This is a genomic window from Streptomyces sp. NPDC041784, assembly GCF_055591025.1.
The window spans coordinates 44,596-148,579 of record NZ_JBVJAB010000019.1 but is presented as its reverse complement, the minus strand read 5'-3'; the positions used below and the strand labels follow the sequence as shown (position 1 = coordinate 148,579).

The window sequence follows — 103,984 nt, the reverse complement described above, 5'->3', positions numbered from 1 at the left end:
ACTCCCGGACACTGCGACGCTCCGCGTCGCCACCACACGATGCCATTCCTCCCAGGCGTAAACGCCTGGGGTTCCTCGCAAGAATCTCGCTGAAGCCTGGAGCACCGTGCAAGAAACCCGGTAGCCCGAGTGGGTCATGGTGACCGCGCAGTCGGTGACCTGCCAGCCGTGCAGCCCCTGGCCGAGGGTCTGGCGGACGGTGTCCTCGACCGCCTTGAAGAAGGCGTACGGCAGCGCGCCCAGCTCCACCTCCAGGCCGAGGGAGACGCCGGTGCCGGGCCGGGCCGCGCAGCAGAACGGCGGGCGGCACGGCAACGGATTAACGTTCAAGGATGCGCGAGATTCTCCCGGTGCTGAACGGGTGGTACACGGCCGGTGCGCCGTTCGGGCTCGCGACCGTGGTCGCCGTGAGCCGCAGCGCGCCGCGCGATCCGGGCGCGGCGATGGCCGTGGGGCCGGGCGACGAGGTCGTGGGCAGTGTGTCCGGGGGCTGTGTGGAGGGCGCGGTGTTCGAACTGGCCCAGGAGGTCATCACGAGCGGCCGGGCCCGGCTGGAGACCTTCGGGTACAGCGACGACGACGCCTTCGCGGTGGGGCTGACCTGCGGCGGCGAGATCACCGTCCTGGTGCGGCCCGTCTCCCCCGCGCGGGACGCCGCCTTCGGCGCGGTCGCCGGCTCGGTCGCCGCGCACGAGCCGGTGACCGTGGCCACGGTGGCCGACGGGCCCGCGCCGCGCGGCGCCACGCTCGCCGTCTGGCCGGACCGGGTGGCCGGCACCCTCGGCACCCCGGGCCTGGACGCGGCGGTCACCGCCGACGCGCGCGGCGAACTCGCCCTCGGCGCGACCGGCCTGCGTCACTACGGGCCGCGCGGGCAGCGCCGGGAGGACGCGGTCGCGGTGTTCCTGCACTCCTTCGCGCCGGCGCCGCGGATGCTGGTGTTCGGGGCGATCGACTACGCGGCCGCCGTGGCCCGGATCGGCGCCTTCCTCGGCTACCGGGTGACGGTGTGCGACGCCCGCCCGGTCTTCGCCACGCCGCGGCGCTTCCCCGACGGCGTGGAGGTCGTCGTGGACTGGCCGCACCGCTATCTGCGCGGCACGGACACCGACGGCCGCACGGTGGTCTGCGTCCTCACCCACGACCCCAAGTTCGACGTGCCCCTGCTTCAGGAGGCGCTGCGCCGGCCGGCCGCGTACATCGGGGCGATGGGCAGCCGCCGTACCCACGACGACCGGCGCCGGCGGCTCGTCGAGGCCGGGCTCACCGAGCGGGAGCTGGCCCGGCTGCGCTCACCGGTCGGCCTCGACCTGGGCGCCCGTACGCCCGAGGAGGTGGCCGTGTCGGTGGCCGCCGAGATCGTCGCGCTGCGCTGGGGCGGCAGCGGCGCGCCCCTGACGGCGACGACGGGGGCGATCCACGGCCGGCCGCCCGGCGACTGACCCGGCCGGGCCCGGTCAGCCGCGGGGCGGCAGCCGGTGCAGGACCACGTCCGTGAGGCGGCCGTCGGCGACGGTGGCGGTGAGGTACGTGCAGTGCGGCTGACGGCGGCGGTCCGTCGGGGAACCCGGGTTCAGCAGGCGCGGGCCGCCGGGGGCCGTGGTGTCCCACGGGATGTGGCTGTGGCCGAAGACCAGGACGTCGACGCCGGGGAAGTCCGCGGCGCAGCGGGCCTCCCGGCCCCGGGCGGGTCCGGTCTCGTGGACGACGGCGAACCGCAGCCCGCCGAGGTCGGCGTGGGCGACCTCGGGCAGCCGGGCGCGCAGCTCGGGGCCGTCGTTGTTGCCGTACACGGCGACCAGCCTGCGGCTGCGGCTCTCCAGCAGGTCCAGGGTGGCGGTGTCGACCCAGTCCCCGGCGTGGAAGACGACGTCGGCGCGGGGGATCTCGTCCAGCAGCGGGGCGGGCAGGGCCCTGGCGCGCCGGGGGAGATGGGTGTCGGACATGAGGAGCAGTCGCACCCGGCCAGGCTACGCGCGCCGCCTCGCGCGGGCCCTCCCCCGGCCGGGCGAACCGGGCCCGGCGGCCCCCGACCGTGAACGGTCGGCAAAGTCCGGGGGCCGACACGGAACTGAACAGGTGGGTCCTCTTCTGCGGGGTTAGCATCGGGCCACGCGCCCGTACCACGGCAAGAACAGAGGGGGCCAGGAGCCCGATGCCGGTCAAGGTCAGCGTCATCGTCCCCGTCTACAACCCGGGTCGTTACATCGAGGACTGCGTCGCCTCACTGCTCGGGCAGTCGCTGCCGCCCGACGAGTACGAGGTCGTCTTCGTCGACGACGGTTCCACCGACGCCACCCCGGCCCGGCTCGACGCGCTCGCCGCCGAGGACCCCCGGGTGACGGTCATCCACCAGGAGAACTCCGGCTGGTCGGGCAAGCCGCGCAATGTCGGCATCGATGCCTCCCGGGGCGAGTACGTGATGTTCGTCGACAACGACGACCACCTCGGCCCCGAGGCCCTGGAGCGGATGTACGACTACGGGGTGGCGAACGACGCCGACGTCGTCATCGGCAAGATGGTCGGCCGGGGCCGGGGCGTGCCGGTGGAACTTTTCCGCGTCAACCGGCCGCGCGCCACCGTGGACGACGCGCCGCTCATCGACAGCCTCACCCCGCACAAGATGGTCCGCCGGGCGTTCCTGGACCGCACCGGGCTGCGCTTCCCCGAGGGGCGGCGCCGGCTGGAGGACCACGTCTTCGTCACCGAGGCCTATCTGCGCGCGGACAACGTGGCCGTGCTCAGCGACTACGTCTGCTACTACCACGTGCGCCGCGACGACGACGCGAACGCGGGCTTCCAGCGGTTCGACCCGGTGGGGTACTTCAAGAACCTGCGCGAGGCACTCGACGTCGTCGAGCGGTACACCGAGCCGGGCCCGCTGCGCGACAAGCTGTTCCGCCGCTGGCTGCGCGTGGAGATGGTCGAGCGGCTGCGCGGCCGACGCTTCCTGAAGCTGCCGGAGGACTACCGCAGGGAGCTGTTCGACGAGATCCACGGGGTGGTCACCGAACGGTTCGGGCCGGGCGTGGCGGCGCCGCTCCAGCCCACCCAGCGGGTGGTCGCCGCGCTGGTCGCGGACGGCCGCTACGACGACGTCGTCGCGTTCGCGGAGTGGGAGGCGGGGGTCGCGCTCGCCGTCGACCCGGAGGCCGTGGAGTGGCGCGACGGCCGCTTGCGGATCGCCTTCGCCGCCGAGCTGACCCACGACGGCGGTCCGATGACCTTCCCGTCCGCCGGGGGTTCCCCGCCGTGGCCGCCGAAGGACGTCGGGCAGGCGGTGCGGTGGCTGGGCGAGGACGTCGTGGGCCGGTTCGGCCGGGCCAGGCCGGATCTGCTGCTGCGCGAACGGGCCAGCGCCGCCCAGTACTTCCAGCCGGTGGAGGTGGTACGGGAGACCGTGCCGGCCGGCGACGGCAGCCGGGTGCGGCTGGTGCTGCGCGGTACGGCGACCGTGGACCCCGGCGCCCGCGAGGTGCTGCCCGCCGACGGTCTGTGGGACGTGTACGTACGGGTCGGCCTGGGCGGCTGGACGAAGGAGCTGCGGCTGGGCCCGGCCCCGCGCCACGACCGGCCCGCCCCGCCCGCCGCGGTCGTCGCGGGCCGGGTGGTGCTGCCGTACTGGACCGACCGGCACGCCAGTCTCGCGCTGGACGTCGGCCGGGCGGGCAAGCGGCTCGGGCTGGGGCGGCTCACCCCCGGGGACGTCACCGTGGACGGGGACCGGCTCGGCGCGGACCTGCCGCTGTACGTGCCGGCGCCGGCCGAGGCGGTGCTGCGGCTGACCGGGCCGGCCACCCACGACGTGCCGGCCGTCCTCTCCCCCGGCGGCCGGCTGGAGGCCGTGCTGCCCACCGCCGGTCTCACCGGGCGGACCTGGCGTGCGGCGCTGTGTCTCGCGCCGGGCGCGGCGAAGGCGCCCTTCCACCCGCTGCCCTTCGCGCTGCGCGTCGGCGCCGACCGGGTGCGCGCGGTGCCCGCGCCCCGGCCCGGCCGGGTGCGGCGGCTGGCCCGCCGGGTGCGGCGCGCCCTGCACCGGATCGTCGGCAGGATCACCGCGCGGACGGAGTGACGGCATGCGGCCGCTGGGCATCGAGGGGGCCTGGGTGCTGGATCCGGAGGTGTTCCCCGACGAACGGGGCAGCTTCCACGAGTGGTTCCGGGCACCGGAGTTCCGCGCGGCCACGGGCTACGGCCTGGACCTCGTCCAGGCCAACTGCTCGGTGTCGCGGCGGGGGGTGCTGCGCGGGGTGCACTTCGCCGAGGTGCCGCCGGGTCAGGCGAAGTACGTCACCTGTGTGCGGGGCGCGGTCTTCGACGTGGTGGTCGATCTGCGGGTGGGCTCGCCGCGGTTCGGGCGGTGGGAGGCGGTGCGGCTGGACGACTCCGCCCGGCGGGCGGTGTTCCTCGCCGAGGGTCTCGGCCATGCCTTCCTGGCGCTGACCGACGACGCGACGGTGGTGTACCTGTGCTCGGCCGGCTACGCCCCGGGCCGCGAGCACGGGGTGGACCCGCTGGACCCGGATCTGGCCATCGACTGGCCGGACGGCGTACGGCCGCTGCTGTCCGAGAAGGACGCCGGCGCGCCGTCGCTGGCGGCGGCGGAGGCGTCCGGGCTGCTGCCGTCGTACGCCTCCTGCCTCGCCCACTACGCGCGGCTGCGGGTCAGCCGCTGACGGCGATCCGCTCCACCGCGCCGCGCAGTGGCTCCCAGCCTCGGGACCGGCCGAGACCGCGGTTGCGGGCACGGACCAGGGGACGCCAGAAGCCGGCCTCCAGCAGCGCCTCCGGCGGGACGGCCCGGACCCGGTCGAGGACGCTCTCGGGGACCTTCTGCGGGTCGGGCACGTCGTACTCGGCGATGATCTCGTCGTACTTCTGGGTCAGTACCCGGTTGCGGGGGTCGGCGCCGAAGACCACCAGCTGGCCGGTGGGCTGGGTGTCGACGAGCACGGTGACGAGGTCGGGGCGGTACCGGGTGAGGATCTCGCCGACCTTGTACACGTCGCCGGTCCAGGCGCTGGTGTGCCGGTCGCGGGCGGCCTCGTCGATGTTGCGGGGCAGCATGTCGTCGAGGACGATCACGCTCGCCCAGTCCGCGTGCCGCTCGACGTTGAGGAAGTCGCGCAGCGCGTACTCGAACAGGTGCATGCCGTCGATGAAGGAGAGGTCGAGGGTGGTGCGCCGCCAGTGGCCGAGGGGGTGGCGGCCGCGGCGCAGGTTGCGCCAGGGGTGGCGGCCGCCCTTGAGGTGGGCGAGGGGGTCGGTGCGGGCGAAGAAATCGTCGCTGGTGGCCTTGACCAGGTGGACGTCGCAGCGCAGTTCCGAGGTCACCTTGAACGCGGGGTCCACGGCGATGCTGGGGACGCGGGACAGCCGCAGGCTGCGGCCGTCGTTGACGCCGATCTCCAGGTAGTTGCGGTTGGCGGTGACCTGGTGCAGGGCGCGCAGGAAGTCGTGGCGTTTCACGCGGCTTCTCCTCGGGTCTCCTCGCGGATCAGGGGCAGTGCTTCACTCAGGGCGTCCCGCCAGTGCCGGGGCGGCGGCAGGCCCGCCTCCCGCCAGCGGCCGTGGGCGAGGACGCTGTACGCGGGCCGGGGCGCGGGCCGCCGGAACGCGTCGCTGGTGGTGGGGCGGACCCGGTCCGGGTCGGCGGCGATGCCCCGGAACACCTCGCGGGCGAGGTCGTACCAGGTGGCCTCGCCGGCGGCGGTGGCGTGGAAGACGCCGGACGCGCCCCGGCCGACCTTCGGGCCGAGGTCGGCGATGCGGACGGCGACATCGGCGCTCCAGGTGGGCTGGCCGCGCTGGTCGTCGACGACGTCGAGGGTGTCGCGGCGGGCCTCCAGGCCGAGCATCGTGCGCACGAAGCTGGTGCCGTGCACGCCGTAGAGCCAGGCGGTGCGCACCACCGCACAGGCGTCCGGGAGTTCGGTGAGGACGGCCCGCTCGCCCGCGAGCTTGGTGCGGCCGTAGGCGGAGCGGGGCGCGGGGGGATGGTCCTCGGGGTAGGGGGCGGTGCGGGCGGCGCCGTCGAAGACGTAGTCGGTGGAGACGTGGACCAGCCGGGCGCCGTGTGCGGCGCAGGCGCGGGCGAGCAGCCGGGGTCCGTCCCCGTTGACGCGCAGGGCGCGGGGTTCGTCGGTCTCGGCGTCGTCGACGGCGGTGTAGGCGGCGCAGTTGACGACCAGGTCGGGGCGGTGCGCGGCGAACGCGCGGGCCACGGAGTCGGGCCGGGTGATGTCCAGGGCGGCGTGGCCGAGCCCGGTGACGTCGGCGCCCCGGCGGGCCAGTTCCGCGACGGTGTCACGGCCGAGCATGCCGCCTGCGCCGGTGACGAGCCACCGTGTCATGTCCGCGCTCCCCGCTTCAGGGGTTCCCACCAGGCGCGGTGGTCCCGGTACCAGGCGACGGTGTCGGCGAGGCCGGTGGTGAAGTCGTGGCGGGGGCGGTAGCCGAGTTCGGTGCGGGCCTTGGTCCAGTCGACGCTGTAGCGCAGGTCGTGGCCCTTGCGGTCGGTGACGTGGTCGACGCGGTCCCAGCCGGCCCCGCAGGCGTCCAGCAGCAGGCCGGTCAGCTCGCGGTTGCTCAGTTCCGTGCCGCCGCCGATGTTGTAGACCTCGCCGGCGCGGCCCTCGGTCCGGACGAGGTCGACGGCCTGGCAGTGGTCCTCGACATGCAGCCAGTCGCGGACGTTGCGGCCGTCGCCGTAGAGCGGGACCCGCTCGCCGTCGAGGAGGTTGGTCACGAAGAGCGGGATCACCTTCTCGGGGAACTGGTGGGGCCCGTAGTTGTTGGAGCAGCGGGTGACGCGGACGTCCAGACCGTGGGTGCGGTGGTAGGCCAGCGCGATCAGGTCGGAGGACGCCTTCGAGGCGGAGTACGGGGAGTTGGGGGCGAGCGGGTGCTCCTCCGGCCAGGAGCCGGTCTCGATGGAGCCGTACACCTCGTCGGTGGAGACGTGCACGAACGGTCCGACGCCGTGCCGCAGGGCGGCGTCCAGGAGCGTCTGGGTGCCGAGCACGTTGGTGCGGACGAACGTGCCGGCGCCGTCGATGGAGCGGTCCACATGGGACTCGGCGGCGAAGTGCACGATCTGGTCGGCACCGGCCGTCAGCTTGTCGACGAGGTCGGCGTCGCAGATGTCGCCCTGCACGAACTCCAGCCGGGGGTGGCCGGCCGGCAGGTTGGTGAGGGTGCCCGCGTAGGTGAGCTTGTCCAGGACGGTGATGTCCGTGGTGCCTTCGGCGAGGAGGGCGCGGACATAGGTCGAGCCGATGAAGCCGGCGGCACCGGTGACGAGGAGGTTCATGTGTGGATCTGCACCTTGCTGTGGTCGCCGAGGACGAGCCGGTGGGCGCTGGGCACGCCGGGCGCCGGGGTGACCTCGACGTGCCGGCCGATGAGGGAGTTCTCGATGCGGCCCACCCCGTCGATGGAGGAGTCGCGCAGCACGATGGAGAACTCCACCTCGCTGTCGGTGATGCGGCAGTTCTCCGCGACGGAGGTGAAGGGGCCGACGTAGGAGTCGCGGACCTCGGTGCCGGCGCCGATGACGACGGGTCCGACGACCCGTGAGTTGACCACCCGGGCGCCGGCCTCCACGATCACCCGGCCGACGGTCTCGGAGGCGTCGTCGACCTCGCCGTCGATCCGGCGCTCCAGGCCCTCCAGGACGGTCCGGTTGACCTCCAGCATGTCGACGACGTTCCCGGTGTCCTTCCAGTAGCCCTTGATGATCGTGGAGCGGACGTCGGCGCCCGCGTCGATCAGGTGCTGGATGGCGTCCGTGATCTCCAGCTCGCCGCGGAAGGAGGGCCGTACGGCGCGGACGGCCTCGTGGATCGTGGGCGTGAAGAGGTAGACGCCGACCAGGGCGAGGTCGCTCCTGGGCGCGCGGGGCTTCTCCTCCAGGCCCACGACCTGACCGCCGGAGTCGAGTTCGGCGACACCGAAGGCACGGGGGTCGGGGACGCGGGTGAGCAGGATCTGGGCGTCGGGCCGGGTGCGGCGGAACTCGTCAACGAGGTCGGTGATGCCGCCGACGATGAAGTTGTCGCCGAGGTACATCACGAAGTCGTCGTCGCCGAGGTAGTCGCGGGCGACGAGGACGGCGTGGGCGAGGCCGAGGGGCCGTTCCTGGGGGATGTAGGTGATGCGCAGGCCGAACCGGGAGCCGTCGCCGACGGCCTCGCGGATCTCGTCGGACGTGTCGCCGACGATCACCCCCACCTCGGTGACGCCCGCGGCGGCGATGGACTCCAGGCCGTAGAAGAGGACGGCCTTGTTGGCGACGGGGACGAGCTGCTTGGCCGAGGTGTGGGTGATCGGCCTCAGCCGGGTACCGGCACCACCGGACAGCACGAGAGCCTTCATCTGCCTCACCCTAGCCCTGGATGTCCGGATCGGATCGCTGATTCATCCGCTTGCCCGCTTATCGTCGGATTTAGAACCCTTGCGTAGTACCCGGGAGGCCGCTCAGTACTCCAGCTGGAGCTCGCTCCACACCTGCTTGCCGCCGCCGACCGGCACCGTGCCCCAGGCGTCGGACATGGCCTCGACGAGCAGGATGCCGCGCCCGCCGGTGGCCTCCCAGCCCACGTGGGTGGGTTTGACGGGGGTACGCGGGGAGGCGTCGCCGACGGCGATCCGCAGCCCGCGGTGGATCAGGGTGAGGTCCAGGCGGACCCGGCCGTCGGTGTGCACGAGCGCGTTGGTGACGAGTTCGGAGACGATCAGCAGCGCGGTGTCCATGGCCTCCACGGGCACCCCCCAGGAGCGCAGGGAGCGCTTGGTGAAGCGGCGGGCGTGCCGCGCCGCCTCGGGGACGCGCCAGACGGTCCAGCCCTCCCGCAACGGCTTGACGGCCATGCCGTCGTAGCGCATCAGGAGCAGGGCCACGTCGTCGCTGCGGTGGGCGCTGCCGAGCAGGGCGTCGGCGACCAGGCCCAGATGGGCGGGGTCGGAGACGGACAGTTCGTGGGCGAGCCGGTCCAGGCCGACGTCCATGTCCAGCTCGGCGGACTCCACCAGCCCGTCCGTGGTCAGGGCGATCACCGTGCCGGGCAGCAGCCGCAGCGGGGCCATCGGGAAATCGGCCCGGTCCAGCACACCGAGCGGCGGGCCGCCCTCGGCCTCGACGATGTCGGTTGTGCCGTCCGGGTGTCGCAGCACGGGCGGCGGGTGCCCGGCGCGCACGCACCACGCGGTGCCGGCCTCCATGTCGACGTCGACGTAGCAGCAGGTGGCGAAGAGATCGATCTCCAGCTCCGCGAGGAGGCGGTTGGCGTGGGAGACGACCACGTCCGGCGGGTGGCCCTCGGCGGCGTAGGCGCGCAGCGCGGTGCGCATCTGGCCCATCAGGGTGGCGGCGGCCGCGCTGTGGCCCTGGACGTCGCCGATGACGAGGGCGACATGGTGGTCGGCCAGCGGGATCACGTCGTACCAGTCGCCGCCGACCTCCAGGCCGGCGGTGGCGGGCAGATACCGGGCGACCGCGACCCCGCCGGGGAGCTTGGGCAGCCGGCGCGGCAGGAGCTGGCGCTGGAGCATGGCGACGAGTTCGTGCTCGGCGTCGAAGGCGTGGGCGCGCGTCAGGGCCTGCCCGGCGAGGCCGGCGGAGGCGGTGAGCAGGGCGCGTTCGTCGGGGCCGAAGTCGTGCGGGGTGTCCCAGCCGATCAGACAGGCGCCGGCCATCCGGCCCGCGCCGGGCAGCGGCAGCACGGCGAGACCGCCGGGGCCGACCTCGGCGAGGGCGGGTTCCAGGTCGGCGGAGCCGGCCGGCCAGATCCGGGCGCGGCCGTCGCGCAGCGCGGCGGCGAGGGTGGGCATGGCGCGCACGGGCGCGTCGGGCCACTCGGTGCGCCACTCCGACTGCCACACCTGCGGCCAGGCCTCGGGGGCCGGCGGGTCGAGGACGGTGACCACGAGCCGGTCGTTCTCCAGCTCGGCGAGGGCGATCCGGTCGGCCCGCAGCGGCTCGCGGAGCGCGGCGACGACGGCGTGGCCGACGTCGCGGACGGTGCCGGCGAAGGCGAGCGCGGCGGCCAGCCGCTGCACCCGGGCGACATCGGTGACCTCGGGGCGCAGGGCGGAGGCGTCGGCGACGGTGCCGGCCAGCCGGGCCGGGCGGCCCTCCCCGCCGGGCAGCAGCCGGCCGCGCAGCCGCAGCCACCGGGGCGGTCCGTCGGGCTGGACCACCCGGAACTCCAGCTCGCGCTCCCCGATCGACATGTGGTCGGCCTCCACGACGGACATCAGGGAGGGCAGGTCCTCGGGGACGGTGAGCCCGAGCAGGGTCTCCACCCGCCCGTCGAACGCCTCCCGCTCCATCCCGAACAGCTCCAGGAGGCCGTCGCCGACCTCGACCCGGCCGGAGTCCATGGCGAGGGAGAAGGAGTCGCCGTGCGGCACCTCGCTCTCGGCGGGGACGGCCGGAGCGGCGGGCGCGGGCCAGGCGACGGCCTCGGCGACGAGCGCGAGACAGACGCGGTCGTCGGGGCCGAAACCGCCGGGGCGCTCGCCGACGGCGAGCAGAACGCCGTCGGCGCCGGGCACGGGCAGGGCCGCCAGATGGACGTCCCGGGCCGGCATCCGCCGCGCGTCCGCGTGGTCGGCCAGCTCCTCGGGCCCCAGCCACACCGGCCGGCCGCCGCGCCGGGCCTCGGCGGCCGGGGAGCGCCCGTCGAGCGGGTAGGTCTCGCGCAGCCCGTACAGGGTGCGCGGGACGCCGGCCGACTCGGCCAGGCAGAGCGTCTGCCCGTCGTCGCCCGGCACGTACACGGCGGCGAGGGCCGCCCCCGAGAAGACGAGCGCCTGTTCGAGGACCCGCCGTACCCGGTCGGGCGAGGCGGGGTCGGCGGTGATCGTCTTCAGCGCGATCTCGGCACGCGGCGGCCCCGATCCGCGCCCCGTCGCACCCTCACTGACCACGTCCGCCATTACAGCGCGTATGGAACCCGCCCGCAGCCCCTGTGACCGCTCGGGAGCGGCCGGGTGCGCGGCCGCGCCGCGGCCGGCCCCGCGGCGGGGGTCCGCTCGCCGTGCGCGTCGGGCCGCCAGGGGGCAGATTTGGTCCTTGAGAAGCCGTGCGGCCTGGCGAGGAGGTGGTCGCCGTGTCCGACGGACAGACGTCGTCCCCTCACGCGTCCTCGGCGGCCGTCCGGCCCACGCTCCGCCAGCCGCTGCTGTCGCTGGCGCTGACCGCGATGATGGACGCCGTGGGGGCGCACTCGGGGGCCGTGTACCTGCGGCCCGGTGACGAGCCGCTGCTGGAGATGGCGGTGATGGCGGGCCTGCCCCGGTCGTTCGCGGCGCCCTGGGAACGGGTGGGGCTGAGCGCGCCGGTCCCGGTGGCGGAGGCGGTGCGCGAGCGGCGGCTGGTGTGGGTGGGCGGGCACGAGGACATGGCCCGGCGCTATCCGCGGATCGCCGTCGTGCTTCCCTACCCCTTCGCGCTGGCCGCGGTGCCGGTGGCGACCGCCTCCAGGGTGTACGGCGCGGTCTTCGTGACCTGGCCGGGCTCGCATCCGCCGGAGCTGTCCGAGCGGGACCACCGGGAGCTGACATCGGCCTGCGACCGGCTCGCGGCCCGGCTGGAGCGGGCGGCGGAGGAGAACCGTACCGTGCGCGCCGAGTCCGATCTGCTGGACGCCGGCCCGGTGGGGGGCGTCGCGTCCACGCTGGGACCGGTGGAGGCGGCGCGAATGGTGGCCCGGCTGCCGTACGGGCTGTGCTCGCTGGACCTGAGCGGGCGGGTGGGTTTCGCCAACACGACCGCGGCCGAGATGCTCGGGGTGCCGGTGCCCCGGCTGCTCGGCACCCAGCTGTGGGCGTCGGTGCCCTGGCTCAACGACCCCTCGTACGAGGAGCGCTACCGGGCGGCGCTGATCAGCCAGGACGCGGTGTCGTTCGTGGCGCTGCGCCCGCCCTCGGACTGGCTGTCGTTCCGGCTGTATCCGAGCACCACCGGGATCAGTGTGCGGATCGCCCGCGCCCGGGCCGTGTCGGAGGGCAGGCATTCCGACCCGCGGTCCGGGGACGCGCCGACCCGGCTGGTGTCGATGTCCCAGGCGCTGAGCATGGCGGGGGCGCTCACCGAGACGGTGAGCGTGCAGGACGTGGTGGGGCTGGTCGCGGACGAGATCGCGCCGGCCGTGGGCAGCCAGGCGCTGGCGCTGCTCGGGGCACGGGCGGGACGGCTGCACGTGCTGGGGCACCACGGGTATCCCGACCCGGACGTCGTGGAGCGGTTCGACGGGATGCCGATGTCCTCGCAGACGCCCGGCGCGCACACCGTCGCCCACGGCGTGCCGGCGTTCTTCGAGTCCCGGCGGCAGCTGGAGCATCTGTACCCGGCCCGGCAGGAGAGCCCCGACGGCTTCGCGTCCTGGGCCTATCTGCCGCTGATCGCCTCCGGCCGACCGGTGGGCGCCTGTGTGCTGGCGTACGCCACGCCGCACGCGTTCTCCACCCACGAGCGCGCGGTGCTGACCAGCGTGGCCGGGCTGATCGCGCAGGCCCTGGACCGTGCCCTGCTCTACGACGCCAAGCACCAGCTGGCGCACGGGCTCCAGGCGGCCCTTCTCCCCCCGTCGCTGCCGTCACTGCCCGGCATCGAGGCGACGGCACGCTATCTGCCGGCGACCCGGGGCATGGAGATCGGCGGCGACTTCTACGACCTGGTGCCGTCCCGGCCGCTCCCGGCGGCGGTGATCGGGGACGTTCAGGGGCACAACGTGACGGCGGCCGGGCTGATGGGGCAGATCCGCACCGCCGTACGCGCGTACACGACGGTCGGGCAGGAGCCGGCGGAGGTCATGCGCAGCACCAACCGGCTGCTGATCGACCTGGGTTCGGACCTGTTCGCCAGCTGTCTGTACCTGCGGCTGGACCCGCGGCGGCAGCGGGCGGTCATGGCCCGCGCCGGGCATCCCCCGCCGCTGCTGCGCCGGGCGGACGGCCGGGTCCGCGTCCTGGACCTCGCGGGCGGGCCGCTGCTGGGCATCGACGGCTCGGCGACGTACCCGACGACGGAGTTCGACTTCGCGCCCGGCTGTGTCCTCGCCCTCTACACCGACGGGCTGATCGAGTCGCCGGGCGTGGACATCGAGGACGCGGTCGCGGCCCTGGGGCGGCGGCTCGGCGAGGCCGGGGACCGTCCGCTGGAGGAACTGGCCGACGAACTGGTGGGCCACTACGCGGCGGCCGAGGAGCGGATCGACGACGTGGCGCTGCTGTTGCTGCGGGCGCGCGGGGACGGCTGACGGGACGTCGGCCACCGGCGGCGGTCGCTCCCTCCGTCGCCGGGAACACGAACGTCCGGGAACGCGAAGGTCCGGCCCTCCCGCGGGAGAGCCGGACCTTCACCTGGCGTCCGGGTCAGTGACCGGCCGCTCCGTCCTCCGCGCCCGCGCCCGCCTGCTCTTCGGCACCGGCGCCGGCCTCTTCACCGCCGACCTCCTGGCCGGCCGCGCCCTCGCCGCCGGCCTCCTCGCCCGCACCGGCCTCTGCACCGGCGCCGGCCTCCTGGCCCGCACCGGCCTCCTGGCCCGCACCGGCTTCCTCGCCCGCACCGGCCTCCTCGCCCGCGTCCTGGCCCGCACCGGCTTCCTCGCCGGCTCCGGCCTCCTCGCCGCCGACCTGGTCGTCGGCACCGAGGCCGCCGCCGTCGCCGAGCGTCGCGCCGACCGCCGCGAGGGCGGTGGTCACCGGCTGGAAGAAGGTCTCGCCGCCGACGGTGCAGTCACCGCTGCCGCCGGAGGTCAGGCCTATCGCGAGACCGTCCTGCGTGAACAGGGAGCCGCCGCTGTCGCCGGGCTCGGCGCAGACGTTGGTCTGGATGAGACCGGTGACGGTGCCCTCGGGGTAGTTCACCGTGGCGTCGAGGCCGAGGACCTGACCGTCGGCCAGACCGGTGGTGCTGCCCATCCGGAAGACTTGGGTGCCCACGGTCGCTTCGGCGGCCTGGCTGATCTGGACCGTCTGGTCGCCGAGATTGACCTCGCTCGGCGCCTGGGTGTTCGGGTCGTCGTACTTCACGAGTGCGAAGTCGCCCTCGCCGGGGAAGGTCGCCTGATCGACGGTGGCGATCGGCGCGCCGTTCTCCGCGTCGGACCACTGCTCGGCCGCGACCCCGCAGTGACCGGCCGTCAGGAAGGCCGGGGAACCGTCGCCCGCGGTCACGTTGAAGCCGAGGGAACAGCGCGCCCCGCCGGCGAAGATGGCGTCGCCGCCGGAGGCGAAGGTCTTGAAGGTGCCGGCCGACTTCTGGATCGTCGCCATGCCCGAGCCGAGGCTCTGGACGGTGGACTCCAGCTGGTCCCACTTGCCGCCGGTGACCGTGGAGTCGGCGGTGACCAGGATCTGGTTCGTGCGCGGGTTGACGGCCCACGCGGTGCCGGGGATGGTCGCCTTGGCCTTCAGCGTCTGCGCCGCGGCCTCCAGCTCGCCCGTGCTGTTCTCCACCTCACGGACCTTGGCGCCGGCCTTCTTCGCCTGCACGATCACATTGTTGTCGTCACCGGACACCTCGATGACGTTGACCACCAACTGCTGCTGGTCGGAGTCGTAGTACGAACCGGCGAAGGCGTCACCGAGCAGCTCCTGGAGCTGCGCGGCGAGATCCGAGGCGTCGCCCGCCTTGAGGGTCTTCACCGTGGCGGCGCCGCTCGAGCCGTCCTGCGAGGCGTTGGCGTTGGGAAGCAGGAGTGCCGCCGCTCCGAGCGCCGCCACACCGCCTACCGCGATAACGGCCTTACGCTTCGAAACTCGCTTGTGACTCAAAAAACTCGACCTCCTGGGGGACGGGGTCCACTGCCGTCGATCGGCAGCTCCGTACAGCGGCGCCTGGTTGGCCATAGGTACGCGGGGGGCTCGTGATGTGTTCAATCGCGATTGCCAACTTCCTTTGCGAAACCGGGAATCGGCCATGACCCGCGGCGTGACCGGCCTTGACCCGCGTCCTACCGAGCCGGGCGGGGAACAATCGCCCATATGACGATGACGACCGCCGAAGCCGACAAGATCCTCTCCGCCAACTTCGCCCCTTGGGTCCTCGCCCTGGGCCTCACCGTCGAGTCCCTCGCGGCCGACCGCGCGACCCTGCGTCTGCCCTGGTCGCAGGCGTTGGCACGGGAGGGCGGGGGGCTCTCGGGGCAGGCCCTGATGGCGGCCGCGGACACCGCCACCGTGATCGCCGTGTCGGCGGCCCGGGGGGCCTACGGACCGATGACGACCGTCCAGCAGTCGACCTCGTTCCAGCGCGCGGTGACCGATTCGGATGTCCTGATCGAATCGGTCCTCACCAAACTGGGCCGGCGGATGGCGTTCGCCGACATCACCCTGACGGCCGAGCGGACCGGCGAGCTGGCGGCCCGGGCCAGCACGGTCTACGCCCTGCTGGGATGACGCGTTCCGTGACCGGCGGGTGACGGTCCGTCGAGATCGGCGGGCGGAATCCCTGCTTCAGAGAATCTGCACATCGATTGCCCAAGCGGGTCACCGGGCGCCGCGGTTCTGCACAACTGCGCGGCGCCCGGCACGCCATTGGGCCGGGAGTGTCCAATTCGCCGCGACGGCCCCGGCGCTCATCCGAGCGATTCCCGCCGAAGGTGTGGAGAAGTCGCCGACAAGAGGTGCGCGCGTCTGCACGCTTTCCCGCGTCTGCGCCGCAAGTGCCCTGGTGAGGGGGGTGCGCGAGTGGCTGCGCCGACCGCGGACCTGCTTTGATCCATCGCACCGCGGGAGCCGAAGGGCCTTCGGAAACGGGTGCCCGACGCTCGCGGTCGCGGCCGTCGTCTGTCCCCAGAGGGGGCCGCTCCCCCCTTATTGAGATATCCATGTGAAGGGAAGTTCCACCATGAACTCCACCCCCCAGGTTGAGACCGTCGAGATCGCCGACGCCGAGCTGGACAACGTCTCCGGCGGCCTGTCCCTCAACGCCCTCGGCACCGTCACCGGCCTGGTGGACGGCGTCGCCCCGGTCTCCGGCCTGGTCGACACGGCCGTCGGCACGGTCGAGGGTGTCACCGGCCTGAACACCGCGCCGGTCACCAACCTGGTCGCCGGTCTCTGATCGCACCTGTGTGACCTTCCGAGTCCCGGAGCCGTCTTGTGCCGGCTCCGGGACTCGTCGGTGTCCCCAGACTCCCCGAGAGAAGCCCGTGCAGTTCCGCCAACAGGCCCTCGCCAAGCTCCAGTCGCCGGAGGAACTCGACCTTCCGGTGCGTTTCGCGCGCCCGCAGGGCTGGCTCGTGCTGTCCGTGACCGTGGCCGTCATGGCGGCCGCGTCCGTGTGGGCGGTGACCGGGTCGGTCGCGTCCACGGTGACCGCACCCGCCGTCCTCACCCACGGCGAGGGCAGCTACATCCTCCAGAGCCCGTCCGCCGGCCAGGTCACCGCCGTCCTCGCGCAGGAGGGCGAGCGGCTGCCCGCCGACTCCCCCGTGCTGAAGGTGCGCACGGCCGAGGGCGAGGCCGTGGTGCGCACGGTCGCCGCGGGCCGGATCACCGCGCTGGCCGCCACCATCGGGCAGATCATCTCCACCGGCGCGAACGTCGCCGCCGTCGAGAAGGTCGCCGACGCCGACGACCCGCTGTACGCCACGGTGTACGTGCCGGCGGAGAACGCCGCGTCGATCCCGGCGCACGCGGCCGTCGACCTCACCGTGCAGACCGTGCCCGCGCAGAAGTACGGGGTGCTGCGCGGCCATGTGAAGTCGGTGGACCGCGCCGCCCGGTCTGCCCAGCAGATCGCCGCGTTCCTCGGCGACAGCCAGCTGGGCGAGCAGTTCACGAAGGACGGCCGCCCGGTGGCCGTCCTGGTCCGCCTGGACACCTCGGCGTCGACGAAGAGCGGCTACCGGTGGTCCTCCTCGGACGGGCCGCCGTACCGGCTCACCTCCATGACCATGGCCTCCGGTTCGATCCGGCTGGCCGACCAGCGTCCCGTCGATTGGCTGCTCCCGTGACGACTGCCCAGCGGAGCCGGCGCCGGGCCGCGCCGCCCCGTCGCACGGTCCCCAAGAGCCGGGTGCGGACGGTCCGTACGCCCACGGTGCTCCAGATGGAGGCCGTGGAGTGCGGCGCCGCCTCCCTCGCCATGGTCCTCGGCCACTACGGCCGGCACGTCCCGCTGGAGGAGCTGCGCATCGCGTGCGGCGTCTCACGGGACGGCTCGCGCGCCAGCAACCTGCTGAAGGCGGCCCGCGGTTACGGACTGACGGCCAAGGGCATGCAGATGGACCTGGCCGCCCTCGCCGAGGTGACGTCGCCCGCCATCCTCTTCTGGGAGTTCAACCACTACGTCGTCTACGACGGCATGGGCCGCCGCTTCGGGCGCCGGGGCGTGTTCATCAACGACCCCGGCAAGGGCCGGCGTTTCGTGCCGATGGAGGACTTCGACGGCAGCTTCACCGGTGTGGTGCTGGTGGTGGAACCGGGCGACGACTTCGAGCGGGGCGGCCGCCGCCCGGGGGTGCTGGGCGCGATGCCGGCCCGGCTGCGCGGCACCGCGGGCACCCTGCCGGCCGCCGTGCTGGCGAGCCTGCTGCTGGTCCTGGTGGGCGCCGCGGTGCCGGCCCTGAGCCGGACCTACATCGACATGTTCCTGATCGGCGGTCAGACCTCGCTGCTGAGCGTGCTGTTCGCCTCGATGGGGACGTGCGTGCTGCTGACCCTCGTCCTGACCTGGCTCCAGCAGGCCAACCTCCACCACGGCCGGATCATCTCCTCGACGCTCTCCAGCGCCCGCTTCCTGCGGCATCTGCTGCGGCTGCCGGTCACCTTCTTCTCCCAGCGCAGCCCCGCCGACCTGGTGCAGCGCCTCCAGTCGAACGACGCCGTGGCCGAGACCCTGGCCCGTGACCTGGCGTCGGCGGGCGTGGACGCGATCGTCGTCGTCCTGTACGCCGTCCTCCTCTACACCTACGACCCGCAGCTGACGTTCGTCGGCATCGGCGTGGCGCTGCTGAACATCGTCGCCATGCGGGTCGTCGTACGGATGCGCGGGACCCGTACCGCGAAGCTGCGCGCCGACAACGCGCGGCTCACCAACACCGCCTACACCGGCCTCCAGTTGATCGAGACGATGAAGGCGACCGGCGGGGAGGACGGCTACTTCCGCAAGTGGGCGGGGCAGCACGCGACCACGCTGGAGGAGCAGCAGCGGCTCGGGGTGCCGAGCGCCTGGCTGGGGGTGGTCGCGCCGACGCTCGCCTCGCTCAACAGCGCGCTGATCCTGTGGATCGGCGGCATGCGTGCGATCGAGGGCGGCATCTCGGTGGGCCTGCTGGTCGCCTTCCAGGCGCTGGTCACCCGGTTCACGGCCCCGCTGACCCGGCTGAACGGCGTGGCGGGCCGGATCCAGGACTTCGCGGCGGACGTGGCCCGGCTGAAGGACGTGGAGAACTTCCGCGCCGACCCGCTCTACGACCGCCCGGGCGGCGCGGGCGACTCCACGCGCCGGCTGCACGGCCATGTCGAGCTGACGGACATCACCTTCGGCTACAGCCCGCTGGACAAGCCGCTGCTCTCCGGTTTCGACCTGACGGTCGGCCCGGGGCAACAGGTGGCGCTGGTGGGCGGCTCGGGCAGCGGCAAGTCGACGGTGTCCAGGCTGATCTCGGGTCTCTACGCGCCCTGGGAGGGCGTGATCCGGGTCGACGGACAGCGGCTGGAGGACATTCCGCGCGGGGCGCTGGCCTCCTCGGTCTCCTTCGTGGACCAGGAGGTGTTCCTCTTCGAGGGCTCGGTCCGCGACAACGTGGCGCTGTGGGACCCCTCGGTCCCGGACGACGCGGTCGTGGAGGCGCTGCGCGACGCGGCCCTGTACGACGTCGTGATGCGCCGGCCGGGCGGCATCCACAGCAGGGTGGAGCAGGACGGCCGCAACTTCTCCGGCGGCCAGCGTCAACGCCTGGAGATCGCGCGGGCGCTGGTGCGTCGGCCGAGCATCCTCGTCCTCGACGAGGTGACCAGCGCGCTGGACGCGGAGACCGAGCTGGTCGTCATGGACAACCTGCGCCGGCGCGGCTGCGCGTGCGTGGTGATCGCGCACCGGCTGAGCACGGTCCGCGACAGCGACGAGATCGTCGTCCTCCAGCACGGCACGATCGTCGAGCGCGGACGGCACGAGGACCTGGTGGCACGGGGCGGGGCGTACGCGGCACTGGTCAGGGAGCGGTGAGATGACGGCCGTACACGAAGGCGACGCCGTACAGGAGGGCGACGTCGTGCTCGCCGCGCTGGGGCGGATGGGGGCGCGCGTGGAGTGCGCGGGCTTCAGCCGGCTGGACCTGGCGGGTCCGCAGGTGCTGTGGCTGGTCGCGGCCGGCGCGCTGGACCTGTTCGCGGTGGACGCCGAACAGCAGGGCCACTGGCACCATCTGGGCCGGCTGGAGGCGGGCGCGCTGCTGCTCGGCCCGGTCACCGGCCCCCAGCACACCCTCGTGGCCCGCCCGTCGCGGGACTGCGTCGTCCACCGCATCGGCCTGCGGGAGCTGTACCAGCCCGCGCACACCCAGACCTGGTCCTACGACGCGTACGGCAACCCCCAGTACGTGCCGCCGACGTCGAGCCCGCTGGAGTACGCGCTGGCCCTGGGCGTCGGCCGCGGCCTGTCCGTGCTCTTCCAGGCGCCGATGGCGACGGAGAAGCCCGCGGAGGTCACGGACGACGACGTGTTCTGGATGCAGGTGCCGCCCGGCAGCGTCCAGTACGGCTCGCTGTACGGCGCGGAGGCGACCGCCGACCTGCTGATGGACCCGGCGGTGTGGCAGAGCATGGTCGACCAGCAGTACCGGCTGCTGACCACGCTGGACCGCTGGATCGAGCAGCTGGAGCGCACCCACGAGACCCGGACCGCCGCCGGGATCAAGGCCGGTGAGGCGGTGCGCGCCCAGGCCGACCGGACGCTGCTCGCGTCGATCGGCCGCACGGCGGGTCCGCGCGCGACCTCCGCCGACGCGGACGCGACCTTCGCCGCCTGCCGGCTGGTCGCGCGGGCGGCCGGGATCGCCCTCACCGAGCCCGCGCGGACGGGCGCCGGCGACGACCGGCTCGACCCGGTCGAGCAGATCGCGCTGGCCTCCCGGGTCCGCACCCGGGCGGTACGGCTCGACGGGCGCTGGTGGCGCGACGACGTGGGCCCGCTGGTGGGGCACCGGGCTCTGTCCGGGGCACCGGTCGCGCTGCTGTGGCGGCGCGGCGGCTATGTCGCCGTCCATCCGTCGACCGGGCGGGAGACACCGGTCGAGAAGGCCAACGCGGAGGAGTTCGAGCCGCGGGCCGTCATGTTCTACCGGCCGCTGCCGGAGCGTGGGCTCGGCCCGCTCGGGCTGCTGCGGTTCAGCATGCGGGGCACCGGCGGGGACCTGACCCACCTGCTGCTGAGCGGGCTGGTGACGGTGGCGATCGGGGCGCTGGTGCCGATCGCCACCGGCAAGGTGCTCGGCGAGTACGTGCCGAGGGCCCAGCAGGGGCTGATAGTCCAGGCCTGTCTGGCGGTGATCGTCGGCAGTGTGGTCGCGGCAACGTTCATGCTGCTCCAGAACCTGACCATCCTGCGGCTGGAGGGCCGGATCGAGGCCACGCTCCAGCCGGCCGTCTGGGACCGGCTGCTCAGGCTGCCGACGAACTTCTTCGCCGAGCGCTCGACGGGCGAGCTGGCGAGCGCGGCGATGGGCATCAGCGCGATCCGGCGCCTCCTGGCGGGCCTCGGCCCCTCGGTGGCCCAGTCGGTGACGATCGGCGCGATGAACCTGGGGCTGCTGCTCTGGTACAGCGTCCCGATGGCGCTGGCCGCGATCGGCATGCTGGTCGTCGTCGCGCTCGTGTTCCTGGGGCTCGGGCTGTGGCAGGTGCGCTGGCAGCGGCGGCTGGTGGTGCTCTCCAACAAGCTGAACAACCAGGCCTTCCAGACCCTGCGGGGGCTGCCGAAGCTGCGGGTGGCGGCCGCCGAGAACTACGCGTACGCGGCCTGGGCGGAGGAGTTCGCGCGCAGCCGTGAGCTGCAGCAGCGCCTCGGCCGGATCAAGAACCTCACCACCGTGCTGGGCGCGGTCTATCTGCCGCTGTGCTCGCTGCTGATGTTCATGCTGCTGGCCGGTCCGGCGCGGGGCGCGCTGTCGGCGGCGGACTTCCTCACCTTCAACACCTCGATGACCATGCTGCTGACCTCGGTCACCTCGCTGACCGGCGCCTTCGTGTCGGCGGTGGCCGCGCTGCCGCTGTTCGAGGAGATCCGTCCGGTGCTGGAGGCGACGCCCGAGGTGCGCACCGCGAGCACCCGCCCGGGTCCGCTGTCCGGCGCCCTGGAGGCCCGCCGGCTGTCGTTCCGCTACTCCGACGACGGTCCCCTCGTCCTGGACGACGTGTCCTTCGAGGTGCGGCCGGGCGAGTTCGTGGCGGTCGTCGGTCCGAGCGGCTGCGGCAAGTCGACCCTGCTCAGGCTGCTGATCGGCTTCGACCGTCCGGTCTCGGGCAGTGTGCTCTACGACGGTCAGGACCTGGCGGCGCTCGACCGGTCGGCCGTGCGCCGGCAGTGCGGGGTGGTGCTCCAGCACGCCCAGCCGTTCACCGGTTCGATCCTGGACGTCATCTGCGGCACCGGGTCGTACACGCCGGAGGAGGCGATGGCGGCGGCCGAGCTGGCGGGGCTCGGGGAGGACATCCGGCGGATGCCGATGGGGCTGCACACCATCGTCGCCGGCAGCGGCTCGGTCTCCGGGGGCCAGCGCCAGCGGCTGATGATCGCCCAGGCGCTGATCCGCCGGCCGCGCATCCTCTTCTTCGACGAGGCGACCAGCGCGCTGGACAACGACACCCAGCGCACGGTCATCGAGAGCACCCGCAAGCTGAACGCCACCCGGATCGTCATCGCCCACCGGCTGTCGACGGTCATGGACGCCGACCGGGTGATCGTCATGGAGAACGGCAAGGTCGCCCAGCAGGGCCCGCCGGCCCAGTTGCTCGCCGACACGGGCGGGCGGCTGCACGAGCTGGTGCGGCGGCAGCTGACGTAGGGCCGCGCTACGGCTCGCCCGGTACGTCCTCGCCCGGTACGTCCTCGCACATCTGGGTCACCGCCACCCTCAGGGCCGCCGCGAAGCGGGGCGGGTCGCGCAGGAACTCCATGTGGATGCCGGGGAACTCGGCCCAGGGTGCCCCGATCCGGCGGGCGATCTCGACGGAGGGGCGGGCGTAGTACGTGCCGCGGTCCTCGGCGCCGGCCGCGAGCAGGATCGGGAAGGCGGCCGCCCGCAGCGCCTCCTCGTCGGGGCAGAAGCCGGCGAAGGCCGCCCACTCGCTGCCGAAGAGGTGGTCCTGGTTGCCCAGGAACCGCTGCCAGAGGTCGGCGGGCCAGCGGTAGGTGCCCTCGCCGCGCGTCGTCTCGGCGAACCGGCGCCCGGCCGCGGGACCCCCGCCGCGCGCGTAGAGCCCGGCGACCTCGGGGAAGAAGCCGCGGGCCGGGTCGCCGTCCGGGAGGACGCTCACGGCGGGCGGCTCGTGGGCGACGAGCCCCGCCACCGTGCGCGGATGGAGCGCGGCCAGGGTGAGTCCGATGATCGCGCCGGCGCTGTTGCCGAAGACCAGCGCCCGTCCGCCGGCCAGGCCGTCGACGAGCGCGCGGGCGTCGGCCGCCTGCCGGTCCAGCCCTACCGGCCCGCCGTCGCGGCCGCCGCTGCGGGAGTTGCCCCGCCGGTCGTAGGTGATCACGGTGAACGCGTCGGCGAGGTCCTCGGCCACCTGCGTGTAGTAGCCGGCGTCTCCCCCGGCCCCGCTGATCATCAGCAGCGGCGGACCGCTGCCGCGCACCTCGTGGTACAGCCCCGCCCCGTCGACGTCGAACACGCCACTGCGCATGCCTGAGCTCCCTCACTAGCGAAACGTTGCCGTTTCGCGGGAAGTGGTCTAGCCTCGATGTGTACGAAACAGTTTCGTTTACGTGCCCTTTGCCTTCGCGCTCCACCCTTCCGCACCGAGCTCCTGGAGTCCTTCCCCATGTCCTCGAAGACCTTGACGGACAGCACCCGCACGGGCGCCGGGCCGCAGGCGTCCGCCGCCCCCACCAGGAAGTGGTGGATCCTCGCGGTCATCGCCCTGGCCCAGCTGATGGTGGTCCTGGACGCGACCATCGTGAACATCGCACTGCCCTCGGCCCAGGCCGACCTCGGCTTCTCCGACGGCAACCGGCAGTGGATCGTCACCGCCTACGCCCTCGCGTTCGCCTCCCTGCTGCTGCTCGGCGGGCGGATAGCGGACCTCTTCGGCCGCAAGACGGCCTTCCTCGTCGGGGTCGCCGGCTTCGCCGCCGTCTCCGCGCTCGGCGGCGCGGCCGGCAACTTCGAGATGCTGGTCACCGCCCGCGCGCTCCAGGGCGCCTTCGGCGCGCTGCTCGCCCCGGCCGCGCTCTCGCTGCTGAACACGACGTTCACCGACGCCAAGGAGCGCGCCAAGGCGTTCAGCGTCTACGGCGCGATCGCCGGCGCGGGCGGCGCGGTGGGCCTGCTGCTCGGCGGTGTCCTGACCGACGCGCTCGACTGGCGCTGGACGCTCTACGTCAACGTGGTCATCGCGGTGCTCGCCTTCGCGGGCGGCTGGATCCTGTTGAGCAACCACCGCGACGCCGCGAACTCCAAGCTGGACGTGCCCGGCACGGTGCTGGTGGCCGCCGGTCTGTTCGCCGTGGTGTACGGCTTCTCCAACGCCGAGACCCACGACTGGAACTCCCCGCAGACCTGGGGCTTCCTGCTCGCCGGCGGGGTGCTGCTGGCGGCGTTCGCCTGGTGGCAGACGCGCGCCGCGCACCCGCTGCTGCCGCTGCGCATCCTGCTCGACCGCAACCGCGCGGCCTCCTTCCTGGCCGTCCTCATCTCCGGCGCCGGCATGTTCGGCGTGTTCCTCTTCCTCACCTACTACCTCCAGCTGAACCTGGGCTTCAGCCCGACGAAGACGGGTGTGGCGTTCCTGCCGATGGTCGCCGCGCTGATGGTGGCCGCGCAGCTCGGCACGACGGCCCTGGTGCCGCGCATCGGGCCGAAGGCGGTCATCCCGTTGGGCTTCGCGATCGCCGCGGTGGGCATGGCCTGGCTCACCGGGATCGGAGCGGACTCCGACTACCTGACCACGGTGCTCCCGCAGCTGGTCGTCATCGGTGTCGGCCTCGGCCTGGTCATGCCGCCCGCGATGCAGCTGGCCACCGGCGGGGTCGCCGCCGAGGACGCGGGCGTGGCCTCCGCCACGGTCAACGCGATGCAGCAGGTCGGCGGTTCGATCGGTACGGCGCTGCTGAACACCCTCGCCGCGAGCGCCGCGACCGACTACCTGGCCGGCCGGGACGCCACCAGCAAGGCGGTCCAGGCGCAGGCGACGATCGAGAGCTACACCACCGCGTTCTGGTGGTCGGCGGGCTTCTTCGCGGCGGGCGCGGTGATCGCCTTCCTGCTCTTCCGCCGCGGGGTCCCGCAGCAGGACGCGGACGCGGCGCCGGTCGTCCACATGTGACGGACCGCCGGACCGTCCGGGAGAGCCGCACCGGGAAGACAGGGGCCGCCGTCCGCGAGGGACGGCGGCCTTTCCCATGTTCGAAAGTCAACCGAAACCAAGAAGGTTCACCAGGTCGAGTGAACTAGATCTTGCGGGCGGTCCGACAGGGATGCTGCGCGCCCGGCCGGGGTAACTACCGCCTTCAAACGCACCCCCTGCCGAGGTGGAACGGACATGACGCCGCCGGCCAATCCCCACGCACGTACTCGTGTCACCGGCTCCTTCACCGTGGTCGAGGTGACGGGAGAGATCGACCTGGCCACCGCGGGCCTGCTCGCGGACCATCTGGACGCGGCGACCGCCGCGGTCGCCCCTGACGTCCTGGTGGACCTGCGGGGCGTCACGTTCTTCGACTGTTCGGGTCTGCGGGTGCTGTGCCGGGCCCAGGACCGGGCGACGGCGCGCGGCGGGCGGCTCCGGGTCGTCTCCGGCGAGCCGCGCCTGCGGCGACTGTTCGGCGCCACGGGCCTGCTGGGCCGCTTCCCACCGCTCCCGGCGGTACCCGGGGAGGGGGCGTGAACCGGGAGGGATCCCGGGCGGCCGGGGAGGGAAGTGGCCGTCGGGCGGAAGGCTCGGCGCCCGGGGAGAGGCGCGGCTGCCCGGCGGGTTCCCCGGCGCCCGGGACGAGGGAAGCCCCCAAGGGGGAACGGCCCCTGGGGGAATGACCCCAGGGGCCGGTGGGCGGCCCCACTCCGCCCGTCCGGCCCCTGGGTACGAGATCGCGGTCGTCCCGTGTCAGTGGCTCGCACTCCCCACGTCACGAGCCGGTCGCGGCGTCCACGGAAGGCACGCGATCCCGGTCTCAGAACGCGAAGAGGCTGCTCTCGGCAGCGTTCTTCACGCACTCGTTGGAGAACGTGCGCTCGAAGGCGACGCGCTTGCCCTGCCACACGCCGTCGACGGTGACGACGACGGGGTCGTACTGCTTGGTACACACCCTGCCGCTCACGCTCCCCGCCAGGAGGGCCGGGTCGCCGCCGGCGCCGCGCAGCTCGGCGCAGGCCAGAGCCGGGGCCGGATGGGTGCCGGAGGCGCCGGGAGCGCAGCTCAGGGTGACGGCCCGCGCCGCGTTGACGGTGGCGGCGCTCTCGCCGTGGCCCATGGTGAGCACCAGGGCCGACGGGGCGTAGAGCGAGGCCGGGCTTGCGGCCGGGGCGGCGAGCGCGGACCCGGTGAGGGGTCCGCAGACGGCGGCGGCCGTGAGGCCGAGAGTCGCTGCCCAGCGCGCGGTGTTCCGCATTGTGTGCATCCTTCCGCTCGATTCGGGGGTGTGCCGGCCCGGCGCGATCGGTGCCCGACGCGGCGAGCGCCACTCTGCCGAGTCCGGCGCCGAAACTCACATCGACCCCACGCGTTTCAGTAACCTTGCGTATTGAAACAGTGGCGTGAAGTTACGGAGTTCGAACGTTCCAACGCCGGAAGCAAGCACTTCGTGATCTCTTGGGTCGGCGACCTGACTGATTCTCATAGGTTCGTTAATAGGCCTGAAACATTCCGCTCCGGCCCCGATTCCGCTCTCGGAGGACTCCTCCTGGACCCCTTGTGTTCATGGACCAGCAGAGTAATCGTCATTACATGATTACGACGGAGCAGAGAGAGAAGCTGAGGGGCTGGTTCGCCGGCCGTCTGCCCGACGATCTCTTCGAGGAGCTGACCGAGGTCGGCGTCGACCGCGAGGAGATCACCGTGATCGGGCGCATCGCCGCGCCCCGGCTCGCCGAGGACGCCCCGGCCGCCGAGCGCGAGGCGGCGGTGGAGTCCCGGATCCTGGAGTTCCGGGAGCGCACGCGGGAGACCCGGATGGCCGTGGCCCGGGACGCCGAGCACCGGTTCCGCCGGAAGGTGTCCTGGGGCGTGGTGTGCGACGGGGAGCGCGCCCTGTTCACCCATATCGCCGCGCCCGTGATGACCCGGCTGCGGCAGCCCGAGCGCCAGGTCCTCGACACCCTGATCGCCGGGGGCGTGGCCCGCAGCCGCAGCGACGCGCTCGCCTGGTGCGTCCGGCTGGTCCAGCGGCACACCGACGACTGGCTCACCGAACTGCGGGATTCCCTGGAGCACGTCCAGCGGGTACGGGCCCAGGGGCCGGACACGGAGGAGGTATCGAGCACCGAGGACGTACCGAGCGCGGAGGCGGCGCCGGGAGCGGAGAAGGCGCCGGACACCGAGGAGGTGAGGGACTCCCGGGACGATTCGTCCACCGGGGACGCGAAGGAAGGATGATTCGCCCACTGGCCGGGGTCCTGCCCCACCCCATAGGTTCGGCGGACCCCGTCCCGGACGGCATCCGCCCGCGTCGCCCACCCGGCGGCAGCGACGGCCGTCCGCCCCCGCCGCGCCACCCCGCGCTCCACTGTCGACCGCCCGCTGCTGGAGCCCCCTGTGACCCCGCCGTCCCCCGCCACGCCCGCGCCGTCCCTCACCGCCCCGCGCGGTGTACGGGCCCGAGGGGGCCCGGCTGGCCCGGACCGTGGACGTGCCGGTGCCGCCGATCACCGGGCCCGGGACGGGCGTCGAGGAGGGGCCCTTGTCAGACCCCTCGGCTACGTTGCGGGCATGACTCATTTCGTACTGGTGGCGGGGTCCTGGCTGGGGGCGTGGGCGTGGGACGAGGTGGCGGCCGAGCTGCGCGCCGCCGGGGACGACGCCCACCCGCTCACCCTCACCGGCCTCGCCGAGAAGCGCGGCGTCCCCGCGGGCGCGCGGACGCACGTCCAGGACATCGTCGACGAGGTGGAGCGCCTCGGCCTACGCGACGTGGTGCTGGTCGGGCACAGCTACTCCGGCGTCCCGGTCGGACAGGCCGCGGAGCGGATCGGGGACAGGCTGAGAAGGGTGGTGTACGTCGACGCGAACGTCCCGTTCGACGGCGAGTCCTTCCTCTCGGGCTGGCCCAGCGACCACGTCCGCGCGTCGATCGAGGAGCACGACGGCTTCTGGCCGCCGCTGGACGCGGACGACTACGCGGGGCAGGGCCTCACGGACGAGCAGATCGCCCGGATCTGGTCCGACGGCACCCCGCACCCCGGCGCCACGCTCACCGAACCGGCCGAGCTGAAGGGCTCGCCCGGCGATCTGCCTTCGACGTACGTCAAGTGCCTGCTCGACGGGGAGGAACCGCCACCGGCCGTGGCCGAACTGCTCCGGGGCGAGCGCTGGGACCTGGTGCGGCTGGACACCGGCCACTGGCCGATGTTCTCCCGCCCGGCCGAACTGGCCCGGATCCTGCGCGAGTCGGCCACGACCGACTGAGACCACCGGCGGGCGAGGGGAAGCCGCCGGCAGCGGGTACGGCACGACCGCCCCAAGCCGCCCGCACGACCGGACGCAGGTTCGCATGGACCCACCGAACCCGGCGACGGCAGACACCGCCGCCCGCCGCCTGGACCCTCCCGCCGCGCCGGGCGCGGCCGGTGGGGGTCCGGGTCTCAGGCCGGGTCGTCCGCCGTGAGGCCGGCCGGGCGGGCCGCGGGTGGGGCGTCGGTGCCGGTGACCGCCAGGGAGCCGGGCGAGGCGGAGACGCCGTCGGTGAGCCAGCGCTGGGCGGTGGAGTGGTCGCGGACCTTCACGACCACGTCGGCGCCCGGCTGCTCGCCGGTCGGCGCGAGGGCCAGGGCGTCGTCCCAGCGCGGCAGCAACTCGCCCTGGACGGTGAGGTCGTAGCGGACGTCGTCGGCGCGCGGTGCGTCGGTGTCCGCGCATTCGCCCAGGATGACCACGCCGGCGTCCGCGTGGGAGTCCACGCAGAGGTCGGGGTCGGCGGCGCTGCTCAGCAGGCCGTCCTGGTCGTACGACCACAGCTGGGTGACGTCGTCGGAGCAGTCCGCGAGTTCGACGACCGCCCCGGCCGTCGGCTCGCCCTGGATGTCGAGGCAGAGATCGGCGTCGGCGTTGCGCAGCCTGGTCCGGCTCGGTACCGCGGGGAGCTGGGCGGGGTTGGTGGGCGAGACGGTGGCGGCCTGGGAGTCGGTGCCGGGGACGGCGCCGCTGGTGGAGGCGGCCGGGTCGGCACCGCCGCCGTCCGACCACACGCCGGCCGCGAGCAGGGTGGTGATCAGGCCGGCCGAGGCGAGGCCGACGCCGGTGAACAGCGCGCGCGGCGAGCGCGTTCCGTCGGCCGACTTGCGGCGGGGCGACGGAATGCGCGAGAGCAGGGTGGAGCGCCGGCCGCGCGTGCCGCCACCGCCGCGGTGCCGGGCGGACCCTCGCAGGCGTACGGCCTGCTGCTTGTCGCGTCCGGGGCGGGAGTCGTGGTAGCGACGGGCGCCCCAGCCCAGTACGGCCTCGGCGAGCAGGATGCCCAGTCCGCCCTCGAAGTGGCCGAGTTGTTCGGCTGCGGCCCGGCAGTAGCGGCACTCGTCCAGGTGCTGCCGGACGTCCGGCAGGAGGTCGCCGCCGCGGCGGATGGGGACGTCGAGGAGCCGGTTGTAGAAACGGCAGTCCTTGCTGGGGGCGAGTTCCCGGTGGGCGCGGACCAAGCCTTCGCGGAGCTTGTCCCGGGCCTGTTCGAGGGCGCCGGCCACGGTCTCGGCGTCCATGCCGAGCAGCCCGATGGCGACGGTGATCTCCTCCGCCTCGACCTCCGCGTGCCACAGGACGCAGCGGGCGACCGCGGGCAGGCCCTGGAAGGAGCGCTCCACGAGGACGCGGTTGTCGGGGATCAGGGACTTCGCCGTGCGCATGCCGCGGGCGCCGGCCGGCTTGCGCAGCACGGGCAGGACGCCGGAGATGTCCTCGTCGGCGGACCACAGCCGGGCCATGTCCCGTACGGTCATGAGCAGTCGGGGGCGCAGCGCGGTGCCCGGCTCGCCCAGCTTCAGCCGGTCGAAGACCTGGTGGAAGGCGGCCGCGGTGAGCATGTTGGACACGTTCCCGCCGGAGGCGAGGCAGATGACCGCGTACTCGTGCACCGGCCGCCAGTGGCGGGCGATCAGCAGCGCGGTGGACTGGGCGACCTCGCTGTCCGTGCCGCCGCGTATCCCTGCGGCGAGCGACTCGTCGGATTCGCCGGGGCCCCCGCCGGGCGGAGGGTAGGGAGGACGAGGAGGCTGGGGGGTGGACAAGAGGGGTTCCTTCGGTACGTACCTGCTTCGACGCGGCGGGGAGCGCGAATCTCGACTCCGCCGGCGAACGCGGAGACCCCGCTTTCACCCCCCGCCCCACGCGTCACCTTCGCACAACTGAGTCGTGCGCAACAAGGCGCGCGGACAAGCTGCCCCTTGTTGAAAGAAAGTCGACAAGCAGGACCCCCTCCGTGCCCCGCCTCGCACCTTTCATCCGCTCTTGCGCCCCGTGTGAAACCCGCGCACGTGCCGGACCGTCACGCACCTTCCCGCCCACGGTGCCGCGTAGTGGACTGGAACCGGCCACTTCCTCGGAGGCCCCGCGCGGGACGGCGGCTCTCCCGCGCGAAACGGCCGCCGGCCCTGCTCCTCCCGCCCTGGGCCGGCGGCCCACACCTTTCCGGGACGGCCTATATCTGCCAGGACCGCAGCCGGTCCGCCGCGCCGTAGACGTCGGTCCCGCCGTCGATGAGGTCCCGGGCGAGGTCGACGAGGGCGCCGTAGGGCGGGTCGATGCCGACGCCGCTGACGAACATGTAGGCCACCGCCGTCGCGCAGGCGAAGCGGGCATTGGCCGAGGGCAGCGGCTTGAGCAGGGCGAGCGTGTGCAGCAGCGCGGCGGCGCGCCAGGCAGGGTCGGAGTTCACCCCCAGCCGGGGCGGGTCGACCCGGTGCCGGGCGACGGCGGCGACCAGCGCCGAGAAGTCGTTGATGGTGGGCTGTTCCGGCAGCACCTCTTCGTGGCGCTGAAGCAGCCAGGGCACATCGATGTGGATGACGGGTGTCATCGGTCAGGCGACCCGCCCCTCGCCCTTGACGGACGGTTCGTCGTCGGGGAAGGCGGCCGCGAACTCGTCGGCATGGGACGCGAAGAACGTCCGAAACGCCTTGGCACCTTCCTGCAACGCCCGGTGCCGCGCGATGTCGGCCGCGGCGGCCTCCCGCACGAGCGCCTTCATCGACGTGCCTCGTTCCTTGGCGATCTGCCGCAGGTCCTCCAGCTCGCGATCGCTGAACTCCACATTGAGGGCTGGCATGCCCTTCACGGTACCGCTCGGGTACTTACCCGTAAATACGCCGAGGTCAGAGGGGAGGCCGAGCGGTACCGGGTCACCGGGGGCGCGCAACAGGCGCGCGCCGCCGGCCGCACGCCCTTGTTGGCGGGCCGGTCCCGGACACATCCTGATCGTCACCGCGGCTCCACGCCGTGGCTGACGGGGGTGGGACATGACGGAGACGGAGGCGGGCCCGAAGACCGAACGGCGGCGGGAACTGCTGACGGCGGTCGAGGAGCGGGTGCGGCGGTGGGAGCGGGACGGGGACCGCAGGGCGCTGTTCTCCCGTGAGGCGTTCGGGGTGGTGCGGGAACTGCTGGACGCCGTCGGCGAGTCGGTCCACCGGGACCACGACGTGTGCCGGGCCGCGGGTCTGGCCTTCTGGTACCGGGGCACGGCGGGCCGATTCCGGGGAAGCGGGAGGGAACGCCGGCTGGCACTCCGCCTGCTGCGCTCCTCGTGGCTGTGCGACCCCGACGGGTTCGCCCCCGAGGTGCGGACGGGGCTGCGCGACGCCTACCGTCCGCCGGGCGGACCCGTGCTGTGGCAGGAGGAAGCCGCGCGACTGGTCCACCGGTATGCCGAGACCGGGGAGGTCCGTGTCCTGCGGGCCGCCGTGACGCTGCTCGTGCCCGTGTGCGAGGCACTGCCCCAACGCCATCCGCGACGCGTCGAGTACTTCTCCCACACCGCCGACCAATTGGAGAGGCTGCACGAACGGACCGGGGAGATCACCATGGCAGCGGTCCTGCGCCGGCGGCGCGCGGTCGTCGCGGCCGTGCCCGCGGGCGACGCACGGCGGGGAGTGGCCCTCGGAGCCCTCGCCAGGACGTTGCTCAACGCCGCCCAGGCCACGGACGACGCCGCGGCGGCGGACGAAGCCGCCGCCCTCCTGCGCGAGTCACTGACGCTCCTGCCGGAGGGCGACCCGCACCGGTCCACGTCACGCAGCATCCTGGCCGTCGCCCTGCTCGTGCGCCACCGACTGCGGACCGATCCGGCGGCGCTGGCGGAGGCCACGGAGTTGTCCCGGGGCCTCGTCCGGGACGCGCCTCCGGGGGCACCGGACATCGTGGAACTGCGCAATCTCCTGGCGATGCTGAGGCGGTACGAACCCGACGAGGCTTCGCTGCGCGAGCGCGCCGACGTCCTGCGGCGCATCCTCGCCGCCACCGCCCCGGCCGCACGTGCCGAGGACCTCGGCGACCTCGCCGACGTGCTGGACGACCTCTTGCTTCTCACCGGCTCCCCCGCGGTCGGCGACGAAGCCCGTGAAGCCGCGGAAGCAGCTGTCGCAGCGACCACCACGGACTCCGCACCGGGATACCGGAGCCGGCAGATCCTGGCTCGCCACTGCCTGGATCCCGAGAACGGAGCCGGCGCCTCCGCGGATCTCCTCGATCGTGGCATCGCCCTGTGCCGGACCGTCCTGACGGAGACACCACCGGACCATCCCCACCGGCTGATCTGGCTGCACGGGCTCTTCGACGGCCTGCACCGGTTGTTCCTGCGGACCGGTTCCGCGTCGTCACTGACCGAGGCCACGAGCCGGGCCCGGGACATGTACGCGCTCGCCCGGCGGCACGAGTCGGGACAGGTGAACGGCCGGTGGCTGTTCGTCGAGGCCGCCTCGCTCCTCGTCCGCTACACCGACGACCCCGAACTGGTGGCGGAGGCGATCTCCGCGGGGCGCGAGGCGGCCGCGCTCACTCCGCCCGACGACCCGGATCTGCTGGAGCACCAGGCGGACCGGGCGGCGCTCGTGCTCTACGCCCATCTGCGGCACGGCGCGCCGGACGCCCTGAAGGAGGTGGTGACCGATCTGCGGCACGTCACCCGCACGCCTCGCCCGCAGGATCCCCAGTACACGGTCTGCCTGGTCCGGCTCGCCGAAGCACTGCGGCTGCTGGGCGAGTCGCGAGACGATCCGGACGCCCTGGCCGAGGCTGCCGAAGTGCTCCGAGGCGGCCTGGCCCTGCCATCGGTGAGCAGGCCGGAGGTGCTCCACCTCGCCCTCGCTCCCCTGCTGCACGCCTGGTACGAAAGGACCGGCAGGCCCGAGCTGCTCGCGGAGGCCGTCGCTGCGGGGCGGACCGCGGCCGAGGCCTCCCCGGAGCTGCCCGACGACGCCGGGTACATGTCCTCCGGGCTCGCTCTGGCCCTGCACGACACATATCTGCGCACCCATGACGAGCGCCTGCTGGACGAGGCCGTGCATCATGCCCGACAGGCGGTGGCCACCGAACCGGAGCACGACTGGCACCGCAGTCTCGTGCTGACCAACCTGTCGTTCGTCCTGAACACCCGTTTCCGGGCGACCGGCGATCAGGAGTCCCTCCGGGAGTCCGTCACCGCGGCCCGCTCGTCGGTGCTGACCGAGGCCGGCATCGACCCCAATGCCTGGTCCAATCTCTGCACGGCTCTCACCAACTGGCACCAGACGACGGGCGATCCGGCGGCGCTGGACGAGGCGGAGGAAGCGGGCCGCCGGGCACTCGCGGGAGGGAACACACCCCCTGCGGCCGCCTGGAACAACCTGGCCATCGTGGTCCACCGGAAGTTCCGCACGACCGGGGACGTCGCCCGTGTGCGCGAGGTGGTGCGGTACGGGCGCAGGGCGGTGGCTGCCACCTCACCCGGCCATGTCGACCGGCCCTTCTACCTGACCAACCTCAGCGACGCGCTGCGCGTGCTGCATGAGGTGACCGGGGAACTGGCTCCGCTCGAGGAGAGCGTCGCGACGGCGCGCCGGGTGATCGAGGAAGCCCCTCCGGAGGACCCGTGGTTCGTCCACCATCTGTCCGTGTTCACGCGCGCCGCCCTGCGCTTCCATGAACGTACCGAGGATCCGGTCGCCCTCCGGGCCGCCGTGGAGGCCGGTCGGCGGGCGCTCTCCCTGACGCCGACGGGCCATGTGACGCGTCCCCTCCTCCTCACCGACCTCGGGCTGGCTCTGCACCGGGTCAGTGCCCTCACCCAGGATCCCTCGGCCGACGAGGAGGCCGAAGGCCTCCTGCGCGCCGCCGCCGCCGACTGCGTGCCGGAGCTGCGGCAGAAGGCCCTGTTCAACCTGGCCATGGCGGTGATCGACCGGTATGACGTGACGGGCGACCCCGCCGCCCTGGCGGAGGCGGAACGGGCCGTCACCGAGGCGATGGCCACGCCCAGGGACGACGCACCCGTACCGCACGAACTCCAGGTGCTGCGCGGCCGTGTCCGGTGGCGACGCCATTGCCGCGAGCACGACACCGTGGTCCTGGAGGAGGCCCTGTCCGCGTTCCGCGCCGCGGCGGGCATCCGCTCCGTCGAGACCCCCCTGCGCCTGGACGCGGCCTGGCACTGGGGGCGGTACGCCCGGCAGTCGGGACGCGCCGAGGAAGCGCTCGAAGCCTACGAGTACGCCGTACGTCTCCTGGTCGAGCTGGTTCCGCTGTCGCTGGAACGGGAGGACCGCGAACACCGGCTCGGGCAGTTCACCGGCCTCGCGGCCGACGCCGCCGCCGCCGCGATCGAGGCCGGCCGGCCGGAGCGGGCCGTGGAGCTGCTCGAGCAGACCCGGGGCGTGCTGATGGCGGAGGCCGTGGACGCGCGGGGCGACATCTCCCGGCTGCGGCAGCGGCACGCCGGGCCTGCCGCCGCCATCGACCGGCTGCGCGCCCGTGCCCGGGCGCTCGACAGCCTCAGCGCGGCCCCCGAGCCGTTCGTGCGTGTGACGGCGACCGGCGGGGAGGAGCAGGCCGGCGGGCACCGGCGCCTGATCGGCGACCAGCGCCTCGAACTCGCCACCGAGTGGGACGCGTTGCTGGCCGAGATCCGCCGGCTCCCCGGCTTCGAGCGGTTCCTGCTGCCGCCCACCTGGGCGGAGCTGCGGGAACAGGCCGCCGAGGGGCCGGTGGTCTACGTCAACGCGACGCGCGGCCGGTGCGACGCCCTCGCCGTGACGCGTTCGGGGCTGTGCGCGATCCCACTGCCCGATCTGGAGTGGGCGGCGATCGAGCGGGAGGCCAACCGGCTGCTGCCCGCCTCCCTCACCGGCGTGCCCGTGGCTCAGCCGTTGCGCGAGATCCTCGCGTGGCTGTGGGACACGGTGACGCGTCCGGTGCTCGACGCGCTGGACGCCGGCGGCCATCTCCCGGCGGACCCGGACGCCGGGCCGCCACGGCTGTGGTGGTGTCCGACGGGCCCGATGATCTGGTTCCCGCTGCATGCGGCCGGCCACCGGCCCGGGGCGGTGCTGGACCGGGTGGTCTCCTCCTACACCCCCACGCTGCGTGCCCTCGCGTCCGCCCGGCTGGCCCATCGCGAGAGCCGTACCGGCGGCGCCACGGGCCCGCGCCGCGCCCTCGTCGTGTCGATGCCCCGGACCCCGCGGGCGTCGCCGCTGCCCGGAGTGCGGCGCGAAGCGCGCCGACTGCTGACGCTGATGCCGGACGCCCGGCTCCTCGACAGTCCGCACACGGTACGGGACACGGTCCTCGCCGCCCTGCCGGAGCACGATGTCGCCCACTTCGCCTGTCACGCCGTCAGCGACTGGCACTCCCCGCGCGAGAGCCGGCTCCTCCTCGACGACCACGAGGCCCGGCCCCTGACCCTGGCTGCGGTCTCGCACCTGCGGCTCCGCGGCGACCTCGCCTTCCTCTCGGCGTGCAGCACCGCGGGCACGTCCCCCGACCGGGTGGACGAGGTGCTCCAGCTGACCTCCTCCTTCCTTCTCGCCGGGTACGCCCAGGTGATCGGGACCCTCTGGCCGGTCCAGGACGCGGCGGCCGCCTCGATGACGGACGCCTTCTACACGGACCTGACCTCCGGCGGCACCGTGCCGCCGGAGGTCGCCCGGTCCGCCCGGGCCCTGCACCGCGCCGTCACCGCGTGGCGCGACGCCCGGCCCGACACCCCCTGGCTGTGGGCCGCGCACGTCCACGTCGGTGTCTGACCGGGCGGGACGTGCGCGGTCGTGCTCAGGTCTGGTCCGCCACGAACGACGCCAGTCGGGTCAGGGCCGCGTTCCAGTTGATCGCGGTCTCGTTCGTCGACCAGGACTGGATGTCGTCGATGTAGCAGAACTGGCCGACGCAGCCCTGGAGTTTGGCCTGTGCGTAGGGGTCCTGGATGCTCGAGTTGGGGCCGCCGGCGAGGGTGCCGGGCGGGGGGCTCGGGAGGTTCGGGTCGAGCTGGTGGGCGTACCAGCGGCTGTGCTGGCGGTGGGCGTCGACCTCGCCGTAGCCGGTGACGTAGGAGAGGTTGAGGGCGTTGCGACCGAGGACGTAGTCGATGCTCTCGACGGCCCCGTCGCGGTACTTCGAGGCTCCGGTGAGGTCGTACGCGGTGGCGATGACGACCGCGTTGTTGAGGACCTGGTGGGCGGAGCCCCAGTCGTAGCGGTTGCCGTCGGGGGCGTAGGGCATGCCGTACGGCTGCGAGGCGAGGGTGGCGAGGTAGGTGTCGGCGCCCCGGACCACCGAGCGCCGGACCGTGTCCCGGCCGGGGAGCTTGTTGGGGACGAGCGCGAGGTCCAGGCGGCCCGCGGCGGCCGTGCGGGACCAGTCGAAGCCGTACGGGACGAAGATGTCGGCCGTGTGGACCGGGGAGCCGAGGACGTGGTCGGCGAACTTCTTCTCCCCGGTGGTGAGATACAGCTCGGCGGCGGCCCAGTAGAACTCGTCGGTCGCGTTGTCGTCGTTGTACGCGCCGCCACCGGTGCCGTCGGCGGGGTCGGCGTACACGTCCGGGTGGGCGAGCGCCGCCGCCCAGGCCGTGCGGGCGGCTGTCAGGGCCCGCGCGGCGAAGGCCTTGTCGTAGGGACGGTACAGGCGGGCGGCCTGGGCCGCCGTGGCGGCCAGGTTGAGGGTGGCCGTGGTGGTCGGCGGGTGCAGTTCGCGCTTCTGCGGATCGGCGCTCGGCAGCAGCGGCAGGCCGGTCCACTGTGCGTCGTGGATCTTGTGGTGGGCCATGCCGGCCAGCGGTTGTCCGGCCGGTACCTGCATCTTCAGCAGGAAGTCCAGTTCCCAGCGGGCCTCGTCGAGGATGTCCGGGACCCTGTTGCCGCTCTCCGGGAGGGCGAGGGTGCCGTCGCCCAGCTTCGCCGGGTCGCCGGTGCGGGCGTGGAGGGAGCGTTCGTAGGTGCTGAGCAGTTCCCAGGTGGCGATGCCGCCGTTGACGACGTACTTGCCGTGGTCGCCGGCGTCGTACCAGCCGCCGCTCACGTCCAGGGTGTGGTCGCAGACCCCGGGCTGGCAGGGGACGTCCGTGTCGCCCTGGTTGGGGGCGACGCCCACGTGGCCGGCGGCCCTGCCGTAGCCGGGGCGCAGGTCGTCGCGGATCGGGGTGCCGCTGCGCTGGGTGTAGTAGTACTTGGCCGCGTCCAGGCGCAGTTGCTCGTAGGCCGCCGTGCCGATGTCGAACGGGCGGCTGGTCTCGCCGTCGGCGACCAGGGTGAGGCCCGTGCCGCGTGCCCGGTGGGCGCCGAAGTCGATGGAGTGGACGTTCTGCCCGGAGGAGACGTCGACGCCGCGCGGTACGGTCCAGCCGTGCGCGACCGTCTTACCGGCGGCGCTCCGCAGCCGCCAGGGCAGTCTCGTGGTGGCGTCGGTGACGAGGGTGGCGTTCTTCGGGCCGGACGGCAGATAGGCGACCTGGTTGACGCGGACACGCGGCCCGGTGTCGGGCTGGTACACCTCCGGCGGCACCCCTCCCAGCAGCGACACGTCGTCCAGGCAGAACCGCCAGGGCTCGGCACTGCCGCCGACCTGGAAGGCGACCTGCCCCTGGGTGGAGTCGACGGGTGAGGTGAAGGTGTAGGAGTAGGCGTCGCCCGACTCGCTCAGCACGGGGGTCGCCTCGTACCAGGTGTCGTACGGGGAGACACCGAGTCCCACGATCGCCCGCACCACCTGGCCCTCGGGGAGGCCCGAGGCGGCGAAGGAGAAGCGGTACGACGACCCCTTCACCAGGGTGATCGCGTCCTGGCCGATCGCGGAGTCCCAGCGGTTGACGGTGCCGCCCGGTACGTCGGCACAGAGCCGGCCGGCGGACAGTCCGGCGGTGACGTTGCTGGTCCACCAGGGGTCGGCGGTGGTGTCGAAGCCGCCGTTCCTGACCTGCTCGGTCTCGTCGGCACCCGCCTGCGCGGCGGGCAGTGCGGTGAGTGCCGCGCCCAGCAGGGCCGCGAGGGACAGCAGGGCGGTTCTGCGTCGTTTCACGTCCGGGCTCCTCGGGAAGGTGCGGGACGCTTCCACGGCACAGCCATGGGAGCGCTCCCAGAGAGGGGTCACAGGACATGCTTGTTGCAGTCATGACACCCCGTCAACGGTCCGGACGGGACGGGTTCCGCCCCGCGTCCCCTCCGGACCGCCGACCCGGTCACGGAGGCGGTTCCGCACCTTGACGGCGATCACGTTCCTCGTGGTGCCGTCGGTGTGCAGCAGATCGGTGAGGTCGAGGGCGAAGCCAGTGTAGCCGTAGGGGTGGCGGCCGACCTCCGTGCCGTTGCAGTACACGGAGGAGTTCATGTAGACGCCGTCGAACTCGACCGAGATCCGCCGGCCGGCGTCGGCGGGCGGCAGGGTGAAGGCGAGGCGGTACCAGCCGACGCCGCCGGGGAAGAAGCCGGTGCCGCTGGTGGTGCCGTGCTCGGTGGTGGGGGTAGTTAACTGTTCGTCTTCGAGGTCGTTTGAGTGAGCGTGACTTCGATGGGGTGAGCATCGTTGTGAGGGTGTGAAGCTGACGGAGTGGGCGAGGGCGCAGGGTGTGCATCCGCAGACCGCGTATCGCTGGTTTCGTGAGGGCACCTTGCCGGTACCCGCGCAGCGGGTCGGGCCGCGCATGATCCTGGTGAATGTCGAGGCCAATGCGGCGCCGGAGGTTGTCGGCGGTGTGGGTCTGTATGCCCGGGTCTCCTCCCGTGATCAGAAGGCGGACCTGGAGCGCCAGGTCGCCCGGCTGTCCGGGTGGGCGGCGAAGGCCGGCCACCGCGTCGTCCGGGTCGAGGCCGAGACCGGTTCGGGGATGAACGGGGCGCGTTCCAAGGCCCGGCGTCTGCTGGCCGATCCCGAGGTGACCACGGTCGTGGTGGAGCACCGGGACCGGCTTGGCCGGATGAACACCGAACTGGTCGAGGCGGCTTTGGAGGCGTCCGGGCGTCGCCTCGCCGTGCTGGACGACGGCGAGGTCGAGGACGATCTGGTCCGGGACATGGTGGAGGTGCTGACCTCCTTCTGCGCCCGCTTGTACGGGCGCAGGTCGGCGAAGAACCGTGCCCGCAAGGCGCTGGAGGCGGCCGGGCATGGCTGATCTCCGCCCGATCGAGGCGCCGTTCGTCGCTCCCGGGCCGTCCGGTGTCGCGATCCGGACTCGGCTGGGGCAGCTCACGCCCGAGGACGAGAGGGTGCTGCGCCTGGTGGGCGCGTATCTGGGCACGCTCGCCTCGAAGGACCTCAAGACGCGCTGCCGGGACGGCTTGGAGCACTCCACGGACACGTGGGCGGCGCGCAAGCGGGAGCTGACCGCGGTGTCGTCGTCGCGCTGGGCGGGCAGCATCACCAAGGCCACGCACGATCAGTGGGCGCTGGCCCGCCGCGGCCAGCTCGCGCACATCCAAAGCCTCGAAACCGGTATCCGCACCATCGCGCACCGGCTGTCCCTTCCCGTCGGTCAGAAGGGCTCCAGGGGAACGCCGGGCGGCTACCGCTCCCGGCAGGAGTGGCACGCGAAGACCCGCCGGCTGCACGTGCTTGAGGACCGCCTGGAACGGGAGCGGGCGGCCCGCAAAGCCGGGGTCGTGCATGTCGTGCGGGGCGGGAAGCGGCTGGCCCGGACCCGGCACCATCTCGCCGACGCCCGGCTCACCGAGGCCGAGTGGCGCCGGCGCTGGGAGGCCGGACGGTGGCTCCTCGCCGCCGACGGGGAGTCCGGCAAGCGTTACGGCAACGAGACCATCCGCGTCAGCCCCGACGGCGAGGTGAGCGTCAAGCTCCCCGCACCGCTCGCGCATCTGGCGAACGCGCCGCACGGCCGGTACGTACTCGCCTGCAGGGTGCGGTTTGCACACCGGGGCGCCGAGTGGGCGGACCGCGTCGAGGCCAACCGGGCGGTGGCCTGCCGCCTCCACTACGACACAGGCCGGGACCGCTGGTACCTGACCGCCTCCTGGCAGATCCCGCCCACCCCCACCCTCCCCCTGCATGCCGCACTCGCCGAGGGCGTGATCGGCGTGGACACCAACGCCGACCACCTCGCCGCGTGGCGCCTGGATGTCCACGGCAACCCGACCGGCACCCCGCGCCGCTTCTTCTACGACCTGTCCGGCACCGCCGGTCACCGCGACGCCCAGGTCCGGCACGCCCTCACCCGGCTGCTGCACTGGGCGAAGACCTGCGGCGTGAAGGCGATCGCCGTCGAGGACCTGGACTTCGGCGCGGAGAAGACCCGGGAGAAGCACGGCCGCAAGAAGCGGTTCCGGCAGCTCATTTCCGGCCTGCCCACCGGCAGGCTCCGCGCCCGGCTCACGGCGATGGCCGACCACACGGGCATCGCGATCATCGCGGTCGATCCCGCGTACACCTCCCGGTGAGGTGCCCAGCACTGGCAGAAGCCCCTCGCCGGCAAGAACAGGAAGACCACCCGTCACGATGCCGCGAGCATCGCGATCGGGCGACGCGCCCAGGGGCACCCGATCCGGCGACGGACGGCACCGCCCCCGCACGACCGGAGCGATCGTGCGGGGCATCGGACCGTCCAGGCCGCACCGGAGGTCCTTGGGCGTGAGGGAACCCGCCCCCGCATCCCCGGACCACGGACACGATCCGTTGGCGCCGGACGCGGTGAGAACGCGGGGGACCAGTGTGCCCAATACCGTTCGGGGCACGCGGCTGAGCACGGGTCCTGGCAACAGGACTCACTCCCGCTCAGTCTTTAGGAACGGTCTGCTCGATGGACCAGCACCGCCCCGTGCGCAGGCCGAGTCGTCGTGGCCGGGCTCGGCGGCGTCCGTGTACTGCCCGGTCGGGTCGGTGACACCGCCCGGGTCGACCAGCGCGAAGCGCCAGCCGTCGCGCAGCGGGACCGTACGACGGCCGAAGGCGGGCGCGGCGGCCCCGGCCGTCCCGGCGGCCTGTGCGGCGGGGGTGCCCAGGAACGCTCCGGCGGCCGGCGCGGCCGTGGAGGCGAGCAGGACGGATCTGCGAGTTACTGTCACTGGCGACTCTCCCTCATCAGGACCCAGAAGTACTCACAACCGATCGTTACCGAACAGAATCTGACGACGAGCCACTCCGGCCCGTCAAGACCACGGGTCGGCCCTCCCGCCTCACGGGTGACCCGGGACCCGTTCGGGACACATGGCCCGGTTCCCCCTTGGCCTCGGCCGGAACAACCGGCCCTCCCGTCGCCCTCCGGGGGTTCCGGTCCGCCCGTGAGCCGGACGGACTAGGCTGGAACGGATGTGACAGCGCCCGTTCACTGTGAGTGTCCGCGATGGAGTGGCGACGATGAGCCCGGAGTATCCCTTCGACGAGGCCGCGACGGCCCGGGTGGTCGTCGACGACACCGGCACGCTCGTCGAGTGGAACGAGGGCGCGCGCACCCTGCTGGGCTGGGCCCCGGCCGAGGTGGTGGGTCGCCCCGCGGGGGATCTGCTGGCCGACGGGCCGCTCCCGGTGCCCACCAGCGGCCGCTGGGACGGCATGGTCACCCTGCGTCACCGTGACGGACGGCCCGTGCCGGTGTGGCTGCTCGCCCACCACCGGCCCGCGCTCGAGAACACCCCGGGGCGCTGGCTCGTCGTCACCCCGCTGACCGGCGGCGGGCCCCACTCCCCCGACGACCCGCTGGCCACAGCGGCACTGACGCAGTCCCCGTGTGCCCTCGCCGTCTACGACGAACGGCTGCGGCTGGCCCGGATCAACACCGCGATGGCCCGGGTGATCGGACTGCCCGAGGAGCGGGTCCGGGGGCTGCGGCCCTCCGAGATCGGCGGCCGGCCGCAGAGCGCGGACCTGGAGCGGCACATGCTGCGGGTGCTCGCCACCGGCCTGGCGCAGGATGTCCAGACGTACACCCGCGCCGGCGGCGAGGACCACGCGCACGCCTGGCTGGCGCGGTTGGCGCCGGTGACCGACGCCGAGGGCCGGGTACGGGGCGTCTGCCTGGCCGCCCACGACTTCACCGACAGCTACCTCGCCCGCGAGCGGCTGCGGCTGGTCAACGAGGCGAGCGTGCGGATCGGCACCTCCCTCGACGTCACCCGGACGGCGCAGGAGCTGGCGGACGTGTGCGTGCCCGCGCTCGCCGACTTCGTCAGCGTCGACCTGCTGGACCCGCAGGACGGCGGGGAACCCCCGGTCCGGTTCACACCGCCGATCGGCCTGCGCCGCTGCGCGCACCGCTCCGTCACCCCCGGCGATCCGGAGGCCGTGGCCAAGCCCGGTGAGGTGCAGGACTACCCGGCCGGCTCCCCGCAGGCCGACTCTCTGGTCGTCGGCCGGACCACGGTCGGCTCCGTGCCGCAGGGCGATCTGGACGCCTGGCTCGCCCGGGACGCGCTGCGCCACGCCCGGGTGCGCGAGATCGGCATCCACTCCACGATGTCCGTGCCGATCCGGGCCCGGGGCGTGACCCTGGGGGTCGCGGTCCTCACCCGGTTCCGGCGGCCCGATCCGTTCACCGCGGACGACGTGCTGCTCGCGGAGGAGATCACCGCCCGGGCCGCCGTGTGCATCGACAACGCCCGCCGGTTCTCCCGCGAGCGCGAGACGGCCCTCGCCCTCCAGCGCAGCCTGCTCCCGCGCACCCTGCCGCGCACCGCCGCCGTCGACGCGGCCTCCCGCTATCTGCCGGCCGCCCGCGCCGGGGTGGGCGGCGACTGGTTCGACGTGATCCCGCTGTCGGGGATGCGGGTCGCCATGGTCGTCGGCGACGTCGTCGGGCACGGCGTGCAGGCCTCGGCCACGATGGGCCGGCTGCGGACGGCCGTGCGCACCCTCGCCGACATCGACCTGGCCCCCGACGAACTGCTCACCCATCTCGACGACCTGGTCGTCCGGCTCTCCGAGGAGGCGGGAGGCGAGGGCAGCCCCGGCGAGGTCGGCGCGAGCTGTCTGTACGCGGTGTACGACCCGGTGTCCCGGCGCTGCACGATGGCCGGGGCCGACCATCCCCCGCCGGTGCTGCTGCGGCCGAACGGCGTGCCGCGCCGGATCGAGCTGCCCGCGGGTCCCCCGCTCGGCGTGGGCGGGCTGCCGTTCGAGTCCACCGAGCTGGAGCTGGCCGAGGGCAGCGTCCTCGCGTTCTACACGGACGGGCTGCTGGAATCCCGCGAGCGGACCGAGGAGGCCGGTCACCGGCTGCTCGGCGAGGCGCTCGGCGCGCACTCGGGCTCCCTGGACGAGACCTGCGACCGGGTGCTGCGCGCCCTGCTGCCGGCGGGCGGCGCCTCGGACGACGTGGCCCTGCTGCTCGCCCGCACCCGCGGGCTGCCCGCCTCCCAGGTCGCGACCTGGGACATCCCCGCCGACCCGGCGCTGGTCGCGCCGATCCGCAAGCAGGTCGTCGACCAGCTCGCGCGCTGGCAGCTGAGCGAGGCGTCGTTCACGACCGAGCTGGTGGTGAGCGAGCTGGTCACCAATGCCATCCGGTACGGCTCCCACCCCATCCGGCTGCGGCTGATCCACGACGCGGAGACGCTGATCTGCGAGGTGTCCGACACCAGCCACACCGCCCCGCACCTGCGCAGGGCGAAGACCTGGGACGAGGGGGGCCGCGGTCTGCTGCTGGTGGCCCAGCTCACCCAGCGCTGGGGCAGCCGGCACACCGGCGAGGGCAAGACGATCTGGGCGGAACTGGGGCTGTTCGAGGAGGAGTGAGCCCAGCTCACCCAGCGCTGGGGCAGCCGGCACACCGGCGAGGGCAAGACGATCTGGGCGGAACTGGGGCTGTTCGAGGAGGAGTGAGCCCGGCTCGGCCGGCGCGGGGGCTGCTCGGCGGGCATGGGGGCCGCTCGGCAAGCGCTGTGCACGCGCGTGTTTTCATGGGCGGACACCCGAACCAGCTCGATGGGCGGGGCATGCCCGCACCCCCGCCGCCGCCGGAGATCCACCCTGAACGCGCCGCTCGCCGAAACACTGTCCGTCGCCCTGCTCGTCGGCTCCCTCGGCTGGGCGGTGCTGCGCCCCGCCGGACGGTCGGAGGCCGTCGTCGCCGCGGCCGCCGCGATCGCCCTGGGCGCGATCTCCCCGGAGCACGCCCTCACGGAGGCGGAACGGCTCGGACCCGTGGTGGGGTTCCTCGCGGCGGTACTGGTCCTGGCCCACCTGTGCGACGTCGAGGGGCTCTTCACCGCGTGCGGCGCGTGGATGGCCCGGCGTGCGGCGGGGCGCCCCCGCCAGCTGCTCACCGCCGTGTTCGTGCTGGCGTCCGTCATCACCGCCGTCCTCAGTCTGGACGCGACGGTGGTGCTGCTGACGCCGGTGGTGTTCGCCACCGCCGCCCGGATGGGGGTGCGCTCGAAGCCGCACGTCTACGCCTGCGCGCACCTGTCGAACACGGCCTCGCTGCTGTTGCCGGTCTCCAACCTCACCAACCTGCTGGCGTTCACGGCGAGCGGGCTGAGCTTCACGCGGTTCACCGCGCTGATGGCGCTGCCGTGGGTGGTCGCGATCACCGTCGAGTACGCGGTGTTCCGGCGTTTCTTCGCCGCCGACCTGTCCGCCGCAGAGCCGGCCGCCGAACCCGTCGTGGACCCCGGACCGGCGCCCGAGGTACCCGTGTTCGCGCTGGTCACCGTGGCCTGCACGCTCGCCGGGTTCGTGGTGGCCTCGGCGGTCGGCGTCGAACCGGTGTGGGCGGCGCTGGCCGGGGCGCTGGTCATGGCCGGGCGGGCGCTGGCGCGGCGGCGGGTGACGCCGGTGGCCGTGGTGCGGTCCGCCGCGCCGGGGTTCCTGGCGTTCGTGCTAGCGCTGGGGATCGTGGTCCGCGCGGTCGTCGACAACGGTCTGGCCGACGCGCTGCGGCACGCCGTGCCCGACGGTACGGGGCTGCTCGCCCTGCTCGGCGTCGCCGCGGTGGCCGCCGTCCTGGCCAACCTGATCAACAACCTGCCGGCGGTCCTGGTCCTGGTCCCGCTGGCCGCCCCGGCCGGGGCCGGGGCGGTGCTCGCCGTCCTGCTCGGGGTGAACATCGGCCCCAACCTGACGTACGCCGGGTCGCTGGCCACGCTGCTGTGGCGGCGCGTGGTGCGCGAGCGCGCGGAACGGGTCGACGTCGGGGAGTTCACCCGGCTGGGCCTGCTCACCGTGCCGGCCACGCTGGTGCCGGCGGTGGTGGCCCTGTGGGGGTCGCTCCAGGTGGTCTGAGCGGCGTCGGACGACGTCGGGGCGACGTGTGGACGACGTCCGGGCGACCGGGGCGTGGTCCCGGACCGAACCCCCACCCCGACCCGGCCTAGTGGCGCCCGCCGCCGGAGCCGTACCCCCCGGACCCGTACCCGTACCCACCGCCATACCCGTCGCCGTAGCCGTAGCCGTCGCCGTAGCCGTACCCGCCGCCGGAGCCCTCGTCGCAGGCGTACCAGTCGTAGTACGTGCACGCGGTGCCGTCGGAGGTGGACGGGGTGGCCGTCGGAGCCTGGGTGGTGGGGGTGGTCTGCGGCTGCTCGGGGGCGGGCGCCGGGGGCTTCGCCGCCTTGGGGGTGGGTGCCGGGGTGGCGCTGGGGGTGCCGGCCTCGCCCCAGTTGACGAACTGCATCTGCGCGTCGGGCTGGGAGGTGTCGATCACCCAGCGCTGCTCAGGGCCGTCCTCGCGGTTCTTCACGACGAGCGCGCCGGAGCCGTCGGTGGCGGCGGGCGCCAGCGCGAGGTCCTGGCCCGAGCGCGGGACGAGCGTGCCCTGGAGGGTGAAGTCGTAGCGCACGTTGCGGACGTCGGACCGGGCGGCGCCCGCGCAGGGGGCCAGCCGGACCGAGTAGCCGAGGGTGGAGTCCAAGCACAGATCGGCATCGGCCGCGCTGCGCAGCAGCCCGTCCGGTTCGTACGACCACTGCTGGCCGGGGGTCGCGGAGCAGGTGGCGAGTTCGGCCTCGGCACCCTCGACGGCCTTGCCGCCGGCGATCCCGATGCAGAGCCCGGAGGCGACGTTGTGCAGCCGGCCGCGCAGGATGCCCTGGGAGTCCTCGGCACCGACCACGGACGGATCGGTGGTGGCGGAGTCGGTGCCGGGCTTCTTCGCGGTCTCGCCGTCGGCGCTCTGGCCGGAGCCCTCCCCGGAGCCGAGGGCGACCCACACCACGAGCGGCAGGACGACCATTCCGCTCACGGTCAGGACGGCGGCGGCCAGGTTGCGGCGGCGGGCCCGGCGGGCCGCCTTCTGGACGGAGCGACGGGACCCGGCCGGGGCGCTGCCGGCCGACGGGCCGGCGGTGGACCACGCCGTGCTCCGAGGGGCCGGGGCGGTGCCCGCGGGGGCGGTGCGGGGCGGCACGGCGGGGCGGACGGGCAGGCCGGCCTCGTCCGTGAAGGCCTCCCCGGGGGCGGCGGCCGTCCGCTCCACGGTCGCCTCTGCGGTCTCCGCGCCGGCGGCCCTGGCCTCCAGGTACGCGTCGGCGGCCCAGCCCAGGATGCCCTCCGCGAGGGCGACGCCGAGCAGTCCCTCGAACTGGAGCAGCTGGTCGGCGGTGTGGGCGCAGTGCCGGCACTGCTCGGTGTGGGCGCGCAGGTCGGGGTCGATGTCGAGGCCGCCGCGCCGGCAGGTGACGTCCAGGAGCCGGTGGTAGCGGTGGCACTGGTCGTCGGTGGCGAGTTCGTTGTGGACCTGGAGGACCTCCTCGCGCAGCCGCTCACGGGAGCGGCGCAGTTCGACGCGGGCGCCGTCGTCGTCGAGGCCGAGCAGTCCGGCCGGGATCGCCAGCGGCTCGGTCTCCACCTCCGTGTGCCACAGCAGGCAGCGCGCGGACTGGGGCAGCCGCTGGAACGCCCGGGCCAGCATGCGCCGGTTGGCCGGCGGGAGCAGCCGGGCGGCCACCCGCTCGCTGTCGCCGTTCTCGGAGCGCAGTGCGGGGTGGAGCAGGTCGCGGCGGCCGTCGGTGTCCCACTCGGTGGCGATCCGGCGGACGGTGACCAGCAGATGGGGCCGCCAGGCGGCCGTGGGCCCGTCCTGGCGTAGGGTCGCGCCGAAGAGCCGGGTGAACGCGGCGGTGGTGAGCATGCCCGCCGCACGCTCCGATTCGGTGCACAGCCGCGCGTAGGCGAAGGCCGCCTCCCAGTGCCGGTCGAGAAGTTCACCGACGGGGTGCAGGGCGGGCGAAGCCCCCGTCCACTTCTTCAGCTCGGAGCTGAGCTGTTCGTCCGTCGCATCCAGGCGGCGCGCCGAAGGGGAATTCGACAGGCCTGCGTCATTCACGAGTGCATTCCTCCTGGGGACATGCGGCATTAAGTCCATACCAATGGGTATGCGTCCCCCGCCCACGAAGCGACGGGATCGACTCGCACAGGGTTCGGCACCTCTGACGTCCGCGGGGGACGGCTCTTGTGAAGCATGGGGGGTGTGGACGGTACAGAGGGGCCTCGCGCGCACGGTGCGAAAAGCACTGTCCGTGCGCCGACAAGGCACACCTTCGCACAGCCGGACCAGGCGGAACAAGGGATCTCGCGGTTTCGTGCTTTGCGTACGGCACCGCGGTATTGACGCAACGTCAAACAGGGATAGCCGTTCGGGGCGGTCACTGTATTGGTGTCCCTTTTGGTGTTTCTCTCGGTACGGCAATTGCGGCGCGGATTCCGTCCCGGTAGGCGCCCGGAGGTGTCCCGTAACGGGCGCGGAACACCCGGGTGAAATGGAAGGGGCTCGCGAACCCCGAGGCGCCGGCGACGCGTTCCACGGACAGGTCGGTGCCTTCCAGCAGCCGGGCGGCGTGCCGCAGCCGCGCGTCGCGCAGCGCCCGCATCGGGGACCGGCCGAGCTGCTCGGTGAACAGATGGGAGAAACGCGAGGGCGACAGCGCGACATGCCCGGCCAGCGACCGCACGGTGTGCGGGGCGCCGGGGTCGGCGGCGATCAGCGCCTGCGCCCGCCGGACCCGGTCGTCGACACCCGCGGACGGCTCCGGCCGGCGCGCGGCTGCCGTGGTGAGCAGTACGGCCTCCTCCAGTGCGCCCAGGGCGAGTTCACGCGCGGTGGTGTCCCGGGCCACGGCGATCGTGTCCGGTCCGGCCGGCTCCCCCGGTCCGGGCCAGCGGGCGTCGGCGCGCATCCGGCGGAAGGCCGCGCCGACCCGGTCCCGCAGGTCCGCCGGGACGGGGGTGACGGCGTACAGGCCGTCACCGCCGCCGTACGGGCGCAGCCAGGGGGTCCAGGACGGGCGGGCCTGGCAGTGGGCCCACCAGAACCGCCAGTGTGCGGCGCCGGGTGCGACGCCGTAGCCGTGCGGGACACCCGGCGCGAGCACCACCAGATCGCCGGCGGCCGCCCGGACCTCCGCGCTCCCCTGCCGCAGCCGTCCGCCCCCGGCCGTCGTCCAGGTGAACAGCCAACTCTCGGAGCCCCGGGGGCGGTTGACGCCGTACCCCGGTCCCTCGTCGAAGTGGCCGACCACCACCAGGCCGGGCGGTGGCGAGGGGGCCGCGGGCACGGCAGTGACGGGCAGGTCGTCAGCACGCATGGGCATCCTCCCGGTACGCCGCGTCGCCCTACCGTAGGGCGGGCCGGCCGAGGAGGGGACGACGGATGACGGTCACGGACATCGACAGCGGGCTGCGGCAGTACCGGGAGGACGGCTTCACCGTCGTGCGGGGGCTGTTCGGGTACGACGAAGTGGACCGGCTGTGCGCCGAGTTCGCGGCGCTCCGGGCGGCCGGGCGGCCGGTGCCGGGGCACTTCGAGCCGCGGCCCGGCACGGACCCGCTGGACGCGTACCCGAGGGTGATGCAGCCGCACGAGTTCAGCGCCCTGGCGCGGGGCACTCTGCTGGATCCGCGGCTGCGGTGCGTGCTGGAACGGCTGTTGGGCGAGCCGGTGCTGGCGGCGCAGAGCATGTTCTACTTCAAGCCGCCGGGGGCGCGGGGGCAGGCGCTGCACCAGGACAACTTCTATCTGCGGGTCGAGCCGGGCACCTGTGTGGCGGCGTGGCTGGCGTGCGACGGCATCGACCGGGAGAACGGGGGGCTGGAGGTGGTGCCCGGCACGCATGCCATGGAGCTGTTCTGCCCGGAGGAGGCGGACGCGACGGTGTCGTTCGCGCGGGAGTACGTCGCGCCGCCGCCGGGGCTCGTGGCGGTGCCGGTCGACATGGCGCCCGGGGATGTCCTGTTCTTCAACGGGAGCCTGGTGCACGGCTCGGGGCCGAACCGCAGTGACCGCCGGTTCCGGCGGTCGTTCATCGGTCACTACGTGGGGCGGTCGGCGGAGCGGATCGGGCGGTTCTACCGGACGGTGTCGATGGGCGGGGAACGCGTGCCGTTGCCGGAGAGCGAGGGTGCGGGGCCCTGCGGAACCGAGTTCGGGCCGGCTGCCGGGGCGCACCAGGCCCACTAACCCACCAGCCCACGAGCCCAGCAGCCCAGCAGCCCACTGGAAGATGCGCTTCAGTGGCCGGCGATCGGATGCGGGCCGTACGGGCGCTCCAGTTCTTCCAACTCCTTCTCGCTCAGCTCCAGTTCCACCGCCGCCACCGCGTCCTCCAGGTGGTGGGGCTTCGCGGCTCCGACGATCGGGGCCGTGACCGTGTCCTGGTGGAGAAGCCAGGCCAGGGCCACCCGGGCGCGAGGGACGCCGCGGTCGGCCGCGATGTGGGAGACGGCCTCGACGATCGCACGGTCGCTCTCCAGGTAGAGCCGGCCGCCGAAGTGGTCGGTCGCGCTGCGCTCGGTGACCGCGCCCCAGTCCCGGGTGAGACGGCCGCGGGCCAGCGGGCTCCAGGGCAGCACGCCGACGCCCCGGTCCGCGCAGAAGGGCAGCATCTCGCGCTCCTCCTCGCGGTAGAGGAGGTTGTAGTGGTTCTGCATGGAGACGAACCTCGTCCAGCCGTGCAGCTCGGCGGTGTACTGCATCTTGGCGAACTGCCAGGCGTACATCGAACTGGCCCCGAGGTAGCGGACCTTGCCCGCCCTCACCACGTCGTGCAGCGCCTCCATGGTCTCCTCGACCGGGGTGTGCGGGTCGAAGCGGTGGATCTGGTACAGGTCGACGTGGTCGGTGCCGAGGCGGCGCAGGCTGTGGTCGAGCTCGGCGAGGATCGCCTTGCGGGACAGGCCGGCGCCGTTGGGGCCCGTCCGCATCCGGCTGTGCACCTTCGTGGCGAGGACGATCTCGTCGCGGCGGGCGAAGTCGCGCAGCGCCCTGCCGACGATCTCCTCGCTGGTGCCGTCGGAGTAGACGTTCGCCGTGTCGAAGAAGGTGACGCCGGCCTCCAGCGCCTGCCGGATGAGCGGGCGGGACGCCTCCTCGTCGAGGGTCCATTCGTGTACGCCCCGGTCGGGCTGCCCGTAGGTCATGCAGCCCAGACAGATCCGCGACACGTCCAGCCCCGTCGAACCGAGCTTCACGTACTGCATCGTCGCCGCTCCTGACGTCGGAGGAGGTACCGGGGGAGACCGACCGCGGATGTCCGTTTCGCGCCCGCGGACCGCCCGGTCTTGCTTGAATGAGACCGCTTCACAGAATATGCCGACGGCCTTCACATACGGGCCATGTCGAAGGGCGTGGGAGTGATCCTCAGGGGGCGGGCCGCGGAGCGGCGGCGGCTCGAAGGACTGGTCGCCGAGGTGCGCGGGGGACTGAGCGGGGCGGTGCTGCTGCGCGGTGACGCGGGCATCGGCAAGACGGCACTGCTCGACCACGCGGTGGCCCAGGCGGCGGATCTGCGGGTGCTGCGGGTCGCGGGGGTGGAGGCGGAGTCCGGGTTCCCGTTCGCCGCGCTGCACCGGCTGCTGGTGCCGGTGCTGGACGGGCTGAAGGAGCCGGGTGCGCTGTCGGCGCCGCAGCACGCGGCGCTGCGGGTCGCCTGCGGGCTGGACGACGGGCCGCCCGCCGACCGGTTCCTGGTGGGGCTTGCCACGCTGACCCTGCTGGCGGAGACCGCCCGGGAACGGCCGGTGCTGGTGTGCGCGGACGACGCGCAGTGGGTGGACGAGGAGTCCCTGGGCGTGCTGGCCTTCGTGGCGCGCCGGGTACACGCGGAGGGCGTCGGGCTGCTGTTCGCGGCGCGGACCGGGTTCGAGGTGCCCGCCGGTGTCCCGGTGGCCGAGGTCAGCGGTCTGGAGGAGCCGGTCGCGCTGGAGCTGCTGCGGGAGGCGGTCGCGGGTCCGCTGGACGCGCGGGTGGCGGCGCGCATCGTGGCCGCCACCGCGGGCAACCCCCTCGCGCTCGCCGACCTGGGGCAGGAGCTGTCCGCCGAGCAGTTGTCGGGTGGGCTGGCGCTGCCCGAGCCGCTGCCGGTGGGCAGCCGGCTGGAGGCGCACTACCTCCAGCGGGTGCGTGCCTTGCCCGCGCCGACGCAGGAGTGGCTGTTGCTCGCCGCCACCGAACCGGGCGGCGACCTGGCCTACATCACCCGCGCCACGCGGCTGCTCGGCTTCGGCCCCGAGGCGTCGGCGCCGGCCGAGGCCTCGGGGCTCGTGGTGCTGCGCGCGCAGGCCGGCTTCCGCCACCCCCTGGTGCGCTCCGCGGTGTACGGCGGCGCGACCAGCGTCGAGCGCAGGCGGGCGCACGGGGTGCTGGCCCGGGTCACCGACCGTCCCGCCGACAGCGACCGGCGGGCCTGGCACCGCGCCGCTGCCACGCTCGGTCCGGACGCCCGGGTCGCCGAGGAGGTGGAACGGGCGGCGGACCACGCGGGCGCCCGCGGCGGGTACGCGGGGCGGGCCGCGTTCCTGATCCGGGCGGCCGAATTGACGCCCGAGGGCGAAGTGCGGGCCGGACGGCTGCTCGCGGCGGCCGAGGCGGCACTCGCGGCCGGCGCCGCCCTGCAGGCCGAGTCCCTGCTCGACACGATCGACGTCGAGCGGCTCGGCGACGTCGGCCGTGGCCGCGCGCTGCTGGTGCGGGCCTACTCGGTGTTCATCCTGGGCGCCGCCGGATCGTTCGCCCGCGCTCCCGCCCTGTGTCTGAGCGCGGCGCAGGCCCTCGCCGAGGGCGCGCCGGACCTCGCCCGGGACGCGCTCCTGCGCGCGGTCCGCAGCCAGATCACCGCCGAGCACCTCATGGAGGACGTGACGCCGCACGACATCGCCCGCGCCATCGACGACCTGCTCCCCCGCGAGCGGCCCGCGACCGGCGTCGACCTCGTGCTGCGCGCGTGGGCCGTCATGGTCACCGACGGCTACGAGAGCGCGGTCCCCCACATGCGGCGGGCCCATGCCGTGATCCTCGACCCGGGCACGTCGGACGCGGACGTGCTGCGCGCCTATCTGCCCGTCATCACCCTGTCGATGATCCGGTGGGACGACGAGGCCCAGAGCGCGGTCATGCGACGGGCCGCGAACGCCGCCCGCTCACTCGGCGCGCTGCTGGAACTCGACACCGCGCTGTACTGCACGGTGATGCACGAGACCAACCTCGGGCAGCTGGCGACGGCCGACGAGGTGCATGCCGAGGGCAACCAGATCCGGGCGGCCGTCGGCGCCACCGACGACCTGTGGGCGATCTACCGTCATCCCGAACTGCTCGCCTGGCACGCCGAGGCGGACGGCCTCGACGCGATCCTGGACGGATCGAGGGACGCCGGGACCTGGCTCGGCGCAGGCGCGGTGGAGTCCATCGCCCGTATCGGCATGGTGATCCTGGCCCTGGGCGGCGGCGACTACGCCCGGGCCCGCTCCCTCACCCAGGAGCTCCTCGAGCAGGACCCGATCGCGTTCCACTCCCGGCTGCTCCCGCACCAGATCGAAGCGGCCGTCCGCTGCGGCGACCGTGTCCTCGCCGAGGCCTCCCTGCGCACGCTTCTCTCCCGGGCCACGGCCTCGGACACACCCTGGGCCCTGGGTCTGCTCGCCCGCTGCCGGGCCCTGCTCTCCCCCGGCGGCGATGCCGAGCCGCTCTACCAGGAGGCGGTCTCCCGGCTCTCCGGCACCCGCGCCCGCGCCGATCTCGCGGTCGCGCACCTCCACTACGGCGAGTGGCTGCGCCGCCGCAAGCGCCGCAAGGACGCCCGCGAGCAGCTGCGTACCGCCCTGTCGATGTTCGACGCGATGCGGGCCACGCGGTACGCGGCGCGCGCCGCCCAGGAGCTGGCCGCGACCGGCGAGCACCCGAACCGCGGCCCGGCCGACGCGGCCGGCGCGCTCACCCCGCAGGAACTGACCATCGCCCGCCTCGCCAAGGACGGCGCCACCAACGCCGAGATAGCCGCCCAGCTGTTCATCAGCGCCAGCACCGTCGACTACCACCTCCGCAAGATCTTCCGGAAGCTCGACGTCACCTCCCGGCGGCAGTTGGGGCGGTCGCCGGCGCTCTGACCGGGTCACGACTACGCGTTCCACGGGATACGGGGGCCGAAGCGCCCGTACGAGGATCTGTCCCGCCGGACACGTCCCGCAGACGGGAGCACCGCATGCCCTACGTCACCGCATCCGACGGAGCGGAGATCTTCTACAAGGACTGGGGCATGGGCCGCCCCGTCGTCCTCAGTCACGGCTGGCCGCTGAACTCCGACAGCTGGGAGGCCCAGCAGCTGTTCCTCGCCTCGCACGGGTTCCGGGTGATCGCGCACGACCGGCGCGGCCACGGCCGTTCCACCCAGACCTGGCACGGCAACGAGATGAACACCTACGCCGACGACCTGGCCACGCTGATCGACACCCTCGATCTGCGCGACGTCACGCTCGTCGGGTTCTCGACGGGCGGCGGCGAGGTCGCCCGGTACGTGGGCCGGCACGGCACCGCCCGGGTGGCGCAGTTGGCGCTGGTCTCCGCCGTACCGCCGTTCATGCTCCGGACCGACGACAACCCGGGCGGGGTGCCGGCGGAGGTGTTCGACGCGATCCGCGCCGGCTCGCTCGCCGACCGGTCGCAGCTGTACCGGGATCTGGCCGACGGGCCGTTCTTCGGGCACAACCGGCCCGGCGCGAACGTCTCGCAGGGTGTCCGGGACGCCTTCTGGCGGCAGGGCCTGCAGTCCGGGCACCGCAACGCCTTCGAATGCGTCGCCGCGTTCTCCGCGACCGACTTCCGCGCCGACCTGGACGCGTTCGACGTGCCGACACTGGTCGTGCACGGCGACGACGACCAGGTCGTGCCGTTCGAGGTGGGCGGGAAGGCGTCGGCGGCCCGGATCAAGACCGCGACGCTGAAGGTCTATACGGGCGCCCCGCACGGCATCACGGACACGCACAAGGACCAACTGAACGCCGATCTCCTGGACTTCCTCAACTCCTGACACCCCGTCATCCGGAAGGAACCCCTCTCGATGGTCCCCGAAGTTCCCTCCCGCCGCCGTGTGCTGGGCGGCGTGCTCGCGGCCGGCGCGGTCACCGCACTCGGTACCGCCGCCCCGGCCTCCGCCACGGGCACCGGCACCAGGCCGACCGTCGTCCTCGTGCACGGCGTCTTCGCCGACGCCTCCGGCTGGAACGCCGTCACCGCCGCCCTGCTGGACGCGGGCTACCCGGTGATCGCCCCGGCCAACCCGCTGCGCGACCTGGCGGGCGACTCGGCGTACGTCCGCAGCGTCGTCGACACGATCACCGGGCCGGTGATCCTCGTCGGCCACTCCTACGGCGGCGAGGTCATCACCAACGCCGGACGCGGGCACGCGAACGTCAAGGCGCTGGTGTACGCCGCCGCGTTCGCGCCGGACGAGGGCGAGAACGCGCTGCAACTGGCCGGGAAGTTCCCGGGCAGCCAGTTGGAGCCGGCGCTCGTCGGCCGGCCCTTCCCGGTCCCGGGCAGCACGGATCCCGGTCTGGACGCTTACATCGACCCGGCGAAGTTCCACGACGTGTTCGCGCAGGACCTGCCGAGGTCCGTGACCCGGGTCATGGCGACCGCCCAACGCCCGGGCAGCGTGGCCGGGTTGGGCTCCCCGAGCGGCGTACCGGCGTGGAAGAGCGTGCCGTCCTGGTACGTGGTCGCGACGGCCGACCGGGTGATCCCCCCGGCCGTGCAGCGGTTCATGGCCCGGCGGGCCGGCAGCCGGACCGTCGAGGTCAAGGGCGCCTCGCACGTGGTGATGATGTCGCACCCGGACGCCGTGGTCCGGCAGATCCGCGCCGCCGACCGCGCCACCCGGTGACCCTTCGACGCTCCAGGGAGGAGCAGGTATGAGCACCCCCGACACCATCGTCCTGATCCACGGATTCTGGGTGACGCCCCGCAGCTGGGAGCACTGGGTCGCCCACTACGAGAAGCGCGGCTTCCGTGTCCTGGCGCCCGCCTACCCCGGTTTCGAGGCCGAGGTCGAGTCCCTCAACGCCGACACCACACCGATCGAACAGGTCACCGTCCCGCAGATCGTCGACCGTCTGGAGTCCCTGGTCCGCGGCCTGGACAAGCCGCCGGTCCTGATCGGCCACTCGGCCGGCGGTGTCTTCGTGCAGCTGCTGCTCGACAAGGGCCTCGGCGCGGCGGGCGTGGCGGTCAACTCGGCGCCCACCGAGGGCGTCGCCGTGCTGCCGCTGACCCAGGTCAAGGCGGCCTTCCCGGTGCTGAAGAACCCGGCGAACCGGCACCGCGCGGTCGGTCTGACCTTCGAGCAGTGGCACTACGCGTTCACCAACACCTTCCCGGAGGACGAGTCCCGGGCGCTGTACGAGCGGTACGCGATCCCCGCCTCCGGGTCGATCTTCTGGGACAGCGCCCTGGCCACCCTGCGCCCCGGCCACCAGAGCACGTACGTGGACTACCACAATGACGACCGGGCGCCGCTGCTGTTCGTCTCGGGCGAGAAGGACCATCTGATGCCGCCCAAGGTGCAGCAGTCCAACGCCAAGCACTACAGGTCGAACACGGTGACCGAGGTGAAGGAGTATCCGGACCGGCCGCATCTGCTGCCGGCCGCGCCGGGCTGGGAGGAGGTCGCCGACTTCGCCCTCGACTGGGCGCTGGCGCACGCGAAGTAGGCCGTCCGTACCGACGAGGGGAAAGGGCCACCGCATGACCGAGGTGCGCGTCACTCACATCGGGGGCCCGACGGCCCTGATCGAGGCGGGCGGATGGCGGCTGCTGACCGACCCGACCTTCGATCCGCCGGGCCGCCGCTACGCCTTCGGGCTGGGCACGTCCTCGCGCAAGACAGCGGGGCCCGCCCTGTCGCCGGCCGAACTGCCGCCGGTCGACGCGGTGTTGCTCACCCATGACCACCACGCCGACAACCTGGACACGGCCGGGCGGGCGCTGCTGCCGGGCGCCGGGGTCGTCCTCACCACGCCGTCGGGGGCCCGGCGGCTCGGCGGCAACTCGCGCGGGCTCGCCCCGTGGACGTCCTGGCGTCTGGAGGCCCCCGGCCGCCCGGCGGTCGAGGTGACGGCGACCCCGGCCCGGCACGGTCCGCCCCTGTCGAAACCGCTGGTCGGCGAGGTGACCGGTTTCGCGCTGCGCTGGGAGGGCCGGCGGCACGGCGTCCTGTGGATCTCCGGCGACACCGTGCTGTTCGACGGGGTGCGCGAGGTGGGCCGCAGGCTCGACGTGGGCACGGCCCTGCTGCACCTGGGCGCGGTCGGCTTCCCGCTGACCGGCCCGGTGCGCTACACGCTCACCGCGTCCCGGGCGGTGGAGCTGTGCCGCGCGGTGCGTCCGCACACCGTGCTGCCCGTGCACTACGAGGGCTGGTCGCACTTCCAGGAGGGCAGGGACGCGATGGAGGCGGCGCTGGCGACGGCGCCCGACGGCCTGCGGGAGCGGTTCCGCTGGCTGCCGCCCGGTACGGCGACGGAGGTCACCGTCTGACTCACTCCACCAGGTCCAGCGCCCGCTCCCACCCGAACTCCTCGCCCTCCGCCCCGTCATAGGGGTACCCGAACCGCACGCCCATCCCACGCAGCCGGATCAGGCTGTCCTGGTAGGCGGGGTGGGCGGCGAGCGTGACGGACACGCAGGGCTGGACGCCGACGGGGACGCCCGTCCCGGCCACCTCGCACAGAGTGCCGAGCGCCAGGGTGTCGGCGATGCCGGCCGCCCACTTGTTGATCGTGTTGAAGGTGGCCGGGGCGACGACGACCGCGTCGGGCTCGGGGAACGGGCGCGGGTCGCCGGGGCGCCGCCAGGCGGACCGGATCGGGCGGCCGGTCTGCGCCTCGACGGCGGCGGTGTCGAAGAAGCCGTTCATGGCGTGCGGTGTCGCGATGACCCCGACGTGCCACTCCCGCTCCTGCGCGGCGCTGATCAGCTTCCCGACGCCCGAGGCGATCCCGGCGGCGCAGACGACGACGTAGAGGAAGGGCGGCTTCTCGTCCTGTTCGGTCACCCGCGCACCCTACTCAACGGGGAAGGACAGCCCTCGGTCGGCTTCGGGGCGCGGCCCGTGGATGCGGCGCTCGCTCTCGTCGATCGGCACGTCGTTGATGCCGGCCTCGCGGCGGGTCATCAGGCCGCGCTCGTCGAACTCCCACAGCTCGTTGCCGTACGAGCGCCACCACTGGCCCGCGGCGTCCCGGCACTCGTACTGGAAGCGGACGGCGATGCGGTTGCCGTCGAAGGCCCACAGGTCCTTGCGCAGGGCGTACTCGCTCTCGCGCGCCCACTTGGCGGTGAGCAGGTCGACGATCTCGGCGCGGCCGGTGACGAAGGTGTCGCGGTTGCGCCAGACGGAGTCCTCGGAGTAGGCGAGGGCGACCTTGTGGGGGTCGCGGGTGTTCCAGGCGTCCTCGGCGGCCTGGACCTTCTGGACGGCGCTCTCCCGGGTGAAGGGCGGAAGCGGCGGGCGGGTGTCGGACATGGGGTCTCCCGGACTGCTCGCGCGCGAAGCGGAGAACGTGCGTTCTCCCTGTAGTCTGAAACAGTTGAGAACGACCGTTCTCCCGTCAAGGGAGCCTCGAGGAAGGGTGGTGCGTCCATGGACCGCGCGACAGCCCGTGAGCAGGCGCTCGACGCCGCCGAGAAACTGTTCTACGGGCGGGGCGTCCAGTCCGTGGGGATGGACGACGTACGGGGCGCCTCGGGCGTCTCGCTCAAGCGGCTGTACCAGCTCTTCCCCGCGAAGGAGCAGCTGGTGGAGGCGTACCTGGAGCGGCGTGACGGGCGCTGGCGCGGCCGGCTCGCCGAGGCCGTCGCCCGGCGCGAGGACCCCCGCGAGCGGATCCTGGCCGTCTACGAGTGGCTGGAGGAGTGGTTCGCCGAACCGGACTTCCGCGGGTGCGCCTGGATCAACGCGTACGGCGAACTGGGCGCGACCTCGGAGCGCGTGGCCCGTCAGGTACGGGCGCACAAGACGGCGTTCCGGGACTACCTCACGGGTCTCGTGGCGGACGCGGGCCTGCCCGGCGCCCTCACCGGGCCGCTGTTCCTGCTGGCGGAGGGGGCGATGGTGACGGCCGGGATCAGCGGCGGCACCGCCCCGGCCGCGGAGGCGCGAGAGGCGGCGCTGCTGCTGCTGGGGGAAGGCCCGAGGGGTCAGTCCTCGTGTCCCTCCGGGGGCAGCTGGACGCCGGACCGGCAGCCGACGAAGAAGGCGTTGGGGCAGAAGGCGTCGAAGCCCAGGCCGTAGCGAGCGAAGGCTCCCCACGCCGCACGCCGGATCACGGGATACTCGGCCACCGTGAACTTGCCGCCCTCGAGGTCTTTCAGCGCCCGCAGTACCGCGTCGCGGGCGGTGAGGAAGGACGGGTTCTTGGGGGTGAGCTTCAGCGCGTCGAAGACGGCCTGCCAGGCGATCCGGTAGGCACGCTCCTTGCTGCCGATCTCCGTGCCGATCCGGCGGGTCATCTCGATGAGCGCGGCGCACCAGATCTCGCCGACGTTGTGGATCTTCGTGTAGTCGAGGCCGCCCGCCAGCTGCCCGGGGCCCTTGCCGATGTCCCCGAAGCCACCCGGGTACTGCTGGTCGTACGGCCGCTGGCGCAGACCGGTGTCGTTGGCGAACACCCAGTTGCCGACGACAGTGCGTTCCCGCTCCTGGGAGAAGTTGCGGGTGGTGAGCGCGTAGAAGTCCGACCAGCCCTCCCCCATCGCCCTCGACTGGAGCTCACGCAGGCTGTTGACGTCATTCACGCCGCCGACGAGCCGGTTGGACACACCGTGCGTGAACTCGTGGAAGACGACGTCCGCGTCGTTGGCCGTGTGCCTGCCGGTGCGCCTGACCAGACCCATGTTCATCACCGCCGCCGCGCCGTCGGCGGGGCTGGTCATGTTCGCCGTGCCCTCGACCGGCCCGGGGTGGGCGAAGGCGAGGACCGGATCCGCGCCCCGGCCCAGCCCCGAGAGATTGACGGTCTGGAAGTTGCCGTGCTCCTCCGTGAAGCCGAGCATCAGGAAGAAGTCGTGCATGTAGTTGCAGAAGAAGAAGATGTTGGTGACGAACTGCTGCGGCGAGTTGGGCTCCGGTGCGAACACCCCGTTGCCCTCGGCGTCGACATCGATCTCGAAGCTCTTCTCGCTGGCCGCGTCGAAGGCCAGCACGTTGTTGCCGACCGTCGACACACGCCCGTCCTGGCGCGTGGCCCAGGGCCCGGGGAACCCGAACGGCAGTTCCGGCGGCGGTTCGACCGGATAGTCGCTCAGCGGCAGCGGGAAGGGCGCCCTGGCGAATTCGCTCTCGGCAGGGTTGCGCCGGAACACCTGCCCTTCGACCGCACGGTTCGTCAGGTCCTGGAAGTACAGGATCTGCGGAGCCGCCTTGTCCTGCGTCCCCTCGTCCGCCTCCACCAGCGCGTGGAACTGCACGGCCAGGTGGGCCCGGGAGAACGTGAACGACCAGGCGAGACGGACCGCGTCCCCCATGTAGAAGTACACCAGCCGGCCGGGGATCGCCTCGTCGAAGGCACCCTTGTCGAACGTCATCGGCTGGTCGTTGCGCGCCTGGCAGGTCAGCCGGGAGAAGCCGGCCGAGATGTCCAGGGCGGGCAGCTGATCGGTGCCGAACGGCCCTTCGAGCACGACCGGTTCGGCGGCCTTCGCGGCGGCCACGGCCAGAGCGCGCTCGGCGGGCACCGCCGGCATCGCCGAGACGTTCGCCGGCACACTCGCCGTGTCGCCGACGACCCGCTCCACCGTGCCGTCCGCACCCAGCCACACCTTGGGGGCCATGCCCCACACCTCGATGCCGTTGAGCGTCTGCTGCAGGCTGACCACGCGCGTGCCCGCGCTGGTCGCCGTCACCTTCGGATCGGCCACGAACTCGGCAGGCTCTCCGGCGGCGAAACCGATCGCTTCCACGACCGACGCGAGGTACTCCTTGGCCCGGGCGATGTAGTCGCCGTCGGTGATCTCGGCGGGTGCCCTCTCGGCGAGGGACGCGGGCGCGCCCGCCACCCGCAGTTCGGTGAGATGCCCGGTGAAGCGGTTCACCTTGTCGCGCTCGGCGATGAGGGTGTGGTCCACCGACTCCGCCACCCGGGCGGTCTCCGCGAGGAAGGCGTCGGCCCCCTCGGTCTCGGCCAGCCGGTCGTACCGCAGGTCCCGCGTGTCGATCAACTGTGTCATGACGGATGCTCCTGCCGCGGGCGAGGCCCGTCGTCGGCGGTCTTGCGGTCGTCCGGTCTACAGACCCGCGAGGGTCAGGGCGGTCGCCGTGACGGAGCGGGCGATCGTGGCCGCGAACTGTGTGCTGTGGTCCGGGTCGAGGAGGGTGTCGCGCGGCGTGTGGTACTGGCGGGTGCCCGTGCCGTCCTGGCTGCCGTCGGGGCCGAAGATGTCCTCGCAGACGGCGACGGCCGCCCATCCCCGTTCATGGAAGCTCGTGTGGTCGCTGCGGCCCAGGGCGGGGTCGTCGCGGCCCGTGAGGCGCTGAACCGTCACGTCGGGGTCGACGGCCGGGACGATGTGCGCGACGAGGGCGCTCAGCGCGTCGGACGCGCCCACGACCGGTCCCGTCACCTTGGAGCCGGCGTGGATCTCGACGGTGGGCGTGCTGCCGGGCTGAAGGCCCGCGATCATGTCCATCTGGAAGACACCGGCGATGCGCTCCCCCGCCGCGGCGGCGGCCCGCGCGTAGAACTTGCTGCCGACCAGGCCCTGTTCCTCCGCGTTGAAGAGCACGAAACGCACGGTACGGGTCGGCGTGCGGCCCGCCTTGAGCAGTGCGTGCAGGCACTCGGCGGCGGCCATGACGGCGGCGGTGCCGCTGCCGTCGTCGTCGGCGCCCGGCGCGGGGTCGAGGGCGGGATCGTAGGGGCGCGGGTCGCCGTTCGCGTCGACGAAGAAACCGCTGGCCGCGGTGGAGTCCAGATGCGCGGTGATGAGCACGGCGGAGTCCGCGCCGTCGACCCGGTGCTCCGCCTCCACGTTGAACAGCCGATGTCCGTTCCACGGGAACCGGTGCAGTCGCACCGTCAGTCCGAGGTCGTGGAATCGACGGGCCAGGGCCTCGACGACCCTCGGGTTGTCCTCCGCGGCCGCGTCCCGGCTGGTGACCAGCCGCGTCTCGGTCTCCGTGAGCGGCTCGACGCCGGAGATGCGCGCCACATGGCCGCGCAGCACCTCGGAGGTCACGGCCGCGCGCACCGCGGCGAGCGTCTGCGGGGAGGGTTGGCCGTCGCCGGACGCCGCGGCCGCCGGGCCGGACCCCGGGCCTTGCGCCGGACCGGCGACCAGTGCCTGCGCCCAGGCCTCGCCGGGGCGGGAGAGCAGCGTCGGGTCCGGCAGCAGCCGTTCGGTGTGTCCGGGCTTGGCACCCGGCAGGTGCACGTCCTCGATCGGGACCCCGGCGGGTGCGGCGACGTAGACGCCGCCCGGCGCGGGCCCCAGCGGGACGAGCGGCGCGTTCGTGGTTCCCGCCAGCGCCTCGGCGACCCGGTCGAAGGCCGCCGTGGCGCGCGCGGTCGACCCGTCCGGGGTGTCCGCTTCGTCCGGGGCGTCCGCGAGGCCATGGGCGGGTGTGCGGGGGTGGTGGTCGCGGATCAGGAAGACACCCGTGGCGTCGACCGGTCCCCGCAAGTCCACCGTGAACCCGGCCTGTTCGAGCGCCTGGACGCCCCCCGTGGTCGCCATGGCCAGCACGAGCCGCTCCGAGGCGACGTGCAGCGGAACGGCCTCCGCCTGGTTCACGACGGTCTCCAGCCGGGGCAGTCCCAGAGGCTCCGGCAGCTCGATCCGTACGAAGAGGACGGGACGGTTCTCCACGGCGGCGCGCGTGAACACGGGGTGGGGCGCGGTGCGCAGCCCGGCTTCCGCGGCGAACGCGCGCTCCCGGGGATCCTCTCCCACGAAGACGCACTCGCCGGCCGGTACCGCCGGTGTTCCCTCGACCGCCGTGCCGGCGACGGCGTCCTGGAAGATCCGGGGGCTGTCCTTGGGCCCCCAGTGCACGAGCTCGCCGTCCGTGAACCGGCCGGGGAACGCCGCGTGCAGGGCCGTCGCGGCCCGCTCGACGTCGCCCTCGTTCGGGCCGGGGTTGGAGACGATGCCCTTGCGGACGTCACGGAAGTCGTCGAGCACCGCGAGGACGCGCGGGCGGGGCGTGAACGTCAGCGAACCGTTCGCCTCACGCCGGGTGTCCGCCAACGTCGCCCCGATGTCGAAGAAGAGCACGGGCATGGCATGCCTCCCGTGTGTGGACCAGCCCCGGTTGCGACACGTGACCGATCGGCGATGGCCGGAGGCGCGACGGCCGGGCGAGAGGAACCGGAGCCGGAAGAGCGGCTGTCGCGCTCACCGCGGAAAGGGCTCGGTCGTCCGGGAGGTCTCGGGCCGACGGCCGCACGCCGCTGCGTACCGCGCGTGCGCCGGTCCGGGAGCGGGTTCCCGACCACTCCATCGTCCGCCCTGGACCGCGTTCGCGCATCCCGGACGGCGAGTGAATGCCGTTCACATGCGTACAGTTGAAGGGGATACGGGGCGGGGTGCGGGCGCCGTCCGCCCGTGCGTGACCACCGGCGGCGCGCGGTCCGGTGGGCCATGTGCAGTAGTCCGGGAGGCAGACGGGATCCGGGGTCCTGAGGCTTGACCTTCGGTAGCGTCCGTCCGTTCTCGGGAGCCTCGATGCCTCTGCCCTGCGCACCGCCCCGCTCGTCCCCGTTCCGGCCGGGTCTGCGGGCGCTGTCCGTGGTCACCCTCTGTCTGGGTGCGCTGGTCCCGGCGGTCGTGTCCGGTGAGGCCGGCGCGGCCTCCGGGCCCGTGGACGACCGCGCGTTGCAGCGCCGGCTCCAGGAGTTCGTGAACGCGCCGGGCGGTCCGCCCGGTGCCATCGCCGTGCTGCGGCGGGACCAGGAGAGCCAGGTCGTCCGGGCCGGGGTCGCCGAGGTCGGCTCGGGGCGCAAGCCCCGCCAGAACGACCACATGCGGATCGCGAGCACGGCCAAGGCATTCAGCGGGGCGGTGGCGCTGTCCCTGGTCGACCGGCACAAGCTGCGGCTGGACGACACCCTGCGCAAGCGGCTCCCGCAGCTGCCCGCCGCCTGGGGGGCGGTGACACTGCGGCAGCTGCTCAATCACACGAGCGGACTGCCGGACTACACCGAGGACGAGGCGTTCCGCGAGATCCTGGTGCTCGACCCGCACCACGACTTCAACTCCCGTGGCCTGCTCGACTACGTGGCCGACAAGCCCCTGCGCTTCCGGCCGGGCAGCCAGTACCGGTACTCCAACTCCGACAACATCGCCGTCGCGCTGATGACGGAGGCGGTCACCGGCACTCCGTACGAGGAGCTGCTGCGCAAGCTCGTGTACAAGCCCCTCGGCCTGCGCAGCACGACCCTTCCGCAGGGCTTCCGGATGCCCGTGCCCTACCTCCACGGGTACTTCGTGGGCCCGTCCGGCCCGGAGGACGTCAGCGAGGCCCTCGGCGCCTCCGGTGTCTGGGCGTCCGGCGGGATCATCTCCACGCCCGCCGACCTGACCCGGTTCGTCCGCGGCTACGCCGGGGGGACGCTCTACGGCAAGGCCGTCGTACGGGAGCAGCGGCGGTGGCGGGCCGGGGCGTCCGAGCCGGCCGGTCCGGGACACAACACCACCGGGCTGGGCATCTTCCGGTACGCGACGCGCTGCGGGGTCGTCCTCGGGCACACCGGCAACTTCCCCGGGTACACCCAGCTGATGGCCGCCACCCCGGACGGCCGCCGCTCGCTGACGTTCTCCGTCACCTCCCAGATCAACAGCACCACGGACCCGGCGCGGCTGGAACGGCTGCGAGCCCTCCAGGAGGACTTCGTCTGCGCGCTGCTGCGCGGCAAGGACTGAGCCGGCTGCCGGGCAGCCCGAGCGGAAAACCGGTTGCCGGGGGCCGGTCCCCACCCGCAGGATCCGGCCATGCAGACGAACGATGCCCTCCTGCCGCTGACGACCGCCGCCGCCCTTCCCGCGCGGGTCCAGCAGCAGCCCGGCCGTCCGCGGAGGCCCGATTCCGCGCGTCCGTGACGGCCGCGCTCGTCGCGGGCCTGGTCGCGGGCTACGGCATCGCCGTGCCCGTCGGCGCCGTCGCGACCTATCTCGTCTCCCTGACCGCCCGGACCTCCCTGCGCACCGGTGTGTGCGCCGCCCTCGGCGTGGCCACCGCCGACGGGCTCTACGCCCTGCTGGCCACGGTCGGCGGCTCCGCCGTCGCCGCCGCGCTGAGGCCGGTGCTGGTGCCGCTGCGCTGGGCCTCGGCCCTGGTCCTGCTGGCCCTGGCCGCATGGGGCGCGCTGACGGCCGTACGCCGGTACCGGGCGCGGCATCTGGCCGTCCGGTCCGGGCCGCCTCCGCCGACCCCCTGGCGGGCCTATCTGAGTCTGCTCGGCATCACCCTGCTCAATCCGGCCACCGTGGTCTACTTCGCCGCCCTGGTCCTGGGCAGCGGCGCCTCCGACGCCGTACGGCCCCTGGAACAGGGGGTGTTCGTGCTGGCGGCGTTCGCCGCGTCCGCGAGCTGGCAGGTGCTGGTCGCCGGGGGCGGTGCGCTGCTGGGCCGGGTGCTGACCGGTCACCGGGGGCGGCTGGTGACGGCGCTGGTGTCGAGCGCGGTGATGACCGTGCTGGCGGCAGGAATGCTGGGGTAGCCCCGCCGCCGGGACGGTCCCGGGTCGTGTCCTAGACGGTGAACGCGTCGGCCACCGCCAGGCTGTCCTCGTACACGTGGTGGCGGACGAGGTGTCCGTCCGCGACGGTGAGGTGCAGGGCGAACCGGGCCCGGTACGGGCGTCCGGTCGGGGCGGCCGTCTGCCGGATCTCGCCCAGCACCACCGCGTCGGCGCCGTCGACGAGGATCCGCTCGACCCGGGTGCCGGCCTCACCCGGCAGATGATGGGCGGCCAGTTCCCGGTAGTGGGCGGCCGCGTCGGCACGGGTCGCGCGGGGGCGGATCCAGGGTGTGGCGGGGCGGCCGTGCTCGCCCTCGGGCCAGCTCAGCTTCCAGTCGGCGCCGTCGGCGTACAGCTCCGCGATCCGCTCGGGGTCGCCCTCGGAGATCCTGACCAGCAGCTCCTCGACGACGGAGCGGGTGGTGGCCGGGTCGGCGGGTGGGGAGGCGGGTGTCTTCGTCATGCCCCGACTGTGCCGCGGGGACCCGGCGCGTGGCGATTACCCGCGGGGTAAGGGCGCGAAAGGCGCGACAGGACACCCGGCCGATGCGGATGAATCCCGGACGCGCCGTTGTTGAACCAGGCAACCAGTCGGACCGACGACGCGACGAAGAGGACGGATTGCCATGCCGCTCGAAGGCGAGTACGAACCCAGCCCGACCCAGTGGGTACGCGAGCAGGTGGAGCTGTACGAGAGCTCCGGCGGCACCAAGGGGACCACGCTGATGGAGACGGGTCTGCCCGTCATCCTGCTGACCACCCGGGGCGCGCGCAGCGGGAAGATACGCAAGACGCCGCTGATGCGGGTCGAGCACGACGGGCGGTACGCCGTGGTCGCCTCCCTGGGCGGGGCGCCCCAGCACCCGGTCTGGTACCACAACATCAAGGCCGACCCGCGGGTCGAGCTCCAGGACGGGCCGCAGAAGCAGGACATGACGGCCCGTGAGGTCACCGGTGCGGAGAAGGCCGAGTGGTGGGAGCGTGCCGTCGCCGCGTACCCGCCCTACGCCGAGTACCAGGAGAAGACGGACCGGGAGATACCGGTCTTCGTCCTGGCGCCCGACGCCGGCTGACCTGGGCGGACGGCACCCCGCGGAAAGTTCGTAGAAAAATCTGTCGCGGTCCACGCATGAACGGTCCGGGACCGGGCACCGGAGAGTCAGGCCCCGCCGCGCTCCCCCGTCGCGGCGGGGCTCTCCCATGCCTGCGGGGATCACCCCGTGCCGTCCGCGGAAATCGGGGAACGCGGTGAGAAGGACGCGAGGCGGGCGAGCGGCGGGAGGAGCCATGGGCGGCGAAAGCGGGGGCGGCCGTGGTGGCGACGGAAGCGGGGGCGGCGGGGGCAACAGGGCGTACGGGCACACACGGTTCACGCGGTCCCGGAGCCACTTCACGGACCGGATCACGGCGGACGGGCGGGACGGCTGGCCGGTGGAGGCCGGCCGCTACCGGCTGGTGGTCAGCCGCGCCTGTCCGTGGGCGAGCCGGGCGGTGATCTCGCGGCGGCTGCTCGGGCTGGAGGACGCGCTGTCGATGGCGGTCGCCGACCCGATCCAGGACGACCGCAGCTGGCGCTTCACCCTCGATCCGGACGGCCGCGACCCGGTCCTCGGCATCCGCTACCTCGGCGAGGCGTACGACCGGCGGGAGACCGATCCCCCGGGCGGGATCAGCGTCCCGGCGGTCGTGGACGTGCCCAGCGGGAAGCTGGTGACGAACGACTACCAGCGGATCACCCTCGACCTCGCCACCGAGTGGACGGCCCTGCACCGGCCCGGGGCGCCGGACCTCTACCCGGAGCGGTTGCGGGACGAGATCGACGCGGTCATGGCCGAGGTGTACGAGGACGTGAACAACGGGGTGTACCGGGCCGGCTTCGCGAGCACGCAGGACGGGTACGAGGCGGCCTGCGCGGGTGTCTTCCGGCGGCTGGAGCTGCTCGCGTCCCGGCTCGCCCGGCAGCGGTACCTGGTGGGCGACACGATCACCGAGGCGGACATCCGGCTGTTCACCACGCTGGTCCGGTTCGACGCGGTGTACCACGGTCACTTCAAGTGCAACCGGTGGAAACTGGTGGAGAACGAGGTTCTGTGGGCGTACGCGCGGGATCTCTATCAGACGCCGGGCTTCGGTGACACCGTCGACTTCGACCACGTCAAGCGGCACTACTACCAGGTCCACACCGGAATCAACCCGACCCGGATCGTCCCGCTCGGCCCGGACCTGTCCGGCTGGCTCGCCTCGCACCGGCGGGAGGAGCTGGGCGGCCGCCCGTTCGGGGACGGGACGCCGCCGGGACCGGTCCGCGCGGACGAGGAGGTCCCGGCACGGGGCCGCCCCTGACCAGTGAGGAGAGCCACGTGGCCAAGAAGAAGCACACGAAGAGGAAGCTTCCGCTGATCTACCAGCCCGTCGGATTCGTCTTCGGCTGGGCGAGCGGCGCCCTCGCGGGCTACGCCTTCCGTACGGCGTGGAAGGCGCTCCGCCACGAGGACGACGCTCCCGACGCCCTGGACCGCGACCGCGGCTGGGGCGAGGTCATCCTCGCCGCGGCGGTCCAGGGCGCCATCTTCGCTGCGGCCCGCAGCGCCGCCGACCGCACCGGCGCGATGGCCATCGAACGGCACACGGGGGTGTGGCCGGCGAAGGAGAAGGGCGGCCGCGACTGACGCCACCGGGAGCCGCGGCGGCGTCGGCATCGCGCCGTCAGGCCGTCCGCGTGCCGTCGAGGCCCCGGATCTCCGGGATGTCGCCTCCTGCCGGGGTTCGCGGTCACCCCGGCTTCAGTCGGCGACCAGCCACTGCCCGTCCCGCATCAGCTCGCGCCCCGGGATCTCGGCGCGGGCCCGCCAGGCCTGGACCCGGAGCGGGAGGACGCGGAAGTACAGATAGGGCTCGGGGAGTTCACGGGGGTCGAAGCCGGTCTTGCCCGCGAAGATCTCGGCGTCCTCCTCCGGCAGTTCGGCGGGCGGGACGGCCACGGCGGTGCCCTCGATCATGACGACGTCGGTGGTCGGGCCGATGCCGAGGCGGACGGCGCCGCCGGCCAGGAGGTTGCGGCCGGTGGGACTGTCGGCCGGGGTCGCCATCAGGAGGGTCGCGCCGTCCCAGACGAAGGAGAGCGGGACGAGCCAGGGCGTGGCGCCGTCGGCGCCGTCCGCGACGCCCGCGGCGGCCGTGGCGACCCACGCGTCCTCGTCGTGTTCGAGCCGGTGGAGCGTGTCGTTCTTGCGCTGCCGCGCGGGGCGGGCCGGTGCTCGGGTCATGGTTCCAGTGTGGCCGTCAGCCGCCGGTCCGCCCCTTGATCTCCGCCAGCCGGGCGGCGGCCGCGTCGAGCAGCAGGTCCAGCGCGGCCGGGTAGGAGCTGTGCCGCATGGACTCCCGCAGATACCGGGCGGTCGCCGCGACATGCGGGTGGGTGGTGGCGGGCAGCCGCCCGTACGTCGTCCGCCACACCTCCGCCTCCGCCTCCCGTGCCTGAAGGGGCAGCGCGAGGTTCGCGGAGTCCAGCGCGCCGAAGGCGAGGCTCTGGTCGATGAACGCGTGGTAGATCCGCACCGCCTCCGCGTCGGGGAAGCCGCCGTCGCGCAGGACGCCGAGGCCGCTCTCCACCGCCTGGATCTCGTGCACCCGCCCGGTCACCCGGTAGGCGCTGAGGGTGGCCGCCCTGGGGTGCGCGAGGGCGCCCGCGTGCATCCTGAGGCCGAGATCTCGCAGGTCGGCCCGCCAGTCGCCGGTGGGCCGCCAGGCGCGCAGGGTACGGCCGATCAGCTCGTCGGCGATGGCCAGCAGCAGGTCGTCGGTGTGTCGGAAGTACCGGTAGAGGCTGCTGGGGTCGGCGCCCAGGGCCCGCCCGAGCCGGCGCACGGAGAGGGCCTCGGCCCCGTGCTCCTCGATCAGCCGCAGCGCCGTCTCGACGATCAGCTCCTCGGACAGCACGACGCCCTGTTTGGTGGGCCGTCTGCGCCGGCGGGCGTCGGACGGTACGACACGCTCGGTCATGGGACCCCTCCGGTGCCTGGTCTGGCGTGTGGGCCGCACCTTATGACAACACCGTTGACCTGTTAAGTCCCCGGCCGGTTTCATCTCCGTTCACCGGGGCCGTCCAGGCCCCCCGGCGCGAGCGGAGTGCTGGCCATGACCGACAAGCCCTACGGTGTCGACCCTCCCGCGCGGCCCGCGCTGCGCAGGTCCCTCGGTGTGCTCGACGGGATCGCCATCGCCGCCTCCAGTACGGCGGCCACCACCAGCATCGGCATCGGCCTCGGTGTCACGGCCGGTGTGGTCGGACTGCACCTGCCCGCGATCATGCTGCTGGCGTTCCTGCCGGTGCTGGGCATCGCGGGCGCCTACTCCCGGCTCAACCGCGTCGAGCCGAACGCCGGCAACGGCTATGTCTGGGTGGGCCGTTCGCTCACCCCGTGGCTCGGGTTCATGGTGGGCTGGGTGAACATGGTGGCGGTGATCGCGTTTCTCGCGTACACCACGGCGGTGACCGGTTCGGCGCTGATCCAGCTGGCCGGGGACGCCGGGATCCACACGGTCGGCGGGCTCGCGCTCGACGCGGGGTCCACGGCCCAGACCACACTGCTGGGCCTGGGCGTCCTGGTGGCGGTCACGCTGACCGCCGTCACCGGTATCCGCACCGCGGCCCGGCTCCAGACCGGGCTGCTGGTCTTCGAGTACGTCGTGCTGCTGGGCTTCTGCGGCTACGGCATCGTGACCGGCCCGCACGCCTTCAGGTGGAGCTGGTTCGACCCGTTCGCCGTGCCGTCGGCGACCGCGCTGGCACAGGGCCTGCTGCTGTCGGTGTTCTGCTACTGGGGTTTCGAGGCCGCGTTCAGCGTCACCGAGGAGGTCCGCGATCCGCGCGACGCCTCCCGGGCCGGCCTGATCACCCTGGTGACGATGCTGCTGCTGTTCCTGCTCGGCTCGGTCGCCTTCCAGCGGGTGCTGTCCGAGGAGGAGCTGGCCGAGAACGGCGCCCAGGGACTCGCGTACTTCGGCGACCGGCTGGCCTCGCAGCCGCTGGCCGCGCTGCCGCTGGTGGCGCTGATGTTCTCGGCGGTCGCCTCGCTCCAGGCGGGGGTGATCCCGACGGCCCGGGGGATGTTCGCGATGAGCCGGGACCGTACGCTCGGTCCGGTCTGGTCGAGGGTCAGCCCGCGCTACGGCACTCCGGCCGCCGGGACCATGCTGATCGGGGTGCTGGCCGCGGCGGTGGCCGCGCTGGCCCTGGTGATCCCGCGCCTGGCCGACATGATCATGGCGACGGTGAACGCCGTCGGTATCGTCGTCGCCCTGTCCTACGCGCTCACCGCGCTCGCGGCGGCCGTGCGCTTCCGGGCCCTGCTGCGGGAGGACTGGCGGCAGGGCGTGCGCGCGGTGGTGCTGCCCGCGCTGAGCGCCGCCGCGCTGCTGGGCCTCGGCGGCTATCTCGGCTGGTCCTTCTACACCTCCGCCGACCATCTCGAACTCAGCGCGGACAACGGCTGGTTCCTGCTGCTCACTCCCCTGGTGATGATCGCGTCCGGTGTCGTGGCCGCGGCCTGGGCCAAGTGGGTGCGCAGATCCCCGTACTTCCGCACGGGCGCCGGCACCGACGCCGACGCGCCCGAACTGCTCGCCACCCACTGACCCCCTGCCAGGAAACGGACCATGCACGCAGACCTCCTGTTCATCAACGGCCCCGTCCTCACTCCCCACGCCCCGGCGACCGCCGTGGCCGTCACCGGCGGCCGGATCACGGCCGTCGGCGGCGACGAGCTGCGCGCGCTGGCCGGGCCGCGCACCGAGGTCGTGGACCTCGCCGGACGGCTGCTGCTGCCGGGCTTCCAGGACGCGCACGTCCATCCGGTGCCGGCCGGACTCGAACTGACCCAGTGCGATCTGACGGGGGCCAGGACGGCCGAGGAGACCCTGGCCGCCGTCCGCGCCTACGCCGACGCGCACCCCGGGCGGGAGTGGATCACCGGCGGCGGCTGGTCGATGGAGGCATTCGCGGGCGGTACACCGACCAAGGAACTCCTCGACACCGTCGTGCCCGACCGGCCGGTCTATCTGCCCAACCGCGACCACCACGGCGCCTGGGTCAACAGCCGGGCGCTGGACCTCGCCGGGATCACCCGGGACACCCCCGACCCGGCCGACGGGCGCATCGAACGCACCCCGTCCGGGGAGCCGGCCGGGACGCTCCAGGAGGGGGCGATGCAGCTGGTCGGCCGGATCACCCCGCCCGCCACCGCGGCCGACCGGCTGGCCGCCCTGCTGCACGCCCAGCGTCGGCTGCACGCGCTCGGCGTCACGGCCTGGCAGGACGCGCTCGTCGGGACCTTCCCCGGCATGCCCGACCCGTCGGACGCGTACCTCACGGCCGCCTGGGACGGTTCGCTGACCGCCCGGGTCGTCGGCGCCCTGTGGTGGGACCGGGCGCGCGGGGCCGAACAGATCCCGGAACTCGTGGAGCGGCGCGCGGAGTCGGGCCACGGCCGGTTCCGGGCGGACAGCGTGAAGCTGATGCTGGACGGCGTCGCCGAGAACGGCACGGCCGCACTGCTCGACCCGTACCTCGACAAGTGCGGCTGCGCCACGGCCAACCGGGGCACCAGCTTCCTCGACCCGGCCCAACTTCCCAACTACATCACCGAGTTGGACGCACTCGGCTTCCAGTGCCACTTCCACGCCCTGGGCGACCGGGCGGTACGCGACGCGCTGGACGCCGTCGAGGCGGCGCGGGCCGCGAACGGGCCGAGCGACACCCGGCCGCATCTCGCGCACCTCCAGGTCGTGCACCCCGACGACGTGCCGCGGTTCGCCGCGCTCGGGGCGACAGCGAACATCCAGCCGCTGTGGGCGGCGCACGAGCCCCAGATGGACGAGCTGACGATCCCCTTCCTCGGGGCCGAACGGGCCGGGTGGCAGTACCCGTTCGGCGCGCTGCTGCGCTCGGGGGCCCGGCTCGCGGCGGGCAGCGACTGGCCGGTCAGCAGCCCGGACCCGCTCCAGGGGATCCATGTCGCCGTCAACCGGGTCGAACCCGGGGGCTCCCGGCCGGTGTTCCTGCCGGACGAGCGGATCTCCCTCACGCAGGCGCTGACGGCGTACACGGCGGGTTCGGCGTACGTGAACCGGCTCGACGACACCGGCGAGGTGCGGGCGGGGGCGCTCGCCGACCTCGTCGTCCTGGACCGCGACCCGTTCGCGGGACCGCCGGAGGACATAGCGGAGACGGGCGTGGCCCTGACGTACGTGGGCGGCAAGCGGGTGTACACGGCGCCGGACGCCTGAGCGGGCCCTTGTCCGCCGGTGACAAACGGGGGCCCGGCGGCTGTCCGGCGGTGATGAGCCCCCGCGTGTTACCGACGGGTATCGTCGCCGCGTGCCGAAGAGAGCCGCAGGGGCCGACGACCCGGCGGGCGGGCCGTTCGCGGCGCTGCCGACGGGCCTGCACGCCCACTTACGACCCTATGTCACCGACATCACCGAGGAGGTCGTCGAGGCGATCCGCACCGAGATCCCGGAGTACGCGCGCCCGGCGGACGACACGTACACGCAGGGGGTGCACCGGGGCGTCGACCACGCGCTGCGCGGCTTCCTGGAGCGCATGGCGCGGCCGGGCAGCGATCTGAAACCGGTGAAGGCGACGTACGAGCGCATCGGGCGCGGGGAGGCGGAGGAGGGGCGCAGCCTCGACTCCTTCCAGTCGGCGCTGCGGCTGGGCGCGCGGGTGACCTGGCGCTGGGCCAACGCACTGGTCGACGCCGACCTGCTGCCGCGCAATGTGCTGGCGGCCTTCGGCGAGGCGCTGTTCGTGCACCTGGACGAGATGGCGGCCGCGACCACCGCGGGCTACACGGAGGCGCGGCTGCACGCGGCCGGTGAGCTCCAGCAGCGGCGTTCGCGGCTGATCGACCTGCTCACCGCGGATCCGCCGGCCTCGGCGGAGGCGATCGCGTCCCTGGCGCACACCGCGCGCCGGCCCGTACCCAGGGCGGTGGCGGTGGTGGCGATCGACGCGGGGCCGCGGGCCGCGGCCCGGCCGATCGTGCCGCCGGAGTTCCTGGCCCGGTACGACGGGCCGCCCGCGCTGCTGGTGGTGCCCGACCCGGAGGGTCCGGGGCGGGCCCGGGCGGTGGCCGGGGCGCTCCAGGGGCTGCCGGCCGCGCTGGGGCCGACGGTCGGCCTGCGGGAGGGCGCGCGCTCGCTGCGCTGGGCGACGGAGGGGGCTGATGCGGCGGGGCGTGCTGGCGGGCGCCGGGCTGGTGCGCTGCCAGGACCATCTGTCCACCCTGCTGCTCCTGCGCGACGAGGCCCTGACGGACGCCCTCGCCGAGCGCCGGCTGCGTCCGCTGGAACAGGTGCGCCCGCCGCAGCGCGAACGGCTCGCGGAGACCCTGCTGAGCTGGCTCGGCTCGGGGCACAACGCGAGCGAGGTCGCCGTACGCCTCGCCGTCCATCCGCAGACCGTGCGCTATCGCATGCGGCAGCTGGACGAACTCTTCGGCGCGCAACTCCAGGACCCGCTCGCCCAGTTCGAGATGCAGCCGGCGCTGCGGGCACGGGAGCTGCGCCGGGCCGCGGGAGACGGCGGGGAGACGTGAGGCCCGGCTCCGAATGGACTTCTTGGACAGGTGTCCCGCTATAGTGGACACCTGTCCAAAAAGTTGAGGGAGATCATGGAGATCCTGGCGAACGTGCTCGTCGCGCTGGTGGCCGCGCTGCACGTCTACATCCTGGTGATGGAGATGTTCCTGTGGCAGAAGAAGCCCGGGATGTCGTTCCACGGCTTCGACGCCGAACTGGCGCGGCGCACCGCGCCGATGGCCGCCAACCAGGGGCTCTACAACGGCTTCCTCGCGGCCGGCCTGGTCTGGGGGCTGATCGCCGCCGATCCGACCGGATTCCGGGTCCAGGTCTTCTTCCTGTCCTGCGTGATCGTCGCGGGCGTGTACGGCGCGGTGACGGCGAACCGCCGGATCCTGTTCGCCCAGGCGCTGCCCGCCGCGCTCGCCCTGGCCGCCGTCCTGATCGCGCGGTGACCCGCGCCGAGCCCGAGGACCCGCGGGCGGCCCGCACCCGGGCGAGGCTGCGCGAGGCGCTGCTCCAGGAGTGCGCCGAGCGGCCGTTGGAGGAGGTCGGCGTGGCCGCGCTGGTGCGGCGGGCCGGCGTCGGCCGGGCCACGTTCTACGTGCACTATCCCGATCTGGAGGCCCTCGCGGTCGACGCCTGCGCGGACGTCGTACGGGAGGCCGTGGAGGCGCTGCACGCCTGGCAGGGGCGGCCGGACCCGGTGCGCGCGCCGGCCGCGCTGCCGGAGTTCTTCGCCTCGCTGGCCCCGCACGCCGCGCTGTACCGGACCCTGCTGGCGCCGGGCGGCGGCGGGCCGCTCGGCCGGGTGCTCCACCGGGACCTGCGGGCCTACAGCCTGCGCGAGCGGGAGCGGGCGGGCGCGGCGGACGCCCCGCTGGTGGCCTCCGCGGTCGCCGCGACCTTCGCCGGGGTGCTGGCGGACTGGCTGCACGGCGACCTGGAAGCCACCCCCGGGGAGATCGCGGACCAGGTGTGGCAGTTGCTGGTGGCGCTGCACGCCAGCCGGTGACCGGCCGTCAGTAACAGGCCACGGGTTCCTTCGCCAGGGGCCAGGCCTCCACGCCGTCGGAGGTGCGGACGTAGGCCGTCGACCGGTCGTCCGTCAGCCACAACCGCCGGTCCCCGTAGTGGTATCCGGTGTCGTGCGCGTCGGCGGGCATCCGGACGTCGCCGTCGTAGGGGGCCGTGAGCAGGTCGGCGTCGATCACGTGGTGGGGATCGCGGACGTACTGCCGGTAGGCCTCGCCCCGGCCCGTACCGAGGAAGTGCGCGCTCTGCCAGCCGCAGTGCTCGGCGCCGGCGAAACTGCTCAGTGTGGTGGTCGGGACCCGCTCGCCGTCGCGGTCGGTCCAGATCTCCTCCTCGCCGTCGTCGGTGACACGCGCGGGGAGTTCGGCCGGATCGCAGGTGGCGTGGGTCTCCGGGCCCCAGCCCGGCCGGTCCGGCTGGTCCTCGGCGACGACGACCGCGATCTTGGTGCGGCCGCCGACGTCGAAGGAGTACAGGACCCGGTCGGACTCCGCGCGCTCCACGCGGAATCCGGAGCGGGGGCCCGGCGGATCGAACAGGTCGAACCAGAGCCGCAGCCCGCCCTCCGGTGTGTCACCGCCGTCGCTGCTGTTCCAGCCGTCGGGCCCGCCGCCCCAGGAGATCTCCCCGTCGCACTCCAGCGCCCGGCCCGCGGCGCCGGACCCGGCCAGCAGCGCCTTCGGGGTGTCCTGGTCCAGCTCCCGGGTGGCGATGTCCAGCGGACCGTCGTACGGCGTCGCCGGGGGCGAGCCCTCGACGACCACGTCCCGTTCCTCCCCCGCGCCGCATCCCGCCGTCGCCACCAGTGCCAGCGATGCCATCAGCACCGCCACGAGCTTCCCGCGCACTCCCCGCCCCCGTTCCACGAGCCGTCGTCCGACGCTCCTGTGACGCCGGACCGGCTCGGAACGTTCACCGGGCGGTCCGGAACGTCCTCCGGTACGCCTGCGGCGAGACCCCGATCGCCGCGTGCAGGTGCTGGCGCAGCGAGGCGGCGGTGGCGAAGCCGACGCGGCCGGCGATCCGGTCCACGGAGAGGTCGCTGGCCTCCAGCAGGTGCCGGGCGTGCGCGACGCGCTGCTGGACGATCCAGCGGCCGGGGCTCAGGCCGACCTCGTCGTGGAAGCGGCGGGCGAAGGTGCGCAGGCTCATCCGGGCGTGCCCGGCGAGGTCGGCCAGGGTGAGGGGCTCGTCGAGGCGCTCCAGGGCCCAGGCGCGGGTGGCGGCCGTGCTCGCCGCGCCGACCTCGGGCACCGGCTGCTCGATGTACTGCGCCTGGCCGCCCTCCCGGAACGGCGGGACCACACAGCACCGGGCCACCCGGTTGGCGAGGTCGCTGCCGTGGTCCTCACGGACGAGATGCAGACAGGCGTCGACGCCGGACGCGGCACCGGCCGAGGTCAGCACCCGGCCGTCGTGGACGAACAGGACGTCCGGGTCGAGGTCGACGTGCGGGAACAGCCGGCGGAAGCGGTCGGCGAACTGCCAGTGGGTGGTGGCGCGGCGGCCGTCGAGGAGTCCCGCGGCGGCGAGCACGAAGGCGCCGGTGCAGATGGAGACCAGGCGGGCGTCGGGGCGGATCCGGGCCAGCGCGGCGGTGACGGCCGCCGGGAGGCCGGTGGTGACCCAGGCGGTACCGGGGGCGATCACCACCGTGTCGGCGGTGTCCAGCGCCTCCGGGCCATGCTCGACGCCGACCGTGAAGTCCGCGCTGGTGGGCACCGGCAGGCCGTCGACGCTGCAGGTCAGCACCTCGTAGCGGCCGTCGGCCGAGCCGAGGACCCGGCCGGGGATGCCGAGCTCGAAGGGGTAGACCCCGTCGAGTGCGAGGACGACCACGCGGTGGGGGCGACGCTGTTCCGCTTCCATGGCACGATCTTATCGAAGATTGGCAATCGTGCCATTCTCCGTGCGGTCCGGCCCGGGCACGCTGGTCACCATGAGCAATCCGAACACCATGCGCGTCATCACCCAGAACACTCTCGGCGGCCCCGAGGTCCTGCGGCAGGAGGAAGTGGACCGGCCGGAGCCGCGTCCGAACGAGGTACTGGTGCGGGTGCGCGCCGCCGGCCTCAACCCGACCGACTGGAAGCACCGCGCGACGGGCGGCCTGCTGGGCGCGCCGCCGTTCGTCCTGGGCTGGGACGTCTCCGGCACCGTCGAGGCGGTCGGCATCGGTGTGGTCACCTTCGCGCCGGGGGACGAGGTCTTCGGCATGCTGCCGTACCCGTACGGCCACGGCTCGCACGCGGAGTACGTCGTCGCCCCGGTCCGGGCGCTGTGGCACAAGCCCGCCGGCGTCGGCCACGTCGAGGCGGGCGCCCTGCCGCTGGTCTCGCTGACCGCCTGGCAGTCCCTCGTGGAGACGGCCGGCCTTCAGGCCGGTCAGCGGGTTCTGATCCACGCGGCCGCCGGCGGGGTCGGCCATGTGGCCGTGCAGATCGCCAAGGAGCGCGGCGCGTACGTCATCGGCACGGCGAGCGCGGGCAAGCACGGCTTCCTGCGGGAACTGGGCGCCGACGAGGTGATCGACTACCGGGAGACCGACATCACCGAGGCGGTCAAGGACGTCGACGTGGTGCTGGACACCCTGGGCGGCGACACCTCCGTGCGCTCGCTGCGGGTGCTGCGGCCGGGCGGGATCGTGGTGTCGATCCTGCCGGTCGGCTCCCGGGAGTTCTACGACGAGGCCGAGCGGCTCGGCGTCCGGGCGGTCCGGATGCTCGTGGACGCCGACCGGGCCGGGATGCGCACGATCGCCGGACTGATCGAGGCGGGGAAGCTGCGCGCCACGATCGCCGGGACGTTCCCGCTGGCCGACGCCGCCGAGGCGCACCGGCTCGGCGACACCGGCCGGACCACCGGGAAGCTGGTCCTGACGGTCGACTGACGCACGGGAGCGGAAGGCTGGTCCGGGCCTGGGCCCGGACCGGCGTCCGGTCGTAGCAGGCGGGCCCGGGCCGGCCTCCGGTCAGAACGTGAGCACGGGCTTGATGGTCTTGCCCGAGGTCATGTCCCGCACCGCCCGGTCGATGTCCGCGAAGGCGTACGTCCCGATCAGGCGGTCCAGCGGGAGCCGCCCCTCCTTGACCAGCTTCACGAGGGCCGGGATGAAGGTCTGCGTCTCGCTGTCGCCGAGAGTGAGGCCGACGATCCGCTTGCCGCCGAGCAACCCGTTGACGTCGAGAGAGACCTCGCTGCCGAACGGCGGGGCCCCCACGACGACCAGGGTGCCGCGGGCGGCGAGCGCGTCGACGCCCTGGCGCAGGACGGCTGTACTGCCCGTGGTCTCCACGATCCCGTCGGCGCCCCGGCCGCCGGTGATCTCGGCGATCGCGTCACCGAGGGCGCTCTGCCCGGCGTCCACGGTGTGGGTGGCGCCCAACTCCCGGGCCAGTTCGAGGCGTTCGGCGACCTTGTCGACGGCGATGATCGTGGTGGCCGGAGTGAGGGCGGCCGCCATCACCGCCGAGAGGCCGACGGCTCCGGCACCGAGGACGACGATCGCGGAGCCGGTCGTCGGCTTCAGCACGTTCCACACCGCGCCGACGCCGGTCTGCACCCCGCAGCCCAGGGGGGCGACCGACTCCAGCGGCACCTCCGGGTCGACCTTCACCAGGCTGCGCTCATCCACCAGCGCCCGCTCGGCGAAGGAGGACTGACCGAAGAAGTGGCCGCCGAGGGGCTCACCGTCCCGGCTGATGGTGCTGGTGCCGTCGGCCCGTCGGCCGCCGAGCAGGTTCATGGGCAGCCAGGTGGCGCAGTAGGCGGGGTGGCCGCCGTGGCAGTTGCGGCACGCGCCGCAGGAGGTGAAGGACAGCACGACATGGTCGCCGGGGGCCACGCCGGTGACGGCGGAGCCGACCGCCTCCACGACGCCCGCGCCCTCGTGGCCGAGGACTCCGGGCAGCGGGAACGGCAGCCCGCCGCTCGCCACGCCGAGGTCGGTGTGACACAGCCCGGTCGCCACCAGCCGGACGACCGCCTCGTGCGGGCCGGGCTCGTCGAGGACGACCTCGGAGAGGGTGAAGGGCGCTCCGGCGGACTCGACGACGGCGGCGCGTGTGGTGATGGACATCGGTTCGACTCCCCTTGTTCTGGCGGCGCGCTCAGTCGAGCGAGACGACGACGGACTTGACCTTGGTGTAGGAGGCGAGCGCCTCGGGGCCGTACTCGCGGCCGAATCCGGAGTCCTTGACGCCGCCGAACGGGACGGCGGGGTCGAGCATCGCCCAGTCGTTGACCCAGACGATGCCGGCCTGGAGCCGGTCGGCGATCCGGTGGGCGCGGGCGAGGTTGCCGGTCTGGACGCCCGAAGCCAGGCCGTACGGCGTGGAGTTGGCGAGGGCGACCGCCTCGTCCTCGGTGTCGAAGGGCTGCACGGTCAGGACCGGGCCGAAGATCTCCTCCTGGACGACCCGGGAGTCGTTGGGGAGGTCGGCGATGACGGTGGGCTTGTAGTAGTAGCCGCCGTCGAGGTCGAGGCGCTCCCCGCCGCAGACGATCCGGCCGCCCTCCTTACGGGCGAGGGCGACGTACTCCTCGACCTTGCGCAGGTGCTTCTCCCCCGCCATCGGGCCGACGACGGTCTCCACCGCGCGCGGGTCGCCGACGGGCACGCCCGGGACGGCCTCGGCGAGGATGTTCAGCAGGGTGCTGTAGACCGGGCGGGCCACCAGCAGACGCGGGCCGCCCATGCAGAACTGGCCGGTGTTGAAGACGAATCCCTTGATGACCGCGCCGACGGCCTTCTCCAGGTCGGCGTCCTCGAAGACGAGGTGCGCGGCGTTGCCGCCGAGTTCCATGGTGACCGGCTTGAGGTTCTCGCCGGCGATGCTCGCGGCACGGCGGCCGACCGCGGTGGAGCCGGTGAAGGCGACCTTGTCGACGCCGGGGTGGCGCAGCAGCGCCTCGCCGGCCACCGGGCCGGTGCCGGTGACGACGTTGACGACACCGTCGGGCACGCCGGCCCGCTGGAACAGTCCGGCCATGTACAGGGCGCTGAGCGGGGTCTCGTCGGCGGGCTTGTGGACCACCGTGTTGCCGGTGGCGAGCGCCGGGGCGAGCTTCGAACCGGCGAGGATCAGCGGGAAGTTGAACGGGGTGATCGCGGCGACGACACCGATCGGTCCGCGCCTGGTGTAGGCGAGGGCGTTCATCGGGGTGTCGCGGTTGCCGCCCTCCAGGGAGAAGGCGAGGGTGGCGTAGTACTCGTAGTCGTTGGCCGCGTTGGTCACGTCGACGGCGTGGGCCAGGGTGATCGGCTTGCCGACGTCGAGGCTCTCCAGCCGGGCGATCTCGTCGGCCTCCTCGCGGATCAGCCGGGCCACGCGGAGCAGGACGCGGCCGCGCTCCCGGCCGCTGAGCCCGGACCAGCGGCCGGAGTCGAAGGCTTCGCGGGCGGCGCGTACGGCCGCGTCGACATCGGCGGAGCCCGCCTCCGCGACGGTGGTGACGACCGTGCCCCGGGACGGGTCGACCACCTCGGTCCGGCCTCCGTCCGCGGCATCGCGCCACTGCCCGCCGATGAACAGTCGACCGGGGTCGATCTCGAAGGTGGTCATCCCCACTCCTCAGCATCGTCGCCAAGATTTCAACTAACAGGATTCCTGTTGGTCCGCAGTCTCATTACGGACAGGTTTCCTGTCAATGGTCTACGCTCGGACTCATGGCCGGCACCCAGACGAGCGACGCAGCTCCCGCACCTCAGCCCCAGCGGACACCCCCGTCCCTGCTCTACATGGTGAAGCAGGTGGAGCTGGTGGTGCGATCCCGTCTGGACGATCTCGTCAAGCCGTCCGGAATCACCGCCCTCCAGTACACGGCCCTCACCGTCCTGGAGCGGCACGACGGGCTGTCCGCCGCCCAGCTGGCCCGGGACTCGTTCGTCACCGCCCAGTCCATCGCCGATCTGGTGCGTTCCCTGGAGACCCGGGGGCTGATCCGCCGGGAGCGCAATCCGCACAACCGGCGGGAGCTGCTGATCCTGCTGACCGGGGAGGGACGGGAGCTGCTGGAGCAGTGCGCGGGGCCGGTGCGGGAACTGGAGGAGCGGATGATACGAGAGCTGACCGCGCACCAGACCGAGCAGTTGCGCACCGCCCTGACCAAGGCATGGCAGGCTCTGTCGTAACCCTTCGCTCACGGCGTGAGAGAAACCGAAAAACTGGGCCGAGACACGGCCTCATTTCGAAGACATATGTCAATCGAACATGCTGAAATTCACTCCATCGGGGGTACCTTGCTGGAGCGGGGAACTGCTGTGCACTCCCCCGCCGTTGGAGGCTCCCGACCGGTGGAGCGGGTTGGAGGCGATGTCGTCGTGCAGCAGGAACCCGCCACGGACACCCCGCACCTGCGGGTCACGCAGGACCGCGGGTACACGGTGCTGGAGTTCCACGGCGAGATCGACATCGTCGCGGCGACGGAGATCGCCACCTGGCTCGACGACGCCACCAAGGGCCCGGCCCCGCGGATCGTGATCGACCTGACGCCGATCGAGTTCTTCGACTGCTCCGGGCTGCGCCTGCTCTACCGGGCCCGTGCCCGCGTCCTGGACCGGGGCGGGCATCTGCAGCTGGTCTGCACCCACCCCCTGACTCTGCGCGTCCTGCGGGCCACGGGGCTGTCCCGGCTGCTGCCGCCGCTGACGACGCTGGACGCGGCCCTGGGCAGGCCCGAGGCCACGTCCGGCTCGTTATGACGGCGCTCCGACGCGCCTCCCTCATCGATCCCGACGCGCCTCCCCTCGTCGATCCCGCCGTGCCCCCTCGTCGATCCCGACGGGCCCTACCTCATGATCCTCGTGACCTGGCCCGCCCCGACCGTCCGCCCGCCCTCGCGGATGGCGAACTTCAGCCCTTCCTCCATGGCGATCGGCTGGATCAGCTCCACCGTCATCGTGGTGTTGTCGCCCGGCATGACCATCTCGGTGCCCTCGGGCAGCGTCACCACGCCCGTCACGTCGGTCGTACGGAAGTAGAACTGCGGGCGGTAGTTGTGGAAGAACGGCGTATGCCGACCGCCCTCGTCCTTGGACAGGATGTACGCCCGCGCCTCGAACCGCGTGTGCGGGGTGACCGAGCCCGGTTTGATCACCACCTGGCCGCGCTCCACCTCCTCCCGTTTGATCCCCCGCAGCAGCAGGCCGACGTTCTCCCCGGCCCGGCCCTCGTCGAGCAGCTTGCGGAACATCTCCACACCGGTGACCGTGGTCTTCGTCTTCTGCTCGTGGATGCCGATGATCTCGACCTCGCTGTTGACCCGGAGCGTGCCGCGCTCGATGCGGCCGGTGACGACCGTGCCGCGTCCCGTGATGGTGAAGACGTCCTCGATCGGCATCAGGAACGGCCGGTCGACGTCCCGCTCCGGCTCGGGCACGGCCTCGTCGACCGCGTCCAGCAGGTCCAGCACCGACTGCGTCCACCGGGGGTCGCCCTCCAGCGCCCGCAGCGCGGAGACCCGCACCACCGGGACCTCGTCGCCGGGGAACTCGTACTCGGTGAGCAGCTCGCGCACCTCCAGTTCCACCAGCTCCAGGATCTCCTCGTCGTCGACCATGTCCGTCTTGTTGAGGGCGACGACGATGTACGGCACCCCGACCTGCCGGGCCAGCAGGACATGCTCCTTGGTCTGCGGCATCGGCCCGTCGGTGCCGGCGACGACCAGGATCGCGCCGTCCATCTGGGCCGCGCCGGTGATCATGTTCTTGATGTAGTCGGCGTGCCCGGGGCAGTCCACGTGCGCGTAGTGCCGGCGCTCCGTCTGGTACTCGACGTGCGCGATGGAGATCGTGATGCCGCGCTGCCGCTCCTCGGGCGCCTTGTCGATCTGGTCGAACGGGGTGAAGGGGTTGAGCTGGGGGAACTTGTCGTGCAGCACCTTGGTGATGGCTGCCGTGAGGGTCGTCTTGCCGTGGTCGATGTGCCCGATGGTGCCGATGTTGACGTGTGGTTTGGTCCGCTCGAACTTCGCCTTCGCCACTGCGAGCCCTCCCTGGTCACATGGGTGACGACGTGCGCGTTTCCACTCCTTCCTGTCTATTCGCTGCGCGCCGCGTCGAACAGGGCGCTGACGGACTCACCGTTGTGAATCCGGCGCACGGCCTCGGCCAGTGCCGGGGCGATGGACAGGATCCGCAGCTTGTCGGTGTGCTCCTCGGCCGGTACTGGCACGGTGTTGGTGCACACGATCTCCAGGACGTCCGGCTGCTCGCTGAGCCGTTTGAGGGCGCCGGACGCGAACAGCCCGTGGGTGCACGCCACCCGGATCGAGCTGGGCCCCGACTCCCGGAGCCGGTCGAGGAGTTCGAGGACCGTGCTGCCCTTGGCGATCTCGTCGTCCAGGACGATGACGTCCCGCCCGGCGACCTCGCCGATCACGGCGCTGATGCTGACCCGGTCGTCGGCGTAGCGCTGTTTGGCGCCGGCCGCCACCTGGGCGCCGATCATGCGGGCGAAGGCGGCGGCCTCCTTGGCGTTGCCGAGGTCGGGCGAGACGACGGTGGTGCGGGTGAGGTCGTAGCGGCGGAAGTGGGCGGCCAGCTCGCGGCGGGCGTGCAGATGGTCGACGGGGACCGAGAAGAAGCCGTGCACCTGCGGGGAGTGCAGGGTCATGGCGAGGACGCGGTGGACGCCGGCCGCCTCCATCAGGTCGGCGACCAGCCGGCCGCCCAGGGAGATACGGGGCGCGTCCTTCTTGTCGGAGCGGGCGTAGGAGTAGTGCGGCATGACGACCGTGATCCGGCCCGCGGAGGCCCCGCGGGCCGCGTCGCACATCATCAGCAGCTCGACGAGGTGCTCCTGCACGGGCCGGACCAGGGGCTGCACCAGGAAGACGTCCCGTTCCCGGCAGTTGGCCTGGAGCTGCACCTCCAGACAGTCGTTGGCGAACCGGCTGACGCGGGTGGGACTCAGGGGCACGCCGAGGTGGGCGCAGACCTCGGCGGCCAGCTCGGGGTGGGCACTGCCGCTGAACACGGAGATGTCTCGCACGATCGGCTCCTCGCTGACCATGTCCGGCTGGAGACGGGATCTCTCATGCTACGGACCGCGTCCGTTTCGCCCACCCGCAGGAACCGGGGGATCCGCTTTCAGGTGTCCTGGAATCCGTGAGTCCGGACAGCTCTGAGTCCGGGAAGCCGTGCGTCCGGGAGAGCGCGAGTCCGGGGATCCGCGTCACGAGTCCAGGAACCCGGTGACCGCCCGCCGGGACACCCCGGGCCGCTCGACGTCGACCAGATGCCCCGCGTCGGGCACGGTCAGCAGGGTGGCGTCCGGCAGGACCTCGGTGTACTCGCGGGCGATGCCGGGGTTCTCGTAGTCGCACTCGCCGCGCACCACCAGCACCGGCACCCGCACGCGGCGCAGGGCGGGCCGCGGGTCGGGGACGGTGAGCTGGTCGGCGGTGGTGAGCTGGTTGGCGTAGCAGCCGGGCAGCGAGGCGGGCAGGTCGGGCAGCGTGCGGCCGGGGTGGCAAGTGGCCGCCGGGGCCGCTACGGCCAGCAGCCGGGCGAAGACGGGGTCGATCTCGGCGTCCGGGACCAGGGCGTGGGCGGCGCGCGGGTCCGCCTCCATCGGCAGCGCCCAGGCGGCCAGCCGGGGACTGGCCTCCAGTTCGTCGATCGCGCGCTGCTGGGCGGGGGTGAGCCGGTCCCAGAAGTCGCCCTCGTCGCGGTCCTGCCAGGCCGGGGCCCACAGCACGCCGGGCGAGGTCGGGACCATGCGCTCCACGCGGTCCGGGTGGTCCGCGAGGTACTCCGCGGCGCGCGTGGCGCCCCAGGAGGCGCCGAGAAGGATCACCCGTTCGGCGCCGATCCGCTGCCGTACGGCCTCCAGGTCGGCGACCTGCCGGGCGACGGTGTAGCCGGTCGGATCGGCCGATCGGGTGGAGCGGCCGGAGCCGAGCTGGTCGTAGGACCAGACGTCGTGACCGCGCGCGGCCAGCTGCCGCTCCAGCGGGTCGGGGCCGTCGCCGGGGGTGCCGGGCCCGCCGTGCAGCACGATCACCGGGGCGCGCTTCACCCCTTCGGCCGGCAGACGGGTGTAGGCGAGGCGGGAGCCGGTCGGCAGCGTCCAGTAGCCGGTGGGCCGCGCGCGGGGCCGGGGCGGGGGCTCGTCGAGCGGCCGGAGCACCGTGGCCCAGGCCGCGACGGAGGTGGCCGGCAGGATGGAACGGGGACCGCGCGATCCGGGAGGGGACCGCATGATCCGGGTCCTGCCGGCCGACGACGAGGAGCTGATGCGGGCGGGGCTGCGGATGATGCCGCGGACCCAGCCCGACCTGACCGTCGTCGGGGAGGCCGCGGACGGGCGGGAGGCGGTGCGGCTGGCGTCCGCCCTCGCGCCCGACGTGGTCCTCATGGACGTACGCATGCCCGTGCTGGACGGGGTGGCCGCGACCCGGGCGATCACGGACGGCGGGGATGGCGGGGACGGCGGGGACGGCGCGCCCAAGGTGCTGATCCTGACCACGTTCGAGCTGGACGCGTACGTGTTCGCGGCCGTCCGGGCGGGGCGGCCGGGTTCCTGCTCAAGCGCAGTCCGCCGGAGGTCCTGATCGACGGCATCCGCACGCTCGCGGCGGGCGACGCGCTGCTCGGGCCGTCCGTCACCCGTCGGCTGCTCGCCGAGTTCGCCCGCGCCACGCCCGCCCCGCCGGCGCCGGAGACGGCCCGGCGGCTGTCCCGGCTGACCGGGCGCGAGCACGCGGTGCTGCTGCTCCTGGGCCGGGGTCTGTCCAACGCGGAGATCGCGGGGCGGCTGCACATCGGTGAGGCCACGGTGAAGACGCATGTCGGGCGAGTGCTGGAGAAGCTGGGGCTGCGGGACCGGGTGCACGCGGTCGTCTTCGCCTTCGACCACGGGCTGGTGCGGCCGGGCGGCGGGCGACCTCCGGACACCGAACTGTCACAGGTCCTCAACAACACGGTCTGGTACGGGAATTGGCGGGAATCCGGTCAGTAGGAAGGAGGGCCGTCGACATGACGACTCCCATCAAGCGCCTCCCCGCGCGCCTGCCCGGCTGGGCCAAGGTGCTCACCGCTGTCGTGGTCGTGCTCGTGGTGATGTTCGCCGGGATCAGGCTCAGCCTGCTGCCCGGTCTGCGTGACTTCTTCGGCACGGAGACCCACGACCGTTCCGGCCCCGCGCTGCTCAAGTCCATCCAGGACATGAGCCGTTACGAGGCCGCCTCCGGCAACTTCCAGGTCGTCGTGGACCTGGAGAAGGACGCCAAGTACCTGCCCGACGCGCTCCGCGGCACCCGCACCCTCTACGTCGGCGCGGGCACGGTGGACGCCTACGTGGACCTCGGCCAGGTCGGCGACGACGACGTGACGGTCGACGCCGACCGCACGACGGCGGCACTGCGGCTGCCGCACGCCCGGCTCGGCACACCGGCCCTCGACCCCGACCGCTCCTACGCGGTCTCCAAGCAGCGCGGTCTCCTCGACCGCCTCGGCGACCTGTTCTCGGACAATCCCAACGGCGAGCAGGCCGTGCAGAAGCTCGCCGTGCGGCACATCGGCGACGCGGCGAAGGACAGCGAGCTGACCGCCCGCGCCGAGACCAACACCACCGACATGCTGGAGGGGCTGCTGCACTCCCTGGGCTTCGAGGAGGTGACCGTGTCGTACGGCACCTGACGGCCCGCATCCTCCGGCCGAACGCGGGTAACCGTCCTACGACGCAGGACAGTTGAAGACTGGAGGACCGCATGGCCCGGGGAGCCCCAAGTCCACGCACCATGTTCCGCCTGCGCACCGCCAAGAAGGACGACCCGCCCGAGCCCGCCGCCGCACCGCCCAAGGCGGCGGGCGCCACCAAGAAGCCGAGGTCCGCGGGCGCCACCAAAAAGCCGAAGTCCGCGAGCCCCACCGATAAGCCGAAGTCCGCGGGTGCCACCAAACCCAAGTCCGCGGCCCCGGCGAAACCGAAGCCCGCCGCCGCGGGGAAGGGCGGGCCGGCGCGGACCGGGCCCCGGCCGCTGCCCTTCCCCCTCCGGCTGCTGGCCATGCTCTTCGCGTTCGCCTTCATGGTGGCGTTCGCGGTCGTGCTGGCGCGGCTCACCCTGGAGCCGTCGCCCGCCTCCGAGGAACTGGTGCACTCCAACCTGCGGCCGGGCGACTCGCTGCGGGCCTATCTGGACCAGCCCGCGCTGCGTGACGCGGTCAAGCAGATCGGCGGGAACGTGCTGCTCGGGGTGCCGTTCGGCGTTCTGGTGCCGGTCGTCGCACCCCGGGCGCGCGGTCTGCTGGGGGTCCTGCTGCTGACGGCTTCCGTGATGCTGCTGGTGGAGTTCGCCCAGGGCGCGCTGGTCACCGGGCGCGCCTTCGACATCGATGACGTCATCCTCAACACCACGGGCGCGCTGATCGGTTGGCTGCTGCTCGGCCGGCGCGTGAGCCGCGCGGTGCACTCCCGTGAGAAGCGGTCCTGAGGACCTCTCCGGGCCCTAGCGGGGCTTCCAGGTGTAGCGGTCGCCGCCCACCCAGCGCACCACGTCCGGATCGTCGAGGTCGTGGACGGTGATGCCGAACGCGGCGGCCGTCTCCAGGACGTCGGTGACGGCCCGTGCCGCACCGACGACTTCACCGTCGATTTCCACGATCCGGAACGGAGGCGTGCCCGGCTGCACCCCGAGCACCATGATCCGTGGATGGGAGATATAGGGGCTCGCGACTTCGGTCATGTTTAGAGGGTAAAGCGGAACCGGCTGGTGCGAATCATCTGATTTCCTCCCACCTCGCCCCCCCCGGGTCGCGGGTGGGCGAGGTGCGGCCGCGGCGGGGCTGGGGTTCCCTGGAGCCAGGAGGTGGCGATGGACCCCGTCGAGGCCCTGGACCGGATCGCCTTCCTGCTGGAGCGGTCGCTGGCGCCGACGTACCGCGTCCGGGCCTTCCGTACGGCGGCCCGGGTGCTGGCGGGGCTGCCCGACGGCGAGGTCGGGGAGCGGGCGCGGGCCGGGACGCTGGAGTCGCTGAAGGGCGTGGGCCCGAAGACCGCCCAGGTGGTGCGTGAGGCGCTGGCCGGCGAGACGCCGGCCTATCTGCGCGGGCTGGAGGAGGAGGCCGGGCGGCCGCTCACGGACGGATCGGGCAAGGAGCTGCGGGCGCTGCTGCGCGGGGACTGCCATCTCCACTCCGACTGGTCGGACGGCGGCAGCCCGATCGAGGAGATGGGCCGGACGGCGGCCGCGCTCGGCCACGAGTGGGCCGTCCTGACCGACCACTCGCCCCGGCTGACGGTGGCCCGCGGGCTGTCGCCGGAGCGGCTGCGCAGCCAACTGGAGGCGGTCGAGGAGCTGAACGCGGCCTGGGCGCCGTTCCGGCTGCTCACCGGCATCGAGTGCGACATCCTCGACGACGGCACCCTCGACCAGGAGCCGGAGCTGCTGGAGCGGCTCGACGTGGTGGTCGTCTCCGTGCACTCCAAGCTGCGGATGGACGCCCGCGCGATGACCCGGCGCATGGTGACGGCGGTACGCGATCCGCACGCGGACATCCTCGGCCACTGCACCGGGCGCCTGAGGGGCGAGCGGGGCCGGCCGGAGTCGCGGTTCGACGCGGACGAGGTGTTCGCGGCGTGCGCCGAGTCCGGTACGGCGGTGGAGATCAACAGCCGGCCCGAGCGGCTCGACCCGCCGCGCCGGCTGCTGCGCCGGGCCGTGGCGGCGGGCGTGCTGTTCTCGGTCGACACCGACGCGCACGCGCCGGGCCAGCTGGACTGGCAGATCCTCGGCTGCGCGCGGGCCGAGGAGTGCGAGGTACCCGCCGAACGGGTGGTGACCACCTGGCCGGTGGACCGGCTGCTGGACTGGGCGGGCGCGTGACCCACATCACCGCGCAGAGGGGCGGGGCCAGGGAACACCCCCCGGTAGTTTCCCGTTGAACGGTCCGTGGGTGTGGATGGGACAGTGTCCCCGGGCCTCACCTTTTGCCCACAGGGACGATCGTTCGGCTGAAGCCCTGTGGAGCCTTTCGCCGAGAGGCGACCGCCATCCGCACCCACACCTTCGACCGCCCCGACCGTGATCCCCCGTCCGGTCGGGGCTTTTTCATGCCCGGGGCGGCGCTTGACTTGGAGAGCACTCCAATTCATAGCGTTCCGGATATGAGCAACAGCGACACCCCACAGCACAAGATCGGCTCGGGCTTCGACGCCACGAGCACCGCCGACGACGTCCTGCGGGGCATCGACCTGACCGGGACACTGGCGATCGTCACGGGCGGCTACTCCGGCCTCGGGCTGGAGACCACGCGCGCGCTCACCCGGGCCGGCGCCCGGGTCGTCGTCCCCGCGCGCCGCCCCGACACCGCCCGGGAGGCGCTGGACGGCGTCGAGGGCGTCGAGGTGGACGCGCTGGACCTCGGCGACCTGGACAGCGTGCGCGCATTCGCCGACCGCTTCCTCGCCACGGACCGCGCGGTCGACCTCGTCATCGACAACGCCGGGATCATGGCCTGCCCGGAGACCCGGGTGGGGCCCGGCTGGGAGGCGCAGTTCGCGACGAACCACCTCGGTCACTTCGCGCTCGTCAACCGGCTGTGGCCGGCCATCGAGCCCGGCGGCGCCCGGGTCGTGTCCGTGTCCTCGCGCGGCCACCACTTCTCGGGCATGCGCTGGAACGACGTCCAATGGGAGCACGGCTACGACAAGTGGGAGGCGTACGGGCAGGCCAAGACGGCGAACGTGCTGTTCGCCGTGCACCTGGACCGGCTGGCCCGGGACCGCGGCGTACGGGCCTTCGCACTGCACCCCGGCGGCATCCTCACGCCCCTCCAGCGGCATCTGTCCCAGGAGGAGATGGTGGCGAACGGCTGGATCGACGAGGACGGCAACCTGATCCCGCAGCCGGGCTTCAAGACCCCGGAGCAGGGCGCGGCCACCCAGGTGTGGGCGGCGGCCTCCCCGCAGCTGGACGGGATGGGCGGGGTCTACCTGGAGGACTGCGACATCGCCGAGCCCGCCCCCGCGGACGGCACCCGGGTCGGCGTGAAGTCCTGGGCGACGGACCCGGAACAGGCCGCCCGGCTCTGGGACCTGTCGGCGGACCTGACGGGTGTGAACGCGTTCGCGTAGGAGACCCCCCGCAAGGCAGCGGGAGCCGGCTCTTGTCACCAGCCGTCGATCGCCCGCACGACCCGAGCGGCCACGGTGTCGGACACGGCCGCCTGAAGCCAGCCGGGCCCCGGGGAGCCGGGGCGCCCTGACCAGTGGTCCAGCGCGTCCTCCCGCAGTTCGAGGAGCGCCCGCCCCCGGTCCACCGGGGGCGGGACGAGCCGTCCGGGAGCCGCCCGGGCGTGTTCCTCCCACCGGTCCTGCCAGCACTCGACCGTCCAGCCGGGCCAGCGCGCCCCCATCTCCCCGGCCTCCGCCACCGCCCCCAGCGTCCACCACCCGACCCGCCGGCGCTCCGGGTCGACATGGAGACCCGCCTGAGCGGCCACCGTGCAACGCCCGTGGTCGTGTGCCCCCACGAGCCGGTCGAGCAGGGCCGGGCCCTCGACCACCGGATGGTCGTTGATCGCCGCCAGCAGGTGACAGCGACGGGCGCCGACCGTGACGACGGCGACGAACGGGTCGCGTTCCAGCAACTCCTCGTCGTCGGGGTCGAGGAGCGGTGCCGCGCACACCCTGCGATCCGTCTCGCGGACCGCGTACGGGTCCAGCCCCAGGTGGCTGCGGAGGTCGGCCGGGCCGTCGAAGGTCCACCGCAGTTCCCAGCCCGGCCAGGCGCGGGCGATGCGCTCGCGGGTGACGGCCCGGTGCCGGAACTCCGTGACCGGGCCCTCGGTCGCGAAGAACAGCAGCACGCGTCGGCGGAGGTCGAACAGGGCCGCCGCCTCGCACTGCCCGTCGCCGCGCCACCGGCCCTCCACCCGCGAGCGGGCGCGGACGGCCGGCAGGACGACGTCCGGGCCGGCCAGCAGGTCGAGATCGAGGCCCACCGCCCCGAAGCGCGCCTCGTAGATCTCGTGCGCGCCGTCCTCGGGCACCACGGCGTACACCGCCCATTCAGCCATACGGCCGATGATCGCAGCGGGGGCGGTGGGGGTGCCCGTCGTTTTCGGCTCAGTCCGGGGATTCGTCCGGTACGGGCCGGTCGGGGTGGACGCCGGGCGCGTGCGGGGCGCCCCGCCGGCCGGCGCCGGCCTCGTCGGTGTCGGGGGTGTCGGTGTCGGGGGTGCCGTCCCCTTCCGTCGGGTCGGGCTCGTCGACGTCCCACGGGTCGTCACCCGCGCCCGCCTGCTGGTCCGGCAGATCGCGCGGCAGCGGCGAGCCGTGCTCGCCGGCGCCCTCGTCGCGGTGGTCGGCCACGGCCTGCTCCCTTCCCCGGTCGTCCTGCGATGGTCCCGGTCGTACTGCGGCGGTCCCGGTCGTCCTGCGGCGGTCCCGGTCGTCCTGCTGTGGGCGGGTACCTCCCCCGCTCCCGGCGAAACGTCGGCGGCGAAAGATCAGCGGCGGGACGTCAGTGCGGGGCGCGTTCCTCCAGGGCGGTGCGCCAGGCGGGCTCCGGGCCGGTGGGGAGCGGCTCGGGACGGCGGCCGCCGCGCGAGAAGAAGTCGGCGAGCGGCAGGATCGCCGCGCCCACGGTGACCGCGTCGGGACCGAGCCGGCCCAACTCCACGGTGACCTTCTCGGCGGGATGGCGCAACGCGTACGCGGCGGCGTGCCGGCGTACGGCGGGCAGGAAGCGCGCGCCGAGTTCCAGGCCCGCCCAGCCGCCGATGAGGATCCGCTCGGGCTGGAAGAGGTTGATCAGGTCGGAGAGGCCGGCGCCGAGGTACTCGGCGGTCTCGTCCAGGACGGCGAGCGCGACGGCGTCGGGCTCGGTGCCGTCGGCCGGGTGGGCGGCGGCCAGCATCGCGCTGAGGGCGGTCTCCTCGTCGGTGCCCCGCGGCGGCCGGCCGCCCTCCTCGCGCCAGCGGTCGAGGAGCGCCTCCGCGCCCGCGTACGCCTCCAGACAGCCGAGGGCGCCGCAGCGGCAGCGGCGGCCGCGCACCCGTACCGTCAGATGCCCCCACTCCACGGCCCGGCCCTGCTCCACCTCAGGGGTGACCAGGCTCGCGCCGACACCGGAGCCGAAGAGGACGACGACGGCGTTGCGGGCGCCGCGTCCGCCGCCGAACCACATCTCGGCCTGGCCGAGGGTCTTGGCGCCGTTGTCGATGAAGTACGGCACGGTGGCGGGGAGCGGCGAGCCCTCGCGCAGCAGGGCCTCCAGCGGGACGGCGTCCCAGCCGATGGTCTGGCCGTGCACGACCGCGCCCCGGTCGGGCGTGTGCTCGACGATGCCGGGGACGCCGATGCCCACACCCAGCAGCCGTTCGGGCGCGATGTCCGCCGCCGCGAGGACCTCGGCGACGCCCTCCCGGATGTGCCCGACGATCCCCTCGACCTCGTACCGCCGCTGCTCCAACGGGCGTTCGACGCGGGCGAGTTCGGTGAGGGTAAGGTCGAACAGCTCGATCCGCACCCGGGTCTCGCCGACGTCCACGCCGATCATGTGGCCGCTGGCCGGAGCCACCCTGAGCAGGATCCGGGGGCGGCCGCCGTCGGAGTCGACGCTGCCGGCCTCCTCCACCAGTCCGTCGGCCACCAGATCGGCGACGACGTTGCTGATCGAGCCGGAGCTGAGCCCGGTGGCCGGACCCAGCTCGAACCGGCTGAGGGGTCCGTCGAAATAGAGCCGTTGCAGTACGGCCGTACGGTTGGCCCGCCTGAGATCGCGTACCGTGCGACCGTTCCGCCCCGTCATGTCGCTCCCTTCGCACCCTGCCCGACCTGCAACATACCGCCGCGGACAGGTCGGGCGCGAGATTCCTCCAACCCTTAGTTCACGATGTGAGCTAAGCGACCCGGGACGCGGCCCGCGACGTACGCGTCCGCGGCGCACCGTCCGGCCGCGATCACCCCCTCGGGCCACGCCTCGGCGGCCCCGCCGTCGGCGCCGGGCGCGCGGTCCCGGAACAGGGTACGGAACAGGCCCCACCGCGTCGGCGTCGGTGCGGCAACGTGCCGCCCCACCCCTGTTCGCCGTCATTACTCTGAGCCGATGACCACCACTGCGCACGTGCTGTCGATCGCGCTGGACGAGACGTCGGACCCGCCCCTGCGACCGCTGCCCGCGAGCGTCGCGGAGCTGCTCGCGGAGGTGGGGGCGCCACCGCGGCTGGTCGCGCATCTGCGGGCCGTGCACGACGTCGCCGCACAACTCGTCGAGTGGGCCGACGGGCACTGCCCGGGGCTGGCGGTGGACCGGGAGGCGGTGCTGTTCGGCGCGGCCACGCACGACATCGGGAAGGTCCTGCACCCCGGGGAACTGTCCGGGCCCGGCGCCCGGCACGAGGAGGCCGGGCGGGAACTGCTGCTGGCCCGCGGGGTGGCGGCCCGTCTGGCGCGCTTCGCGGGCGGCCACGCCACCTGGGACGCGCCGGGCGTCGGCGTCGAGGACCTGCTGGTGAGCCTGGCGGACAAGGTGTGGAAGAACAAGCGGGTACCCGGCCTCGAGGACCTGGTCGTGGCGGAACTGGCGCGCGCGGGCGGGCGGGCGGCCGGTCTGGGAGGAGTTCCTGGCCCTCGACACGTTCCTCACCGGCGTCGGGGAGGACGCGGACCGCAGGCTGGCCTGGCAGGCGGCGCATCCGGTCCACGGGTGAGGAACCGGACCAGGAGCGAGAAATCGGGCCACGGGTGAGGAACCGGGCCAGGAGCGAGGAATCGGGCCACAGATGAGGAACCGGGCCGTGCGAAATCGACTGGCTCCCGCCTCCTGCGGCTACCTACTCTAGGCCACAACCTAGACCTCCTAGGTTCCAGGCAGTCAGCATCCCCAGGAGCCCGCCATGAGGCCACTCGCCGAGCAGGACATCCGCACTTCCTTCGTCAACTGTTCCAAGGGCGAGGCCAAGCGCCTGCCCGTCCCCCGCGATCTCGACCGACTTCCCTGGGACGACCTGGACTTCCTCGGCTGGCATGATCCGGGCGCACCCGACCGCAGCTACCTGGTGGCCGAACGGCGGGGCCGGCTCGTGGGCGTGACCCTGCGCTTCCCCCAGTCGCGGCGCGGCCTCCCGCACCGCAGCATGTGCTCGCTCTGTCTGACCACCCACCCCGGCGGCGGGGTCTCGCTGATGACCGCCCGCAAGACCGGCGCGGCCGGCCGGGAGGGCAACTCCGTCGGCCTGTACATGTGCACCGACCTGGCCTGCTCCCTCTACGTGCGCGGCCGGAAGGTCCCGGACCGGGGCGGCCGCTTCGAGGAGAGCCTCACGCTGGAGGAGCAGATCGCCCGCACCACGGGCAACCTGTCCGCCTTCCTGGAGAAGCTGTACGAGGACAAGCCGCACGGCGACAAGCTGCACAGCGACAAGCCGTACGAGTGACTCAGCCGGCGTCCCGCAGCCGCGCCGCGTCCACCCGGTGGAGATGGATCAGCACGTCGTGGGTGGCGGCGAGGGCGATGTCGTAGGGCCCGTCGGGGTAGTCGGTGCCGATGCTGCGGGTCGGCCGGGCCGCCGCCAGCCAGGTACGGGCCGGTGCTTCGACGGACCGCAGGTCCACGGCGTAGTCCCGGTACCGCACCCGGTCGAGGGTCTCCTCGTTGCTGCCCGGCCCGGCCGGTCCCAGCGTCCAGCGCCGGATCGTCCCCTCGGGTCCGATGGCGTTGAACGCCCCCCGGTCGAAGGTCACGCCCACGCTGAGGTAGCCGGCGCCGAGGGCGTCACGCAGGAACGCGCCCTGTTCCTTCGGGTAGTGAGCCGGGTCGGCGGGCTCGTAGCCGATGTGCGTGTTGTGCGCGGAGAGCAGCACCTTGGTGCCGGTGTGCTCGCGCCACCACAGCACGTTGGCGGCCATCGCCTCGTCGCGGTAGCGCATGGCGGCGGCGAGCTGTGACGGTTCCTCGTAGTCGAAGGCGTACTGGCCGGCCGTACGGTCGATCGCGGTGGCGCTCCGCACGGCCCGGTCGTACGCCGCCCGGTCCGGGCCCGGGGTCTGCCGACGCAGCAGCTCCAGCGCCTGCCCGGTCCGCCGGGCCATCTCGGCGCGCTCGGCGTGGGGCCGGTTCAGGTACGCCTCGATGTAGGCGCCGGTGGCCACGGTGGGCCGCAGCTCCCGGTAGAGCCGGGCCAGCCGGGCGGACAGCTCGGGGTGGTGGCCGGCGACGTACGCGGTGACCTCGTCGTACACCTCGGGGCCGGTCCAGGCGATGTCGTCGCCCACGAACCGGACCGGGTCGTCGGGGTGGCGGACGTTGTACGCCCGCATCCACCGCACGAGCCGCAGGTACTCGGCGTTGTTCCACCACAGGTAGTCGCGCTGGAACTCCTCGCGCATGATGCGGGCCGGGTCGCCCTTGCCGTGCACCACGTAGTCGTCCAGGCGTACGCCCGTGCTCCAGGGGGCCTCCAGGGCGAAGGTGCGGAAGCCCTGCTCCTCGACCAGGTGGCGGAAGACGCGGTCCTTGAGGGTGAAGAAGTCGTGGGAGTTGTGGGTGGCCTCCCCCAGGCCGACGACCTCGGCGTCGCCGATCATCCGGTCCAGGGCGCGCAGATCGCCGTCCGCGCCGCCGGGTTCGACCGTGCGCAGGGGGTGGGCGGCGCGGTCCAGGGCCGCCACGACGGCACTCCGGTCGTCGGTGCCGACAGGGGCGGTCGAGGCGGCTGCTGCGGTCGAGGTGGCCGGGGCGGCGGCCGGGGCGGCGGCCGGGGCGGCCGACGCCGTCGCGACCGGGAGCGTTCCGAGCAGGGACAGCGCGATGCCGATGCTGATGCCGAGTCCGATCCGGTGATGTCTCATGGACCGAGCGTCGCGCCGGAAGCCCCGCCGGGACCATCCGGCGGTCCGCCGTCCGAGGGTGCCGGTGCCCGGAAGGTGATCACGGGGGATTCCCCCCGGCCCGGGAAGGCTGCACCCTGATACCGGCGAAACGTTCGAGCACGGTGGGGAAAGGGAACTGAACTGGGGATGGGAGATGTACGTGAGCGGGCCGCGCGGATCGTTCGGCGCCATCGGGAACCCGTGGTCGTCCAGGCCGTGCGGTCCACCGCCGCGGCGACGGTCGCCTATGTGGTGGCGCTCGAGCTGAGCACGGAACCGGCCCCGCTCACCGCGCCCCTGACCGCGCTGCTGGTCGTCCAGGTCACCCTGTTCGCCACGCTCACCAACGGCATCCGGCGGGTCAACTCGGTGGTGGCCGGCGTCCTGGTCGCCATCGCCTTCAGCCTGCTGGTGGGCCTGACCTGGTGGAGCCTCGCGCTGCTGATCATGGCCTCGCTGGCCGTGGGTCATCTGGTGCGGGTCGACGAGTACGTGCCCGAGGTGGCGATCAGCGCCATGCTGGTGCTCGGCGTGACCGCCGTCGGGGACACGGCCTGGGCCAGGGTGGTGGAGACGCTGATCGGCGCGGTCGTCGGTCTGAGCTGCAATCTGCTGCTGCCGCCGCCGGTGTGGGTGGAGGAGGCGGGCGAGTCGATCGAGGGGCTGGCGCGCCGGGTCCGGCAGCTGATGCTGCGGGTCGGGGAGGAGGCCTCCGGGCGTCCGGCGGTCGAGCAGGCGGCCGCCCGGCTGCACGAGGCGCGCCGACTGGACCACGACATCGTGGAGGTGGACGCGGCGCTGCGGCAGGCCGAGGACAGTCTGCGGCTCAACCCCCGGGTCCGCGAGGGCCTGCTGCACCGGGTGGTGCTGCGCACCGGTCTGGACACGCTGGAGATCTGCACGGTCGTCCTGCGGGTGCTGGCCCGCACCCTCACCGACCTCGCCAAGGAGCGGGAGCCGGAGCCGCTGTTCGCGCCCGAGATCGGCGAGGCCCTGGAGCGGCTGCTGTCGGAGATCGCGGACGCCGTGGTCAGCTTCGCCGTGCTGGTCACCACGCAGGTCAGTCTCAACGCGGACGCCGCCGAGAGCCGGCTCAGCGCGGAGCTGCGGCAGGCCGCGGCCACCCGGGACAAGCTCGCCCAGCTGCTGCTGGAGCGGCTCCAGCACGACGCCCGCCAGTGGCAGCTGCACGGCGCGGTGCTGACCGAGGTCAACCGGATCCTGGACGAGCTGGACACCGAGCACCGCTCCCACCGGCTGCTGGAGGAACTGGACCGGGTCTCGAGCGAGGAGCGTGAGCGGATGCCGGCGCTGTACCGGCTGCGGGAGCGGATCCGGGTGCCGGCCGTGCTGCGCCGGAACCGGTCCGCCGTCCCCCCTCGTCCCAGGTGACGTGCACGACGACGAGGGGAGCACCCGGATGGCCGAGACCGCCGTACGGATCGACGGGGACACGCTGCGGTTGCCGGGCGGGGTGGCGGTGCGGTTCGTGCGGACGCTGCGGCTGCCGGAGAGCGGCACGCACGCCCTGCCGCCCGGCCTCGGCACCTTCCCGGTCCGCCGGGTCTCGGACCACCGGGACACGGTGCCCGCCGACTGGCTGGCGCGCGGGGGTGTGATGGTGCCGGTGTACCTGCGCGAGGCCCTGTGGCTGAGCTTCGCGGGGTCCACCGAGCCGGCCGCGCTCCAGATCGGCGTGGGCAAGGTGTGCGCGGTGTCCGGGAAGCCCTGGAGCGACCGGCTCTCCCGCGACCCGCAGAACTACGTGGCGCTCCCCCGTCAGCCCTGGCTGGACGGCATCAACTCCGGGAAGGGCACCGTGCGCCAGTTCGTGGCGGTGCCGCTGGGCCTGGGCGCGACGGTGGAGGGCCAGGTCACCGGCGAGGAGGTCTTCGGCGGGGTCCAGCTCCAGTCGTTCCCGCTGAACGAGACCCGGCGCGCCGAGTGGCGGGAGGCGCGGCGCCGGCTCGCCCGGCCGGCCGCGTCCGGCGGGTACGGCGGGCCGCCGCCCGCGCCGGGTACGGCCCCGATGATGCCCGCCGCGGCCGCCGCTCCGGGGAGCGCGCCCCGGGCCCGGGCCGCCGCGGCGATGGGTCTCGGGGTGGGCGGTTCGATGCGGCAGGAGGTCTACCAGGACACCCGCCCGGTCACGGACTACTCGCAGGAGCCGGCCGGCCGGGTCTTCGTGCACCTGGTGACACCGCCGGAGTGGCGCCGTGTCACCGGCGAGGAGCCCCCGCCGTCCCCGGTGGACCGCGCCGCGTACACCAGGGCCGGACTGCCCTGGTACGACTACTACGACCACGACGCCGTGGACGTCGCCCCGTCCGACACCCTGTCCGCCGTCCAGCCGGTCGGCGAGTGGCTCGGTGACGACCTGGACCCGTGGCAGCCGCCCGCCCCCGGCCAGGTGCACCCGCTCAAGGACGCGCCGGGGAAGCCGGTGGAGGACGGCAACTGGTAGCCCTCCCCGGCCGTTCGCCGGTGGCCCTCCGCCGCGGTTGCCGGTGACCCTCCGCCGCGGTCGGCCACCGCTTCCCGCTTTTGCGTTCGACGGCCGTCGCACGACAAGGTGGCTGTCACGACGGGGGCGCGGGACGACGTGGGGTACGCACATGGACAGTGGGACGGAAGCGACAGAAGCGACAGGTGGCGGCTGGAGCAGGCGCCGGCTGATCGGTGTGCTCGGCGGCACGGCCGCGACGGCGGCACTGGCCGGGTGTGCCGGCGAGAGCGCCGCGCCCGAGGCGCGGGAGGCCGCGCCGTCCGGACAGCCGTCCGGATCCACCGTCCCGGGCCCCTCCGCCTCGCCGTCCGGCCCCCGGCCGCTCTACCTCGGCACCTACACCTCCGCCGAGGGCGGCGGCCGGGGTATCGGCGTCGCCACGTACGACCCGGCGTCGGGGCGGATCACCGCCGGCGGCACGATCACGGGTGTCCCGGACCCGTCGTATCTCGCGGTGCACCCGGACGGCGGCACGCTGTACGCGGTGAACGAGCGGGAGCGGGGCACGGTGACCGCCGTACGGCTGTCGGACCGCACGGTGCTGGGCAGCCGGGCGACGGGCGGGGCCCATCCCTGCCACCTCTCGGTGCATCCGGGCGGGCGCTGGCTGCTGAGCGCCGACTACGGTTCGGGCACGGTGGCCGTGCACCCGATCGACACCTCGGGGGCGCTGGGCGAGCGCACCGACCAGGTCACGCACCGCCGTCCCGCACCCGGCCCGGGTCAGGAGGGGCCGCACGCGCACCAGTTCGTCACGGCGCCGGACGGCGGGCATGTGCTGGCCGTCGACCTCGGCACGGACACGGTCTACAGCTACCGGCTGGACGAGCGGGCGGGGACGCTCACCGAGGTGGCGCAGGCGCACACCCGGGCGGGCGCCGGTCCGCGCCATCTGACGTTCCATCCCGGCGGCCGGTACGCCTATCTCGCCAACGAGACGGACGACACGGTCGCGGTCTGCGCCTACGACGACTCCACCGGCCGTCTCACGATCGGCGCACCGCAGTCCACGGGTGCGAAGGCGGACACCAACTATCCGGCGCAGCTGGCGGTCACACCGGACGGCGCCCACGCGTTCCTGGCGAACCGGGGCGACAACACGCTCGCCCGGTACGCGGTGGAGGCGGACGGGGCGCGGCTGCGGCTGCTGGGCACGGTGCCGGTGGAAGGGGACTTCCCGCGGCAGATCGCGCTCTCCCCGGACGGCGGTCTGCTGTTCGCGGCGAACCAGCGTTCCGGCACGGTCAGCGTCTTCCGGGTGGAGGGCTCCGACGGTGGACTGCGGCTCGCGGGCGAGCCGTTCGCGTCACCCGTCGCCGTCTGTGCGCTGCCGCTGTAGGGCGCGCGGGCAGGAGGCCGCGCTCGCCTGGCCGAGCAGGACGTGCATGCGCTCGGTGAGCTGCCCGACGTCGTCGGCGGGTGCGTGGAAGGGCAGGCGTACGTCGCCGTGGGCGCGGGCGCGCTCGATGCGCAGCGTCAGTCCGTGCCGGTCGACGGCGAGCGGCTGGACGCGGACGACGCCGTGCAGACTGTCGTGCCGGACGAGGCGGGTGAGCCGCTCGACGGCGTCGGGGTGGGCGTCGGCGAGATGGGTGAGCAGCTGGGCCTCGGCGGTGGCGAGCGGGTCGGGCGCGGCGGCCGCGAACTCGTCGAGGGCGACGACGACCGCGCCGGTGGGCTGTTTCAGCACGACGCGGGTGGCGTGGAAGGCGAGCCGGCCGTCCTCGGGGGTGAACCAGCCGGCGAGCCAGAGCCGGGCCCGGATACGGTTGCGGACGGGGACAGGCGCGACGTCGGCGAACTCCAGCACGGCGGAGGGCTCCCCGCGGGGCGCGCAGATCGCGGCCGTGAGCAGGGAGCTGTCGTCGGGCACGTGCAGGAGCACGTTGCCGTCCTCGTCGACGGTGTGCGCACCGACGAACTCCTCGCGTCCGCCGTCCGCGGTCACCGCGCAGGACCACGAGGCGGCCAGCACCGAGCGGGCCCGTTCGGCCGCGCCGGGCACGGCCGTCCAGCTGTGGCTGTCACCCATCCCAGAACCTCCTTAGGTAAGCCTTGCCTAACCTATCGGAGATCCGGGCGCGCGCCAACCATGGGGGCCACACTTGTCGGGCCGACGGTCAGTCGGACGGTGAGACGACCCCGAGCAACGCCCGTGCGCACAGGTCCCGCACCTGGTCCCGGGACAGGTCCGAGCGCCGCAGCCACTCCAGGCAGACCGCCGTGGTGAACGCCAGCCAGCCGCGCACCGCCAGCCGGACGTCGGGCCGTCGCTCGAAGAGGGGGCCGAACTCGGGGTCGGCGCCGAGGGCCGCCAGGATCTGTTCCTCCTGGGCAGCCAGCGCCCGCTGGTAGACGCGCCGCACGGTCTGGTCGCCGGCCGCGTCCGCGCGGTGGAAGGCGCGGTAGCCGTGGGCGTGGGTCTCGACGTACTTGAGATACGTGTCGAGGCCGGAGGCGAGTTGCCGGCGGACGGGGACGCCGGGGACCGCCGCCGTCATGCGCAGCATCCGCTCGCTCTCGCGCTCGACGACGGCCGCGAAGAAGTCCCGCTTCGTCGGGAAGTAGTGGTACAGCAGCCCGCGGGAGACCCCGGCGATCTCGGCGACCTGCTCGATCCAGACGTCGTCGTACGGACTCTCGGAGAAGAGCCGGGCGCCGACCGCGAGGAGCTGTTCCCGGCGTTCCTCGGTACTGAGTCGGCGCCGGATGCGCTCCCCCTGGTTCGCGGCCATGCGCGCACTCTACTTGACGCCGGTTCGGCGGCGGGACCAGACTGAACCCGCTATTGAACCCGCGTACAACACGCTCAACCTGCCGCTGGATCAAGGGAGATCGCGTCATGGCGGAGAAGGAGACGGGCGCCGGGACCGGGGAGGCCCTGCCCAAGGGGTTCCGGAGCGCCGAGCAGGGCTGGCCCGAGCTGGAGCGCATTCCGCATCCGCCGCGCCGGCTCCCCCTGCTCGGCGACACCCTGGGCGCGAGCCGGAGCACTCCCCTCCAGGACACCCTCCGGTACGCCTGGCAGCTGGGGCCGATCTTCCGGCGCAAGGCCTTCGCCCGGGAGTTCGTGTTCGTGTGGGGTGCCGGGCTGGCCGCCGACATGGCCGACGAGTCACGGTTCGCCAAGCACGTCGGGCTGGGCATCGCCAATCTGCGGCCCGTCGTCGGGGACGCGCTGTTCACGGCGTACAACCACGAGCCCAACTGGCAGCGGGCGCACGACGTCCTCGCCCCCGGGTTCAGCCGGGAGGCCATGGCCGCCTACCACCCGATGATGCTCGGCGTGGCGGAGCGGCTCACCGGCCACTGGGACCGGGAGCTGGCCGCCGGACGGTCCGTGGACGTGCCCGGGGACATGACCAAGCTGACCCTGGAGACGATCGCCCGCACCGGCTTCGGGCACGACTTCGGCTCCTTCGAACGCGACCGGCTCCATCCCTTCGTGACGGCGATGGTGAGCACGCTCACCTACGCGCAGCGGCTCAACAGCGTGCCGTCCCCGGCGCTGCTCCGGCGCGCCGGGCGCCGCAACGAGGCCGACATCGCCTATCTCCACCGCACGGTCGACGACCTGGTGCGGGCGCGGCGCGGCGCGGGCGGCGGAGAGGGCGACCTGCTCGACCGGATGCTCGACACCGCCCACCCCGAGACGGGCGAGCGGCTGTCGGCCGAGAACGTGCGCCGGCAGGTCATCACCTTCCTGGTCGCCGGCCACGAGACAACCTCGGGCGCGCTCTCCTTCGCGCTGCACTACCTCTCCCTGAACCCGGGGATCGCGGCCCGCGCCCGCGCCGAGGTGGACCGGGTCTGGGGCGACACGGACGTGCCCGGGTACGAGCAGGTGGCCAAGCTGCGCTATGTACGCCGGGTGCTCGACGAGGCGCTGCGGCTGTGGCCGACGGCGCCCGCGTTCGGGCGGGAGGCGCGTCAGGACACGGTGCTCGGCGGGGAGCATCCGATGCGGCGGGGCGCGTGGGCGCTGGTGCTGACGGCCATGCTGCACCGCGACCCCGAGGTGTGGGGCCCGGACGCGGACCGGTTCGACCCGGACCGCTTCGACGCGACGGCCGTCCGCGCGCGGGCCGCGCACACCTACAAGCCGTTCGGCACGGGGGCGCGGGCCTGTATCGGGCGGCAGTTCGCGCTGCACGAGGCCACGCTGGTGCTGGGCCTGCTGCTGCGCCGCTACGAGCTGCGGCCCGACCCGTCGTACCGGCTGCGGATCACCGAGCGGCTGACCCTGATGCCGGAGGGCCTGCGGCTGCACCTCGAACGGCGTACGGCTCCCGCAGGTCCGGCCCCCCGTACGGCGCCGGGGAGTACGGCTCCCACGGCGGCGCCGACCGGTCCCGTGCCCGACGAGGAGGCGTCAGCTCCCCGCTGTCCAGTGCACCGGGCGGGCGACTGACTCCGGCAGCCTGGTGCCGACGCTCCCCCGCGCCGCGTTCAGCTGCGGCTGGGTGAGGAAGAACGCGCCGGTCAGATCGGCGCCGGTGAGGTCGGTGTCGCGCAGGTCGGCCCCGATCAGGTCCGCTCCGCGCAGATCGGCGCCGGTCAGGTCGGCGGCTATCAGAAGGGCGCCGCGCAGGTTCGCCCCGCGCAGGTCGGCGCCCTTGAGGCGGGCGCCCATCAGATCGGCGCCCCGGCGGTTCTTCCCGCGCCCCTTGACGCCGGCCCGGACCAGCTCGCTGGTCCGCAGCAGCAGGACGTTGACGTCCTGGCGGTGGGCCGGGACGTCGAGCGCGGCCAGCTCCGGCGGGGTGAGCCGGGCGAGTTCCTCCGTCCGCTCCAGGGCCCGGCGCAGGTCGGCGTGGACCGGGCGGGCGGCGGTCAGGGTGAGCGCCTCGGTGAGGTACCAGAGGAGTTCGTGCAGCTGGCGCACGACCGGGAACACCTCGAACATCCGCCGGGCCTCCTCGCGGGGCGCGGTCCGCCAGTCCCGGCCGCCGAAGGTGACCTGCGAGACCCGCTGACCGGCGCCGAAGCAGTCGTAGACCGTGCAGCCCGTGAAGCCCTTCTGCCGCAGCCGGGCGTGGATGCCGCAGCGGTGGTCCTCCCCGAGGTTGGGGCACGGCTTTCCGGCCGGCTTGTCGAGGGCGAAGTCCGCGGAGCGGGCGAAGGGCAGGGCCACGCAGCACAGGCCGAAGCAGCTGCCGCAGTCGCCCCGCAGTCCGGCCCGGTCCGTTGTCTGGTCTCGCATATCCCCCACCCTACTGACCTGCGGTCATGCCCCGGACACCCGTCAGCCGTCGCCCTGAGGCACCTCCAGGGCGGCGAGGCGCTCCGGGTCGGCCAGGATGTGCAGGGCGGTGATCCGGCCGTCGGTGACGGTGACGCCCATGACCGACCGCAGCCGTCCTTCGGAAGCGTTGAGGATCCCCACCGCGCCGCCCACCAGCGCGTACCGTCCGTACGGCGCGAACTGGCGGAACAGCATCGCCTGTTCGGCCACCGCCCGCGCGCCGCGCACCGTCTTGGAGGCGGCCGCGCCCCGCACCAGCGCCCCGGAGTCGGCGCGCAGCACCACCTCGGGGTCGAGGACGGCGAGCAGCGCGTCGAAGTCCCCGGCGCGGCAGGCGGCCATGAAGGCCTCGACGACCTCGCGCTGCCGGGCGAGGTCGGGCTCCGCCGAGGGCGTGGCGCCCTGGACCCGGCGACGGGCGCGGCTGGCGAGCTGCCGGGTGGCGGCCGTGTTCCGCTCCACGATCGGCGCGATGTCGTCGAACGGTACGGCGAACATGTCGTGCAGCACGAACGCGAGCCGCTCCGCCGGCTCCAGGGTCTCCAGGACGACGAGGAGCGCGAGCCCCACCTCGTCGGCCCGCAGGACCTCCTGCTCGGGGTCGACCTGTGTCAGCGGTCTGATCACCGGGTCGGGGACGAAGGTGTCGTACCCCTCGTCCATCGGCTGCTCACGGCGGGCCGTGCGTGAGCGCAGCAGGTCAAGGCAGACCCGGCCGGTGACCGTGGTGAGCCAGCCGCCCAGGTTGCGGATGTCGGCTGGGTCGGTGCGGCCGAGCTTCAGCCAGGTCTCCTGCACGGCGTCCTCGGCCTCGGCGAGCGAGCCGAGCATCCGGTAGGCGACGGCCCTCAGCTGCCCCCGGTGCTCCTCGAAGCGGTCCGCAAGCGTTTCCACGTCGTTCACTGCTCCCCCTGTGGTCCCCTGTCGGCGCGGATCTAGGGGGTGTCGTTTGGATCAGGTCGGACCCGGGCTTGCCCCAACGACACCCCCCCGCGGCTGGAACGCTCGAAAGACAAGGGGGGAAGGTCGCCCAACCACTCCCCCCACAAGGGTGGGGACCTCGTT

At 73.4% G+C, this 103,984-nt stretch carries 84 protein-coding genes and 8 pseudogenes; 50 read left to right on the top strand and 42 right to left on the bottom strand.

What is annotated here, in order from left to right:
• Nucleotides 1-315: pseudogene (locus ACZ6D7_RS33390) on the bottom strand (hypothetical protein); the annotation flags it as partial.
• Between the two features lie 17 nt (nt 316-332).
• Between ACZ6D7_RS33390 and ACZ6D7_RS33385 the strand changes: the two are divergent.
• Entirely contained in the window at nt 333-1,442 is a 1,110-nt protein-coding gene (locus tag ACZ6D7_RS33385) for an XdhC family protein (protein ID WP_469499050.1), read from the top strand.
• A 15-nt stretch (nt 1,443-1,457) separates the two neighbouring features.
• Here the strand turns inward: ACZ6D7_RS33385 and ACZ6D7_RS33380 are convergent, their stop codons facing one another.
• Nucleotides 1,458-1,961, bottom strand: a complete 504-nt coding sequence (locus ACZ6D7_RS33380; RefSeq protein WP_469499048.1) for a metallophosphoesterase family protein — start codon at nt 1,959-1,961, stop codon at nt 1,458-1,460.
• 194 nt (nt 1,962-2,155) lie between these two features.
• Between ACZ6D7_RS33380 and ACZ6D7_RS33375 the strand changes: the two genes are divergently transcribed.
• Both ACZ6D7_RS33375 and rfbC read left to right on the top strand, forming a co-directional pair.
• Nucleotides 2,156-4,072 carry a glycosyltransferase family 2 protein gene (locus ACZ6D7_RS33375; RefSeq protein ID WP_469499045.1) on the top strand — a complete coding sequence of 639 codons (1,917 nt, stop codon included), beginning with the start codon at nt 2,156-2,158 and terminating at the stop codon, nt 4,070-4,072.
• Between the two features lie 4 nt (nt 4,073-4,076).
• Complete coding sequence (rfbC, locus tag ACZ6D7_RS33370; protein ID WP_469499042.1) at nt 4,077-4,676, top strand: dTDP-4-dehydrorhamnose 3,5-epimerase; 600 nt, start codon at nt 4,077-4,079, stop codon at nt 4,674-4,676.
• On the opposite strand, the gene ACZ6D7_RS33365 is transcribed toward rfbC, so the two are convergent.
• The 5 genes from ACZ6D7_RS33365 to ACZ6D7_RS33345 form a co-directional block, all read right to left on the bottom strand.
• On the bottom strand, nt 4,666-5,469 hold the full coding sequence (locus ACZ6D7_RS33365; RefSeq protein ID WP_469499039.1) for a class I SAM-dependent methyltransferase: 804 nt from the start codon (nt 5,467-5,469) through the stop codon (nt 4,666-4,668). The two genes, rfbC and ACZ6D7_RS33365, sit on opposite strands and share 11 nt — an antisense overlap.
• Nucleotides 5,466-6,353, bottom strand: coding sequence for a dTDP-4-dehydrorhamnose reductase (rfbD, locus tag ACZ6D7_RS33360; protein ID WP_469499036.1), 888 nt, complete (start codon nt 6,351-6,353; stop codon nt 5,466-5,468). The genes ACZ6D7_RS33365 and rfbD overlap by 4 nt, the downstream gene beginning before the upstream one ends.
• Complete coding sequence (gene rfbB, locus ACZ6D7_RS33355) at nt 6,350-7,312, bottom strand: dTDP-glucose 4,6-dehydratase (RefSeq protein ID WP_469499034.1); 963 nt, start codon at nt 7,310-7,312, stop codon at nt 6,350-6,352. The genes rfbD and rfbB overlap by 4 nt, the downstream gene beginning before the upstream one ends.
• The gene (locus ACZ6D7_RS33350) at nt 7,309-8,376 is read right to left on the bottom strand and encodes a glucose-1-phosphate thymidylyltransferase (RefSeq protein ID WP_469499032.1); all 1,068 of its coding nucleotides are present in this window, start codon (nt 8,374-8,376) and stop codon (nt 7,309-7,311) included. The genes rfbB and ACZ6D7_RS33350 overlap by 4 nt, the downstream gene beginning before the upstream one ends.
• A 102-nt stretch (nt 8,377-8,478) precedes the next feature.
• Nucleotides 8,479-10,941, bottom strand: a complete 2,463-nt coding sequence (locus ACZ6D7_RS33345; RefSeq protein ID WP_469499029.1) for a SpoIIE family protein phosphatase — start codon at nt 10,939-10,941, stop codon at nt 8,479-8,481.
• Nucleotides 10,942-11,105: 164 nt separating this feature from the next.
• Between ACZ6D7_RS33345 and ACZ6D7_RS33340 the strand changes: the two genes are divergently transcribed.
• Entirely contained in the window at nt 11,106-13,265 is a 2,160-nt protein-coding gene (locus ACZ6D7_RS33340) for a SpoIIE family protein phosphatase (RefSeq protein WP_469499069.1), read from the top strand.
• A gap of 115 nt (nt 13,266-13,380) precedes the next feature.
• On the opposite strand, the gene ACZ6D7_RS33335 is transcribed toward ACZ6D7_RS33340, so the two are convergent.
• Complete coding sequence (locus ACZ6D7_RS33335) at nt 13,381-14,784, bottom strand: S1 family peptidase (protein WP_469499026.1); 1,404 nt, start codon at nt 14,782-14,784, stop codon at nt 13,381-13,383.
• Nucleotides 14,785-14,994: 210 nt separating this feature from the next.
• Between ACZ6D7_RS33335 and ACZ6D7_RS33330 the strand changes: the two genes are divergently transcribed.
• The 5 genes from ACZ6D7_RS33330 to ACZ6D7_RS33310 all read left to right on the top strand — a co-directional run bounded on the left by ACZ6D7_RS33330 (nt 14,995) and on the right by ACZ6D7_RS33310 (nt 22,022).
• Nucleotides 14,995-15,408: a PaaI family thioesterase gene (locus tag ACZ6D7_RS33330; protein ID WP_469499023.1), complete on the top strand. Its 414-nt coding sequence runs from the start codon at nt 14,995-14,997 to the stop codon at nt 15,406-15,408.
• Nucleotides 15,409-15,859: 451 nt separating this feature from the next.
• Nucleotides 15,860-16,075 (top strand): type A2 lantipeptide, encoded by a 216-nt coding sequence (locus tag ACZ6D7_RS33325; RefSeq protein WP_469499020.1) that lies wholly within the window; start codon nt 15,860-15,862, stop codon nt 16,073-16,075.
• Between the two features lie 88 nt (nt 16,076-16,163).
• Nucleotides 16,164-16,970 (top strand): hypothetical protein, encoded by an 807-nt coding sequence (locus tag ACZ6D7_RS33320; RefSeq protein ID WP_469499018.1) that lies wholly within the window; start codon nt 16,164-16,166, stop codon nt 16,968-16,970.
• Nucleotides 16,967-19,186 carry an NHLP family bacteriocin export ABC transporter peptidase/permease/ATPase subunit gene (locus ACZ6D7_RS33315; protein WP_469499015.1) on the top strand — a complete coding sequence of 740 codons (2,220 nt, stop codon included), beginning with the start codon at nt 16,967-16,969 and terminating at the stop codon, nt 19,184-19,186. Before ACZ6D7_RS33320 ends, ACZ6D7_RS33315 begins: the two co-directional genes overlap by 4 nt.
• A 1-nt stretch (nt 19,187) precedes the next feature.
• On the top strand, nt 19,188-22,022 hold the full coding sequence (locus ACZ6D7_RS33310) for an NHLP bacteriocin export ABC transporter permease/ATPase subunit (protein ID WP_469499012.1): 2,835 nt from the start codon (nt 19,188-19,190) through the stop codon (nt 22,020-22,022).
• Nucleotides 22,023-22,029: 7 nt separating this feature from the next.
• Here the strand turns inward: ACZ6D7_RS33310 and ACZ6D7_RS33305 are convergent, their stop codons facing one another.
• Nucleotides 22,030-22,863, bottom strand: coding sequence for an alpha/beta fold hydrolase (locus ACZ6D7_RS33305; protein ID WP_469499009.1), 834 nt, complete (start codon nt 22,861-22,863; stop codon nt 22,030-22,032).
• A gap of 138 nt (nt 22,864-23,001) precedes the next feature.
• On the opposite strand from ACZ6D7_RS33305, the gene ACZ6D7_RS33300 reads away from it, so the two are divergent.
• Entirely contained in the window at nt 23,002-24,504 is a 1,503-nt protein-coding gene (locus tag ACZ6D7_RS33300) for an MFS transporter (protein WP_469499006.1), read from the top strand.
• 216 nt (nt 24,505-24,720) lie between these two features.
• A complete protein-coding gene (locus ACZ6D7_RS33295; protein ID WP_469499003.1) occupies nt 24,721-25,065 on the top strand; it encodes an STAS domain-containing protein in 345 nt (114 codons plus the stop codon).
• Between the two features lie 283 nt (nt 25,066-25,348).
• Here the strand turns inward: ACZ6D7_RS33295 and ACZ6D7_RS33290 are convergent, their stop codons facing one another.
• Nucleotides 25,349-25,786: a subtilase-type protease inhibitor gene (locus ACZ6D7_RS33290; protein WP_469499000.1), complete on the bottom strand. Its 438-nt coding sequence runs from the start codon at nt 25,784-25,786 to the stop codon at nt 25,349-25,351.
• A gap of 335 nt (nt 25,787-26,121) precedes the next feature.
• On the opposite strand from ACZ6D7_RS33290, the gene ACZ6D7_RS33285 reads away from it, so the two are divergent.
• Entirely contained in the window at nt 26,122-26,769 is a 648-nt protein-coding gene (locus tag ACZ6D7_RS33285; protein WP_469498999.1) for a hypothetical protein, read from the top strand.
• Nucleotides 26,770-27,102: 333 nt separating this feature from the next.
• Nucleotides 27,103-27,798 carry an alpha/beta fold hydrolase gene (locus ACZ6D7_RS33280; RefSeq protein ID WP_469498996.1) on the top strand — a complete coding sequence of 232 codons (696 nt, stop codon included), beginning with the start codon at nt 27,103-27,105 and terminating at the stop codon, nt 27,796-27,798.
• 176 nt (nt 27,799-27,974) lie between these two features.
• On the opposite strand, the gene ACZ6D7_RS33275 is transcribed toward ACZ6D7_RS33280, so the two are convergent.
• From ACZ6D7_RS33275 to ACZ6D7_RS33265, 3 genes are all read right to left on the bottom strand, one after another.
• Nucleotides 27,975-29,609, bottom strand: coding sequence for an RICIN domain-containing protein (locus ACZ6D7_RS33275; RefSeq protein ID WP_469498993.1), 1,635 nt, complete (start codon nt 29,607-29,609; stop codon nt 27,975-27,977).
• Between the two features lie 410 nt (nt 29,610-30,019).
• Nucleotides 30,020-30,397, bottom strand: coding sequence for a toxin Doc (locus ACZ6D7_RS33270; RefSeq protein ID WP_469498991.1), 378 nt, complete (start codon nt 30,395-30,397; stop codon nt 30,020-30,022).
• Nucleotides 30,398-30,400: 3 nt separating this feature from the next.
• Nucleotides 30,401-30,646 (bottom strand): hypothetical protein, encoded by a 246-nt coding sequence (locus ACZ6D7_RS33265; RefSeq protein WP_469498988.1) that lies wholly within the window; start codon nt 30,644-30,646, stop codon nt 30,401-30,403.
• A gap of 190 nt (nt 30,647-30,836) precedes the next feature.
• Between ACZ6D7_RS33265 and ACZ6D7_RS33260 the strand changes: the two genes are divergently transcribed.
• Nucleotides 30,837-35,597: a CHAT domain-containing protein gene (locus ACZ6D7_RS33260; protein ID WP_469498986.1), complete on the top strand. Its 4,761-nt coding sequence runs from the start codon at nt 30,837-30,839 to the stop codon at nt 35,595-35,597.
• 25 nt (nt 35,598-35,622) lie between these two features.
• Here the strand turns inward: ACZ6D7_RS33260 and ACZ6D7_RS33255 are convergent, their stop codons facing one another.
• On the bottom strand, nt 35,623-37,863 hold the full coding sequence (locus ACZ6D7_RS33255; RefSeq protein ID WP_469498983.1) for a glycoside hydrolase family 9 protein: 2,241 nt from the start codon (nt 37,861-37,863) through the stop codon (nt 35,623-35,625).
• A 165-nt stretch (nt 37,864-38,028) separates the two neighbouring features.
• Nucleotides 38,029-38,307: pseudogene (locus ACZ6D7_RS33250) on the bottom strand (sugar-binding domain-containing protein); the annotation flags it as partial.
• A 70-nt stretch (nt 38,308-38,377) separates the two neighbouring features.
• Here ACZ6D7_RS33250 and ACZ6D7_RS33245 point away from each other — a divergent pair.
• Nucleotides 38,378-38,953 (top strand): IS607 family transposase, encoded by a 576-nt coding sequence (locus tag ACZ6D7_RS33245; protein WP_469498980.1) that lies wholly within the window; start codon nt 38,378-38,380, stop codon nt 38,951-38,953.
• Nucleotides 38,946-40,577, top strand: a pseudogene (locus ACZ6D7_RS33240) (nuclease/transposase family protein). The gene ACZ6D7_RS33245 and the pseudogene ACZ6D7_RS33240 overlap by 8 nt, the downstream one beginning before the upstream one ends.
• Nucleotides 40,578-40,619: 42 nt before the next feature.
• Here ACZ6D7_RS33240 and ACZ6D7_RS33235 read toward each other — a convergent pair.
• A pseudogene (locus tag ACZ6D7_RS33235) lies at nt 40,620-40,856 on the bottom strand (hypothetical protein); the annotation flags it as partial.
• Nucleotides 40,857-41,148: 292 nt separating this feature from the next.
• Between ACZ6D7_RS33235 and ACZ6D7_RS33230 the strand changes: the two are divergent.
• A complete protein-coding gene (locus tag ACZ6D7_RS33230; protein WP_469498978.1) occupies nt 41,149-43,521 on the top strand; it encodes a SpoIIE family protein phosphatase in 2,373 nt (790 codons plus the stop codon).
• Nucleotides 43,522-43,710: 189 nt separating this feature from the next.
• Entirely contained in the window at nt 43,711-45,009 is a 1,299-nt protein-coding gene (locus ACZ6D7_RS33225) for an SLC13 family permease (RefSeq protein WP_469498975.1), read from the top strand.
• Nucleotides 45,010-45,097: 88 nt separating this feature from the next.
• Here ACZ6D7_RS33225 and ACZ6D7_RS33220 read toward each other — a convergent pair whose 3' ends face one another.
• Both ACZ6D7_RS33220 and ACZ6D7_RS33215 read right to left on the bottom strand, forming a co-directional pair.
• Complete coding sequence (locus ACZ6D7_RS33220) at nt 45,098-47,050, bottom strand: RICIN domain-containing protein (RefSeq protein WP_469498972.1); 1,953 nt, start codon at nt 47,048-47,050, stop codon at nt 45,098-45,100.
• Between the two features lie 319 nt (nt 47,051-47,369).
• Nucleotides 47,370-48,308, bottom strand: a complete 939-nt coding sequence (locus ACZ6D7_RS33215) for a helix-turn-helix domain-containing protein (protein WP_469498969.1) — start codon at nt 48,306-48,308, stop codon at nt 47,370-47,372.
• Between the two features lie 65 nt (nt 48,309-48,373).
• Between ACZ6D7_RS33215 and ACZ6D7_RS33210 the strand changes: the two genes are divergently transcribed.
• Entirely contained in the window at nt 48,374-49,180 is an 807-nt protein-coding gene (locus ACZ6D7_RS33210; RefSeq protein ID WP_469498966.1) for a phytanoyl-CoA dioxygenase family protein, read from the top strand.
• Between the two features lie 50 nt (nt 49,181-49,230).
• Here ACZ6D7_RS33210 and ACZ6D7_RS33205 read toward each other — a convergent pair whose 3' ends face one another.
• A complete protein-coding gene (locus ACZ6D7_RS33205) occupies nt 49,231-50,199 on the bottom strand; it encodes an aldo/keto reductase (protein ID WP_469498963.1) in 969 nt (322 codons plus the stop codon).
• A gap of 135 nt (nt 50,200-50,334) precedes the next feature.
• On the opposite strand from ACZ6D7_RS33205, the gene ACZ6D7_RS33200 reads away from it, so the two are divergent.
• The 5 genes from ACZ6D7_RS33200 to ACZ6D7_RS33180 all read left to right on the top strand — a co-directional run bounded on the left by ACZ6D7_RS33200 (nt 50,335) and on the right by ACZ6D7_RS33180 (nt 56,527).
• A complete protein-coding gene (locus ACZ6D7_RS33200) occupies nt 50,335-53,100 on the top strand; it encodes an ATP-binding protein (protein WP_469498960.1) in 2,766 nt (921 codons plus the stop codon).
• A 95-nt stretch (nt 53,101-53,195) separates the two neighbouring features.
• Nucleotides 53,196-54,020 carry an alpha/beta fold hydrolase gene (locus ACZ6D7_RS33195; RefSeq protein WP_469498958.1) on the top strand — a complete coding sequence of 275 codons (825 nt, stop codon included), beginning with the start codon at nt 53,196-53,198 and terminating at the stop codon, nt 54,018-54,020.
• Nucleotides 54,021-54,050: 30 nt separating this feature from the next.
• Complete coding sequence (locus tag ACZ6D7_RS33190) at nt 54,051-54,875, top strand: alpha/beta fold hydrolase (protein ID WP_469498955.1); 825 nt, start codon at nt 54,051-54,053, stop codon at nt 54,873-54,875.
• Between the two features lie 28 nt (nt 54,876-54,903).
• A complete protein-coding gene (locus tag ACZ6D7_RS33185) occupies nt 54,904-55,701 on the top strand; it encodes an alpha/beta hydrolase (protein WP_469498952.1) in 798 nt (265 codons plus the stop codon).
• A 34-nt stretch (nt 55,702-55,735) separates the two neighbouring features.
• Complete coding sequence (locus ACZ6D7_RS33180) at nt 55,736-56,527, top strand: MBL fold metallo-hydrolase (protein WP_469498949.1); 792 nt, start codon at nt 55,736-55,738, stop codon at nt 56,525-56,527.
• A gap of 1 nt (nt 56,528) precedes the next feature.
• On the opposite strand, the gene ACZ6D7_RS33175 is transcribed toward ACZ6D7_RS33180, so the two are convergent.
• Nucleotides 56,529-57,044 (bottom strand): flavoprotein, encoded by a 516-nt coding sequence (locus ACZ6D7_RS33175; protein ID WP_469498946.1) that lies wholly within the window; start codon nt 57,042-57,044, stop codon nt 56,529-56,531.
• A gap of 9 nt (nt 57,045-57,053) precedes the next feature.
• A complete protein-coding gene (locus ACZ6D7_RS33170) occupies nt 57,054-57,515 on the bottom strand; it encodes a nuclear transport factor 2 family protein (protein WP_469498941.1) in 462 nt (153 codons plus the stop codon).
• 117 nt (nt 57,516-57,632) lie between these two features.
• Between ACZ6D7_RS33170 and ACZ6D7_RS33165 the strand changes: the two are divergent.
• A pseudogene (locus ACZ6D7_RS33165) lies at nt 57,633-58,172 on the top strand (TetR/AcrR family transcriptional regulator); the annotation flags it as partial.
• A gap of 17 nt (nt 58,173-58,189) precedes the next feature.
• Here ACZ6D7_RS33165 and ACZ6D7_RS33160 read toward each other — a convergent pair.
• Both ACZ6D7_RS33160 and ACZ6D7_RS33155 read right to left on the bottom strand, forming a co-directional pair.
• Nucleotides 58,190-60,217 carry a M36 family metallopeptidase gene (locus ACZ6D7_RS33160; protein WP_469498938.1) on the bottom strand — a complete coding sequence of 676 codons (2,028 nt, stop codon included), beginning with the start codon at nt 60,215-60,217 and terminating at the stop codon, nt 58,190-58,192.
• A gap of 57 nt (nt 60,218-60,274) precedes the next feature.
• Nucleotides 60,275-62,269, bottom strand: a complete 1,995-nt coding sequence (locus ACZ6D7_RS33155) for a M20/M25/M40 family metallo-hydrolase (protein ID WP_469498935.1) — start codon at nt 62,267-62,269, stop codon at nt 60,275-60,277.
• Between the two features lie 444 nt (nt 62,270-62,713).
• Here ACZ6D7_RS33155 and ACZ6D7_RS33150 point away from each other — a divergent pair, with 444 nt between their 5' ends.
• Together ACZ6D7_RS33150 and ACZ6D7_RS33145 are read left to right on the top strand one after the other, a co-directional pair.
• Nucleotides 62,714-63,910 carry a serine hydrolase domain-containing protein gene (locus ACZ6D7_RS33150; protein ID WP_469498932.1) on the top strand — a complete coding sequence of 399 codons (1,197 nt, stop codon included), beginning with the start codon at nt 62,714-62,716 and terminating at the stop codon, nt 63,908-63,910.
• 173 nt (nt 63,911-64,083) lie between these two features.
• Nucleotides 64,084-64,707, top strand: coding sequence for a LysE/ArgO family amino acid transporter (locus tag ACZ6D7_RS33145; protein WP_469498929.1), 624 nt, complete (start codon nt 64,084-64,086; stop codon nt 64,705-64,707).
• Between the two features lie 31 nt (nt 64,708-64,738).
• Here the strand turns inward: ACZ6D7_RS33145 and ACZ6D7_RS33140 are convergent, their stop codons facing one another.
• The gene (locus ACZ6D7_RS33140) at nt 64,739-65,191 is read right to left on the bottom strand and encodes a nuclear transport factor 2 family protein (RefSeq protein ID WP_469498924.1); all 453 of its coding nucleotides are present in this window, start codon (nt 65,189-65,191) and stop codon (nt 64,739-64,741) included.
• Nucleotides 65,192-65,354: 163 nt separating this feature from the next.
• Here ACZ6D7_RS33140 and ACZ6D7_RS33135 point away from each other — a divergent pair, with 163 nt between their 5' ends.
• From ACZ6D7_RS33135 to ACZ6D7_RS33125, 3 genes are all read left to right on the top strand, one after another.
• Nucleotides 65,355-65,801 carry a nitroreductase family deazaflavin-dependent oxidoreductase gene (locus tag ACZ6D7_RS33135; RefSeq protein WP_469498921.1) on the top strand — a complete coding sequence of 149 codons (447 nt, stop codon included), beginning with the start codon at nt 65,355-65,357 and terminating at the stop codon, nt 65,799-65,801.
• 214 nt (nt 65,802-66,015) lie between these two features.
• On the top strand, nt 66,016-67,071 hold the full coding sequence (locus tag ACZ6D7_RS33130) for a glutathione S-transferase family protein (RefSeq protein WP_469498916.1): 1,056 nt from the start codon (nt 66,016-66,018) through the stop codon (nt 67,069-67,071).
• Nucleotides 67,072-67,088: 17 nt separating this feature from the next.
• A complete protein-coding gene (locus ACZ6D7_RS33125) occupies nt 67,089-67,397 on the top strand; it encodes a DUF4235 domain-containing protein (protein ID WP_469498913.1) in 309 nt (102 codons plus the stop codon).
• A gap of 114 nt (nt 67,398-67,511) precedes the next feature.
• On the opposite strand, the gene ACZ6D7_RS33120 is transcribed toward ACZ6D7_RS33125, so the two are convergent.
• Together ACZ6D7_RS33120 and ACZ6D7_RS33115 are read right to left on the bottom strand one after the other, a co-directional pair.
• The gene (locus tag ACZ6D7_RS33120; protein ID WP_469498910.1) at nt 67,512-67,994 is read right to left on the bottom strand and encodes a pyridoxamine 5'-phosphate oxidase family protein; all 483 of its coding nucleotides are present in this window, start codon (nt 67,992-67,994) and stop codon (nt 67,512-67,514) included.
• 16 nt (nt 67,995-68,010) lie between these two features.
• The gene (locus ACZ6D7_RS33115; RefSeq protein WP_469498907.1) at nt 68,011-68,730 is read right to left on the bottom strand and encodes a TetR/AcrR family transcriptional regulator; all 720 of its coding nucleotides are present in this window, start codon (nt 68,728-68,730) and stop codon (nt 68,011-68,013) included.
• 135 nt (nt 68,731-68,865) lie between these two features.
• On the opposite strand from ACZ6D7_RS33115, the gene ACZ6D7_RS33110 reads away from it, so the two are divergent.
• From ACZ6D7_RS33110 to ACZ6D7_RS33085, 6 genes and pseudogenes are all read left to right on the top strand, one after another.
• Nucleotides 68,866-70,365: an APC family permease gene (locus tag ACZ6D7_RS33110; protein WP_469498903.1), complete on the top strand. Its 1,500-nt coding sequence runs from the start codon at nt 68,866-68,868 to the stop codon at nt 70,363-70,365.
• Between the two features lie 21 nt (nt 70,366-70,386).
• On the top strand, nt 70,387-72,015 hold the full coding sequence (locus ACZ6D7_RS33105) for an amidohydrolase (RefSeq protein WP_469498900.1): 1,629 nt from the start codon (nt 70,387-70,389) through the stop codon (nt 72,013-72,015).
• Nucleotides 72,016-72,106: 91 nt separating this feature from the next.
• Nucleotides 72,107-72,586, top strand: a pseudogene (locus ACZ6D7_RS33100) (PucR-like N-terminal domain-containing protein); the annotation flags it as partial.
• Between the two features lie 370 nt (nt 72,587-72,956).
• Nucleotides 72,957-73,328, top strand: coding sequence for a helix-turn-helix domain-containing protein (locus ACZ6D7_RS33095; protein ID WP_469498897.1), 372 nt, complete (start codon nt 72,957-72,959; stop codon nt 73,326-73,328).
• Nucleotides 73,329-73,403: 75 nt separating this feature from the next.
• Nucleotides 73,404-73,766, top strand: coding sequence for a DUF1304 domain-containing protein (locus ACZ6D7_RS33090; RefSeq protein ID WP_469498894.1), 363 nt, complete (start codon nt 73,404-73,406; stop codon nt 73,764-73,766).
• Nucleotides 73,763-74,326 carry a TetR/AcrR family transcriptional regulator gene (locus tag ACZ6D7_RS33085; protein ID WP_469498891.1) on the top strand — a complete coding sequence of 188 codons (564 nt, stop codon included), beginning with the start codon at nt 73,763-73,765 and terminating at the stop codon, nt 74,324-74,326. The genes ACZ6D7_RS33090 and ACZ6D7_RS33085 overlap by 4 nt, the downstream gene beginning before the upstream one ends.
• A gap of 7 nt (nt 74,327-74,333) precedes the next feature.
• On the opposite strand, the gene ACZ6D7_RS33080 is transcribed toward ACZ6D7_RS33085, so the two are convergent.
• Both ACZ6D7_RS33080 and ACZ6D7_RS33075 read right to left on the bottom strand, forming a co-directional pair.
• The gene (locus ACZ6D7_RS33080) at nt 74,334-75,194 is read right to left on the bottom strand and encodes a hypothetical protein (RefSeq protein ID WP_469498889.1); all 861 of its coding nucleotides are present in this window, start codon (nt 75,192-75,194) and stop codon (nt 74,334-74,336) included.
• 64 nt (nt 75,195-75,258) lie between these two features.
• On the bottom strand, nt 75,259-76,215 hold the full coding sequence (locus tag ACZ6D7_RS33075) for a GlxA family transcriptional regulator (RefSeq protein ID WP_469498886.1): 957 nt from the start codon (nt 76,213-76,215) through the stop codon (nt 75,259-75,261).
• Between the two features lie 70 nt (nt 76,216-76,285).
• Here ACZ6D7_RS33075 and ACZ6D7_RS33070 point away from each other — a divergent pair, with 70 nt between their 5' ends.
• Nucleotides 76,286-77,236 (top strand): NADP-dependent oxidoreductase, encoded by a 951-nt coding sequence (locus ACZ6D7_RS33070; protein ID WP_469498882.1) that lies wholly within the window; start codon nt 76,286-76,288, stop codon nt 77,234-77,236.
• Nucleotides 77,237-77,317: 81 nt separating this feature from the next.
• Here ACZ6D7_RS33070 and ACZ6D7_RS33065 read toward each other — a convergent pair whose 3' ends face one another.
• Complete coding sequence (locus ACZ6D7_RS33065; protein WP_469498878.1) at nt 77,318-78,424, bottom strand: NAD(P)-dependent alcohol dehydrogenase; 1,107 nt, start codon at nt 78,422-78,424, stop codon at nt 77,318-77,320.
• A 31-nt stretch (nt 78,425-78,455) separates the two neighbouring features.
• Nucleotides 78,456-79,910 carry an aldehyde dehydrogenase family protein gene (locus tag ACZ6D7_RS33060; protein ID WP_469498873.1) on the bottom strand — a complete coding sequence of 485 codons (1,455 nt, stop codon included), beginning with the start codon at nt 79,908-79,910 and terminating at the stop codon, nt 78,456-78,458.
• A 104-nt stretch (nt 79,911-80,014) separates the two neighbouring features.
• On the opposite strand from ACZ6D7_RS33060, the gene ACZ6D7_RS33055 reads away from it, so the two are divergent.
• Nucleotides 80,015-80,479 (top strand): MarR family winged helix-turn-helix transcriptional regulator, encoded by a 465-nt coding sequence (locus tag ACZ6D7_RS33055; RefSeq protein WP_469498869.1) that lies wholly within the window; start codon nt 80,015-80,017, stop codon nt 80,477-80,479.
• A 189-nt stretch (nt 80,480-80,668) separates the two neighbouring features.
• Nucleotides 80,669-81,049 (top strand): anti-sigma factor antagonist, encoded by a 381-nt coding sequence (locus tag ACZ6D7_RS33050; RefSeq protein ID WP_469498866.1) that lies wholly within the window; start codon nt 80,669-80,671, stop codon nt 81,047-81,049.
• A gap of 86 nt (nt 81,050-81,135) precedes the next feature.
• On the opposite strand, the gene tuf is transcribed toward ACZ6D7_RS33050, so the two are convergent.
• From tuf to ACZ6D7_RS33035, 3 genes are all read right to left on the bottom strand, one after another.
• A complete protein-coding gene (gene tuf / locus ACZ6D7_RS33045; RefSeq protein ID WP_469498865.1) occupies nt 81,136-82,329 on the bottom strand; it encodes an elongation factor Tu in 1,194 nt (397 codons plus the stop codon).
• A 56-nt stretch (nt 82,330-82,385) separates the two neighbouring features.
• Complete coding sequence (locus ACZ6D7_RS33040; protein WP_469498862.1) at nt 82,386-83,339, bottom strand: ribose-phosphate diphosphokinase; 954 nt, start codon at nt 83,337-83,339, stop codon at nt 82,386-82,388.
• A gap of 183 nt (nt 83,340-83,522) precedes the next feature.
• Nucleotides 83,523-84,551 (bottom strand): alpha/beta fold hydrolase, encoded by a 1,029-nt coding sequence (locus tag ACZ6D7_RS33035; RefSeq protein ID WP_469498859.1) that lies wholly within the window; start codon nt 84,549-84,551, stop codon nt 83,523-83,525.
• Here ACZ6D7_RS33035 and ACZ6D7_RS33030 point away from each other — a divergent pair.
• The 3 genes and pseudogenes from ACZ6D7_RS33030 to ACZ6D7_RS33020 all read left to right on the top strand — a co-directional run bounded on the left by ACZ6D7_RS33030 (nt 84,550) and on the right by ACZ6D7_RS33020 (nt 86,784).
• A pseudogene (locus tag ACZ6D7_RS33030) lies at nt 84,550-85,310 on the top strand (response regulator transcription factor). The gene ACZ6D7_RS33035 and the pseudogene ACZ6D7_RS33030 sit on opposite strands and share 2 nt — an antisense overlap.
• A gap of 17 nt (nt 85,311-85,327) precedes the next feature.
• Nucleotides 85,328-85,990: a DUF4230 domain-containing protein gene (locus tag ACZ6D7_RS33025; protein ID WP_469498852.1), complete on the top strand. Its 663-nt coding sequence runs from the start codon at nt 85,328-85,330 to the stop codon at nt 85,988-85,990.
• A 101-nt stretch (nt 85,991-86,091) separates the two neighbouring features.
• On the top strand, nt 86,092-86,784 hold the full coding sequence (locus ACZ6D7_RS33020; protein WP_469498851.1) for a VanZ family protein: 693 nt from the start codon (nt 86,092-86,094) through the stop codon (nt 86,782-86,784).
• Between the two features lie 15 nt (nt 86,785-86,799).
• Here ACZ6D7_RS33020 and ACZ6D7_RS33015 read toward each other — a convergent pair whose 3' ends face one another.
• Nucleotides 86,800-87,036 carry a hypothetical protein gene (locus ACZ6D7_RS33015; RefSeq protein WP_469498844.1) on the bottom strand — a complete coding sequence of 79 codons (237 nt, stop codon included), beginning with the start codon at nt 87,034-87,036 and terminating at the stop codon, nt 86,800-86,802.
• A gap of 129 nt (nt 87,037-87,165) precedes the next feature.
• Between ACZ6D7_RS33015 and ACZ6D7_RS33010 the strand changes: the two genes are divergently transcribed.
• The gene (locus tag ACZ6D7_RS33010) at nt 87,166-88,176 is read left to right on the top strand and encodes a PHP domain-containing protein (protein ID WP_469498841.1); all 1,011 of its coding nucleotides are present in this window, start codon (nt 87,166-87,168) and stop codon (nt 88,174-88,176) included.
• A 281-nt stretch (nt 88,177-88,457) separates the two neighbouring features.
• Nucleotides 88,458-89,426: an SDR family NAD(P)-dependent oxidoreductase gene (locus ACZ6D7_RS33005; protein WP_469498838.1), complete on the top strand. Its 969-nt coding sequence runs from the start codon at nt 88,458-88,460 to the stop codon at nt 89,424-89,426.
• A gap of 35 nt (nt 89,427-89,461) precedes the next feature.
• Here the strand turns inward: ACZ6D7_RS33005 and ACZ6D7_RS33000 are convergent, their stop codons facing one another.
• From ACZ6D7_RS33000 to ACZ6D7_RS32990, 3 genes are all read right to left on the bottom strand, one after another.
• Nucleotides 89,462-90,370, bottom strand: coding sequence for a hypothetical protein (locus tag ACZ6D7_RS33000; protein ID WP_469498835.1), 909 nt, complete (start codon nt 90,368-90,370; stop codon nt 89,462-89,464).
• A 49-nt stretch (nt 90,371-90,419) separates the two neighbouring features.
• Nucleotides 90,420-90,665, bottom strand: a complete 246-nt coding sequence (locus tag ACZ6D7_RS32995; protein WP_469498832.1) for a hypothetical protein — start codon at nt 90,663-90,665, stop codon at nt 90,420-90,422.
• Between the two features lie 151 nt (nt 90,666-90,816).
• Nucleotides 90,817-92,106, bottom strand: coding sequence for an ROK family protein (locus ACZ6D7_RS32990; RefSeq protein WP_469498829.1), 1,290 nt, complete (start codon nt 92,104-92,106; stop codon nt 90,817-90,819).
• Nucleotides 92,107-92,403: 297 nt separating this feature from the next.
• Between ACZ6D7_RS32990 and ACZ6D7_RS32985 the strand changes: the two are divergent.
• Nucleotides 92,404-93,007 (top strand): annotated as a pseudogene (locus ACZ6D7_RS32985) (HD domain-containing protein).
• Nucleotides 93,008-93,193: 186 nt separating this feature from the next.
• Nucleotides 93,194-93,733, top strand: coding sequence for an FBP domain-containing protein (locus tag ACZ6D7_RS32980; protein ID WP_469498826.1), 540 nt, complete (start codon nt 93,194-93,196; stop codon nt 93,731-93,733).
• 1 nt (nt 93,734) lies between these two features.
• Here the strand turns inward: ACZ6D7_RS32980 and ACZ6D7_RS32975 are convergent, their stop codons facing one another.
• Complete coding sequence (locus ACZ6D7_RS32975) at nt 93,735-95,147, bottom strand: erythromycin esterase family protein (protein ID WP_469498823.1); 1,413 nt, start codon at nt 95,145-95,147, stop codon at nt 93,735-93,737.
• Between the two features lie 168 nt (nt 95,148-95,315).
• Between ACZ6D7_RS32975 and ACZ6D7_RS32970 the strand changes: the two genes are divergently transcribed.
• From ACZ6D7_RS32970 to ACZ6D7_RS32960, 3 genes are all read left to right on the top strand, one after another.
• Nucleotides 95,316-96,560, top strand: coding sequence for an FUSC family protein (locus tag ACZ6D7_RS32970; protein ID WP_469498820.1), 1,245 nt, complete (start codon nt 95,316-95,318; stop codon nt 96,558-96,560).
• A 28-nt stretch (nt 96,561-96,588) separates the two neighbouring features.
• Nucleotides 96,589-97,632, top strand: coding sequence for a hypothetical protein (locus ACZ6D7_RS32965; protein WP_469499067.1), 1,044 nt, complete (start codon nt 96,589-96,591; stop codon nt 97,630-97,632).
• 151 nt (nt 97,633-97,783) lie between these two features.
• Complete coding sequence (locus ACZ6D7_RS32960; protein ID WP_469498817.1) at nt 97,784-99,013, top strand: lactonase family protein; 1,230 nt, start codon at nt 97,784-97,786, stop codon at nt 99,011-99,013.
• Here the strand turns inward: ACZ6D7_RS32960 and ACZ6D7_RS32955 are convergent.
• Nucleotides 98,981-99,706: a DUF2470 domain-containing protein gene (locus ACZ6D7_RS32955; protein WP_469498814.1), complete on the bottom strand. Its 726-nt coding sequence runs from the start codon at nt 99,704-99,706 to the stop codon at nt 98,981-98,983. The genes ACZ6D7_RS32960 and ACZ6D7_RS32955 overlap by 33 nt on opposite strands.
• A gap of 88 nt (nt 99,707-99,794) precedes the next feature.
• Nucleotides 99,795-100,409, bottom strand: a complete 615-nt coding sequence (locus ACZ6D7_RS32950; RefSeq protein WP_469498811.1) for a TetR/AcrR family transcriptional regulator — start codon at nt 100,407-100,409, stop codon at nt 99,795-99,797.
• A gap of 107 nt (nt 100,410-100,516) precedes the next feature.
• Between ACZ6D7_RS32950 and ACZ6D7_RS32945 the strand changes: the two genes are divergently transcribed.
• Entirely contained in the window at nt 100,517-102,085 is a 1,569-nt protein-coding gene (locus ACZ6D7_RS32945; RefSeq protein ID WP_469498807.1) for a cytochrome P450, read from the top strand.
• Here the strand turns inward: ACZ6D7_RS32945 and ACZ6D7_RS32940 are convergent.
• Nucleotides 102,047-102,877 carry a pentapeptide repeat-containing protein gene (locus tag ACZ6D7_RS32940; protein WP_469498804.1) on the bottom strand — a complete coding sequence of 277 codons (831 nt, stop codon included), beginning with the start codon at nt 102,875-102,877 and terminating at the stop codon, nt 102,047-102,049. The genes ACZ6D7_RS32945 and ACZ6D7_RS32940 overlap by 39 nt on opposite strands.
• Nucleotides 102,878-102,919: 42 nt before the next feature.
• Nucleotides 102,920-103,822, bottom strand: a complete 903-nt coding sequence (locus ACZ6D7_RS32935) for a sigma-70 family RNA polymerase sigma factor (RefSeq protein ID WP_469498802.1) — start codon at nt 103,820-103,822, stop codon at nt 102,920-102,922.
• Nucleotides 103,823-103,984 lie beyond the last annotated feature (162 nt).

Coding starts and splice junctions, on each gene's coding strand:
- ACZ6D7_RS33200 (WP_469498960.1), top strand. CDS start 50,335: ATGTCGAAGGGCGTGGGAGTGATCCTCAGGGGGCGGGCCGCGGAGCGG.
- ACZ6D7_RS32955 (WP_469498814.1), bottom strand. CDS start 99,706: ATGGGTGACAGCCACAGCTGGACGGCCGTGCCCGGCGCGGCCGAACGG.
- ACZ6D7_RS33170 (WP_469498941.1), bottom strand. CDS start 57,515: ATGTCCGACACCCGCCCGCCGCTTCCGCCCTTCACCCGGGAGAGCGCC.
- ACZ6D7_RS33345 (WP_469499029.1), bottom strand. CDS start 10,941: ATGGCGGACGTGGTCAGTGAGGGTGCGACGGGGCGCGGATCGGGGCCG.
- ACZ6D7_RS32960 (WP_469498817.1), top strand. CDS start 97,784: ATGGACAGTGGGACGGAAGCGACAGAAGCGACAGGTGGCGGCTGGAGC.
- ACZ6D7_RS33350 (WP_469499032.1), bottom strand. CDS start 8,376: ATGAAGGCTCTCGTGCTGTCCGGTGGTGCCGGTACCCGGCTGAGGCCG.
- ACZ6D7_RS33010 (WP_469498841.1), top strand. CDS start 87,166: ATGGACCCCGTCGAGGCCCTGGACCGGATCGCCTTCCTGCTGGAGCGG.
- ACZ6D7_RS33110 (WP_469498903.1), top strand. CDS start 68,866: ATGACCGACAAGCCCTACGGTGTCGACCCTCCCGCGCGGCCCGCGCTG.
- ACZ6D7_RS33005 (WP_469498838.1), top strand. CDS start 88,458: ATGAGCAACAGCGACACCCCACAGCACAAGATCGGCTCGGGCTTCGAC.
- ACZ6D7_RS33135 (WP_469498921.1), top strand. CDS start 65,355: ATGCCGCTCGAAGGCGAGTACGAACCCAGCCCGACCCAGTGGGTACGC.
- ACZ6D7_RS33375 (WP_469499045.1), top strand. CDS start 2,156: ATGCCGGTCAAGGTCAGCGTCATCGTCCCCGTCTACAACCCGGGTCGT.
- ACZ6D7_RS33330 (WP_469499023.1), top strand. CDS start 14,995: ATGACGATGACGACCGCCGAAGCCGACAAGATCCTCTCCGCCAACTTC.
- ACZ6D7_RS33150 (WP_469498932.1), top strand. CDS start 62,714: ATGCCTCTGCCCTGCGCACCGCCCCGCTCGTCCCCGTTCCGGCCGGGT.
- ACZ6D7_RS33210 (WP_469498966.1), top strand. CDS start 48,374: ATGACGGTCACGGACATCGACAGCGGGCTGCGGCAGTACCGGGAGGAC.
- ACZ6D7_RS32990 (WP_469498829.1), bottom strand. CDS start 92,106: ATGACGGGGCGGAACGGTCGCACGGTACGCGATCTCAGGCGGGCCAAC.
- ACZ6D7_RS33325 (WP_469499020.1), top strand. CDS start 15,860: ATGAACTCCACCCCCCAGGTTGAGACCGTCGAGATCGCCGACGCCGAG.
- ACZ6D7_RS33000 (WP_469498835.1), bottom strand. CDS start 90,370: ATGGCTGAATGGGCGGTGTACGCCGTGGTGCCCGAGGACGGCGCGCAC.
- ACZ6D7_RS33285 (WP_469498999.1), top strand. CDS start 26,122: ATGATTACGACGGAGCAGAGAGAGAAGCTGAGGGGCTGGTTCGCCGGC.
- ACZ6D7_RS33280 (WP_469498996.1), top strand. CDS start 27,103: ATGACTCATTTCGTACTGGTGGCGGGGTCCTGGCTGGGGGCGTGGGCG.
- ACZ6D7_RS33180 (WP_469498949.1), top strand. CDS start 55,736: ATGACCGAGGTGCGCGTCACTCACATCGGGGGCCCGACGGCCCTGATC.
- ACZ6D7_RS33115 (WP_469498907.1), bottom strand. CDS start 68,730: ATGACCGAGCGTGTCGTACCGTCCGACGCCCGCCGGCGCAGACGGCCC.
- ACZ6D7_RS33065 (WP_469498878.1), bottom strand. CDS start 78,424: ATGTCCATCACCACACGCGCCGCCGTCGTCGAGTCCGCCGGAGCGCCC.
- ACZ6D7_RS33260 (WP_469498986.1), top strand. CDS start 30,837: ATGACGGAGACGGAGGCGGGCCCGAAGACCGAACGGCGGCGGGAACTG.
- ACZ6D7_RS33075 (WP_469498886.1), bottom strand. CDS start 76,215: ATGGAAGCGGAACAGCGTCGCCCCCACCGCGTGGTCGTCCTCGCACTC.
- ACZ6D7_RS33310 (WP_469499012.1), top strand. CDS start 19,188: ATGACGGCCGTACACGAAGGCGACGCCGTACAGGAGGGCGACGTCGTG.
- ACZ6D7_RS33090 (WP_469498894.1), top strand. CDS start 73,404: ATGGAGATCCTGGCGAACGTGCTCGTCGCGCTGGTGGCCGCGCTGCAC.
- ACZ6D7_RS33020 (WP_469498851.1), top strand. CDS start 86,092: ATGTTCCGCCTGCGCACCGCCAAGAAGGACGACCCGCCCGAGCCCGCC.
- ACZ6D7_RS33055 (WP_469498869.1), top strand. CDS start 80,015: ATGGCCGGCACCCAGACGAGCGACGCAGCTCCCGCACCTCAGCCCCAG.
- ACZ6D7_RS33105 (WP_469498900.1), top strand. CDS start 70,387: ATGCACGCAGACCTCCTGTTCATCAACGGCCCCGTCCTCACTCCCCAC.
- ACZ6D7_RS33225 (WP_469498975.1), top strand. CDS start 43,711: ATGGGCGGGGCATGCCCGCACCCCCGCCGCCGCCGGAGATCCACCCTG.
- ACZ6D7_RS33070 (WP_469498882.1), top strand. CDS start 76,286: ATGAGCAATCCGAACACCATGCGCGTCATCACCCAGAACACTCTCGGC.
- ACZ6D7_RS33205 (WP_469498963.1), bottom strand. CDS start 50,199: ATGCAGTACGTGAAGCTCGGTTCGACGGGGCTGGACGTGTCGCGGATC.
- ACZ6D7_RS33185 (WP_469498952.1), top strand. CDS start 54,904: ATGAGCACCCCCGACACCATCGTCCTGATCCACGGATTCTGGGTGACG.
- ACZ6D7_RS33305 (WP_469499009.1), bottom strand. CDS start 22,863: ATGCGCAGTGGCGTGTTCGACGTCGACGGGGCGGGGCTGTACCACGAG.
- ACZ6D7_RS32965 (WP_469499067.1), top strand. CDS start 96,589: ATGGCCGAGACCGCCGTACGGATCGACGGGGACACGCTGCGGTTGCCG.
- ACZ6D7_RS32940 (WP_469498804.1), bottom strand. CDS start 102,877: ATGCGAGACCAGACAACGGACCGGGCCGGACTGCGGGGCGACTGCGGC.
- rfbB (WP_469499034.1), bottom strand. CDS start 7,312: ATGAACCTCCTCGTCACCGGTGCCGCCGGCTTCATCGGCTCGACCTAT.
- ACZ6D7_RS33270 (WP_469498991.1), bottom strand. CDS start 30,397: ATGACACCCGTCATCCACATCGATGTGCCCTGGCTGCTTCAGCGCCAC.
- ACZ6D7_RS33025 (WP_469498852.1), top strand. CDS start 85,328: ATGACGACTCCCATCAAGCGCCTCCCCGCGCGCCTGCCCGGCTGGGCC.
- ACZ6D7_RS33035 (WP_469498859.1), bottom strand. CDS start 84,551: ATGCGGTCCCCTCCCGGATCGCGCGGTCCCCGTTCCATCCTGCCGGCC.
- ACZ6D7_RS33215 (WP_469498969.1), bottom strand. CDS start 48,308: ATGCGTGCTGACGACCTGCCCGTCACTGCCGTGCCCGCGGCCCCCTCG.
- rfbC (WP_469499042.1), top strand. CDS start 4,077: ATGCGGCCGCTGGGCATCGAGGGGGCCTGGGTGCTGGATCCGGAGGTG.
- ACZ6D7_RS32970 (WP_469498820.1), top strand. CDS start 95,316: ATGGGAGATGTACGTGAGCGGGCCGCGCGGATCGTTCGGCGCCATCGG.
- ACZ6D7_RS33160 (WP_469498938.1), bottom strand. CDS start 60,217: ATGACACAGTTGATCGACACGCGGGACCTGCGGTACGACCGGCTGGCC.
- ACZ6D7_RS32980 (WP_469498826.1), top strand. CDS start 93,194: ATGAGGCCACTCGCCGAGCAGGACATCCGCACTTCCTTCGTCAACTGT.
- ACZ6D7_RS33230 (WP_469498978.1), top strand. CDS start 41,149: ATGAGCCCGGAGTATCCCTTCGACGAGGCCGCGACGGCCCGGGTGGTC.
- rfbD (WP_469499036.1), bottom strand. CDS start 6,353: ATGACACGGTGGCTCGTCACCGGCGCAGGCGGCATGCTCGGCCGTGAC.
- ACZ6D7_RS33290 (WP_469499000.1), bottom strand. CDS start 25,786: ATGCGGAACACCGCGCGCTGGGCAGCGACTCTCGGCCTCACGGCCGCC.
- ACZ6D7_RS33155 (WP_469498935.1), bottom strand. CDS start 62,269: ATGCCCGTGCTCTTCTTCGACATCGGGGCGACGTTGGCGGACACCCGG.
- ACZ6D7_RS32945 (WP_469498807.1), top strand. CDS start 100,517: ATGGCGGAGAAGGAGACGGGCGCCGGGACCGGGGAGGCCCTGCCCAAG.
- ACZ6D7_RS33015 (WP_469498844.1), bottom strand. CDS start 87,036: ATGACCGAAGTCGCGAGCCCCTATATCTCCCATCCACGGATCATGGTG.
- ACZ6D7_RS32975 (WP_469498823.1), bottom strand. CDS start 95,147: ATGAGACATCACCGGATCGGACTCGGCATCAGCATCGGCATCGCGCTG.
- ACZ6D7_RS33060 (WP_469498873.1), bottom strand. CDS start 79,910: ATGACCACCTTCGAGATCGACCCCGGTCGACTGTTCATCGGCGGGCAG.
- ACZ6D7_RS33130 (WP_469498916.1), top strand. CDS start 66,016: ATGGGCGGCGAAAGCGGGGGCGGCCGTGGTGGCGACGGAAGCGGGGGC.
- ACZ6D7_RS33265 (WP_469498988.1), bottom strand. CDS start 30,646: ATGCCAGCCCTCAATGTGGAGTTCAGCGATCGCGAGCTGGAGGACCTG.
- ACZ6D7_RS33300 (WP_469499006.1), top strand. CDS start 23,002: ATGTCCTCGAAGACCTTGACGGACAGCACCCGCACGGGCGCCGGGCCG.
- ACZ6D7_RS33295 (WP_469499003.1), top strand. CDS start 24,721: ATGACGCCGCCGGCCAATCCCCACGCACGTACTCGTGTCACCGGCTCC.
- ACZ6D7_RS33195 (WP_469498958.1), top strand. CDS start 53,196: ATGCCCTACGTCACCGCATCCGACGGAGCGGAGATCTTCTACAAGGAC.
- ACZ6D7_RS33385 (WP_469499050.1), top strand. CDS start 333: ATGCGCGAGATTCTCCCGGTGCTGAACGGGTGGTACACGGCCGGTGCG.
- ACZ6D7_RS33190 (WP_469498955.1), top strand. CDS start 54,051: ATGGTCCCCGAAGTTCCCTCCCGCCGCCGTGTGCTGGGCGGCGTGCTC.
- ACZ6D7_RS33095 (WP_469498897.1), top strand. CDS start 72,957: ATGCGGCGGGGCGTGCTGGCGGGCGCCGGGCTGGTGCGCTGCCAGGAC.
- ACZ6D7_RS33120 (WP_469498910.1), bottom strand. CDS start 67,994: ATGACCCGAGCACCGGCCCGCCCCGCGCGGCAGCGCAAGAACGACACG.
- ACZ6D7_RS32950 (WP_469498811.1), bottom strand. CDS start 100,409: ATGGCCGCGAACCAGGGGGAGCGCATCCGGCGCCGACTCAGTACCGAG.
- ACZ6D7_RS33140 (WP_469498924.1), bottom strand. CDS start 65,191: ATGACGAAGACACCCGCCTCCCCACCCGCCGACCCGGCCACCACCCGC.